95 protein-coding genes (1 of these 95 only partly in view) are annotated in these 115,343 nt (G+C 68.5%); 58 read left to right on the forward strand and 37 right to left on the reverse strand.

Features of this window, described 5'->3' with window-relative positions:
- The 3 genes from ACL9RL_RS07875 to ACL9RL_RS07885 all read left to right on the forward strand — a co-directional run.
- Window positions 1–533 carry the 3' portion of an LLM class flavin-dependent oxidoreductase gene (locus ACL9RL_RS07875; RefSeq protein ID WP_422779673.1) on the forward strand. It extends 778 nt beyond the left edge of the window, so the window shows 533 of its 1,311 coding nt (coding positions 779–1,311); its start codon lies off the left edge, out of view; the stop codon is at window positions 531–533.
- Window positions 530–1,879, forward strand: a complete 1,350-nt coding sequence (locus ACL9RL_RS07880) for an NtaA/DmoA family FMN-dependent monooxygenase (RefSeq protein WP_422779674.1) — start codon at window positions 530–532, stop codon at window positions 1,877–1,879. Before ACL9RL_RS07875 ends, ACL9RL_RS07880 begins: the two co-directional genes overlap by 4 nt.
- 216 nt (window positions 1,880–2,095) lie before the next feature.
- Complete coding sequence (locus ACL9RL_RS07885) at window positions 2,096–2,887, forward strand: lysostaphin resistance A-like protein (protein ID WP_422779675.1); 792 nt, start codon at window positions 2,096–2,098, stop codon at window positions 2,885–2,887.
- 223 nt (window positions 2,888–3,110) lie between these two features.
- On the opposite strand, the gene ACL9RL_RS07890 is transcribed toward ACL9RL_RS07885, so the two are convergent.
- The 4 genes from ACL9RL_RS07890 to ACL9RL_RS07905 form a co-directional block, all read right to left on the reverse strand.
- Complete coding sequence (locus ACL9RL_RS07890; protein WP_422779676.1) at window positions 3,111–4,820, reverse strand: MFS transporter; 1,710 nt, start codon at window positions 4,818–4,820, stop codon at window positions 3,111–3,113.
- Entirely contained in the window at window positions 4,817–6,085 is a 1,269-nt protein-coding gene (locus tag ACL9RL_RS07895; RefSeq protein WP_422779677.1) for an ATP-binding protein, read from the reverse strand. The genes ACL9RL_RS07890 and ACL9RL_RS07895 overlap by 4 nt, the downstream gene beginning before the upstream one ends.
- Window positions 6,086–6,139: 54 nt before the next feature.
- Window positions 6,140–7,552 (reverse strand): DUF2252 domain-containing protein, encoded by a 1,413-nt coding sequence (locus ACL9RL_RS07900; protein ID WP_422779678.1) that lies wholly within the window; start codon window positions 7,550–7,552, stop codon window positions 6,140–6,142.
- Between the two features lie 340 nt (window positions 7,553–7,892).
- Window positions 7,893–8,459 (reverse strand): TetR/AcrR family transcriptional regulator, encoded by a 567-nt coding sequence (locus tag ACL9RL_RS07905; RefSeq protein WP_422779679.1) that lies wholly within the window; start codon window positions 8,457–8,459, stop codon window positions 7,893–7,895.
- A 76-nt stretch (window positions 8,460–8,535) separates the two neighbouring features.
- On the opposite strand from ACL9RL_RS07905, the gene ACL9RL_RS07910 reads away from it, so the two are divergent.
- Window positions 8,536–8,964, forward strand: coding sequence for a hypothetical protein (locus tag ACL9RL_RS07910; protein WP_422779680.1), 429 nt, complete (start codon window positions 8,536–8,538; stop codon window positions 8,962–8,964).
- A gap of 189 nt (window positions 8,965–9,153) precedes the next feature.
- Here the strand turns inward: ACL9RL_RS07910 and ACL9RL_RS07915 are convergent, their stop codons facing one another.
- The 4 genes from ACL9RL_RS07915 to ACL9RL_RS07930 are packed head-to-tail and all read right to left on the reverse strand — an operon-like array spanning window position 9,154 to window position 11,159.
- Window positions 9,154–9,411 (reverse strand): type II toxin-antitoxin system RelE family toxin, encoded by a 258-nt coding sequence (locus ACL9RL_RS07915; RefSeq protein ID WP_422779681.1) that lies wholly within the window; start codon window positions 9,409–9,411, stop codon window positions 9,154–9,156.
- Complete coding sequence (locus tag ACL9RL_RS07920; RefSeq protein ID WP_422779682.1) at window positions 9,408–9,656, reverse strand: type II toxin-antitoxin system Phd/YefM family antitoxin; 249 nt, start codon at window positions 9,654–9,656, stop codon at window positions 9,408–9,410. The genes ACL9RL_RS07915 and ACL9RL_RS07920 overlap by 4 nt, the downstream gene beginning before the upstream one ends.
- Window positions 9,657–9,701: 45 nt before the next feature.
- On the reverse strand, window positions 9,702–10,499 hold the full coding sequence (locus ACL9RL_RS07925; protein WP_422779683.1) for an enoyl-CoA hydratase/isomerase family protein: 798 nt from the start codon (window positions 10,497–10,499) through the stop codon (window positions 9,702–9,704).
- 15 nt (window positions 10,500–10,514) lie between these two features.
- A complete protein-coding gene (locus ACL9RL_RS07930) occupies window positions 10,515–11,159 on the reverse strand; it encodes an NAD(P)H-binding protein (protein WP_422779684.1) in 645 nt (214 codons plus the stop codon).
- 299 nt (window positions 11,160–11,458) lie between these two features.
- Here ACL9RL_RS07930 and ACL9RL_RS07935 point away from each other — a divergent pair, with 299 nt between their 5' ends.
- From ACL9RL_RS07935 to ACL9RL_RS07965, 7 genes are all read left to right on the forward strand, one after another.
- Window positions 11,459–12,763, forward strand: coding sequence for an ADP-ribosylglycohydrolase family protein (locus ACL9RL_RS07935; RefSeq protein ID WP_422779685.1), 1,305 nt, complete (start codon window positions 11,459–11,461; stop codon window positions 12,761–12,763).
- Window positions 12,763–13,797, forward strand: coding sequence for a nucleoside hydrolase (locus ACL9RL_RS07940; protein WP_422779852.1), 1,035 nt, complete (start codon window positions 12,763–12,765; stop codon window positions 13,795–13,797). The genes ACL9RL_RS07935 and ACL9RL_RS07940 overlap by 1 nt, the downstream gene beginning before the upstream one ends.
- An 88-nt stretch (window positions 13,798–13,885) precedes the next feature.
- On the forward strand, window positions 13,886–15,142 hold the full coding sequence (locus tag ACL9RL_RS07945; RefSeq protein ID WP_422779686.1) for an ABC transporter substrate-binding protein: 1,257 nt from the start codon (window positions 13,886–13,888) through the stop codon (window positions 15,140–15,142).
- Window positions 15,143–15,201: 59 nt separating this feature from the next.
- Entirely contained in the window at window positions 15,202–16,065 is an 864-nt protein-coding gene (locus ACL9RL_RS07950) for a carbohydrate ABC transporter permease (protein WP_422779687.1), read from the forward strand.
- Entirely contained in the window at window positions 16,062–16,895 is an 834-nt protein-coding gene (locus tag ACL9RL_RS07955) for a carbohydrate ABC transporter permease (protein ID WP_422779688.1), read from the forward strand. The genes ACL9RL_RS07950 and ACL9RL_RS07955 overlap by 4 nt, the downstream gene beginning before the upstream one ends.
- Window positions 16,896–17,025: 130 nt before the next feature.
- A complete protein-coding gene (locus ACL9RL_RS07960; RefSeq protein WP_422779689.1) occupies window positions 17,026–18,066 on the forward strand; it encodes a LacI family DNA-binding transcriptional regulator in 1,041 nt (346 codons plus the stop codon).
- Between the two features lie 8 nt (window positions 18,067–18,074).
- Entirely contained in the window at window positions 18,075–19,106 is a 1,032-nt protein-coding gene (locus ACL9RL_RS07965; protein ID WP_422779690.1) for a ribokinase, read from the forward strand.
- A gap of 166 nt (window positions 19,107–19,272) precedes the next feature.
- Here ACL9RL_RS07965 and ACL9RL_RS07970 read toward each other — a convergent pair whose 3' ends face one another.
- The 3 genes from ACL9RL_RS07970 to lgt all read right to left on the reverse strand — a co-directional run bounded on the left by ACL9RL_RS07970 (window position 19,273) and on the right by lgt (window position 22,071).
- Window positions 19,273–19,995, reverse strand: coding sequence for an SDR family oxidoreductase (locus ACL9RL_RS07970; RefSeq protein ID WP_422779691.1), 723 nt, complete (start codon window positions 19,993–19,995; stop codon window positions 19,273–19,275).
- A gap of 154 nt (window positions 19,996–20,149) precedes the next feature.
- The gene (locus ACL9RL_RS07975; protein WP_422779692.1) at window positions 20,150–21,049 is read right to left on the reverse strand and encodes a LysR substrate-binding domain-containing protein; all 900 of its coding nucleotides are present in this window, start codon (window positions 21,047–21,049) and stop codon (window positions 20,150–20,152) included.
- A gap of 128 nt (window positions 21,050–21,177) precedes the next feature.
- A complete protein-coding gene (gene lgt / locus ACL9RL_RS07980) occupies window positions 21,178–22,071 on the reverse strand; it encodes a prolipoprotein diacylglyceryl transferase (protein ID WP_422779693.1) in 894 nt (297 codons plus the stop codon).
- Between the two features lie 208 nt (window positions 22,072–22,279).
- Between lgt and ACL9RL_RS07985 the strand changes: the two genes are divergently transcribed.
- The 6 genes from ACL9RL_RS07985 (at window position 22,280) to ACL9RL_RS08010 (ending at window position 28,666) form a co-directional block, all read left to right on the forward strand.
- A complete protein-coding gene (locus ACL9RL_RS07985; protein ID WP_422779694.1) occupies window positions 22,280–23,581 on the forward strand; it encodes an ABC transporter substrate-binding protein in 1,302 nt (433 codons plus the stop codon).
- A 4-nt stretch (window positions 23,582–23,585) separates the two neighbouring features.
- A complete protein-coding gene (locus ACL9RL_RS07990; protein ID WP_422779695.1) occupies window positions 23,586–24,638 on the forward strand; it encodes an ABC transporter permease subunit in 1,053 nt (350 codons plus the stop codon).
- Entirely contained in the window at window positions 24,635–25,621 is a 987-nt protein-coding gene (locus ACL9RL_RS07995) for a carbohydrate ABC transporter permease (RefSeq protein ID WP_422779696.1), read from the forward strand. Before ACL9RL_RS07990 ends, ACL9RL_RS07995 begins: the two co-directional genes overlap by 4 nt.
- Before the next feature lie 2 nt (window positions 25,622–25,623).
- On the forward strand, window positions 25,624–26,613 hold the full coding sequence (locus ACL9RL_RS08000) for an aldo/keto reductase (RefSeq protein ID WP_422779697.1): 990 nt from the start codon (window positions 25,624–25,626) through the stop codon (window positions 26,611–26,613).
- Window positions 26,614–26,747: 134 nt separating this feature from the next.
- Window positions 26,748–27,413 carry a ThuA domain-containing protein gene (locus ACL9RL_RS08005; RefSeq protein ID WP_422779698.1) on the forward strand — a complete coding sequence of 222 codons (666 nt, stop codon included), beginning with the start codon at window positions 26,748–26,750 and terminating at the stop codon, window positions 27,411–27,413.
- Window positions 27,410–28,666 carry an MFS transporter gene (locus ACL9RL_RS08010; protein ID WP_422779699.1) on the forward strand — a complete coding sequence of 419 codons (1,257 nt, stop codon included), beginning with the start codon at window positions 27,410–27,412 and terminating at the stop codon, window positions 28,664–28,666. Before ACL9RL_RS08005 ends, ACL9RL_RS08010 begins: the two co-directional genes overlap by 4 nt.
- 1,135 nt (window positions 28,667–29,801) lie before the next feature.
- Here ACL9RL_RS08010 and ACL9RL_RS08015 read toward each other — a convergent pair.
- Together ACL9RL_RS08015 and ACL9RL_RS08020 are read right to left on the reverse strand one after the other, a co-directional pair.
- Window positions 29,802–30,974: an ROK family protein gene (locus tag ACL9RL_RS08015; protein ID WP_422779700.1), complete on the reverse strand. Its 1,173-nt coding sequence runs from the start codon at window positions 30,972–30,974 to the stop codon at window positions 29,802–29,804.
- Window positions 30,975–31,157: 183 nt separating this feature from the next.
- Window positions 31,158–32,210: a carbohydrate kinase family protein gene (locus ACL9RL_RS08020; protein WP_422779701.1), complete on the reverse strand. Its 1,053-nt coding sequence runs from the start codon at window positions 32,208–32,210 to the stop codon at window positions 31,158–31,160.
- A 141-nt stretch (window positions 32,211–32,351) separates the two neighbouring features.
- On the opposite strand from ACL9RL_RS08020, the gene ACL9RL_RS08025 reads away from it, so the two are divergent.
- The 4 genes from ACL9RL_RS08025 to ACL9RL_RS08040 all read left to right on the forward strand — a co-directional run bounded on the left by ACL9RL_RS08025 (window position 32,352) and on the right by ACL9RL_RS08040 (window position 35,938).
- Window positions 32,352–33,131: a DeoR/GlpR family DNA-binding transcription regulator gene (locus ACL9RL_RS08025; RefSeq protein ID WP_422779702.1), complete on the forward strand. Its 780-nt coding sequence runs from the start codon at window positions 32,352–32,354 to the stop codon at window positions 33,129–33,131.
- Window positions 33,128–34,501 carry a 6-phospho-beta-glucosidase gene (locus tag ACL9RL_RS08030; RefSeq protein WP_422779703.1) on the forward strand — a complete coding sequence of 458 codons (1,374 nt, stop codon included), beginning with the start codon at window positions 33,128–33,130 and terminating at the stop codon, window positions 34,499–34,501. Before ACL9RL_RS08025 ends, ACL9RL_RS08030 begins: the two co-directional genes overlap by 4 nt.
- A 207-nt stretch (window positions 34,502–34,708) precedes the next feature.
- Entirely contained in the window at window positions 34,709–35,095 is a 387-nt protein-coding gene (locus ACL9RL_RS08035) for a BlaI/MecI/CopY family transcriptional regulator (RefSeq protein WP_422779704.1), read from the forward strand.
- Window positions 35,096–35,101: 6 nt separating this feature from the next.
- Window positions 35,102–35,938 carry a M56 family metallopeptidase gene (locus ACL9RL_RS08040; RefSeq protein WP_422779705.1) on the forward strand — a complete coding sequence of 279 codons (837 nt, stop codon included), beginning with the start codon at window positions 35,102–35,104 and terminating at the stop codon, window positions 35,936–35,938.
- A 184-nt stretch (window positions 35,939–36,122) separates the two neighbouring features.
- Here the strand turns inward: ACL9RL_RS08040 and ACL9RL_RS08045 are convergent, their stop codons facing one another.
- Together ACL9RL_RS08045 and ACL9RL_RS08050 are read right to left on the reverse strand one after the other, a co-directional pair.
- Entirely contained in the window at window positions 36,123–38,387 is a 2,265-nt protein-coding gene (locus tag ACL9RL_RS08045; protein ID WP_422779706.1) for a heavy metal translocating P-type ATPase, read from the reverse strand.
- Entirely contained in the window at window positions 38,384–40,480 is a 2,097-nt protein-coding gene (locus ACL9RL_RS08050; protein WP_422779707.1) for a cytochrome c oxidase assembly protein, read from the reverse strand. Before ACL9RL_RS08050 ends, ACL9RL_RS08045 begins: the two co-directional genes overlap by 4 nt.
- 169 nt (window positions 40,481–40,649) lie before the next feature.
- On the opposite strand from ACL9RL_RS08050, the gene ACL9RL_RS08055 reads away from it, so the two are divergent.
- Genes ACL9RL_RS08055 through ACL9RL_RS08065 form a run of 3 tightly spaced genes read left to right on the forward strand, consistent with a single transcriptional unit; the run spans window position 40,650 to window position 43,626 of the window.
- On the forward strand, window positions 40,650–41,708 hold the full coding sequence (locus ACL9RL_RS08055) for an ABC transporter substrate-binding protein (protein ID WP_422779708.1): 1,059 nt from the start codon (window positions 40,650–40,652) through the stop codon (window positions 41,706–41,708).
- The gene (locus ACL9RL_RS08060) at window positions 41,705–42,739 is read left to right on the forward strand and encodes a FecCD family ABC transporter permease (RefSeq protein ID WP_422779709.1); all 1,035 of its coding nucleotides are present in this window, start codon (window positions 41,705–41,707) and stop codon (window positions 42,737–42,739) included. Before ACL9RL_RS08055 ends, ACL9RL_RS08060 begins: the two co-directional genes overlap by 4 nt.
- Window positions 42,736–43,626, forward strand: coding sequence for an ABC transporter ATP-binding protein (locus tag ACL9RL_RS08065; protein ID WP_422779710.1), 891 nt, complete (start codon window positions 42,736–42,738; stop codon window positions 43,624–43,626). The genes ACL9RL_RS08060 and ACL9RL_RS08065 overlap by 4 nt, the downstream gene beginning before the upstream one ends.
- Before the next feature lie 224 nt (window positions 43,627–43,850).
- On the opposite strand, the gene ACL9RL_RS08070 is transcribed toward ACL9RL_RS08065, so the two are convergent.
- The 3 genes from ACL9RL_RS08070 to ACL9RL_RS08080 form a co-directional block, all read right to left on the reverse strand.
- A complete protein-coding gene (locus ACL9RL_RS08070) occupies window positions 43,851–44,441 on the reverse strand; it encodes an NUDIX hydrolase (RefSeq protein ID WP_422779711.1) in 591 nt (196 codons plus the stop codon).
- 66 nt (window positions 44,442–44,507) lie between these two features.
- Window positions 44,508–45,851, reverse strand: coding sequence for a hypothetical protein (locus tag ACL9RL_RS08075; protein WP_422779712.1), 1,344 nt, complete (start codon window positions 45,849–45,851; stop codon window positions 44,508–44,510).
- A gap of 83 nt (window positions 45,852–45,934) precedes the next feature.
- A complete protein-coding gene (locus ACL9RL_RS08080) occupies window positions 45,935–46,315 on the reverse strand; it encodes a PadR family transcriptional regulator (RefSeq protein ID WP_422779713.1) in 381 nt (126 codons plus the stop codon).
- A 221-nt stretch (window positions 46,316–46,536) separates the two neighbouring features.
- On the opposite strand from ACL9RL_RS08080, the gene ACL9RL_RS08085 reads away from it, so the two are divergent.
- The 5 genes from ACL9RL_RS08085 (at window position 46,537) to ACL9RL_RS08105 (ending at window position 50,610) form a co-directional block, all read left to right on the forward strand.
- Complete coding sequence (locus tag ACL9RL_RS08085; protein WP_422779714.1) at window positions 46,537–46,983, forward strand: MarR family winged helix-turn-helix transcriptional regulator; 447 nt, start codon at window positions 46,537–46,539, stop codon at window positions 46,981–46,983.
- A 113-nt stretch (window positions 46,984–47,096) separates the two neighbouring features.
- Window positions 47,097–48,599, forward strand: coding sequence for an MATE family efflux transporter (locus tag ACL9RL_RS08090; protein ID WP_422779715.1), 1,503 nt, complete (start codon window positions 47,097–47,099; stop codon window positions 48,597–48,599).
- Between the two features lie 77 nt (window positions 48,600–48,676).
- Entirely contained in the window at window positions 48,677–49,072 is a 396-nt protein-coding gene (locus ACL9RL_RS08095; RefSeq protein WP_422779716.1) for a PadR family transcriptional regulator, read from the forward strand.
- On the forward strand, window positions 49,059–49,625 hold the full coding sequence (locus ACL9RL_RS08100) for an HAAS signaling domain-containing protein (RefSeq protein ID WP_422779717.1): 567 nt from the start codon (window positions 49,059–49,061) through the stop codon (window positions 49,623–49,625). Before ACL9RL_RS08095 ends, ACL9RL_RS08100 begins: the two co-directional genes overlap by 14 nt.
- A gap of 61 nt (window positions 49,626–49,686) precedes the next feature.
- Window positions 49,687–50,610 (forward strand): NAD(P)H-binding protein, encoded by a 924-nt coding sequence (locus ACL9RL_RS08105; protein ID WP_422779718.1) that lies wholly within the window; start codon window positions 49,687–49,689, stop codon window positions 50,608–50,610.
- A gap of 16 nt (window positions 50,611–50,626) precedes the next feature.
- On the opposite strand, the gene ACL9RL_RS08110 is transcribed toward ACL9RL_RS08105, so the two are convergent.
- On the reverse strand, window positions 50,627–51,205 hold the full coding sequence (locus tag ACL9RL_RS08110) for a TetR/AcrR family transcriptional regulator C-terminal domain-containing protein (protein ID WP_422779719.1): 579 nt from the start codon (window positions 51,203–51,205) through the stop codon (window positions 50,627–50,629).
- Between the two features lie 127 nt (window positions 51,206–51,332).
- On the opposite strand from ACL9RL_RS08110, the gene pdhA reads away from it, so the two are divergent.
- Genes pdhA through ACL9RL_RS08125 form a run of 3 tightly spaced genes read left to right on the forward strand, consistent with a single transcriptional unit; the run spans window position 51,333 to window position 54,774 of the window.
- A complete protein-coding gene (gene pdhA / locus ACL9RL_RS08115; protein ID WP_422779720.1) occupies window positions 51,333–52,448 on the forward strand; it encodes a pyruvate dehydrogenase (acetyl-transferring) E1 component subunit alpha in 1,116 nt (371 codons plus the stop codon).
- Window positions 52,445–53,476: an alpha-ketoacid dehydrogenase subunit beta gene (locus tag ACL9RL_RS08120; RefSeq protein ID WP_422779721.1), complete on the forward strand. Its 1,032-nt coding sequence runs from the start codon at window positions 52,445–52,447 to the stop codon at window positions 53,474–53,476. The genes pdhA and ACL9RL_RS08120 overlap by 4 nt, the downstream gene beginning before the upstream one ends.
- The gene (locus ACL9RL_RS08125) at window positions 53,473–54,774 is read left to right on the forward strand and encodes a dihydrolipoamide acetyltransferase family protein (protein ID WP_422779722.1); all 1,302 of its coding nucleotides are present in this window, start codon (window positions 53,473–53,475) and stop codon (window positions 54,772–54,774) included. Before ACL9RL_RS08120 ends, ACL9RL_RS08125 begins: the two co-directional genes overlap by 4 nt.
- A 163-nt stretch (window positions 54,775–54,937) precedes the next feature.
- Here the strand turns inward: ACL9RL_RS08125 and ACL9RL_RS08130 are convergent, their stop codons facing one another.
- From ACL9RL_RS08130 to ACL9RL_RS08140, 3 genes are all read right to left on the reverse strand, one after another.
- On the reverse strand, window positions 54,938–56,629 hold the full coding sequence (locus ACL9RL_RS08130; protein ID WP_422779723.1) for an ABC-F family ATP-binding cassette domain-containing protein: 1,692 nt from the start codon (window positions 56,627–56,629) through the stop codon (window positions 54,938–54,940).
- Between the two features lie 334 nt (window positions 56,630–56,963).
- On the reverse strand, window positions 56,964–57,821 hold the full coding sequence (locus ACL9RL_RS08135) for an aldo/keto reductase (RefSeq protein WP_422779724.1): 858 nt from the start codon (window positions 57,819–57,821) through the stop codon (window positions 56,964–56,966).
- 162 nt (window positions 57,822–57,983) lie between these two features.
- The gene (locus ACL9RL_RS08140) at window positions 57,984–59,255 is read right to left on the reverse strand and encodes an MFS transporter (RefSeq protein ID WP_422779725.1); all 1,272 of its coding nucleotides are present in this window, start codon (window positions 59,253–59,255) and stop codon (window positions 57,984–57,986) included.
- A gap of 174 nt (window positions 59,256–59,429) precedes the next feature.
- On the opposite strand from ACL9RL_RS08140, the gene ACL9RL_RS08145 reads away from it, so the two are divergent.
- The 4 genes from ACL9RL_RS08145 (at window position 59,430) to ACL9RL_RS08160 (ending at window position 61,963) form a co-directional block, all read left to right on the forward strand.
- Window positions 59,430–59,897: a MarR family winged helix-turn-helix transcriptional regulator gene (locus tag ACL9RL_RS08145; RefSeq protein ID WP_422779726.1), complete on the forward strand. Its 468-nt coding sequence runs from the start codon at window positions 59,430–59,432 to the stop codon at window positions 59,895–59,897.
- Window positions 59,898–60,131: 234 nt separating this feature from the next.
- Window positions 60,132–61,064 (forward strand): hypothetical protein, encoded by a 933-nt coding sequence (locus tag ACL9RL_RS08150; RefSeq protein WP_422779727.1) that lies wholly within the window; start codon window positions 60,132–60,134, stop codon window positions 61,062–61,064.
- Window positions 61,061–61,447, forward strand: a complete 387-nt coding sequence (locus tag ACL9RL_RS08155; protein ID WP_422779728.1) for a GntR family transcriptional regulator — start codon at window positions 61,061–61,063, stop codon at window positions 61,445–61,447. The genes ACL9RL_RS08150 and ACL9RL_RS08155 overlap by 4 nt, the downstream gene beginning before the upstream one ends.
- A 138-nt stretch (window positions 61,448–61,585) precedes the next feature.
- Entirely contained in the window at window positions 61,586–61,963 is a 378-nt protein-coding gene (locus ACL9RL_RS08160; RefSeq protein ID WP_422779729.1) for a YciI family protein, read from the forward strand.
- Between the two features lie 9 nt (window positions 61,964–61,972).
- Here the strand turns inward: ACL9RL_RS08160 and ACL9RL_RS08165 are convergent, their stop codons facing one another.
- Both ACL9RL_RS08165 and ACL9RL_RS08170 read right to left on the reverse strand, forming a co-directional pair.
- Window positions 61,973–63,376, reverse strand: a complete 1,404-nt coding sequence (locus ACL9RL_RS08165; protein ID WP_422779730.1) for an FAD-binding oxidoreductase — start codon at window positions 63,374–63,376, stop codon at window positions 61,973–61,975.
- 158 nt (window positions 63,377–63,534) lie between these two features.
- Window positions 63,535–64,224, reverse strand: coding sequence for an NUDIX domain-containing protein (locus tag ACL9RL_RS08170; protein ID WP_422779731.1), 690 nt, complete (start codon window positions 64,222–64,224; stop codon window positions 63,535–63,537).
- A 212-nt stretch (window positions 64,225–64,436) separates the two neighbouring features.
- On the opposite strand from ACL9RL_RS08170, the gene ACL9RL_RS08175 reads away from it, so the two are divergent.
- On the forward strand, window positions 64,437–65,420 hold the full coding sequence (locus ACL9RL_RS08175; RefSeq protein WP_422779732.1) for a hydroxyacid dehydrogenase: 984 nt from the start codon (window positions 64,437–64,439) through the stop codon (window positions 65,418–65,420).
- Window positions 65,421–65,495: 75 nt separating this feature from the next.
- Here the strand turns inward: ACL9RL_RS08175 and ACL9RL_RS08180 are convergent, their stop codons facing one another.
- Window positions 65,496–66,086 (reverse strand): hypothetical protein, encoded by a 591-nt coding sequence (locus ACL9RL_RS08180; RefSeq protein ID WP_422779733.1) that lies wholly within the window; start codon window positions 66,084–66,086, stop codon window positions 65,496–65,498.
- A 207-nt stretch (window positions 66,087–66,293) separates the two neighbouring features.
- Between ACL9RL_RS08180 and ACL9RL_RS08185 the strand changes: the two genes are divergently transcribed.
- From ACL9RL_RS08185 to ACL9RL_RS08205, 5 genes are all read left to right on the forward strand, one after another.
- Entirely contained in the window at window positions 66,294–67,571 is a 1,278-nt protein-coding gene (locus tag ACL9RL_RS08185; protein ID WP_422779734.1) for an extracellular solute-binding protein, read from the forward strand.
- An 85-nt stretch (window positions 67,572–67,656) separates the two neighbouring features.
- The gene (locus ACL9RL_RS08190; protein WP_422779735.1) at window positions 67,657–68,589 is read left to right on the forward strand and encodes a carbohydrate ABC transporter permease; all 933 of its coding nucleotides are present in this window, start codon (window positions 67,657–67,659) and stop codon (window positions 68,587–68,589) included.
- Window positions 68,589–69,542, forward strand: coding sequence for a carbohydrate ABC transporter permease (locus tag ACL9RL_RS08195; RefSeq protein WP_422779736.1), 954 nt, complete (start codon window positions 68,589–68,591; stop codon window positions 69,540–69,542). Before ACL9RL_RS08190 ends, ACL9RL_RS08195 begins: the two co-directional genes overlap by 1 nt.
- Window positions 69,539–70,411, forward strand: coding sequence for a sugar phosphate isomerase/epimerase family protein (locus ACL9RL_RS08200; protein WP_422779737.1), 873 nt, complete (start codon window positions 69,539–69,541; stop codon window positions 70,409–70,411). The genes ACL9RL_RS08195 and ACL9RL_RS08200 overlap by 4 nt, the downstream gene beginning before the upstream one ends.
- On the forward strand, window positions 70,408–72,549 hold the full coding sequence (locus ACL9RL_RS08205) for a DUF2264 domain-containing protein (protein ID WP_422779738.1): 2,142 nt from the start codon (window positions 70,408–70,410) through the stop codon (window positions 72,547–72,549). Before ACL9RL_RS08200 ends, ACL9RL_RS08205 begins: the two co-directional genes overlap by 4 nt.
- A 203-nt stretch (window positions 72,550–72,752) precedes the next feature.
- On the opposite strand, the gene ACL9RL_RS08210 is transcribed toward ACL9RL_RS08205, so the two are convergent.
- Window positions 72,753–73,553 carry a DeoR/GlpR family DNA-binding transcription regulator gene (locus ACL9RL_RS08210; protein WP_422779739.1) on the reverse strand — a complete coding sequence of 267 codons (801 nt, stop codon included), beginning with the start codon at window positions 73,551–73,553 and terminating at the stop codon, window positions 72,753–72,755.
- Between the two features lie 128 nt (window positions 73,554–73,681).
- On the opposite strand from ACL9RL_RS08210, the gene ACL9RL_RS08215 reads away from it, so the two are divergent.
- Window positions 73,682–74,788: a LacI family DNA-binding transcriptional regulator gene (locus ACL9RL_RS08215; protein WP_422779740.1), complete on the forward strand. Its 1,107-nt coding sequence runs from the start codon at window positions 73,682–73,684 to the stop codon at window positions 74,786–74,788.
- Between the two features lie 94 nt (window positions 74,789–74,882).
- Window positions 74,883–77,375, forward strand: coding sequence for a glycoside hydrolase family 2 protein (locus tag ACL9RL_RS08220; RefSeq protein ID WP_422779741.1), 2,493 nt, complete (start codon window positions 74,883–74,885; stop codon window positions 77,373–77,375).
- Between the two features lie 262 nt (window positions 77,376–77,637).
- Here the strand turns inward: ACL9RL_RS08220 and ACL9RL_RS08225 are convergent, their stop codons facing one another.
- Entirely contained in the window at window positions 77,638–81,294 is a 3,657-nt protein-coding gene (locus ACL9RL_RS08225) for a hypothetical protein (RefSeq protein ID WP_422779742.1), read from the reverse strand.
- A gap of 232 nt (window positions 81,295–81,526) precedes the next feature.
- Here ACL9RL_RS08225 and ACL9RL_RS08230 point away from each other — a divergent pair, with 232 nt between their 5' ends.
- From ACL9RL_RS08230 to ACL9RL_RS08255, 6 genes are all read left to right on the forward strand, one after another.
- On the forward strand, window positions 81,527–82,543 hold the full coding sequence (locus ACL9RL_RS08230; RefSeq protein WP_422779743.1) for a LacI family DNA-binding transcriptional regulator: 1,017 nt from the start codon (window positions 81,527–81,529) through the stop codon (window positions 82,541–82,543).
- Window positions 82,544–82,659: 116 nt separating this feature from the next.
- Window positions 82,660–83,994, forward strand: a complete 1,335-nt coding sequence (locus ACL9RL_RS08235) for an ABC transporter substrate-binding protein (RefSeq protein ID WP_422779744.1) — start codon at window positions 82,660–82,662, stop codon at window positions 83,992–83,994.
- A 68-nt stretch (window positions 83,995–84,062) separates the two neighbouring features.
- A complete protein-coding gene (locus ACL9RL_RS08240) occupies window positions 84,063–84,974 on the forward strand; it encodes a carbohydrate ABC transporter permease (protein WP_422779745.1) in 912 nt (303 codons plus the stop codon).
- Between the two features lie 8 nt (window positions 84,975–84,982).
- A complete protein-coding gene (locus tag ACL9RL_RS08245; RefSeq protein WP_422779746.1) occupies window positions 84,983–85,933 on the forward strand; it encodes a carbohydrate ABC transporter permease in 951 nt (316 codons plus the stop codon).
- Between the two features lie 181 nt (window positions 85,934–86,114).
- Window positions 86,115–87,140: a glycosidase gene (locus tag ACL9RL_RS08250; protein ID WP_422779853.1), complete on the forward strand. Its 1,026-nt coding sequence runs from the start codon at window positions 86,115–86,117 to the stop codon at window positions 87,138–87,140.
- A 17-nt stretch (window positions 87,141–87,157) separates the two neighbouring features.
- Window positions 87,158–88,030, forward strand: a complete 873-nt coding sequence (locus ACL9RL_RS08255) for an HAD-IIB family hydrolase (RefSeq protein ID WP_422779747.1) — start codon at window positions 87,158–87,160, stop codon at window positions 88,028–88,030.
- A gap of 27 nt (window positions 88,031–88,057) precedes the next feature.
- On the opposite strand, the gene ACL9RL_RS08260 is transcribed toward ACL9RL_RS08255, so the two are convergent.
- Window positions 88,058–88,906 (reverse strand): hypothetical protein, encoded by an 849-nt coding sequence (locus ACL9RL_RS08260; protein WP_422779748.1) that lies wholly within the window; start codon window positions 88,904–88,906, stop codon window positions 88,058–88,060.
- 73 nt (window positions 88,907–88,979) lie between these two features.
- On the opposite strand from ACL9RL_RS08260, the gene ACL9RL_RS08265 reads away from it, so the two are divergent.
- Window positions 88,980–89,261 (forward strand): hypothetical protein, encoded by a 282-nt coding sequence (locus tag ACL9RL_RS08265; RefSeq protein WP_422779749.1) that lies wholly within the window; start codon window positions 88,980–88,982, stop codon window positions 89,259–89,261.
- Window positions 89,262–89,316: 55 nt separating this feature from the next.
- Here the strand turns inward: ACL9RL_RS08265 and ACL9RL_RS08270 are convergent, their stop codons facing one another.
- The 3 genes from ACL9RL_RS08270 to ACL9RL_RS08280 all read right to left on the reverse strand — a co-directional run bounded on the left by ACL9RL_RS08270 (window position 89,317) and on the right by ACL9RL_RS08280 (window position 91,200).
- Complete coding sequence (locus ACL9RL_RS08270) at window positions 89,317–89,784, reverse strand: DUF4190 domain-containing protein (RefSeq protein WP_422779750.1); 468 nt, start codon at window positions 89,782–89,784, stop codon at window positions 89,317–89,319.
- Window positions 89,784–90,140, reverse strand: coding sequence for a hypothetical protein (locus tag ACL9RL_RS08275; RefSeq protein ID WP_422779751.1), 357 nt, complete (start codon window positions 90,138–90,140; stop codon window positions 89,784–89,786). The genes ACL9RL_RS08270 and ACL9RL_RS08275 overlap by 1 nt, the downstream gene beginning before the upstream one ends.
- A 151-nt stretch (window positions 90,141–90,291) precedes the next feature.
- Window positions 90,292–91,200 carry a LysR family transcriptional regulator gene (locus ACL9RL_RS08280; protein ID WP_422779752.1) on the reverse strand — a complete coding sequence of 303 codons (909 nt, stop codon included), beginning with the start codon at window positions 91,198–91,200 and terminating at the stop codon, window positions 90,292–90,294.
- Between the two features lie 138 nt (window positions 91,201–91,338).
- Here ACL9RL_RS08280 and ACL9RL_RS08285 point away from each other — a divergent pair, with 138 nt between their 5' ends.
- Window positions 91,339–94,923, forward strand: coding sequence for a proline dehydrogenase family protein (locus ACL9RL_RS08285; protein ID WP_422779753.1), 3,585 nt, complete (start codon window positions 91,339–91,341; stop codon window positions 94,921–94,923).
- 200 nt (window positions 94,924–95,123) lie between these two features.
- Window positions 95,124–95,597: an NUDIX hydrolase gene (locus ACL9RL_RS08290; RefSeq protein ID WP_422779754.1), complete on the forward strand. Its 474-nt coding sequence runs from the start codon at window positions 95,124–95,126 to the stop codon at window positions 95,595–95,597.
- Window positions 95,598–95,710: 113 nt separating this feature from the next.
- On the opposite strand, the gene ACL9RL_RS08295 is transcribed toward ACL9RL_RS08290, so the two are convergent.
- Window positions 95,711–96,391 carry an HAD hydrolase-like protein gene (locus ACL9RL_RS08295; protein ID WP_422779755.1) on the reverse strand — a complete coding sequence of 227 codons (681 nt, stop codon included), beginning with the start codon at window positions 96,389–96,391 and terminating at the stop codon, window positions 95,711–95,713.
- A gap of 4,312 nt (window positions 96,392–100,703) precedes the next feature.
- On the opposite strand from ACL9RL_RS08295, the gene ACL9RL_RS08300 reads away from it, so the two are divergent.
- Window positions 100,704–104,363, forward strand: a complete 3,660-nt coding sequence (locus tag ACL9RL_RS08300) for a DUF5979 domain-containing protein (protein ID WP_422779854.1) — start codon at window positions 100,704–100,706, stop codon at window positions 104,361–104,363.
- Window positions 104,364–104,504: 141 nt separating this feature from the next.
- Here the strand turns inward: ACL9RL_RS08300 and ACL9RL_RS08305 are convergent, their stop codons facing one another.
- From ACL9RL_RS08305 to ACL9RL_RS08315, 3 genes are all read right to left on the reverse strand, one after another.
- Window positions 104,505–104,909 carry a RidA family protein gene (locus ACL9RL_RS08305; RefSeq protein ID WP_422779756.1) on the reverse strand — a complete coding sequence of 135 codons (405 nt, stop codon included), beginning with the start codon at window positions 104,907–104,909 and terminating at the stop codon, window positions 104,505–104,507.
- A gap of 140 nt (window positions 104,910–105,049) precedes the next feature.
- Window positions 105,050–105,856, reverse strand: coding sequence for an IclR family transcriptional regulator (locus ACL9RL_RS08310; RefSeq protein WP_422779757.1), 807 nt, complete (start codon window positions 105,854–105,856; stop codon window positions 105,050–105,052).
- Entirely contained in the window at window positions 105,853–107,109 is a 1,257-nt protein-coding gene (locus ACL9RL_RS08315) for a sugar kinase (protein ID WP_422779758.1), read from the reverse strand. The genes ACL9RL_RS08310 and ACL9RL_RS08315 overlap by 4 nt, the downstream gene beginning before the upstream one ends.
- Window positions 107,110–107,265: 156 nt before the next feature.
- Between ACL9RL_RS08315 and ACL9RL_RS08320 the strand changes: the two genes are divergently transcribed.
- The 3 genes from ACL9RL_RS08320 (at window position 107,266) to ACL9RL_RS08330 (ending at window position 111,306) form a co-directional block, all read left to right on the forward strand.
- Complete coding sequence (locus tag ACL9RL_RS08320; protein WP_422779759.1) at window positions 107,266–108,651, forward strand: amino acid deaminase; 1,386 nt, start codon at window positions 107,266–107,268, stop codon at window positions 108,649–108,651.
- Between the two features lie 178 nt (window positions 108,652–108,829).
- Window positions 108,830–109,537: a bifunctional 4-hydroxy-2-oxoglutarate aldolase/2-dehydro-3-deoxy-phosphogluconate aldolase gene (locus tag ACL9RL_RS08325; RefSeq protein WP_422779760.1), complete on the forward strand. Its 708-nt coding sequence runs from the start codon at window positions 108,830–108,832 to the stop codon at window positions 109,535–109,537.
- Window positions 109,534–111,306, forward strand: a complete 1,773-nt coding sequence (locus ACL9RL_RS08330; protein WP_422779761.1) for an N-acyl-D-amino-acid deacylase family protein — start codon at window positions 109,534–109,536, stop codon at window positions 111,304–111,306. The genes ACL9RL_RS08325 and ACL9RL_RS08330 overlap by 4 nt, the downstream gene beginning before the upstream one ends.
- A gap of 429 nt (window positions 111,307–111,735) precedes the next feature.
- Here the strand turns inward: ACL9RL_RS08330 and nucS are convergent, their stop codons facing one another.
- Window positions 111,736–112,431: an endonuclease NucS gene (gene nucS / locus ACL9RL_RS08335; RefSeq protein WP_422779762.1), complete on the reverse strand. Its 696-nt coding sequence runs from the start codon at window positions 112,429–112,431 to the stop codon at window positions 111,736–111,738.
- A gap of 287 nt (window positions 112,432–112,718) precedes the next feature.
- Window positions 112,719–114,059 (reverse strand): MFS transporter, encoded by a 1,341-nt coding sequence (locus ACL9RL_RS08340; RefSeq protein WP_422779763.1) that lies wholly within the window; start codon window positions 114,057–114,059, stop codon window positions 112,719–112,721.
- A gap of 102 nt (window positions 114,060–114,161) precedes the next feature.
- Between ACL9RL_RS08340 and ACL9RL_RS08345 the strand changes: the two genes are divergently transcribed.
- On the forward strand, window positions 114,162–115,232 hold the full coding sequence (locus ACL9RL_RS08345; RefSeq protein WP_422779764.1) for a LacI family DNA-binding transcriptional regulator: 1,071 nt from the start codon (window positions 114,162–114,164) through the stop codon (window positions 115,230–115,232).
- Window positions 115,233–115,343: the final 111 nt, after the last annotated feature.

Here is a 115,343-nt window from a genome sequence, read left to right on the forward strand (position 1 = left end):
TCACCCCGCAGAGCCCGGAGCACCTGGCCGAGATCCTCGCCGAGGTGCGCGATGCGGAGCGGCGGTTGCGGCCGGAGGGGTGGCCTGCGCTGCTCGTCTACGCGGACCTCCTGGTGCTGCTCGAAGGCAATGCTGAGGACGCCGTTGCTGCGCTGTCAGCGCTCGACGACCTCGCCGGTGCACCGCTCGCATCGGACGCGCTCGTGGTGGCCGGAACGCCCACGGCGCTCGCCGAGCGACTCCTCGACGGACAGCGACGCGGACTCGACGGCTTCCGGCTGCGACCGGCACGGCTCCCGGTCGACCTCGATGCGATCGCGCGCGAGGTGGTGCCGTTGCTCGAGGCCGCCGGGGTGCGCGATGTGATCGGTGTCGGTGGGGAAGTGGGTGCCGACGGGGGAGCCGCGACGCTCCGCGAGGTGCTCGGGTTCGAGCGGCCCGCGAGCCGATACGCGGGCGCTACCGCTGACATCGCCGAGGACGTCGCGGCCGATCCCCGGTCCGTCTCGACCGGATCGGGGGTGCGCGCATGACCCGCGACGGCCTGCGCCAGGTGCACCTGGCCGCGCACTTCCCCGGGGTGAACAACACCACGCTCTGGAGCGACCCGACGTCCGAGAGTCAGATCGCGTTCTCGTCGTTCCGGCACTTCGCGCAGAACGCGGAGCGCGGCCTGTTCGACTACCTGTTCCTCGCGGAGGGGCTGCGTGTGCGGGAGCACAAGGGCCGGGTCTACGAGGCGGATGTCGCCGGCCGGCCGAACACGCTCGCCATCCTCGCGTCGATCGCCGCGGTCACGAAGCACATCGGCCTCGTCGGCACCCTCAGCACGACGTTCAACGAGCCGGTCGAACTGGCTCGCCAGCTTGCGACGGCCGACCTCTTGAGCGGCGGCCGCATCGGCTGGAACGTGGTCACGACATCGGACGCGTTCCACGGCGCGAACTTCCGTCGGGGAGCGTTCCTCGACCGTGACGACCGGTATCGGCGCGCTGCGGAGTTCCTCGACGTCTCCAAACGGCTGTGGGACAGTTGGGCACCCGATGCGGTGGTCGCCGACAAGGCCGCCGGTCGGTTCATCGCGCCGGGCAGTGTGCGCGAGGTCGACTTCCACGGCGAGCACTTCGACGTGACGGGCGGGTTCGGGGTGCCGCGGAGTCCACAACGGTATCCGGTCATCGTGCAGGCCGGCGACTCGGCCGATGGCCGCGATTTCGCCGCGGAGCACGCCGACGTCGTCTTCTCGCTGCACAGCGAGTTCGCGGATGCGCAGTCGTTCTATGCCGAGGTCAAGGGGCGGCTCCCGGCCGCGGGCCGGAGCGAGGACTCGCTGAAGATCCTGCCGGGCATCGGCTTCGCGCTCGGGGACACGCGGGCGGAAGCCGAGGACCGCGCACGTGAGATCGCCCTCGCCCAGACGAGCGGTGCGACCGCGATCGCCTTCCTGGAGCGTGTGTGGGGCCGGGATCTGACGTCGTACGATCCCGACGGGCCGCTGCCGGACATCGATCCAGACCTCGCCGGTGCAGGCATCACGCAGGGGCGGGCAAACAGCGTCGCGGATCCGAAGGCCACCGCCGACGCGTGGCGTGCGCGGGCCGAGGCCGAGAAGCTGAGCATCAGGCAGCTGGTCATCGCGCTCTCGGACCGGCACGGCCTCGTCGGCACACCGGGCCAGGTGGCGGACGAGATCAACCGCTACGTGCAGGAACGGGCGAGTGACGGATTTGTGATCGTCGGGCACACCAACCCGTACGGGCTCGACGAGTTCGTCGACCGCGTCATCCCCGAGCTGCAGGAGCGCGGCGTGTATCGCTCCGCGTACGACGACGGCGAGCCGCTCCGCAGCGTGTTGGGCGTGCGCGAGTACGCCGGCTGAGCCTGCCGGCACGGCAGCGCGGCAGCGTGCACGGGAGAAGGAGAACCGCATGGCAGAAGGACGCTTTCGCGTATGGACGCCTTCTGCGGCGCGGTTCTCCTTCTGTCGCGCGGCGCGCTGCGATGTGCTCCGCGGCGCGCGCTGCGGTGTGCTGCGGGGCGGCGGTCGTGAGCCGCGGATCTTGCGTCCGAGCCCGATTCCCGAGAGTGTTGCATCGTGACTGAACTGCAGCCCGTTCCGCTCAAACATCGACCTCGCATCTGGATCGGCCTCGCGATCTGGGTGGGATACCTCGTGGTCGTCGGGGTGATCCAGGCCGTCAGCGGCATCCCGTACGACAGCTGGGGCGATAGTGCAGGGAACCTGTTCCTCGGCGCCGGGGTCTCACTCATCATCGCGTCGGTCCTCCTGGTCATCACGACCACACTGCTCGGGTGGTGGCGACCGGCGATGCGGGAACGGGCACACAGCCGTCATCGGTGGCCGCTGTTCGTCCCGATCCTCGCTGCGATCGCCCTCGTGATGAACCTTGCCGGCACGGACTGGGCAGCGTACAGCGGCGCGTTCTTCGCCGCATCGTGCGTCCTGCTGCTCGTGGGCTTCACCGAGGAGCTCGTGAGTCGCGGCATCCTGTTGACCGCGCTGCGGAGTCGACTCGGCGAGGGGTGGGTGTGGTTCATCACGTCCGCCCTGTTCGGGCTGTCGCACCTCATGAACGTGTTGCTCGGCGCGCCGCTCACGGGGACGGTCGGGCAGGTGCTGGCTGCGTTCCTCGGCGGCACGATCTTCTACATCCTGCGTCGGACGACGGGCACGCTCATCTGGTCGATGGTGCTGCACGGGCTGTGGGACTTCTCCGTGTTCGCAGCCGGGGTCGGGCACGCCGGCGACATCACGGCGATCGGCAACGTGGTGTACCTCACGGCCGGCATCCTCGGTCTGCTGAGCGTCGTGTTCGTGATCCGAGGTGCGAACGAGCGCGGGGAGCCGCGCTCGCCGCTGGCCTGAGCCGCCTGAGCCGCCTGCGCTGACCGCGATGCACGCCTGAGCGCTCTGCGCTGCGTGTGGTCCACGCGCCGCCGCGCGGGAGAAGGAGATCCGCGCGACAGAAGGACGGTTCAGCGCAAACAGTCCTTCTGCGGGGCGGATCTCCTGCTGCGGAGCAGCGCTCGCAGGCCGGCCGGCAGGCGAGCCACGGCGATCGTGGCCCAATGCTCACGCCACTCGCTGCTCATGGCGCCGCCGCGCGCTGCCGCTTGCTCTGAACCACCTCGTTCGGGATGCCTCGGGAGAACAGGAGGGACAGCATCGCGACCACGATGAGCCCGAAGAGGGCGACGCGCAGCGACGAGAGCTGCGAGTTCCGGTAGACCGTCTCGAGTGTCTTGGACTCCTCGGACGTCAGGCCGGCGCGCTCCGCGATCTTCGGGACCTCGGAAGCCGGGACGATGCTGACACCGTGCTGCGTCTCCTCGGCGACGACCGCTTTGACCTCGGTCGGGAGCGAACTCGACGCCGTGCCGGCTGCGAACGACGTCGCCAGCGCTCCGATGAGGATCGACCCGATGAGCGCGGTGCCGAGCGACGACCCGAGATTCTGGAACACCCCCTGCAGACCGCCGACCTCGCTCGTCTGGTCCGTGTCGACACTCGACATGTTCACGTTGCCGAGCTGCGATGCGAGAAGGCCGAGCGCCGTTCCGGCGAGGAACATCCCCACCGCGAAGAGCGCGTGTCGCAGATCCTCGGTCACCGAACCGAGCAGGAGCAGCGCGCTGAACACGAGGACGAGCTGCCCCACCCGGATGATGCGACGCGGCGACCAGCGCGTCGACAACCGGGTGCCGACGATCGAGAACAACACGAGCGAGACGGACAATGGGAACACCTTCAGCCCGGTTTCGAGCGCATCGAGTCCGAGCGTCATCTGCAGGTAGACGGGCACGAGGAAGAACAGCCCGGCCGTGACCGCGTACTGCGCGCCCAGCACGGACAGGCCGCTCCGCAACTGCCTGATCGAGAACAGTTCCACGTGCACCAACGGCGATGATCCGATGCGTGAGAGATGCCGTTGCCGACGCACGAACAGCACCAGCAGGATCCCGCCGAGCAGCATGAGCCATGCTGTCGGGGAGATGCCGAGCGGCGCGATCTCGGCGCCGCCGACGCTGGGAGGGGAGAGCGGCACGATCCATCCCCAGGTCTTGCTCTGCAGCATCCCGTACACGAGTGCGACGAGGCCGATCGCGGACAGCAGGACGCTCGGCACGTCGATCCGGAGGCGCCGCCCGGTGCTCGTATCCGTCACAAGACGTGAGAACACGACGACCCCGGCCATGATCACGACTTCGGCGACGAACACGTACCGCCAACTGAAGTACGTGGTGACGAAACCGCCGATGAGGGGGCCAGCCGCGACGGCCGCACCCGACACCGCGCCGACGATGGCGAACGCCGTGACGCGCTCCCTGCCCGTGTAGTTGTCGGCGACGAGGGCGGCGATCGCCGGGATCACCAGCGCCGCGCCGAGGCCCTCGATGACCGACCAGCCGAGGAAGAGGAACAGCACGTTCGGACTCAGTGCTGTGATGAGCGACCCAACCGCGTACACGCACGAACCGATGACGAATGCGCGACGCCGACCCCACACATCGCCGAGTTTCGCGCCGAGGAGCATCACCGCGGCCATCGTGAGGGTGTAGAAGGTGATGGCGGCCTGCATCGCCGCGACGGTGGTGTCGAGGTCGGCGACCACGGTCGAGATCGACACGTTCATGACCGTGCCGTCCAACACCATCACGAACTGGGCGCAGCCGAGGATCGCGACGACGGTCCAGGTGCCGCGCCGGTCGCTCTGCTGGCCGTTCCGCCCGCCGTCCTGCTGGCGGTCGTGCCGCCCGCCCCGATGCTCGCCTCGTTGCTCGCCCCGTTGCTCGCTCACAAGGGCACCGGGACGTCGGAGCCGCCCTCGTGGGTGAGACGTTCCGCGACCTGCACAAGCGACGGGGAGCCGATGAAACCGCCCGCGATGAGCGCACGACCCTGACCGAAATGCATGGCCTGCGCGAACAACTCGGGCGGCACGGTGCCGAAGATGTCCGCCAGTTCCGCGAGATCGCGGGGGGCGGCGAGCTTCATGAGCACGAGGTTGTCGCACTGGCTGAGGACGTTGACCGGGATCTTCGACGGACGTTGGGTGGACAGCAGCAGCCACAGCCCGAACTTCCGGCCCTCCGCGGCGATCTGGGTGATCCGCTCGGTGAGCGCCCGTTCGACGGGTGTGACCGGATGCGGATTGCAGACGTTGTGCGCCTCGTCGATCACGATGAGGATCGGGTTCCGATCCTCCCGCCGCTCCCAGAGGTGATCGAGGACGCTGAGCGCTGCGACCTGCGGTTCGGCAGGGAAGCGGAACCCGCCGAGATCGAGGACCGTCGCGCGCGGGCGATCGTCGATGACATCCTCGGCCGAGCGGCCGCCCCACGCCCACAGGTTCCAGTCGAGGACACCGAGATTCTCGATCCGGCTCGCGAGATCGTGCTGGGCCTGTGCGCCGTTCGACCGCAGCGAGTCGATGAGCTCGGCTCGCCCGAGGGCGCCCAGTCGGTGTTCGAGATGAACCAGGACGTTGTACTCGTCGCGGTCGACGATCGGATCGAGCCCCAGCACGGCGGCGCGGGAGGCGAGCGGCAGATCGAGGAATCGGACGCGGAGCTCATCGGCGCCTGAGCCCGCGCCGGTCGCGCGCAGGACGCGGACATCGTCGAACGGGTCGGCGGAGGCGGCGGGGGTATCGGCAGAGTTCTCGTCGGTGCTGTCGGTGCTGTCGGTGCTGTCGGTGTTGTCGGTGTTGTCGGTGCTACCGGCGCCGTCGCCGATGGTGCTGCCCGTCCTCTGCCGTGACCCTGGCCGCGGTTCCTTGCGTTCGCCGAGGCGGACGAAATCCGCGTTCGGGTCGAGGATGAGCAGGGGGAGCTTCGTGTCGAGGAGGAGGCGTTCGAGGATGACGCCGAGGGCATAGGTCTTGCCGGAGCCGCTCTGCCCGCACCAGAAGGTGTGGCGGTTGAAGCGTCGTGCGTCGAGTTCCGCTGCCAGAGGTTCGAGGGTCGACGTGTCCGTGTCCGGGGCGCCTGGCTCCGATGCGGCAGCCTCTCCATCCGCGGTTTCGCCTGCGACCAGTGTGCCGATGTGCAGTCGGTGGGTCATCCGTCAGTCCTTTCGTCGTGCTGGGTGTGCCGGTGTGCCGATGTGCCGCGCGGGTCACGCATCGCGGATTGCACGGATCCCGCCGCGGTCGATCGCACGTATGAACGTCGCGTAGTCGCGATCGTTCTGGTCGGCGTAGCGCGTCGCGAACCGGCTCATCGCCCGGTCGAAGCGGTCGCTCCTGCCGAGGTAGGACGCGATCTCGACCCGGTCGCCGGTCCGCGCGTGCGCCCGCGCGAGCGTCTCCCCGCACAGCCGTGCGTATAGCAGGGCGCCCTGCACCGTGGCGTGCTCGGTGTCGATCGAACCTTTCCAATCGGCGAGCCTGCGCACCATGAAGTCACGCTCGACGCCATCATCGGCCGCGACCCGCTGCCAGCCGAGGAAGATGTCGCCCGCGGCCTGCATCGCGCGCTGTCCGCGCACGACCCGTTCGGCGTGGCTCTGGTATTCGCTTGCGCCGAGGTGTGCTTCCAGGACCGATGCCTGCGCCTCCTTCGCCTGCAGGAAGAGCGGATCGTGGTCGTCGCGCCCGCGGAGCAGGATGATCCAGGCCCGTGTGCCGACACTGCCGACGCCGACGACCTTCCTCGCGAGGTGCACGTACTCGAACTCGGTGATCGGATGGCGTTCGCGCGGCAGGGTTGCGCGATAGGAGGCGAGCAGGGCGCGCATCGTCCGTTCGTCGTCCGCGAAGCCGGAGTCCGCATCGACGAGGTCCTCCACGGGCACGATGAGCGGCGGGTCGGCGACGATGCGGAGTCGTCCGTCCACGACCCGCGCGAGCTTCGCGAGGGACCGGATGTCGTCCCGGGTGTGGGCCTTCTCGATGATCGCCTCAGTGCTCCGCAGCTGCTGGGATCCGGCCCTCGCCTCGGCGCGTTCCACCCGCACGAGCTCACGGATGCGGTCGGCGTCGAGATGGTCGTACCAGGCGTCCAGTACACGAGCTGCGGCCGATCGGCGCATCTGCTCTCGGTAGCGTCGGGCGACGGCGTGTGTGATCGCGCGGCGGTCTGAGCCTCGGAATCCGCGCGCGCGGCCGGCGATCTCGAAGCTCGCAACGAGCCGCTTCACGTCCCATTCGAAGGGGCCGGGGAGCGTCTCGTCGAAGTCGTTGACGTCGAAGACGAGCTGGCGCTCCGGGGTGCCGAAGACGCCGAAATTGCTGAGGTGGGCGTCGCCGCAGAGTTGCACGATGAGGCCCGTGCGGGGGAGCGGAGCGAGGTCGGCCGCCATGATCGCGGCGGCTCCCCGATAGAACGCGAACGGTGACACGGCCATGCGGCCGTGGCGGACGGGGACGAGCTCAGGGACGCGCGAAGCCGCTTGCGCCTCGAGGATGGCAACGGGGCCGATGCGGTCGGTCGACGCGGTCCACTCGGCGTGCGCTGAGCGCGGGACAGCAGCCCTCGTCGCCCTCCCCGTCTCGACACGTTCGTCGCGAGTTTCGTGTCCTGCAGGCATCGCGTCACCGCACTCTCGGCCGTATCCGCTGCACCGGAGGCGCTCCGCGTCGGCGGGCGTCAGGAGCTGTCGGTGGCGTCGGCGACTGCGGTGTTGTGGCGGTGGTGCTGCGGTGGTGCAGTCACACTGGACCCGATCCGGCGGCCGCGGTTCACCCAGGTCGGGTGAATTCATGCGTGCGGGGGATGCGGGGGCGCGGGGCGCAGGTGCAGCGCGAGGTCAGGGCGCCCGGTCGCCGCGCGGGAGAAGGAGATCCGCGCGACAGAAGGACGGTTCTGCGCAAACGGGCCTTCGGCGGGGCGGATCTCCTTCTGCGGGGCGGGGCCGCGCGCGGCGGCCGTCAGCCCGCGGTGACTGACGCGCCGATGAGCGCCTGAAGTTCGGTGGCGACCTGCTCGAACGGCGCCATGTCCCGCTGGGCCCTGGCGACGATGACGGCGCCCTCGCTCCCGGCGACCAGCAGGGTCGCGAGGCTGCCGGCGCGAAGCGATGGGACGCCTGCTTCGGTGAGGAGTTCGGCGAGGATCCCGGTCCAGTCGCGGAAGATCTGACCGCTGCGACCGACGAGTTCGGAGGACTCCGCGTCGACCGTGACGCCGGCGACCGCGCAGCCGACCGTGAAGTCCGTGTGGACGAGCAGGCGGCGCCACAGGTCGAGGAACCCGGCCACGACCTCGGTCGCGCTCGATCCGCGCAGGGCTTCGAGTGCCCGGAAGGCGTGGTCGCCGGAGGCCGCCAGCGCCGTCTCGACGAGTTCTTCCTTGCCGCCGGGGAAGTGGTGGTACAGCGATCCCCGGGGCGCGCCGGATGCCGCGATGACGTCGCCGAACGACGTGCCGTGCGAGCCGTGGCTGGCGATGAGCCGTTGGGCGGCATCGATCATGCTCTGCCGAGTGTTGTTGGCCATCTCTGCCTCCATAAAAGCTATGACGATCATCATATTTCGAGTTATGATGATCATCTGAATCTGAAAGGTGGCCACCATGCCAATGATCGACCTCTATGCCCCTGCCGGAACGTTCGCCGACACTCACGCCGTCGCAGTCCGCGCGGCTTCGATCGTCAAGGACGTCGAACAGGTGCCCGACATTCCGCTGTTCCGCAACAACACGGCCGCGTTTGTGCACGAACTGCCTGCTGCATCGATCTCCGACGCCGTTGGAGGCGGAGATCATGTACGAGTCCAGGTTCTCACGAACGACGGCGCCCTCGACCGCGACAAGCAGATCGCCGTTGTGCGCCAGTTGACCGATCTGGTCATCGAAGCGTCCGGGGGAGCCATCGCGGAGGATCGCGTGTGGGTACTGCTGACCGAGGCGGTCCCGGGTGGATGGGGCCTGTTCGGTCACGCACACACCAACGAGGAGATCGTCGCGGCCGCTCGTGCGGAGATCGCCCGTCTGACGCAGTAGTCGGATCGCGTCCGCGCGCACCCGAGGCGTGCGGACGGCGGTCGTGTGAACGACGAAGGGTGACGGATCCGTGTGGATCCGTCACCCTTCGTCGTTCACGGGTTGTGATGTGCGGTGCGTGGATGTTCACGCATCGCGCAATGCGTGAATGAGCGTGCATCTGATCGGTGCAGCAATCGCGGATGTGTGTCAGTTGTAGATGTCTTGTCGGTGTCCGAGTGCGACGACGACCACCAGGAGGACGTTGTCCTCGATCGTGTAGATGATGCGATAGTTCCCGACGCGGACGCGCAGGCCGGCGCGGCCCTGGAGGGCTTTTGCGCTTGGCGGGCGAGGGTCTTCGCCGAGCAGGGCGATTGCGCCCTGGATGCGCGTGCGGTCGTCAGGGTGGATCTTTCGGAGCGCCTTGACTGCTGCCGGGCGGAGCTCGATGCGGTAGGTGCTCATGCCCAGCCGAGGTCGGCTTTGACCTGGGCCCAGGGGATGTTCTCGCCTTCTTCCGCCATCGCATCGTCGAATGCGGCGACGTCGTCCGCGTCTTCGAGTGCCTCGATCATCCGGTTGTATTGTTCCGGGCTGATCACGACGGCCTCGAGCTTGCCGCGGCGCTCCAGGAAGACTGCCTCGTGGTGCGCGCGGTCGATGAGCTCGGGGAGCATGCTTCTGGCGGCGGTGACGGTAACGGTCGACATGCGTCAAGTGTACATTTGGTTGCTCATTCTGTACAGAATGGGCGGTCAAGCACCCGGCCCGAGATTGCGGCCGAGGTCGAGCTCGAAGTCCGCACCGAGGGCGATGGCCTGCTCGCGGAGCGCGACGCGTCGGGGAGCGCTCGCAGCAGCGATCGGGCCGATGGCTGCAAGGGTCTCGCGCACATCGTCGATCGTCGTGCGCAGCGAACGGTTCACGAGGCGCTTCGCCGTCGTGAGCGCATCGCCGTCGAAGGACGCGAGTCGTCTCGCGAAGGTGTCGACGAACGCATCGAGCTCCGCGTCGGGCAGGGCGCGATTCACCCAGCCGTACGTCTCGGCGGTCTTCGCGTCGTAGTCATCGCCCGAGGCGATGATCTCCAACGCCCGCGCTCGGCCGACCAGCTCCGTGAGCCGTTCGATGCCACCGCCCGCGGGGAGGAGCCCGGAGGGCAGTTCCGGCTGCCCGAGCAGCGCGTTCTCGATGCTCGCGAACCGGAAGTCGCACGCGAGGGCCAGCTCGCTGCCGCCGCCCCGCGTTCGGCCGCGGATCTGCGCGATGCTGATCACCCCGCTGCGCGCCATCGCATCGGTCGAGACCAGGAATCGTTCGAGGTCGCCGAAGGGGGATCCGCCCGGCCGTGGTTGCGAGACGTCGTACCTGGCGAGGAAGAAGTCCGGGTTGATGGAGTCGAACACGAGCACCCGGGCGTGGGCGCTCGTCGCCTCGGCGAGTACCTCGACGAGCTCGTCGACCGTTGTGTCGTCGAGCAGGTTGATCGGCGGGTTGTCGAAGGTCGCGCGCAGGTAGCCCGGCGCCGGCTCGGTGATGGTGAACTGCTGCATGGTGTGCTCCTCGGATCAGGGGGTGAGTGTCGCGGTCGCGATGAGCTGGTTGCCCTCGGTGACGTCGAAGACGACGCCGATGGTCGAACGGTCCTCCAGGACCCGCGCGATGACGTGGGCCAGGTCGATGCGGGCGAGCGATCCGCCGCCGAGGTTGCGACCGACCCTGATCGACCCGGTCCCCGGTCCACCCCGGAGGCCGGACGGGCGCACGATCGTCCAGTCGAGGGTCGTCCTGGTGAGGGAGTCGTCCGCCTCGCCCTTGAGGCGCAGGTACTCGCTGAACGGGTCCGACCCGGTGAGCGACGCATCCGCGCCCATCGACGAGATCATGACAAAGCGAGGGACGCGGTAGGCGGTTGCGGCGGCGATGGCGCGTACGGCTCCGTCGAGATCGACTGCCCGCTTCTGCCGGGTGCTGCTGCCGTATCCGGCGCCGGCGGCGAACACCACGGCGTCCGCACCGGCGAGGAAGGCCCAGTCGTCGGCCGAGGTGTCGTGTTCGAGGTCCAGGACCACGTAGTCGACCCCGGCAGTCGGGAGATCGGTGCGGTGGTCGAGTGAGCGGGTCGTGCTCACGATGTCGCCGCCGCGCGAGCTGAGGATGTTCGTCAGCAGTCGGGCCGTCCGTCCGCTTCCACCGATGATCGCTGTGCGCATCGTGCTGTCCTGCTCTCATCCCATGACTATGTATGACGATCGTCATATTAGCAGGATCGACCGATGATGCGAGATGCAGATGTGCGGCGATCGAGAGCCGGGCGACCGCCCGAGAAGATTTTCTGGTGCACGGGTTGCGCGTGTGTTACTGTCAACAACGCAAAGCGGTTTGCAAACACTGCCCGGCAATGAGGCACAGGTTTCCAAGGTGATTCACCAGAGAAATGGCGCGTCGATGTGGGCGAGAACGCAAACTAGTTCCGTCCCCCTTCCATCCCCCGTTCGATAGGGAGCCCCACATGCACGACGTACTCGACCCTCGCGACCTCGTCCCCGATGAGGCCGAGCAGCGCGCCCACAGCGGCTATGACGCGGGCGGTCTGCTCGAGGACGCACGCGCAGCGGCCGCCGCAAGCGACTACCCGGCGCTGACCCTGATCGCGGCCCGCCTGGACGAACTGCCGCTCGCCGCGGATTGGACGTACGACGAGCCGGACGACGAAGCCGTTCTGCTCGAACTGGCACAGACCGCATCGACCCTCCCGATCGATCAGGACGGCCTCCGCGATCGATTCCGCGGCGCCTGGCTCGGCCGCGCCGTCGGCAACACGATGGGCAAACCGATCGAGGGCCTCGGCCGCCGCGACGTCGAGACGTATCTGCGGGCGGGAGGCGACTGGCCCCAGACCGGATTCGTCCGGCTCGTGCACCCGCATCCGGCAGGCGTCGGTCCGCTGCACCCGGATGCGCCCGTCTCCGCGCTCGGCACCTTCAGCGACGTCCCGCGGGACGATGACATCGACTGGACGATCCTCGGGCTGCACATGCTGGAGCAGCACGGGCGGGACCTCACCACCGACGACATCGCGACCGCATGGCTCGACCGCCTGCCGTTCACGCAGACGTTCACCGCGGAGCGCGCCGCCTACCGGAACCTCATCCAGGGCCGGTCCGCGACCGAGACCGCGACGCACGTGAACCCGTACCGCGAGTGGATCGGTGCACTCATCCGCGCCGACATCTTCGGGTTCGTGCACCCCGGCGACCCGGCCGCCGCAGCTGCGGACGCCCTCGTCGATGCGCGGTTGAGCCACGTCAAGAACGGGATCTACGGTGAGATGTGGGCTGCGGCCCTCGTCGCGGCAGCCCTGGCGACGGACGACGCACGCGTGGCCCTCGATGCGGCCCTCGCCGTGGTCCCTGCCGGGTCCCGCCTCGCGGAGGCGCTCCGCGGCATCGCCGAACTGCACACGACCGGGGTCGACCACACGGCGGCACTCGACTGGCTCGACGAGCACCTCGGCCACTACAACTGGGTCCACACCATCAACAACGCGGCCATCATCGCCGCCGGTCTGTTGTGGGGGACCTCGTTCACCGACACGCTCGCCAAGACGATCGCCGGCGGGAACGACACCGACTCCAACGGTGCGACTGCCGGCAGCGTCTACGGCGCCCTCCACGGCTCCGACTCGATCCCGGCGGCCCTCGTGGGGACGACCCACTCCCGCATCCGCAGCGCCGTCCGCGGCTTCGACGGCATCACGGTCGAGGAGCTCGCCGACCGTACGCACGCCCTGCTGCACCGAATCGGCGGTGCGTGATGCATCCCGTCCCGGTCATCATCGACACCGATCCCGGGCTCGGCGAGCCCGGAAGCGTGATCGACGACGGCCTCGCGATCGCTCTCGCGGTCGCCTCTCCCGAACTCGACGTCCTCGGTCTCACGACCGTCAACGGGAACGTCGGCGCCGCGACCGGCTACACGCTCGCCCGCGAGCTGCTCTGCCGCCTCGGTCGCGCGGACATCCCGGTGCGGCTGGGGGCGGCGTCGCCGCTCCGGCAGGACATGGCGCGAGTGTGGGAGGTGTTCGGCGCCGAACCGCCGACGGACTCCGCCACATCCGATGCGGCATCGATCGATGCGACGGTGCCGCGCGATGCCGTCGCCTGGCTCATCGAGCAGGTCGCCGCCCGCCCGGGGGAGATCACGATCGCCGCGATCGGACCCGTGACCAACCTCGCCGAGGCGATCACGGCCGACCCGAGCTTCGCCCGGAACGTCAAAGAGATCGTCACGATGGCCGGGAACGCGACCGGACACGTCGAACACATCGACGTCGTCGCGGACTTCAACGTCCTCGTCGACCCGGAGGCGATGGACATCGTGCTGCGCTCCGGAGCGAATGTGCGGCTCATCGGGATCGACCAGACGAGTCGTGTTGTGCTCGATCGGGCCGATGCCGAGTGGTTGCGGAGCCAGGACCACGGCGACGCCGCGACGGGGCCGGGGGCGGGCGCGACACCGACTCCGGCAGCGTCGACCTGGCTCGCCGACTGCGTCGACGGCTGGATCGACGTCCTCGAAGCAGAGGCGTCGCACGACGACCCGGGAACGGCCCTCTGCCTGCTGCACGACCCGCTCGTGGTCGCAGCCATCGTCGATCCGTCGGTGTGCACGTTCGCCGCCGTCGGAGCGAGCGTCGACCTGGAGGCCGGCGCCATCGACATCGTGATCCCGGAGCCCGGGTCCGACTCGACGACCGCGATCACCGCCACCCCAGCCATCCGAGCGGCCGTCGACACCGACGTGCCCGCATTCCGTCAGCTGTTCCTCAGCAGGACGGCCACCCTCTAGCACCCGACACCACCACGAACCGAAGGGCAATGATGCTCGACACCACCCCGAAACCCGGAGCACTGCACCACCACACCAAGGAGGCATTGTGAACAAGCGGAACCTCTGGCGCGCGATGATCGCGACCGCAGCAGCGGCAGTCCTCGTGGCGCCGCTCGCCAGCTGCAGCAGCAGCGCCGGCGCCGACGGCGACGTCACGATCGAGATCTTCCAGAACAAGACCGAAGCCATCGCGACCGTCGACCAGCTCATCGCCGAATTCCACAAGACGCACCCCAAGATCACCGTCAAGCAGACCTCGGTGCAGGACTCGGTGACCGTCCTCAAGTCGCGCCTCGCGAAGGGCAACGTCCCCGATGTCATCGCGCTCAATATCAGTGCGTACTACGACCTCGCGCAGGGTGGACTGCTCGCCGATCTGTCCAAGACCGACGCCTTCAAAGCCGTCTCCGACACGGCATCGCTCGACTACGTGAAAGAGGCCGGCCAGACCGACCAGGAACTCGCGATCCCGTGGGCGACCAACGCGCAGCTCGTCTTCTACAACATCGACCAGTACACGAAGTACGGCCTCACCCCTCCGACGACCTGGGACCAGTTCCTCGCCAACGCGAAGGCCGTGAAGGACGCCGGCGGCCAGCCGTTCAGTTTCGGCTGGAAGGACCCGTGGAGCGCGATGGCGCTCACGAACTCCCTCGTCGCATCCTCGAAGCCGACGGACCTCCTGTCGCAGTTGCAGCGCGGCAAGACGACGTTCGCGAAGCAGCCGCAGTGGCGTGAGGCGACGAAGCAGATGCTCCAGCTGAAGGACTACGCGCAGCCGGACGCCTGGGGCTCCAACTACGACAGCTCGCTCGCCTCGTTCGCCAACGGCGACTCGGCCATGTACGTCGACGGCACCTGGAGCATCCCGGCCATCCGCAAGGCGAACCCCGACCTCAAGCTCGGCGCCTTCGTGATGCCGAGTCCTGATCCGGAGTTCGCGACGAAGATGCCGGGCGGTCCGGACTCGTTCCTCTCCATCTCGAAGGACTCCCAGCACCCCAAGGAGGCCGAGGAGTTCCTCGACTTCCTGATGAGCGCACCCGTGCAGAAGACCTACACGGACCAGCAGTCCCTCTTCTCCGTGCGCAGCGATGTCGCATCGGACGACCCGCTGCTCGCCGGGATCAAGACCGACTGGATCGACGCCGGCAAGACGGCGACGTACTCCGACGGGATGTTCGCCGGCGGCAGCCAGTACCAGGCGATCAACTGGACCTACCTCAACTCGGGAGACCAGGCCGCGTACCTCAGCGCACTCGACAAGGACTTCGGGACCTACGGGCTCAAGTCGCACCAGTAGAGCCGCAGGCTCCGGGCGGCCGACGCCGCCCGGAGCCACACCCCGGAAAGGTCAACCCCATGCGAACGAGTTCCAAAGCAGCCCTCATCATGGCGCTGCCCGCCGTGGCGCTCTTCCTCGTGTTCCACACGATCCCAGCGCTGCAGGGCGTGTTCTACAGCTTCACCGACAGTCGCGGGTACGGCACCTGGGACTTCGTCGGCCTCGAGAACTACATCCGCTTGTTCGGCGACGCCGACGTCCTCCACAGTTACGTGTTCACCCTGCAGTTCGCGGTCGTCTCCACGATCGCGGTCAACGTGTTGAGCATCGTGATCGCGCTCGGGCTGAGCGCGAACATCCGCTTCCGCTCGTTCATGCGGAGCGTGTACTTCCTGCCAGCCGTGCTGTCGGTCATCGTGGTCAGCTACATCTTCAACACGATCTTCTCGACCGGGCTGCCGCAGATCGGCCAGGCCCTCAGTCTCCCGTGGCTCTCCAACAACATCCTCGGCAGTGAGAGCACCGCCTGGATCGGCATCGTCATCGTCACCGTCTGGAAGGCGTGCGCGACGACGACCGTCATCTACATCGCCGGCCTCCAGACGATCCCGGACGACGTCGTCGAAGCGTCCCTGCTCGACGGGGCGTCCGCCTGGCAGCGGTTCTGGACCATCACCTTCCCGCTCATCGCCGCGTTCTTCACGATCAACATCGTGCTGAACTTCAAGGACTTCCTGCAGGTCTTCGACCAGATCGTCGCGCTCACAGCCGGCGGTCCTGGCACGGCGACCCAGTCGATCTCCTATCTCATCTACAAGTCCGGATTCTCCGGCGGGCAGTTCGGTTACCAGTCGGCCAACGCCGTGATCTACTTCCTGGTCATCGCGTTGCTGGCCGGGTTCCAACTCCGAGTCCTCCGCAGGAAGGAGACCACCGCATGAACCCCACACGAGCCAGCAGCGCATCGAGGTGGCTGCTCACCGGTCTGCTCGCGATCGGGGCGCTCACGATCGCCGTGCCGATGTACTTCACCTTCGTCACGGCACTCAAGACGCCGAGCGAGATGCGCGGGAACTTGTGGGCGCTGCCCAAGCACTGGATGTGGAGCAACTTCACCGACGCCATCCAGATGACGAACTTCTTCCAGGCGCTCGGGAACAGCCTCATCGTGACCGTGCTGTCCATCGTGTTCGTCATCGTGACGAACTCGATGGTGGGGTACGCCATCGCGAGGAACCTGCACAAACGGCTCTACAAGGGCATCTTCGTCTACTTCCTCACGGCGTTGTTCATCCCGTTCCCGATCGTGATGCTGCCGCTCGTGAAGGAGATGGCGTTCCTGCACCTCGACAACCTCGCCGGCCTCGTCATCCTGTATGTCGTCTACAACCTGTCGTTCAACGTGCTGTTGTACGTGGGCTATCTGAGCACGGTCCCGACGGCGTTCGAGGAGGCGGCGATGCTCGACGGCGCCGGCCCGTTCAAGACGTTCTGGAAAGTGATCTTCCCGCTGCTCGGACCCGTCAACGCGACCGTCGCGATCCTCACCGGGCTCTGGGTGTGGAACGACTTCCTGCTGCCGCTCGTGCTCCTCAGCGATCAGAGCTCGTTCACGCTGCCGCTCGTGCAGAACGTGTTCCAGGGGCAGTTCACGACGCAGTACAACCTCGCGTTCTCGTCCTACCTGCTGGCGCTCACGCCGATGCTGATCATCTACCTCGTGCTCCAGCGGTGGATCATCGGCGGGGTGATGCGCGGGGCGATCAAGTGATCCGGGCGGGTCGTGTGCTTCACGTGATCCAGGTGCGCCGGAATGATTTGACTCGACCGTGACGGTGTCATAGCTTTCGAAGACGCAAACCAGTTTCGATCTCGGACCCTCGTACTTAGGCAGGCAGCAGATGAGCACCCCAAGCACTCCGCGCACCGGGCAGCGGCGATCAGACGGCTCCGTCCTCACCATCGCCGACGTCGCGGCGGCGGCCGGTGTCAGCAAGACGACCGTCTCGCACGTGCTCTCCGGCAACCGGCCGGTGTCACCAGCGACGAAACGAAGCGTCGAGAAAGTGATGGAGGAGCTCGGGTTCCAGCCCAACTACTTCGCGCGGGTCCTGAACGGCAACCGCAGCAGCACGATCGCGCTCATCGCCCAGGACATCACGAATCCGTTCTACCCGGCGCTGGCGCGCGGCCTGCAGAAGGCCGTGTCCGACAGTGGCCACGTCGTGCTGCTCTTCGACGGGGATGCCGGGCCGGCGGCCGTCGAGACCTTCCTCCAGGACGCCATCCAGCGTCGAGTCGACGGGATCGTGGTTGCGGTCGCCGACGTCGACGAGAAGATCGCCACCCTCCTCAACGCGAACATCCCCGTGGTCGCGGTCGGGTCCTACGTGTCCAACCTCGACATCGACTGGGTCACAGCGGATGACGCCGGCCTCGCGGAGGATGTCGTCGGGCGTTTCGTCGACACCGGGCACACCAGGATCGCCACGATCACCGGTCCGCAGGACCGCGCCCCGGGCGGACCGCGCCTGCAGGGGTTCCTGTCCGGACTGCGCCGGCACGGGATCCCGCTCGTCGAGGAGTACGTCGTCGAGGGCGACTGGACGAGGGAGAGCGGATTCACCGCCATGCGAGGGCTGCTCACCGCCGACGAACCGCCCACCGCGGTCTTCTGCGCCAACGACCTCATGGCCATCGGAGCGGTCGACGCCCTCCGGCAGGCCGGACTCGCCGATCGGGAGGTCGCCGTCATCGGCGTCGACGACATCGACGCCGCGAGCCTCATCAACCCGGCGCTCACCACCATCCGCATCCCGGCCGAGGACATCGGCCGTGCCGCCGGAGAACTGCTCCTCTATCGCATCGAGAGCGATGGCGAGGAGACCGCGTCCAGGCACCTGTCCATCCAACACAAGCTCATCGTCCGAGACTCTGCCTGAGGAGCCCCATGAAATCACGACCAGAGGGCGGGCCGGTGCTTCCGGCGTCCGCCGCCTCGGCCGCGTCCGCCGTTGCTGCTGTTGATGCTGCCGGTGCCGGTGCCGCTTCGTCGCCGTCTGTCGCTGACGCCCCTTCGCCGTCTCGTGGCGGCGGGTCGCGGACGGCGGTTGTCGCGGTCGTCGGATCCGCCAACCTGGACGTCGTTGTGAGCACGGATCGTGCGCCGGTGCCCGGTGAAACCGTGATGGGTCGGGGCATCGCCGAATTCGCGGGAGGGAAAGGCCTGAACCAGGCGCTCGCTGCGGCACAGCTGGCCCCGACCGCATTCGTCGGAGCCGTCGGCGACGACAACGCGGGACGCCTGTTGGGCACGGCGCTGCAGCGCGGCGGCGTCGACGTCGGTCATCTGGCGGAGCGTTCCGGTTCCTCGGGGACGGCGTTCATCACCGTCTCCGCCGACGGCGAGAACAGCATCGTGGTCATCGCCGGGGCCAACGGCACGGTCGGCGGCCCGGAGGTCGCGGCGGCGCTCGATGCGATCCGGCCCGTCGTGGTCGTGACCCAGCTGGAGACGCCGGTCGACTCGGTGCTGGCGGCCGTGGAGTGGGCCGCCTCGGCCGGTGCCCGGTGGGTGTTCAATCCCAGCCCATTGGACGAGTGGGTGCGACTGCCGCTCCTGCATCCGCTGCGCGACGCGCTTTCCGGAGCCGATCCGCTCATCGTCAACGCCGGGGAGGCGAGGGGATTCCTCGACGAATCCGACGATCGGACCATCGAGCAGCTGGCCACGTCGCTCGCGAAGATCGCGGCATCGGTCGTCGTCACGGACGGCTCCCGCGGTGCGCACGTCGCCGCGGGGGACGCGTACGACTTCGTGGCGGCGATGCCGGTGGCGCCGATCGACACGACAGGTGCCGGCGACAGCTTCGCCGGGACGGTCGCTGCGGCCCTCGCGCTCGGGGAGTCGCTCGTCGATGCGGCGAGGGCGGCCTCTGCTGCCGCCGCCGAGGTGGTCGCGACGCCGCGCGCCGAGCGCTGAGCGGGACCTTCCTGCGCGGGGAGCCGCTGCACGGCAGAAGGTGAACCGCGCGGCAGCAGGACGATTCTGGGTGAACCGTCCTCCTGCCGCGCGGTTGTCCTTGTGTGGTGCGGCGCGCGGCCCTGCAGGGTGCGGGTCGGGGCACGGGGCACGACGCGGGGCGCGCTCAGCTGACGAGCGCACCGCCGTCGACGACGGAGACCGTGCCCGTCACATGGTCCTGATCCATGAGCGCGAGGTACGCCTTCGCGACGTCCGACGTCTCGGCCACACGACCGAGCGGCAGGCTCTCACTCGCCGAGCGGTACATCGCCTCCCGGTCCGCCTCGCTCATGAGTCCCCACAGCGGCGACCGGACGACACCGGGAGCGACCGCGTTGACGCGCAGTGGCGCGAGTTCGACGGCGAGGGATCGCACGGCAGAGATGGTCGCGCCCGATGCAGCGGAGCCGAGGACCCAGCCGGGGCCGCCCGCGAACGCCGCCGTGCCGCTCGTGAGCGTGATCGACCCGCCGGTGCGCAGGTGCGGGACGGCGAGGCGGACGGCGTCGAGCGCGTGGATGACGCGCAGGCTGAAGAACGCGAGCCCGCGCTCGACCGTGAACTCCTCGATCGGAACGGACGAGAGGTTCTCAGCCGCGGTGTAGGCGAAGTGGTCGAATTCGCCGACGGCGTCGAAGAAGCGTGCGACGTCGTCGCTGGAGGAGGCGTCGACGGTGTGGCCGATGACGCCGGCCGGGAGTTCTGCGAGTGCCCGCTCGACAGATGCCGGGTTGCGGGAGCCGATGACGACGGACGCGCCCGCATCGGCTGCGGCGCGAGCGGTGGCGAGTCCGATGCCGGAGGTGCCGCCGAGGAGGACGATTCGTGTACTGGTGTTGATGGTCATATCAACAGTGTTCGCCCGCGGTGCCCGAGTCGTCCAAGACCTGTTCCGCGTCAGTTGATGCCTCTGAGGTATCAGGGTGGCGAGGGGTGCAGACGGCGAGGTGGCAGCGGGCGTGGGGTGGCAGTGGCAGCGGGCGCGGTTCGGCTGACCGATGTCAGCGGTGCGGCACCGGTGTCCGGTCGAAGAGCCGGGTCGCGATGTCGGCAAGCTCCGCCAGCATCGGCGAGGTGTTCGTCGCCTCGAACGCCAGGGCGACGGCGCCGTGTCGGAGGTCGTCGATGTGGCGATGGTCGACGTCGGGCCGGGTATAGAACAGCGCGGTCGACTCCGGCAGGATGACGATGCCGCGCCCGCCGGCGACGTGCTCCAGCTTCTCCTCGACCGAGTGCGCGAGCGGGAGGCCTGCGCGGTCGATCGAGAGGGCCGTCGGGCGCGCGCTGGCCGCGGCATCGCGCCATTCCGGGACGGCATCGGGATCCTGCAGGAGGTCGAGCAGCCCGAGGTCGTCGATCGTGACGGTGTCCTGGGCGAGCATCGGATGCCCGGCGGGGAGGACGACGACGCGCGGCTCGGTGAAGAGCGGGACGACCGTCAGCCCCCGGCCGGCGATGGGGAGGCGGACGAAGCTGGCGTCGAGGGTGCCGTCGCGCAGCAGCTCAACCTGCGTGTCCCAGCCGGTCCGGACGACGTCGACGACGAGATCCGGGTGCTGGGCGCGCAGTTCGCGGATCGCCGCGGTGATCATCAGCCCGGGCATAAAACCGACGGTCAGGTGGTCCTCAGTGCGACCGGCGGTCTTGGCCCGGCGTTGCAGAGCGCTCGCCGTGTGGAGGAGCGCACGGGCGTCGTCGACGAGCAGGGCGCCGACCTCGGTCATCGTGGTTCCGCGCTTGGACCGGTCGAACAGGGTGACACCGAGCTCGTGTTCGAGTGCCGCGATCTGTCTGCTCAACACCGGTTGGGCGATGTGGAGGCGTTCGGCTGCACGCCCGTAGTTGAGTTCCTCGGCGACGACGAGGAAATAGCGCAGTTTGCGCAGGTCCAGATCCGGCATCCTCGGATACTAGTCCTCGCTGCTGGGCATTGTGCACCACCGGCACGCGGCACGCGGCAGGCGGGGAACCGCGCCGTAGAAGGACGTTCTTGCGCGATCCGTCCTTCTGCTGCGCGGGATGCCTTCGCTCAGGCGGATGGCGCTGCGGTTGCGGCCGCGGTCGCCACCGCAGCGGGTCCACGACCCTCGCGATACACGGACAGCTCGGGCTCGCGATGGCGCCGCGTCTGCACCACGAACAGGGCGATGCCGAGCGCGATGGCGACGAACGACGCCCAGATGTTGGCCGGGATGCCGAACAGCGCATCGCTCGTCGGGTCGATGCGGATGGCCTCGAGCCAGCTGCGTCCGAGTCCGTACCAGATGAGGTAGATCGCGAACGCGCGACCCCAGCGCAGGTGCAGTCGTCGCTCGAGCAGGAGGATGATCCCGACGCCGATCAGGTTCCAGACGATCTCGTACAGGAAGAGCGGGTGGAAGAGGGTGCCGGCTGGCAGATCCTTGGGGAACATCGGGTCGGTCGGCAGGATCTGGAGGCCCCAGGGGAGTGTCGTCGGCAGGCCGAAGAGCTCGTGGTTGAAGTAGTTCCCGAACCGCCCGAGCGACTGGGCGACGAGCATCGCGGGCGCCAGTGCATCGGCGAACGACCAGAATCGGAGCCCCGTCTGACGGCAGCCGATGTACGCGCCGACCGCGCCGCCGATGAGCGAGCCGTAGAGCGCGTTGCCTCCGTCCCAGATCGCGAACACGTTCCAGAGGTTCGCGCCGGGGAAGAAGTAATCGCCGCCGTGGGTGAGCACGTGATAGAACCGGGCGCCCACGATGCCGAGCGGCACCGCCCACAGGATGATGTCGAGCACGATGCCCGACTCGGCGCCACGCTTCGACAGCCGCCGTTGGGTGATGAGCACGGCCGCGACGATGCCGGCGAGGATGCACAGCGCGTAGGTGTGGACGGTGAGCGGGCCGAGCTGGAACTGGGCCCAGACCGGGTCGGGGCTCGGGATGCTCGTCAGAACCATGGGTCGTCTTCACCTTCTCCTCGTCGCGCACACGACGACAGCTCATTGTGGACCCGATGTCGGGGTGTCGCCTGAGAGTGGATCCAGCATGTCGATCCGTCGCCAGGTCCCCCAAAGTGCCCATGGACATTCGCTGGCGATCGGGTATGTTGATGGCATGAACATACATCGTGTGTTCATGCCACCCACATGCAAAGGAGCATTTCGAGTGAAGACACGAGCAATCACGATCGCCGCAGCAATGGCAGCAACCGCAGCACTGCTCGCCGGTTGTTCCAGCGGCGCAGCACCCGGCGACGACGCCGGAGTCGGCACAGCCGAGAAGCCGGTCACCATCAAGTTCTGGCACCCCAGCCAGTTCACCCCGCAGATCGTCGAGGCCTTCGAGAAGTCCCACCCGGGTATCAAGGTCGACTACACCGTCGTCCCCAGCAACCAGCCGGACATCGCGGCCAAGCTCATCGCCGCCGTCCAGGCGGGCGACGCACCCGACGTGGTCAAGGCCGAGTACCAGATGCTGCCGTACCTCGTCTCTCAGGGCGCCGTCTCCGACATCCAGACGTTCAAGATCGACGACGGCGACTACCGCGACTCCGTGCGCGGCCTCGTCAACTTCGGCGGCAAGGACTACGGTGCGCCGGAAGACTTCACCCCCATGATGTTCTTCTACCGGGCCGACCTGTTCGATGAACTCGGCCTCACCGTCCCCACCACCTGGGACGAGTACGAGGCGCTCGCCAAGAAGGTCAAGGAGATCGCACCGGACAAGTTCCTCGGCAACTACAACTTCGACTCCAACGACCTCGCCGGCTGGTCCGCCCAGGCCGGAGCGGACTGGTGGAAATCCGACGGCGAGACCTGGTCCGTCGGCATCGACGACCCTGCGACGGTCAAGGCCGCGGAGTACCGCTCGAAGCTCATCCAGGCTGGGCTCATCTCCACCGCGACCGGCCCGGGTGTCAACAACCTGCTCGCCGACGGCACGATCCTGTCCTGGAACGCCGGAGCCTGGGCGCCAGGCACGATCATGAACGCCAACCCCGCCCTCGACGGCAAGTGGCGAGCGGCGCCGATGCCCGTGTGGAACGCCGGCGACACCGAAACGGCCGTCTCTGGCGGATCCGCGATCATCCTGGTCAAGAACACGAAGGTCCGCACGGCCGCCGAGACGTTCATCAAGTGGTTCACCGACTCCGAGGAGGGCATCCTCACCCGCTGGCAGTACAGCAACAACCTCTCCGGCAGTTCGCGGATGGACGACTCCAAGGAGATCCTGGAGATGAAGCCGAGCCCCATCGACCCGACGCAGGAGTACCTCAAGCTCGTCGCGTCGCAGAAGCCGAAGGTCTTCTCCAACTGGGGTCCGAACGCCCTGCTGATGCAGAGCACCTGGAAGGACCTCGCCCCGCGGGCGATCTCCGGCGAGATCTCCATGCAGGACGCCATCACGAAGCTGCAGAAGACGGTCGTCGACGACATGAAGCGGACCGGCTTCGAGGTCAAGGGCTGACCCGATGGCATCCATCGACACGATCGCGGTCCCCGGGACGGCCGGCCCAGCCGGTCGCCCCGGGGCGGCGGGGCCAGACGGCGCCCCGTCCAACGGCGACGCAGGCACGGCCGGCCGCTCGGCCCTGCCCGGCGGCGACGGCACACGCGGGGGCCGACGGCGAGGGAAGCGCGGGCAACCGGCCCCCTACCTCTTCATCGCCCCCGGCCTCATCCTCTTCACCCTCTTCCTGCTCATCCCTATCGGCTACTCGATCTATCTGAGCTTCTTCACCAATCGCGTGTCCTCCGGCGTCATCGGCGCCGAACGGCAGTCGGTCTTCGTCGGGTTCAACAACTTCGTCGAGATCCTCAGCGGCAACGTGTTCTGGGAGGGGCTCCTCCGGGCCGGCTACTACGGGCTGCTCGTCATCCCGTTGACGCTCGGCCTCGCGCTGGTCTTCGCACTCGCACTCGATGTCGGCGTGTCGAAGCTCAAGACGGTCTCGAAGACGGTCATCTTCATCCCGTACGCCGTGCCAGGCGTCATCGCGACGCTGATGTGGGGGTACATGTATCAGGAGCGGACCACTCCGTTCGGCCCGGTGTTCGCGTTCTTCGGGATGCCGACCCCGGACTTCCTGGGCGACGCGAACGTCTTCTACTCCATCGTCAACATCGCGGTGTGGGGCGGCATCGGCTTCAACATGATCATCCTGCACACGGCGTTGAGTTCGATCCCTCGGGAGATCTACGAAGCGGCACGGCTCGACGGCGCCGGAGAGATCCGGATGGCATTGCAGATCAAACTGCCGATGGTGGTCCCGAGCATGGTCTTCACCCTCCTCTTCGGCGTGATCGGCGCCGTCCAGGTGTACGCGGAACCGCAGACCATGAAGACGATGAGCACGGCCATCACGTCCGGCTGGGTCCCGCTCATGGAAATCCAACGACTGGCGTTCGAACAGGGAGAGACGAACATGGCCGCGGCCGGCGCGATCATCATCGCGTTCATCGCCTTCGGCCTCTCGCTCGTCGTGTTCAAGCTGGCTGGCAAGAAAGTGTTCGGTGAATCATGAGTGTCACGACCGTCACCACGGGCATCGGCGTTCCGGCCGCCCAGTCCACCGAGTCGATCACCACGGCCGGCTCCGGTCGAGGGGGTCGCGGGCGGAGAGGGCGCGACCGCAGGAGCATGGACAGGGTCGGCTCCTCGCCGGCCAGTCGACGCGCACTGGGCGTCATCCCCGGCGTCATCCTCGTCCTCGGCTCCCTGTACTGCTTCATCCCGTTGTTCTGGCTGTTCAGTGCGGCGACCAAGGGGCGCGAGACGCTCTTCACCACGAACACGTTCATCCCGGACGGCATCGGCGGCTTCTTCACCAATGTCGTCCAGCTGACGAACTACCAGGGCGGCGCGTTCTGGCAGTGGATGGGCAACAGTGTGATCTACGCGGGCGGCGGTGCTGCCCTCTCGGTGCTCGTCTCGGCTGCGTTCGGTTACGGCCTCGCGATGTACGAGTTCCGAGGCAAGCAGGCGGCGTTCGGTCTCGTCCTCGTCGGCATGCTCCTGCCCGGCGTCGTCATCGCGATCCCGCAGTACCTGCTCATGGCACAACTGGAACTCACGAACACGTACTTCGCGATCCTCCTGCCCGTGATGGTGAGCCCGTTCGGAATGTGGTTGTGCCGCGTGTTCGCATCGTCGTCCGTGCCGCGGGAGCTGCTCGACGCCGGTCGCGTGGACGGTGCTTCGGAGTTCCGGATCTTCTCCTCGATCGGTCTCCGGCTGATGGCGCCCGGGCTGCTGACCGTGTTCCTGCTGCAGTTCGTCGGCATCTGGAACAACTTCCTGCTCCCCTTCATCATGCTGAGCGACAACACGAAGTACCCGCTGTCGCTCGGGCTCTACAGCATGATGCGCGGCAGCGACACGGAGGAGGCGATCATCCCGACCCTCGTCATCTCGGGTTCCCTCATCGCGACCGTGCCGCTCATCATCATCTTCGTGTGGCTCCAGAAGTACATGCGGATCAACTTCGGCGGCGGACTGAAAGGCTGACCATGACCAACCAACTGCACACCATCATCCGACCAGGCGACGCCGGGGCCGATGCGCCGTTCGCGTTCGCCCAGCCCAAGGGGCTCGCGCTCGGCGCAACGGCGATCACTGCCCACCCGGCGGGCCAGGCCAACGCGGACGAGCTTGTCCGGGCCGCCTGGGACAGCGGGGTCCGGTATTACGACACGGCGCCGATGTACGGCGGCGGGCGTTCGGAGGAGCTCCTCGGCGAGGCGCTCCGGCACTACCCACGCGATGCGTTCACGCTGAGTTCCAAGGTCGGCCGCCTCGTCAGGCGGGACGAGCCGATCCTGCCGCTCGAGTCCGAGTTGTGGCGGTACGACTTCAGCCGCGACGGGATCCGCCGCTCGGTCGACGAGTCGCTCACGCGCCTCGGCACCGATCGGCTCGACCTCGCCTACATCCACGACCCGGACGCGTTCATCCGGGTCGCCCTCACCGAAAGCCACTCGGCGCTCGAGGAGTTGCGCGACGAGGGGGTGATCGGCGGGATCGGGGTCGGTATCACCCATGCGGACACGCTCGCGAAGTTCATCGACCTCGTCGACCTGGATGCGGTGCTGCTCGCCGGGCGCCTGTCGCTCGTCGACGGTGAGGCGGCGGACCGGGTGCTCCCGCTCGCTGCCGAGCGGGGTGTCGCCGTGGTGATCGCATCCGCCCTGCACGCCGGCCTCGTCGACGGGAGGGACTCTGGGACGTTCCACTACATGCCGACGCCGCCCGAGATCGTGGAGCGGGTCGCCAGGATCCGGGTCCTGTGCGACCGCTACGGCGTCCCTATCGGCGCGGCCGCCCTCCAGTTCGTGCTCGCCCTGCCCGAGGTGTCGATGGTCCTCACCGGGACGGCCGATGCCGCGCAGTGGGCGGAGAATCTGGCCTGGAGCCGGATCCCGATCCCGGCGGAGCTGTGGACGGAGCTCGACGACGCCGGGCTGCTGTCGTTGCCGCTGCCGAGGGCGCTCGCCGGCTGAGGCGCACGGCCGCGACGAAAGCGGCCCCGCACATCCGGATCAATCGGCCGCTTCGGCGCCGCGATCTCGTTCGAAATCATCCGCATCACCTGTAGGACGCTGACCGCGCCCTCCAACAGAAAGGCTCCACCACCATGAAAGCAACGATCCTCGCAGGCTCCGGCCGATACCAGGACCGCTGGCACGACTTCACCGCGACCGCCGTGGAGGTCGGGAACGCCCTCGCGTCGCTCGGCGCCGACGTCCGTGTGCGGGCGTTCAAACCCGGCGGTGTGCAGGACGTGGACGATGCGGACCTCCTCGTCGTCAACTCGGGAGTCGGCGAGTACACGGCCGTCTCGGACGGGCCGGAGGAGGACTGGACGGAGGCGTTCGACACCCTCCGCCGGTTCCGTGCGCGCGGCGGCCCCATCCTCGCCCTCCACGCGGCCTCCAACACGCTCGACGGGCTCGACGAGTGGCGCGAGTGGATCGGCGGACGGTGGGTCCGTGGCACGTCGATGCACCCGCCCATCGGCGACTCCCTTGTCGAGGTCACCGATGTCGACCATGAGATCACCCGCGGCTTCGCGGACTTCACCCTCTACGACGAGATGTACTCCTACCTCGAGGCCTACCCGGGCTCCGAGGTCCTGCTGAGTCACGCGTACAACGACCTCGTCCACCCGCTCGTGTGGGCGGTGGAACGGGATGGCGCCCGCTCCGTGTACGACGCGCTCGGGCACGGCGTCCGCGCCTACGAGGCGCCGGAGCGGATCGATCTGCTGCGTCGCGAGGTCGACTGGCTCGTCGCGCGGTGAGTACGCAGACGACCTCGTCGGACGAGGCGAACGAAGCGGGGGCGGCCGGTTCGGCCGCCCCCGCGGCGGTGCAGGGGGGTGGGGAAGCCGAGCCGATGCATCGTGGCCGGCTCGTCCTCGTCTCCGTCACGCACGTGGTCAACGACTTCTACTCCGGGGCGATCCCGGCGCTCATCCCGTTTATGGTGCTGGAGCGGAACTACAGTTATGCGGCCGTGAGCGCCGTGATGCTCGCGGCGAACCTGCTGGGGAGTGTGCTGCAGCCCGCGTTCGGGCTGCTCGTGGACCGATGGCGGATGCCGTGGCTCGCGGTCGTCGGGTTCCTCCTGGCAGGGGTGGGTGTCGGTGTGGCCGGACTCACGAACGACCTGCTCTTCACCTGCTTCGCCGTGGCGGGGACGGGTGTCGGAGTGGCCGCGTACCATCCGGCGGCGACGCGGCTGGCGCGGGCGGCGTCCGGTCCCCGGACGAGCGGACTCGCGGTGTTCTCGGTCGGCGGCAACATCGGGATGGCGCTCGCGCCGCTCGCCGTGTCGCTCATCATCGGCAGTCTGGGCCTCGCGGCGACGCCGCTGCTCGCGGCGCCGGCCATCGTGCTCGCGGTCTTGATGAGCGCTTGGCGGGGAGTCGTGCGCATCCGTGCGTCGCGCCGGCCGGCCGTCGCCGTTCGTCCGGCTGCCGCCGATGCTCCCGTGGGCCGCGACGACTGGCGGTCCTTCGGACTGTTCTCGGCGATGGTCGTGCTCTCCTCCGCCGGGTCGGCCGGCATCCAGGCGTTCCTCGCGCTGTTCCTCATCGATCAGTTCGGGGTCACCACGGAGTTCGGATCCGCGAGTCTGACCCTGTTCACGAGCATGGGGGTGGCCGGCACGCTGGTCGGCGGATTCGCGGCCGACCGCATCGGTCACATCCTCACGCTGCGGCTCGGGTACCTGCTCGGCCCGGTCGCGCTCGGGGTGCTGCTCATCGCCCCCGGAACCGTTGTGGCACTCGTCGCGATCGCGGTCCTCGGGTTCGCGGCGTTCATCCCGTTCTCCGTGCAGGTCGCCCTGGGGATGAAGTACCTGCCCAACCGCATCGGCACATCGAGCGGGTTGACGCTGGGCTTGGGGGCGACGGTCGGTGGGCTGTTCGCGCCTGTCTACGGGGTGATCGCCGATGGCTCGGGGGGTCTGCGGCTCGCGTTGACGATCGGGTTGTGCGTGAAGCTCACGGCGTTCGCGATGACGTTCCTGTTGAAGAAGCCACGCTGAGCGGCTGGGGTTGCTACGTCCGCGTCGCTGCGTCGGTATCGCCTGACGCAAGGAGAACCGCGCGAGAGAAGGACCCGATCCGGAGATCGCACCTTCTCTCGCGCGGTTCTCCTTCTGCGGTGCGCAGTCCGGAACGTGTGCCCTCACGAAAAACGGGTGGTCTGCTTTCGCAGACCACCCGTTGTACTTCTGAATCCGAATGGGCCTAGCTCCAAGGAGCCAGAGGACTGAGACCACCGGTAATGAATCCATTCTCTCATCGACCTGCGAACTTCCCAAGTTTCGAAGTTCGACGTTTGCCGTGGTTCAGGTGCAACACCGAGGCAGGGGAGTGACGATCGAACAAGTGTCGCGGACATCCGAGAGAGCGAATTGCTACATCTTCGGAGATGTCGAGTGTGCAGCTGCCTCCACCGGTCGTGGAGGGGTGGCTGTCGACAGGGCGCTTCGGCATCTATCTCGCCGCGACGGACCACAACACAGATCGCGCGCTTGCGCTCTACGAGTGGAACGCTCGCGCGACGTCAGCTTGCTTGCAGGACATCGGGCACTTCGAAGTGCTGCTCCGGAACAGATACGACGTACAGCTGCAACGCCACCATCCCGGTTGGTCTGACGCTGACAATGCACTCTGGCATCTCGAGGATGGGCGCGAGAGGACCCGCTTCAAGCAGCGGCACGCGAACTCCATGTCGCGGAAGAAGCTCGATCACGCACGAGGGCGGTTGCCTGATCGAACACACGGGCACATCGTCGCCAACCTCACCTTCGGATTCTGGAGCGCACTGTCTGCGGCTGAGCGGGCCAACACGATCTGGACCCCGGTTCTCAGCCAGGTGTTCCCTGGCCGAGCCAGAGGCCCTATCCATGATCGTTTGACGAAGCTCAAAGGCTTCCGGAATAGGCTCGCGCATTGGGAGCCGTTGTTCAGCAGGACGACGGCTCTGCTTCGCCAGCTCGATGACGTGGACACGCTGTTCCAACTCCTGGACCCGGATGTCGCGCGATGGGTCGGGCAACGATCGCAGGTTGTGCAGTTGCTCCGCGGGTCGCCCGAGCCGCTCTTCGGGGCTTGTCCGCGCGACTATCTCGGATCCGCCTCATCCTGAACCGGGGTGGTCGAGGTCGCGCCACGTCAGTCGCGCAAGCGGGCCACGAGGCCCACGGGATCCGCCAGGAGGCCGCGGAAGCCGAGGTCGGCCGCCCCGATGAGGAGCCGATCGCTGCCGAGCGCCGGAACACCGAGCGTCACCTGCTGACTGAGCCGCGGCATCGCGCTCACCGTCGTCGCCGCTTCGAGATCGGCTCGCCCGGCTTCGAGCAGCGTCGACAGGAATCCGTCGAAGAGGATGAGCTCAGGATCGAACGCGAGCACCGCGGCCCGGACGCCGAGACACGTAAGGGCGATCTCGCGACGCAGGTCCTCTGCAGGCACGGGCGGAGGAGTCACGCCGTGACGGGAGGCGTCTCGGGCGTCGGCCTGCGGGAACACGTCGCGGAGACGGACCTCGGCCTGGAAGCATCCGAGTGAGCCACACACGCACAGGCGCCCGCCCGGCTTGACGATCGTGTGCGCGAGTGAGGACGCCATCCCGACGTTCCCGGAGAGCAGCCGACCGTTCACGATCGCCGCCGAACCGATGCCGCCCGGCCCGCCGTACAGGTAGTACACGTTCGGCCGGTCCTTCCCGGCGCCCCAGATGCTCTCGGCCGTCACCCCGAGGTGTGCGTCGAAGCGGACCCAGGCGTCCAGACCGGTCGCAGCCGAGAGGTGTTCGGCGAACGGCTCCCCGTCCCAGGAGATGGATGCGGCGAAGACTTCGTTGTGCTCCGATCCGCTCACGAAGCCGGGGACGGCCGCACCGATCCCGACGAGGAGGGCGTCCGCCGGGAGCGCCGCGCGGGACTCGTCGATGATCGCGGCCACAGCATCGGCCGTCGCCATCGATGTGGTCGCCCGCTCGAGCGGCACCCAACGTTGATGCACGATGGTCGCGCCCAGGGTGGCGAAGCCGACCGTCAAGCCGCGTGCATCGCGACTCACCCCGACGCTCAGGACGTCGTCCCTCGGTTCGACCGTCGGCGACGGACGGCCGGACTTGAAGTTCGCCTCCGGTTCCGACTCGAAGCACAGGCCGACGCGCTCCAGCTCGGCCACGAGACCCTTCACCGACGAGCGGGCGAGCCCGGACGCGTGCGTAATCTCCGTTCGCGACAGACGACGGTTGTGGTGCAGGATGCCCAGGACCGTCGACAGATTGTGCCGGCGCATGTCATCGGAGTTCGCTCCGCCTCCCGACAAGGCCATGTGCACCTCCTCGCGTCCACGGTCGTCCTCGGACAATAGTGCCAGTACCGGCGTCCGTTCGGGCTGCATGGGTGCCTCGGCGTTCTGTGAGCGTTGCGCGGGAGCTGCGTGAGAGAAGGAAGACCGCGTGAGGGAAGGACGTTCTTGCGCGCAGGGACCTTCTGTGGTGCGGATCTCCTTGCGTCAGGCGGAGGTGGGGGCTGCAGCGGACGCTGCCCAGGCGGCGATGGCGGCCCAATCGCCGGCGGGACGATGCTCCGCGAGGTAGGCGGCGACGTCTACGGCCCGCGGCGCGCTCGCCGCACCGCCCAGACGCCGGACGGACAACGACGCGCACAAGCATCCGAACTGCAGCCGTGTGCGGAGGTCCCATCCGAACCGCTCGGACGCCATGAACGACGCCGTGAACACGTCGCCTGCGCCGGTCGGGTCGACGGCCGCGACGATGACGGCCGGCACCTCCACGAGCTCGCCGGTCCCTGCGTTAAACGCCACCGCACCGTCGCGTCCGCGCGTCACCACGACCTGCTCGACGTGTTCGCCGAGCGCCCGCGCCGCGGCGGCCGCGTCCTCGGTGCGCGTGTAGCGCATCGCTTCGAGGTCGTTCGGGATGAAGACGTCCAGACCGTCCAGCCGTGCGAGCGTCGCGGCGGACCACTCGCCGGTCGCATCCCAGCCGACCCCGCCGACGACGGTCGTGCCCGCTGCCCGCAGCCTGGGCACCCAGGAGGGCAGTTCCGCCGCCGCGTTGACGTGGGTCGCACCGACGCGCACGGCATCATCGGTCCAGACGAGCGGCAGCCCCGGCTCCTGGTAGGTGACGAAGCTGCGCTCGTGCTCACCGGTCAATGCGGCGCTCACGGGCGTCTGGTATCCGACCGTCCGGCGCAGCCATCGCAGGTCGAGGTCGGCCTCTGCGGCGAGGATCGATGCCAGGTGCGAGCCGAGCGGGTCGAACCCCAGTTCGGAGAGCAGCGCGGTCCGAGCGCCCAGTCGCGCGGCGGCGACGGCACGGTTCGCGGTGCCGCCCGGGGTGATCGTGAACGCGTCCGCGAAGACCTCTGCGCCGGGCTCCGGCATCGCGACGTTGGAGAAGATGAGGTCGCAGAAGACGTCCCCTGCGAAGAGCAGGTCGACGGGCGTGGGCTGCGCGACGGGTGTGGCCTGCGCGGGCTTCGCGGCGCTCACGGCCTGCGCGGTGTCGGCCATCCCGGCCGTGCGCTCGGTGCTGGACACGTGGCTCCCTGCTCGATGGTGGTGCGAGTCTCGCCGGTGACGACATCGCGTCGCCACCTCGATCATCATATCGAGCATGTCGGATGCGTAAAATGATCGAACTTGCTCGAATGTGCGTAAAACCTGCGATAAGGTCGACGCATGATCGTGAGAGAACGTCGAGACCGCATCGTCACCGCACTGCGGGCCAACGGTGCGGCATCCGTGAGGGAGCTCGCCGACGAGCTCGATGTGAGCGAGGCCACCATCCGCCGCGACCTGCTGCTGCTCGACCGGAACGGCGAGCTGACCCGCACCTGGGGCGGCGCCGTCCTCCAGCCGGGCGCGACCGTCGGTGAAGACGGCCAGGAGGCGGAGCCGGAGGGGCCGTTCGCCCAGTTCGACGACGTCGAGAACAAGCAGAACATTGCCACAGCCGCCGCAGCGCTCGTCGAGGATGGGAGCGTGGTGATCCTCGACATCGGCACGGTGACCCGGCTCATCGCCCGCCGGCTGCGGGGTCGCGACGTCACGGTCATCACGAGCAGCATCGCCGTCTTCGATGAGCTGCGCGACGACGAGACGGTGCGGCTCGTCCTCCTGGGCGGCGTCGTCCGGCGCAACTACCGCAGCCTCGTCGGCTCGCTCGCGGAACAGGCGCTCCACCAGGTGAGCGCGGACATCGTGTTCCTCAGCTGCACGGGAGTCCGTCCGACCGGACACGTGGTGGACAACATGGCGGTCGAAGCGCCGATCAAGCAGTCGATGATCGCAGCGGCCGACTCGCTCGTCCTCCTCGCGAGCGGGGCCAAGTTCCCCGGGAACGGCGCGCTCCGGCTGTGCGAACTCGCCGACGTCGACGTCCTCATCACCACGGCGGACGCCCCGGCGGACACCGTCGAACTGTGTCGGCAGGCCGGCGGAGAGGTCGTGGTCGTATGAAGCTCTGCATCCTCGGCGGCGGTGGATTCCGCACCCCGCACGTCTATCAGGCGCTCCTGGCGGACCGGGCGACGCCGCGGGTCACCGAGGTCGCGCTCTACGACGTCGACGCCTCCCGCCTCGCCACGATGACCGCGATCCTCCGCGAGATGGGCGCCGGGCACCCGGATGCGCCGACGCTCGTCCCGACCACCGATCTGCACAACGCCGTTGCCGGCAGCGATTTCGTCTTCGCCGCCTTGCGCGTCGGCGGGCTGGAAGGCCGCTGCTGCGACGAGCACGTCGCCCTCGACGCCGGTGTGCTCGGCCAGGAGACCACCGGCCCTGGCGGCCTCGCGTACGCCATCCGCACCATTCCGGTGATGCTCCAGATCGCCCAGGTGGTCAAGGATCTCGCGCCGGACGCGTACGTGCTGAACTTCACCAACCCGGCCGGCATCATCACCGAGGCGATGCAGGGAGCCCTCGGCGACCGCGTGCTCGGCATCTGCGACACGCCGTCGGGTCTCGGGCGTCGCGTCGCGTCATCGCTCGGCCTCGATCCGGCCAGGGTGCAGCTCGACTACATCGGCCTCAACCACCTCGGCTGGATGCGACGGGTGCTGTACAACGGACGCGACGTCCTCCCGGAACTGCTCGCGGACGATGCGAGACTCGGCGCACTGGAGGAGGGCCAGCTGTTCGGGCTCGACTGGATCCGCACGCTGGGCGCCATCCCCAACGAGTACCTCTACTACTACGACTTCACACGTGACGCGGTGCGCAGCATCGTCTCCTCCGGGGCAACGAGGGGCGACTACCTGCAGACGTCGCAGACCGAGTTCTACGAGCGGGCCCAGGCTGTGGACCCCGGCGCAGACATCGCATCGCTCTGGCGGTCAACGGTCGACAGCCGCAGTGCGAGCTACATGGCCGAGGCGCGCGGCGACGAGCCGGGAACAGAGTCCGACGAGTGGTACGAATCGGCGGCGGAGGACGAGTCGGCGCAGGGCGGATACGCGGGGGAGGCAGTCGCGGTGATGGCCGCCATCAGCCGCAACGAGCGCACGACGATGATCCTCAACGTCCGAAACAACGGCACGATCGCGGGGCTCCCGGACGATGCCGTGGTGGAAGTGCCGACGACCGTCGACGCCAACGGCGTGCACCCGCTGTCGACCGCGCAGCCGGACCTGCGCCAGCTGGGGCTGATGTTGCAGGTGAAGGCCGTCGAGCGGCACGCGATCGCCGCCGCCACGACGGGTTCACGCGATGAGGCGCTCCAGGCGTTCGCGCTGCATCCGCTCGTCGACTCGGTGAACGTTGCCCGTGAGCTGCTGAGCGGGTACATCGCGCGCATCCCCGAGGTGGCGGCGGTGCTCACGCGGTAGGCGGGTAGCGCGGATCCGTGATCTGCGCGGCAGCAGGAGATCCGCACGAGAGAAGGACGATATCTCGCGCAGGGTCCTTCTGCCGTGCGGTTCTCCTGCTGCCGGGCATGGCCCGCACACGCGCCACTACTTGTAGAATCGGGGAGTCGGCCAGGCGGAGCAGACACGGCGAACAGAACACGATCGACGCGGAAGGGCGGACACACGATGGCGGAACGACGTCCCCGGGGCGAGCTCGAGTCGCTCGTGCTCAAGGCCCTCTGGTCGAGCAGCACACCGCTTTCCGCACGTGACCTCCAGGGCACCTTCGACGACCCGGAGGCCACGCCGGCGTTGACCACTCTCCTGACCGTCCTCGACCGTCTGGTGAAGAAGGGCAACGTCATCAAGGAGCCGGCCGCCGGTGCCGGCTTCGTGTTCTCCGCCGCTGAGTCGGAGTCCTCCTACGCCGCCGATTCGATGGTCACCGCGCTCCTGTCCAGTTCGGATCGCAGTGCTGCGCTCCTCCGGTTCGCCGGGCAGCTCGGCGATCAGGACGTCGAAGCGCTGCGCAAGGCGCTCGGCCCCGACGCGTCCGCGGCAGACGCCGAGTAGCCGCCGATGCCCCCGCTCGTGGTGATCGCGTCGCTGCTCGGCGCGGCGGCACTGCTCATCGTGGGGGCGCCGTTCCTCCTCGCCCGCGGCGCCTGGCGGGTCACGTATCCCCGCCTGGCGCTCGCGCTCTGGCACGCCGCGTTCGCGATCGGCGTCCTGTGCGCGGTCGCGAGCCTGCTGTGGACCACGGCGTTCGCGTGTCTTCTGGGCAGTGCTGGCTGCACCGGCTGGTTGGAGCCGACGGTCGTAGTGATCGCGGCGTGGGTCGGTCTGGCGGGGTTCGGCGCGATCGTCGCGCTCGTGGTGTCCCGCACGGAGCCGCTGGCCGAGGCCGATCGTGCCCTGCGCCTGCAGCTCACCCACCTGACGGCGACCAACCGATGCCACGACGTGCGCGGGGTGCGCGTGGTCGTCCTCGAATCCGACGTCCCGGTCGCGTTCAGCGTCCGCGGCGACGATGCGCGGGTGGTGGTCACGACCCGCCTCGAACGCGAGCTGACGCCGGCCCAGCTGCGTGCCGTCATCGAGCACGAGCGGGCGCACCTCGTGCAGCACCACGGTTTCATCAGCCAGCTGGCGCAGGTGAACCGGGCCTGTCTGCCGGCCGTGCCGGCCGCGCGCGAGTTCGAGCGGACCACGAAGTTCCTCGTCGAGCTCATCGCGGACGATGCCGCGGCGCGCGTCGTGGGGGCGGCCGCGGTCGCCAACGCGCTGCTGCGGGTCGGCACCATGCAGGGTGACGAGTCGGTGCTGTTGCGGGCCCGCCGCATCGCGCAACGCCCGCCGCGCGGCAGCGTCTCGACGCGGCGGGTCCCGGTGGAGCAGGCGCCAGTCTTCTCCTGACGCGGTGGCCGGTCGCGGCCCTTCGACAGGCTCAGGGACCGGGGGTTCGGGCCCTTCGACAAGCTCAGGGACCGGCGCGTGGGAGAAGGAGAACCGCGCGAGAGAAGGACGGATTGTGGCGCAGAGGCCTTCTGTGGCGCGGTTCTCCTTCTGCGGTGCGGGGGCGCGCGGAGGGCGGCGGCGGTCAGGGCGCTAGGTCGGGGCGGTCCGGCTCGTAGCCGCGCAGGCGCAGGCTGTTCGACACGACGAGGACGGACGACAGTGCCATCGCCGCCGCCGCGATGAGCGGGTTCAGGAAGCCGAGCGCCGCGAGGGGGATGGCCGCGATGTTGTACCCGAACGCCCACACGAGGTTCCCGCGGATCGTGCGGAGGGTCTTGCGGGAGAGCTGGACGGCGTCCGCGACGACCCGCAGGTCCTCGCGGACGAGGATGATGTCGGCGGCCTTCATCGCGATGTCGGTGCCCCGCATCATCGCGAGCCCAAGGTTGGCGGTCGCGAGGGCGGCGGAGTCGTTGATGCCGTCGCCCACCATCGCGACGCGTCGTCCGTCCGCCTGGAGGGCACGGATCGTGTCCGCCTTGTCCGCCGGGAGGACGCCGGCGATGACCTGGTCGACGCCGATCGTCGCACCGACGACCCCGGCGACGACCTCGTTGTCCCCCGTGAGCAGGATGGTGCGCAACCCGAGTCCGCGGAGGCGTGCGACGGCGGCTTCCGCCGAGGGCTTGATCGTGTCCGTCAGCCCGAAGACCGCGAGGACGACGCCGTCGGCGACGAGGGTCACGGCGGTCGCACCCCCTGCTTCGACGTCGCCGACGATCGACGCCAGGCCGTCGTCGACGACCACACCGGCCTCATGGAGCAGACGCAGGTTGCCGATCACGCACTCCGCCCCCTCCACGACCCCACGCCCGCCGAGCCCGGCCAACGCCTCGTAGTCGACCACCGCAGGGAGGTCGCGATGCTCGGTGAGCGCCTCCTCGACGACGGCCGCCGCGATCGCGTGCTCCGACCCGGTCTCCAACGCCCCCGCGATCCGCAGCGCCTCCGCACGTGTCGCCGCCCCGAGCGGGATCGTCGTCGCCACCCGCATCCGCCCGGTCGTCACGGTCCCGGTCTTGTCCAGCACAACCGTGTCGATGACGCCGGAGGCCTCCAGGGCGTCCTGCCCCTTGATCAGGATGCCGAGCTGCCCGCCGCGCCCGACCCCGACCATCAGCGCCGTCGGCGTCGCCAAGCCGAGTGCGCACGGGCACGCGATGATGAGGACCGCGATCCCGTTGCCGACGGCGACGCTCGCGTCGCTGCCGAGGAGCAGCCACACGGTCGTGACGACGATCGCCAGCACGATGACGGCCGGCACGAACACGGACACCACCCGGTCCGCGAACGTCTGCACTCCCGCCTTCCGACGTTGTGCGTCCTCGGTGAGTGCGGCCATCTGTGCGAGCCTCGTGCGGGTTCCGACGCTCTCCGCAGTGAATTCGAGGCGTCCGGTGACGTTGACGGTGCCGCCGACGACCCGATCGCCGGGGCCTGCCTCCTGGGGCACGGGTTCACCGGTCATCGCGCTCGTGTCGAGGGTGGAGTGGCCCGCGGTCACGATGCCGTCGGCCGGGATCCGCTCGCCGGGCAGCACCACGACGGTGTCCCCGACGCGCAGCCGGCCGGCCGGAATGACCGTCTCGACGCCGTCGGCCGTGCGGATGCGCGCCTCCCGTGCCGCGAGGTTCCCGATCGCGTTGAGGACGTCGCCCGCCCGCCGTCTCGACCGGGTCTCGAAGTAGCGCCCGCCGAGCTGGAAGGTGATCATCCCCGCGGCGACGTCCAGGTAGATCGAGTCGGCACCGGCGGGCGTCACCCCGAATCCGAGCCAGTACCCCGGCGTGGTGCTCGGCGCGAAGACGAGCGTGTACACGGCCCACCCGAAGGACACGAGGCTGCCGAGCGACACGAGCGTGTCCATGCTCACCGAGCCGTGGCGGAGGTTCCGCACGGTCGCCCGGTGGAACGGCCAAGCCGCCCAGAAGACGATCGGGAGGGCGAGCAGGACGCACACGAGCTGCCAACCGGGGAACCGGAACCCGGGTGCGAGGGCGAGGAGGATCGTGAGGTCGCAGAGTGGGATCGTCAACAGCGCCGAGACGGCGAGTCGGCGTCGCAGCGACGAGATCTTGACCTCGGTCGCGCGTGCTGACCAGGCGTCGTCATCCGTGGCGCGGACGCTGGCCGTGTATCCGGCGCGTGTGACCGCATCGATCGCCGCCTGCGGATTCCCGGGGTCGATGCCGATGACGGTGGCCCGTTCGGTCGCGAAATTGACCGATGCCGTGACGCCGTCCAGCTTGTTGAGCTTCCGTTCCACCGTGTTGGCGCAGGCGGAGCACGTCATGCCGCCGACGTTCAGTTCGAGGACGTCCGTGGGGATCTGCAGCGTGCTCGTCATGCCGGTTCGCTTTCGGTCCTGGTGTCCGTCTGGAGGTTCGTCTCCCGTTTGGAGAGCTGTTCGAGCATCGCGTTGTAAGCGTCGAAACTGTCGTCGATGCCACTGTCCAGATGTCGGTCGACGCGTTTGGCCTGCTTCGCGTCCTGCCTGGCCCACTGCGTCACGAGTGCGATGACGACGACGATGAGCGGCAGCTCCCCTGCGGCCCAGGCGATGCCGCCGCCGACGTACTGCGTCTGCGCGAGGTCCGTCATCCAGGGGGCGCCGATGTAGCGGTAGAACAGCTCGGCGATGATCGTCTTGTCGGACATGATGATGACGCCGAAGAACGCGTGGAACGGCATCGCCGCCAGAACGAGCCCGAGTTTGCCGATGTGCGGGAGCGGGCGGGGCGGTTTGTCGACGCCGATGACGAGGCCGTAGAAGAGGTACCCGATGCCGATGAAGTGCAGGTTCATCACCTGGTGCGCCCAGTGGTATCGCAACGCCTCGCCGAAGATCGGTGTGAGGTAGAGGAGGTAGTAGCTGCCGACGAATGCGACGAACACCCACAACGGGTTGGAGACGGCGTGGGTGAACTTCCAGTTGAGCAGAGCCGTGATCCACTCGTGCGGGCCCGTCGGCTGGTCGCGTCTGCGGGGTGTTGTGGCGCGGAGGGCGAGGGTCGCGGCGCCGCCGAGGACGAGCAGGAGCGGTCCGAGCATGTTGAGCGACATGTGGAGCAGCATGTGGAGGCTGAACGAGACGCTCGAATAGCGGCCGAGGCCGGAGGAGGTGGTGAGGACGATGACGACCCAGCCGAGCACCCACGCGACGGTGCGGCCGAGCGGCCACGGGTCGCCGCGCCGCCGCAAGCGGACGACGCCCCACAGGTAGAGCAGGACGCCCACCACGGCGAGGGCGATGAAGAGGATGCTCGGACGCCAGTCGAAGAACAACCGGTCGAGCGTCGGCGCCGGGGTGATGTCGTAGCCGAGGAAGAGCTGCGACACCGAGGTCGGCACGAAGTAGACGGGCGGTGCGATGCGGGTCATCGCGACCGTGATGCCGAGGGAGGTGGACAGGAGGATCGCGGCCGTGATGATCGGTGCGCGGCCGGCTGCGGCCATCGGCTGCTTCGTGCGGCGGATCCGCAGCGCGAGGGCGCCGAGGACGGCCAGGAGGAGGAATTTCACGCCGAAGAGCGCAGCCGTCGGCGTTGCGAGTCCGGCCGGCGTCGCCAGCTCGAAGGCGGCGATGATCACCTGCGTGACGGCGACGACCGCGGCGCACACGATGCTCAACCGCACGTACCTGGTCCGCGTGAGGAGGGACGGGGTGGTGCCGCTGCGGGCCCAGCGGACGCCGATCACCAGCGTCGTCCCGATCCACACCGCCGCCGCCGGGGTGCCGAAGATCGCGGCGTCGCTGCCCCAGTCGTGGTTGGGGCCGACGAGGACCTGCGTCACGACCACCGGCGCGAGGATCGCGAGGAGCGAGAGGGCCGCGAGCAGCACCGTGGTCTGCCAGGTGCGCACGAGCGTCGCCGAGCAGAAGATCGCGAACGCGATGACCGTCGCGAAGATCCACGCGCCGGGCAGATAGGAGCCCTGCACGAGGTAGAGGAGCGCGCCGGGGGTCGCGAGCCGGGTGATCGGCTGGCCGCCGGCATCGGCCGCGTCCACCGCGATGAGCAGGAGCGCGGCTCCTGCCCAGACGAGTGAGCTCCACCGGACGATCGACAGGTCCGTCCACGAGGCTGTGAACCGCTGCTCGCCCTGCTTCGGGCGGATGAATGCCGTGTACACGAGGGCGCCGATGCAGACCGTGCTCGCGAGTTCTGCCGTGGTGCGGAGGACGGCGCTGAGGAGCGAGGTCGGCAAGCCGGGGAAGCTGCGGTCGAGGACCGTGTAGCCGGACGGGCCGAGGATGACGACGGTCGTGATGACGACGGCGAGCGGGATGGCCGCGATGGCGAGGGGGAGGAGGGTCGGCTTGTGGGCTGCCCGGGCTGTTGCTGTTGCCGGCGCTGCTGTCGGCGCTGGGCCCGTCGCCGGGACTGCGTTCCCGGCCGCCGCATCGGTCGTCGCGGGGGATGACGAGTCGAACTGCACGCCGACGTCCTTTCCGATCGAGGCCCCCGCTCCGGTCGACTCTACAACATGTAGAGAGAAGTTCCTCACGGCACTTGCGCAGCGTTCTACATCTTGTAGAGTGATCGTTCGTCAGGCCGAGCCCACCGCCGACGAGCACCAGCGTCGGCCATCCAACCCGAGGAGTCCCATGCGTCGTCGCATCGTTTCCGCAGCGGCGGTCACCGCCGTCGCAGCCCTGTCCGCCCTCGCGCTCGCCGGATGCGTCGGCGGATCGGGCGCCGCTGCCAGCGGCTCACCGGCCGGAAGCGGTTCGTCCGCCTCCGCCGGCGCCTACCGACCCGTCACCGTCACGAGCTGCGGCATCGACCTCCGCTTCACCGCACCGCCGAAGCGAGCCGTCACCATCCAGCAGGGCGCGACCGAGATCATGCTCTCCCTGGGCCTCGAGCATCAGATGGCCGGCACCTCGAACCTCATCGGCGAGATCCCGAAGAATCTCGCGGCCGCCTACGCCTCCGTGCCGGTGCTCTCCGCCTCCGTCGTCGACTCGCAGGAAGCGCTCCTCAAGGAGAACCCCGACTTCGTCTACTCGACCTACGGCTCCCAGTTCACCGGTGATCAACTCGGCACCCGCGAGGAGCTCGAGTCGCTCGGCGTCCCCGCCTACCTCTCCAACACCGACTGCCAGAACTCCGCCGTGAAACCGAAATCGGCCACCTTCGACCAGCTGTTCCAGCAGTACCGCGACATCGCGGATGTCTTCGGCGTCCCCGACCGTGCAGAAGCCCTCATCCGGACCCAGCAGAAGATCGTGGACGAAGCCAAGCAGACCGGTGCGAAGGTCCACGGCGACCCCACGGTGCTCTGGTTCTACTCCACCTACAACGGCACCCCGTATGTGGCCGGCGGCACCGGCATCCCGACGAACATCGACGAACTCACGGGCACTCGCAACGTGTTCGCGAACGTGCACGAGAACTGGCCGGAGGTCTCCTGGGAGGCGATCGCGAAAGCCGACCCGGACATCATCGTGCTCGCCGACCTGTCCGAGCGGGGCAAACCGGGCGACTCGGCCGCCGACAAGCTCAAGATGCTCGAAAGCGACCCGGCCACCAAGGACCTCACGGCGGTCAAGAACCACCACCTCATCACCGTCTCCGGGGTGCCCCTCGACCCGTCGTCGCGCACGGTCGATTCGCTGACCGACTTCCTCGCCGGGCTGCGGGCGCTCGGGTACGTGTCGTGATCCGGTGGGGGTTGCAGCCCCCGCTCCGCCGCCGGGCCGTTGTGCTCTCGATCGGCTCCCTCGTGCTGGTCGCCTCGATGGTCGCCGGGTCCTACATCGGGACGGCGGACATGTCCTTCGTGGACGTCTCGACGACACTGTTCCACCACCTCGGCCTCGGCGCGCAGACCCTGCCGGACCTGCAGGACGCGATCGTGTGGCAGCTCAGGGCGCCGCGGGTCGTCGAAGCGGCGGTCGTCGGCGCCGCGCTCGCCGTGTGCGGGTGCATGCTGCAGGCCGTCACGCGGAATCCGCTCGCCGACCCGTACCTGCTCGGGACCTCGTCCGGGGCGTCGGCCGGCGCCATCGCGGTGTACCTGCTGGGGATCGGCGGCGGGGTGCTCTCGGTCGCTGGTGGCGCCATCGTGGGCGCAGGGCTGTCGTTCGCGATCGTGCTCGTGCTGCTCGGTCGGCGGGGATTCGACAGCACGCGCGGGGTGCTCGTCGGGGTCGTCGTCGGGCAGTTCTTCAGCGCTGTGGGATCGTTCGTGATCACCGCGTCCGGCGATGCCAACGCCGTGTACGGGATCACCCACTGGCTCCTCGGCGACCTCTCGGCGACGAGGTGGGCGTCCGCGCTGCCCGGCCTGCTCGTGTGCGTCCCGTGCCTCGTCATCGCGTGGATGCTGTCGCCGTCGCTCGATGCGCTGTCGTTCGGGGACGACACCGCCGCATCGCTCGGGGTGCACGTGCGGCGGTTGCAGACGACCGTGCTCGTGCTCTCGGCGGTCATCGTCGGGACCGTCGTCTCGACGGTCGGCGCGATCGGATTCGTCGGACTCATCGTGCCGCACGCGGTCCGGTTCCTGTCCGGCCCCAGGCACCGCTGGCTCATCCCGATGTCCGCCATCGCCGGCGCCGTGTTCCTCATCTGGACCGATGCCATCGCCCGGGTCGCGTTCTCGCCGCAGGAGATCCCGGTGGGCGTGTTCACCGCGATCGTGGGGGTGCCGTTGTTCGTCATCATCATGAAGCGGAGGGGGCAGCTGTGAGGATCGATGCGGCCGGTGTGTGCTGGGGGCCGGCGGGCGAGGACGTCCTGCACGACGTGAGCGTCGCCATCGGGCACGGGCGGACGGTCGGGGTGGTCGGACCGAACGGGTCGGGGAAATCATCGCTGCTGCGAGTGCTGGCGGGGCTGCGGCGGCCGGGGCGGGGTGTCGTCCGGTACGACGGTGACGATGTGCGGCGGATGTCGGCCAGGCGGCGTGCGCTGCGGGTCGCGTTCCTGGATCAGGCGGCCGGGGCGGCGACGGAGTTGAGCATCGAGGACGTCGTCGGGTTGGGGCGGCTGCCGCATCGAGGGGTGGGTGGGCTTGGCGCTGCGCTGGGTGGGTTTGGCGGTCTGCGCCGTCGTTCTGGTGCGGGTGGTCTGGTCGGTGCGGGTGGCCTGGCTGGTGCGGATGGTCGTGAGCGCGGTCGAGGAGGCGCAGCGGCCGACCGTGAGGCCATCGAGGAGGCGTTGGACTGGACGGGGCTCACCGGGTTGCGGCGGATGCCGTGGTCGGCGGTGTCCGGTGGCGAGCAGCAGCGGGCGCATCTCGCGCGGGCGTTGGCGCAGCGTGCGGAGTGTCTGATCCTCGATGAGCCGACGAACCATCTCGACATCGAGCATCAGCTGGAGATCCTGCAGTTGGTGCGGGGGCGGTCGGGGGTCACGAACGTGATCGCGTTGCACGATCTCGACCTCGCCGCGCGGTATTGCGACGATCTCATCGTGCTGCAGGACGGCCGGGTCCAGGTCGTGGGGCCGCCGGCCGAGGTGCTCACGGAGTCGCTCGTCCGTCGGGTGTTCCATGTGCAGTTGGAGCGGACGACGTCCTCGTCCGGCGCTCCCGGTCTGTCGCTGACGCTCCCTGTGCCGCCCGACAGAAGGTAAACCGCCCCGCAGAAGGTTCGTCCCGCCCAATTCCACCTTCCCTGGCGCGGTTCACCTTCTCCCAGGCATCACTCTCCCGTCCGCCTTCTCCCGCCAGCTCGCGAACTGTCACTCGTGGCTGTTCTCGCGCGCTGAAAGCCACCACAACCGCCAGCTCGCGAGCTGTCACTAGTGGCTGGAATGACGGTCGTCGAAGCCGCCACAACTGCCAGTTCGCGGGCTGGCTAGAGGCTGGGCAGGTGGCCGCGGGCCGTCGCCATCGTGCGTGCGATGAGCAGGGTCGGATCGACGATGCCGCCGGCGCGGATGAGCGCGTCGAGTTCCGCGAGCGGCATGCGGACGACGCGGACCTGTTCGGCCGGGTCGCTCAGATCAGCGGTGCCCTCGTCGACGGCGGTCGCGATGAAGAGGTGCACGAGCCAGGACGAACGACCCGGATTCGGTGAGAACGTGAGCAGCGGTTCGATCGATCCGGCGACGAGGCCCGTCTCCTCCTCGCACTCGCGGATCGCGGCATCGATCGGTGACTCGCCGAGGTTGCCGCCGCCGGCCGGCAGATCGTAGATCCACTGGTCGATCGGATAGCGATACTGGCGCGTGAGCACGATCTCGTCGCCCGGGAGGACGATGAGCACCGCGACCGCGAAGGGCGCGCTCGTGTCGACTTCGAAGCGCGTCCGGCTGCCGTCCGGCAGTTCCACGTTGCGTTCGACGACGGTCATCCGCCCCTGGTAGACGACTCGTTCGCCTGTTGTCAGCCAGCCCGGTTCATCGGTTCCGGGCTTCGTCGCCAACCTGTTCTCCCTCATCGTCATCCGCCAACCCTAGCCCGCGAGCTGTCAGTCGTGGCTGCTCTGACGGCCCGTATCCAGCCACTGCTGTCAGCTCGCGAGCTGGACGGATGGGTGTTCCAGGCGCGGAGCGCGAAGCGACCAGATGATCAGCCACACGGCGCCGCATGGTGCGACGAACGGCAGGAGCATCACCGTCACCGCCCCGAATGCCGCGGAGGCGGCGATGCCACAACCGATCGAGATGGCTGCTCGGCCGACCGCCCCGATCGCCCCGACCTGGAGCACACGACCGATCAGCACGGCACAGGCCACCCCGACCCAGACGCTGCCGGCGACGACGAGCGGCCATTGCGCGTCGTGCCCGGCGCCGAGCGCTTGCGCAGCCGCGCCGAACCCGAGACACACGATGATCGAGCCTGCGATGAACCACACCCACCGTCCGTGCAGACTCGCCATCGCGATGCCCGCGCCGAGGACGAACGGGACGGCCGCGATGGCACCGACCGCCAGTCCGGCATTCATCGCCTGCGTCCCGTCGACCGCAGCGAGCATCCCGAGCGACTCCAGTCGCCAGTGACTCCCGCTGAGCGCGAACGCGACGCAGCCGAGACCGATGACGGCGCTGACGCCGGCGAGTCCGATGATGGTTCGACGCTGCAGGATCCGCATCGGCGTCCGCACCCGAGTCGTGGAGGCGTACACCGATGTCGCTGCTCCAGAGCCGGAGCTCGTGGCCGCGGTACCGCTCCGTCCTCGAGTCAGGCGTGGCACGGCCACCAGGATGATGATGGACACGATGATCGCGCTCACGAGGCCGGTTGCGGGAGCGGCGACGCTGAGTCCCGCGGGGATGACGCAGGTGGCCGCGAGCACGATGGCCCCCGCCTGTCGCGTCCGTCGGTTTCGAATGGACGACAGCAGGCCAGCGAAAATCGGAGCTGAGACACCGGTCGCCACCAGCCACGACGTGAGCGCGAGTGGAATGAACAGCTCGCCGAACGGCGATCGTGGGAGTCCGGCATCCGCCTCGGTGAAACCCGTCGTCCATGCCAGCATCGCCAGCATCCCGAGCACCCAGGCGACCGGTGCGAACAGCGCGACGCCGACCGCGGCCGGCGCGCTGAGGGTGCCGGTGTGACGCAGCACGGCGGCAACGGCTGGCGACAGGAGCGCTGGTGCGACCGCGATGGTCACGATCGAGACGATCAGGCTCGCCGAATCTCCCCAGGGTGTCCTGGTGAGCGCTACGAACCACAGCGCTGAGGCGAGAGTCGATGCGACGAGAGCGGTCAGAGCAAGCCGCGATGCGACGGTGAGGGAGAGCCGTTCTCCGGCGCCGTGCAGGCGGATCGACCAGGCATCTCGCATCGAGATTCGAGACGCACCGGGGATTCCGGCCGAGGCTGCTTCATCGGCTACGTCCTCAAGCATGCCCAGTACGACCTCTTCGTGCTCTGTGCGCCAGGCCCGTGGATACCACCGGAGGAGTCGTCGGTGGCGTCGGATGCGCTCGTTCACCACGCTGCCACGCGGGGGAGCGCGGGCGTGATGCCGCCTCCAGCCGGTTCGCGGCCGCTCGTGGTGCGGGCTGCCAATCGGGTGCGAGCCGCCGTGACTCGTGCTTGGAGCCGCTCCGTCTCGGCGATGAGTGCGGCGCGGCCGCCGGGGGTGAGTTCGTAGTATCGGCGGGCTCTTCCCTCGACGATCTCCTCGCCGCTCACCTGGATGAGTCCGGACTGCACGAGTCGTTCGAGGCCCGCGTACAGCGTGGTGACGCGCAGTGTGGCCGTGCTGTCGCTGATGTCCTGGACATCGCGCAGGATGGCGTATCCGTGGCGGGGCTCGCGCGCGAGCGCGGTCAGGATCCAGAAAGCTGACTCACTCAACGTCGTCATGCACCGACCATATACCCAGATTGGTAATATCCCCACGCCTGGCCCGCGAACTGTCAGTCGTGGCTGCTCTGACGGGCTGTATCCAGCCACTGCTGTCAGCTCGCGAGCTGACAGCAGTGGTCGTTTTCGGAGGCTGAAACCAGCCACAACTGACAGTTCGCGGGCAGAAGCGGTTGGTTTGAAGGTTGACAGTTAGAGATTTAACAGTTAGAGTTCTGAGCATGGACGAACAGGGAATCACCTTCACGAGCAGCCTCGAACTGGTCCGATGGATCGGGTGGGCGCAGCGGAAGGCCGGCGAGGACTGGATCCGCGAACGCGAACTCAGTCACGAGCAGGGCTTCGTGCTCGGCTACCTCGTGCAGAACCCCGGTTCGATCCAGCGCGACATCGCGCAGATCAGTCGCACGAGCGCCGCGAGCGTGTCGAGCCTCCTGCAGGGGCTCGAACGCCGAGGCCTCGTCGAGCGTCGCACGGAACCGGGCAACGAACGCAGCAAACGCGTTTTCGCCACTCCGGCCGGCGCCGAGCTCATCGCCGGGTTCGACAGCGCGATGGCCGCCGCCGACGAAACGATCCTCGCCCCCTTGGACCAAGACGAGCGCGAGACGCTGCTCGCCATCCTCAAGAAGGTCACCGCGGTCCTCCCGCAGCCGACCCGCTCGTAGTCGCGATCGCCGCCGGCATCTGAAGACCGGCCGGCGACGCCGCCTCAGAACTCACCCTCCGCCGTGCCGGCGTTCGTCGGCGCGCGCTCGAGCCTGCCCGGAAAGGAGCAGTCATGAGCACCATGAACCTCAACGAAACCGACCCGGCCGCCGATCCGCCCGCCGCGGCCGCGACCTCCGCCGCAGTGCCTACCCCGGCCGCGACCTCCGCAGCCGTCGGCACCAACCGCTGGTACCTCTCCACCGCACCGATCCTCCGCGCCCTCGTCCACCTGTGTGTGCCGATGGCGTCGGCGATGATCGTCAGCGCCCTCTACAACGTCATCAACGCCGGCTTCATCGGCTCCCAACACGACAGCGCACTGCTCGCGGCGATCACCTTCGGCACGCCGCTCCTCGGCCTGGTGATGGGCGTCGGCGGCGTGTTCGGCGTCGGTGGCGGAGCGCTCATCTCGCGTCTGCTCGGCGCGGCAGAGCAGGATCCGCAGCAGGCCGGCCAGATCAAGCAGGTCTCATCGTTCTCCGTGTGGGGCGCCGTCATCACGGGCGCCGTGCTGGGTGTCATCGGCCTGATCTTCCTGAATCCGCTCGTCTCGCTCCTCGGCGCCGATGCTGCCGCAGCCCCCGCGACGAGCGCGTACGTCGGCGTGATGCTCGCGTTCGTCCCCGTCCTCGCTGCGGCGTTCTGTCTCGAACAGATCGTCCGATCCGAGGGCGCCGCCCGACAGGTGATGATCGGCCTCATTGCGTCGACCATCGCGAACATCGTGTTCGACGTCGTCTTCATCCTCGTCCTGCACTGGGGCGTCGGCGGTGCGGCGCTCGCGATGGGGCTCTCGAACCTCGGCGTCGTCATCTACTTCATGGTCTGGCTGCAGCGGAACAGCGAGCACATCAGCCTCGCGCCGCGGTGGTTCACGCTGTCGCCCGCCGTCCTCAAGCCCGTCTTCGGCATCGGCGTGGGTGAACTGCTCCAGTCCGCCTTCCTCATCGTCACCTCGCTCGTGCTCAACAACCTCGCCGTCGCGTACGGCGACAGCGCCCTCGCGGCGATGGGCGTCGCCGTGCGCATCGCCCAGGTGCCGGAGTTCCTTGTGATGGGCGTCACGCTCGGCATCCTGCCACTCCTCGCCTACGCCTACGGCAAGGGGGACCGGGCCCGTCTGATGTCGGCGCTGCGGGTCTCCGCATCGACGGTCGGTGCGATCGTCATCGTGTCCTCGGTGGTCGTGTTCATCTTCCGCGAGCAGGTGTTCTCCGCGTTCTCGTCGGATCCCTCGGTGCTCGGCATTGGTGTGACGATCCTCACCGCACAGCTCGTCGCGATGATCGTGAACGGATTCACCGGGCTCATCACGTCGCTCTTCCAAGCGGCCGGGCGATCCGTCCCGGCGATCGTGATGTCGATGTCGCAGGGCGTGTTGTTCATCCCGATCGTGCTCCTCGGGAACCTGTGGTTCGGGCTGGCCGGCATCATCTGGTCGCTCACGGTGAGCGAGGGGATCGTGTTCGTCGTCGGTGTTGGGCTGTGGCTGGCGTCGCGGCGGGCGATCGATCGTGGGCTGGCCGATGGCAGCGCCGAGCGTGCCGAGGCGGTGCTGGAGGATGCGGCCTGAGGGAGGCAATGCGCGCATCGCCTCCCATCCGACACCATGCATTGCATTATCGTGCGATGCAACATATCGTGTAATGCATGACAAGCGATGTTGGGGCACAGCTCCGGAAGGGCGTGGTCGAATACTGCGTCCTCGGGCTGCTCCAGGCTGGCCCGGCCTACGGGTGGAAGATCTCCGAACGTCTCGTCTCGCTCGGCCTGATCGGCAGTATCGGCACGCTCTACCCGTTGCTCGGTCGCTTGCGCGAGCAGCGTCTGATCGTCGCTCACGCCGACGATTCGGACTCCGGACGCCCGCGCAAGTACTACTCGATCACCCCGGAGGGGCACGCGCAGCTCGGCCAGTTCCGAGCGCAGTGGCAGCCGTTCTCGGTCGCCGTGGACACGATCATCGAGACCGTGGATCCGAGCGACGCTTCCGATGCGACCCCGACGAAACTCCGAACGACAGGACTGACCGATGAGCAGCAGTAACGCGCAGAGTGCCGCAGCCAAGCGCTACCTGACCGAGTTGAACGATGCGCTGGCCGATGCTTCGCCGGCCGTGCGTTCCGAGATCGTCGCGGATATCACGGACGAGCTCGACGGGTTGGATGATGCCGCCGCGGCCGCCCGGGTCGCGGAACTCGGCGATCCACGGGCGATCGCGGCGGATGCGGCTGCTGCTACGGCAGCCGTGGCGCCTGAATCGGTCTCACCCGATTCCGCGATCCCGGTGCAGCCGGTGCCATCAAAGGCGTATCTGACCATCACCGGACTCCTCCTGACTGCTGGTTGGTATGTCGTGCCGGTGCTCGGCTGGGTCGCCGGCATCGTGATGGTCGCCATCGGCACGAGCTGGACGTCGCCCGTGCGGCGGAACGCGATCATCGCATCAATCGGGTCGATCGTCCTCGCCGGCATCGTGCTCATCGTGTTCCGCGGGACGGGCGCCTGGTACATCGGGCTCGGCGGGTTCGTGCTGTTGCCACTCATCGGCAATGCGTTCGTGGCCGACTACCTCCGCCGTCACTGGGCGGGCCGCTGACGCCTGGCCGTGCGGAGTTGGTGTCGTCGCTGCGGCAGGGGCCGGACCTAGACTGTGCCGCATGGGGGATCAGAAACGTCGCGATGCTGGCGGGCGGGCCGTGAAGGTCGCGATCACGGGTGGGACGGGGTTCGTCGGGCGGCACCTCGCCGAGCGGCTCGGGCGGGACCGGTCGGTGCTCATCTCGCGGCGGACGGGCGTCGACGTCGATGACGTCGACGCGCTCACGGCGGCCTTCGCCGGCTGCGATGTCGTTGCGCACTGCGCCGGCATCAACCGGGAGATCGGCGCCCAGACCTACCAGCACGTGCACGTCGACGGCACTGCAGCCGTCATCGAAGCCGCCAGACGCGCCGGCGTCCGCAAGATCGTGATGCTCAGCTTCCTGCGCGCTCGGCCGGACTGCGGGTCGCCGTACCACGAGTCGAAATGGGCGGCCGAGGAACTCATCCGCGCCTCGGGGCTCGACTACACGATCCTCAAGGCCGGCATGATCTACGGCCGGGGCGACCACCTCGTCGACCACCTGAGCCGCACGGTCCGCACCCTGCCGCTCTTCGCTTCCGTGGGTTTCCGGGAGAAGCCCATCCGCCCCATCCCGATCTCGGATCTCACCGACATCGTCGAGGCCGCGGTCGACGGCCGGATGCCGCGCGAAACCGTCGCCGTCGTCGGTGCGGAGGAGATGCTCTTGAGCGATGCCGTCCATCGTGTGGCGCGCATCGTCGGTCGTCGGGTGCTCATCGTGCCGGCTCCCGTGTGGGCGATGTATGCGCTCGGCCAGGTGACGGAGTGGACGATGCGGGTGCCGCTCATCGCGAAGGCGCAGGTGCGGATGCTCGCCGAGGGCGTTTCGGAGGCGTGGGGGCCGACCACCTCCGTGCCGGCTGACATCGTGCCGACCATCCGCTTCACGGACGAGCAGATCCGCGCGGCCCTGCCCGACGAGGGCCGTTTCGGTCTGCAGGACCTGCGCGCCCGCTGACCCGCCGTCCCGCGACTCAGCCCGCGATGCCCAACAGGCGTAGCGCGCGCTGAGCGTGCGCGGTCGCCTCGGCGCGCGTCGGCGCGGCCGTCAGGCCCAACAGGCGTTGGCGATGGCGCTCCCCGAGCAGCAGGGCGACGAGGGCCTCCGCCCGCTCCGGGTCCTCGATGCGCGCGCTCACGAGATCGATGTACCCCTGCGGGCCGCTCGCGAAGAACGCCGCCGCGAGCTCAGGGAACTGCGGGGACTCCGCGATCATCAGCCGATGCAGCCCGACGGCCTCGTCCGAATGCAGCGAATACACGATGCGCGCGGCGAGTTGGCCGAGCGTCTCGTCGGGTTCCGCCGCCGCGAGCGTCTCGAGTCGGAAGCGCTCGATGGCCGAGGTGAACAGCTCCGCCTTGTCGCCGAACGACGTGTAGATCGTGCGCTTGGTGACGCGGGCGTCCGCGGCGATGTCGTCGATCGAGGTCCGGCCGAAGCCCGCATCGATGAACCGTGTCACCGCCGCGTCGAGGATCCGGGCGCGCTTGGCACCGCGTTCGCTGTCCTTCGGGCGACCGCGTCTGGGGGCGTCGGGTGGTGCATCGCTCACGGGGCCTCCGGGGTTCATTCGCCTGACACCATCCTATAATGAAACTCATTCGTATCATTTAATGCGCGATGATGACCGCGCAGACGAGCGCCGATCGCTCCACGAGAGCGCGGCGAGGAGGCGTGCCATGACCCCCAGGACCCCAGCGGCCCCAAAATCCCCGACCACCCGAACGACGGCGCAGGCGCAGCCCGACCCGGACCTCCTCGACTTCTACCGTCGGATGGTCCTCATCCGCCGCTTCGAGGAGCGCGCGGCCCGCGCATACACGCAGGCGCAGATCGGCGGCTACTGCCACCTCAACCTCGGCGAGGAGGCGACGGTCGTCGGCCTCATGTCCGCCCTCGAGCGCACCGACTACCTCTTCACGAACTACCGCGAGCACGGTTACGCACTGGCCCGCGACATCGCCCCAGGCCGCATCATGGCCGAGCTCTACGGCCGGAGCGACGGCGTCTCGAAGGGCTGGGGCGGCTCGATGCACCTGTTCGATCTCGATGCCGGACTCCTCGGCGGGTACGGGATCGTCGGTGGGCAGATCCCGCTGGCGACGGGCGCCGGCCTCGCGATCGACTACCGCGGTGGCACGGAGGCCGTCGTGTGTCTGATGGGCGACGGCACCACCAACATCGGCGCGTTCCACGAGTCCCTCAACATCGCCTCGCTCTGGAACCTGCCGGTCGTCTACGTCGTCGTCAACAACGGGCTCGGCATGGGCACGACCGTCGAACGCTCCTCCGGTGAGCCGGAGCTCTACAAGCGTGCTGCGTCGTATCGGATGGCGTCCGCCCGCGTCGACGGGAGCGACCCGGTCGCCGTCCGGGAGGCTGCACTCGCCGCCCTCGCGAGCGCCCGCGGCGGGAAGCCGTTCCTCCTGGAGGCGATGAGCGACCGGATGCGCGGCCACTCGGTGGTCGACCCGGCCTCGTATCGCACACGCGAGGAGGCCGAGGCGCTCAAAGCCGCTGATCCGATCGCCGCGTTCGCCGTGCGGCTCGGCGAGCAGGGGCTCCTGAGCGACGCCGCGATCGCCGAGATCGATGCCGATGCGATGCGGGTGGTCGGCGACGCGGTCGCCTTCGCGGAGGCCAGCCCGCCGCCATCGGTCGACACCCTCTTCGACTACACCTACGCGACACCCGTTGCGAATGACTCGCGCCGGTTGCCGGGGGAGCCGCTGTTCACCGCAGGACCCGGCGGTGCGACATCGCCCGCCTCCATCCGGAACGGAGCAGCAGCATGACGATCATGACGTACCGCCAGGCACTCAACGAGACCCTGCGCGCGGAGATGCGACGCGATGTCGACGTCTTCCTGATCGGCGAGGAGATCGGGGTCTTCGAAGGCTCCTACAAGATCACCGCCGGCCTGCTCGCGGAGTTCGGCGAGAAGCGCGTGCGGGATACGCCCATCGCGGAAGAGGGTTTCACCGGTGCGGCGATCGGTGCCGCGATGCTCGGCCTGCGCCCGGTGGTCGAGCTGATGACGATCAACTTCTCGCTCATCGCGCTCGACCAGATCGTCAATCACGCGGCCAAGATCTACGGCATGTTCGGCGGTCAGGCGAAGGTCCCCATGGTCATCCGGACGCCGGGCGGCGGCGGGCAGCAGCTCGGGGCGACGCACTCGCAGAACATCGAGCTGTACTACGCGTTCGTGCCCGGGCTGAAGGTCGTCGCGCCCAGCAGCCCGGCCGATGCGAAGGCCCTCCTGCTTGCCGCGATCCGCGACGACGACCCGGTCCTCTTCCTCGAGAACCTCGCCCTCTACAACACCAAGGGGGAGGTCCCGGACGATGACTCCCCGGCCGAGATCGGGCGGGCGGCGGTCACGAGGGCCGGCGCCGACATCACACTCATCGCGTACTCTCGGACGGCGATGGTGGCCCTGGAGGTCGCGGCATCGCTCGCCGAGACGGACGGGATCGACGTGGAGGTCGTCGACCTCCGCAGCCTGCGCCCGCTCGACCGGGACACGATCATCGACTCCGTCCGCAAGACGCACTGCGCGGTCGTCCTCGAAGACGACTGGCTGACCTACGGGATCGGTGCGGAGGTCGCGGCGACGATCTCGGACGGAGCGTTCGACTGGCTCGACGCCCCCGTGCGGCGCGTGGCGATGGCCGAGGTGCCGATGCCGTACGCGAAGTCGCTCGAAACCGCAGCGCTGCCGTCAGCGGCCGATGCGATCACCGCGATCCGCGAGACGCTCGCGCAGGTCGCGCGCCGCACCGATGCACCCCTCGACTCCGCGGAAGGACGCCCAGAATGATCAACATCCACATGCCACGGCTCTCCGACACGATGGAGGAGGGTGCGATCGCCGTCTGGCACAAGCGGCCGGGCGATCGCGTCGAGGTCGGTGATCTGCTCGTCGAGATCGAGACCGACAAGGCCACGATGGAGCACGAAGCGTACGAGGCCGGTGTGCTCAGCCGGGTGCTCGTCGCGGAGGGCGAGCTCGCGGCGATCGGGACGGTCATCGCGGTGCTGGATGACGGGAGTGGTGCGGAGGTGGGTGCAGCGCAGGTCGCGTCTGCCGCGCCTGCCGCCAGCACGCCGGCCGACGCCGCGCCTGCCGTGGTCGAGCGTCGCTTCTCGTCCCCGCTCGCGCGGAAGACGGCTCGGGAGCAGGGGATCGACCTCGCCCTCGTCCGCGGGTCGGGCCCGGGCGGGCGCATCGTCCGGGCCGACGTGCTCGATGCGGTGGAGATGCGTTCTCAGCCGGCGGTCTCGGGCCGGTCGGTTTCGGTTCGGTCGGTTTCGGAACAGCAGGCTGAGGCTGAGCCGACGCCGGTTTCAACTGGCGAGCACGTCACCGAGGTCGGGAGCACTGCCCACGTCGCGCCCGCACCATCCCACCCCGTCGACGGTCGCGACTCCACGCCAGAGCCGTTCGACTCGAGTCGTCGCATCATCGCGAAACGGCTCACCGAGAGCATGTCGAGCACACCGCACTTCTTCGTCACGGCGGTGGCCGACGTCGAGGAGCTCGTCGCCCTGCGCGCGCGGCTCAACGACGGCCGGCCGGCGGAACGTCGTATCAGTGTCAACGATCTGCTCGTGCGCGCCGTCGCGATCGCGCTGCGTGAGCATCCGGGGGTCAATGCCTCCTACTCGCCGGAGGGCGGCGGGCGGACGATGCTGCACGGTCGTGTGAACATCGGTGTGGCCGTCGCCGCGCCGTCCGGGCTCATCGTGCCGGTCATCCGGGATGCGGATCAGGTGACGGTTTCGCGCATCGGTTCGGAGACGAAGCGTCTGGTCGCGGCTGCTCGCGAGCGACGACTGGGCATGGCGGACCTCGCCGACGGGACGTTCACGATCAGCAATCTCGGCATGTTCGGGATCGAGCAGTTCACGGCGGTCATCAATCCGCCAGAGGGCGCGATCCTGGCGGTCGGCGCGACGGTGCAGGAGCCGGTCGTCATGGATGGAGCGGTCGTGGTGCGGCATCGGATGCGGCTGACGCTCTCCGCTGATCACCGCATCATCGACGGCGCGCTCGCCGCCGGCTTCCTCGCCACGCTTGCGGATGTGCTCTCCCGACCGCTGGACGTCATCGCCTGAGTCGTTCTGCGCCGAGCCTTCGTGCAGCGTCGGTCGCTCACGCGCCCGCCCGCCCCCGCGCCGCAGAAGGAGATCCGCCCCGCACAAGGACGTCGTGCGCAACAACGTCCTTGTACGGGGCGGTTCTCCTTCTGCCGTGCAGCGGTGGGCGCGGCCCGCAGCCTCAGCGTCGCTCGCGCACCACCCGCTGCTCGTCCCACACCGGCTCGTCCGACGCGTACACCCCGCCATCCGACCCGAACACCAGGAAGCGGTCGAACCCGCGCGCGAACCACCGGTCGTGCGTGACGGCGATGACCGTCCCCTCGAACCGCGACAATCCGGCCTCCAGCGCCTCGGCCGAGACGAGGTCGAGGTTGTCGGTCGGCTCGTCGAGCAGGAGCAGCGTCGCCCCGGACAGCTCCAACAGGAGGATCTGCAACCGCGCCTGCTGCCCGCCGGACAGCGTCTCGAAGACCTGTTCCGCCGACCCGGCGAGCCCGTATCGGTCGAGCACACGGCTGGCCGCTTCGCGCGCCATCCCCGACCGGTGGTCGTCGCCGCGATGCAGGATGTCGAGCAGTGTCCGCCCGACGAGTTCCGGATGCTCGTGCGCCTGCGCGAACCAGCCCGGCTGCACCCGCGCACCCAGTTTCGCCACCCCGTTGTGCTCGACCGGCGTCAGGATCTGGGACGCCGATGCGAGGTGCCCGGCGGACGGGTCCGGGTCGGTCCCGCCGCCCGCGAGCAGGCGCAGGAAGTGCGACTTGCCCGACCCGTTCGAACCGAGGACGCCGATGCGCTCGCCGAACCAGATCTCCGCGTCGAACGGCCGCATGAGCCCCGTCAATTCGAGCCCGGTGCACACGATGGCGCGACGCCCGGTCCGTGCGCCGGTCAACCGCATCGTGACGTCCTGCTCCTTCGGGCGCTCCTGCGGCGGCCCGGCCTCCTCGAACTTCGCCATGCGCGTCTGCGCCGCACGGTATCTGGACGCCATCGAGTCGTTGAACTTCGACTGCTCCTTCAGGCGCAGCACGAGTGCCCGGATCTTCACCCGCTCCTCGTCCCAGCGGCGGCGCAGCTCATCGAGCCGGTCCATCCGGTCGTTCCTGGCGTCGTGATAGCTCGCGAAACCGCCGCCGTGCGTCCACGCCGTGCTCCCGACCGCGCCGACTTCGAGCGTGACGATGCGGTCGGCAGCCTCCGCGAGCAGCTCGCGGTCGTGCGAGATCAGCAGGACCGTCTTCTGGCTCTCCCGCAGCGTCGCCTCGAGCCATCGTTTGGTGGGGACGTCGAGGTAGTTGTCCGGTTCGTCGAGGAGGAGGACCTGCTCCGGACCACGGAAGAGCGCTTCGAGGACGAGGCGCTTCTGCTCGCCGCCGGAGAGGGTGGACACGTTGCGCCACTGCGCCCGGTCGAAGGGCATGCCGAGCGCCGCCTGCGTGCAGTTGTCCCACACGACCTCGGAGTCGTAGCCGCCGGCGTCCGCGTAGTCGGCGAGGGCCGTCGCGTACGCCATCTGCGTGGATTCGACGTCGTGCTCCATGATGGCGAGCTCCGCGGCGTCGACCGCGCGTGCAGCATCGGCGATGCGCGGAGGGGCGACGCGGACGAGGAGGTCGCGGACCGTCGACTCATCGCGGACGTGGCCGACGAACTGGTCCATCACGCCGAGGCCGCCATCGATCGCGATGACACCGGAATCGGGCTTCAACTCACCGCGGATGAGTCGCATGAGCGTGGTCTTGCCGGCGCCGTTCGCACCCACGAGCGCCGCGACCGCACCTTCACCCACGCGGAACGAGACCTCGTCGAGCAGGACACGGCCGTCGTTCAGAGTGAAACTGACGTCGCTGACATCGATGTAGCCCATAGCGGTTCCTTGCGTCGAGGGCCCTGGGGCCGCCCGCCGCCTGGCGAGCCGACCAGTCTATCCGGCGCTTCGCCTCGATGGACGCGGCAGGTGTCGGTTCACGGGGAGCGATGCGCGGTGACGTGTTGAGCGGAGGTGCGCGCCGCTGGGTGGTGGGGTGCGGGGCGCCGGGGTGAGCGATGCGCGATGTCGTTCGGCGGCGTGGCGCAGCATTGCGACCCCGCCGCCTGGCAGAAGGAGAACCGCGCGAGAGAAGGATGATCTGACTAAGGGATCCTTCTCTGGCGCGGTTTGCCTCCTGCGGCGCGTGCGCGCGCGTGGGCGCGCTGTCGACTCAGTTGAAGTCGGCGGGGTGCGGGCCGGTGCGGCCGTCGGCGTCGAGGGCGTCGATCGCCGCGCGGTCCTCCACCGTCAGCTGCACGTCGACCGACGCGAGGTTCTCGCGGATGCGCGTGGGCGTCACCGACTTCGGGATGACGATGCGGCCGGCATCGAGGTGCCAACGCAGGATGACCTGCGCCGGGGTCGCGCCGAGACGGGTCGCGATGTCGGTGATCGTCGGGTCGCCGAGGACGGCGCCCTGCGCGAGCGGGCTCCACGCCTCCGTGAGGATGCCGTGCTCCGCGCCGAACGCCTGCACCGCGCGCTGCTGCAGCGCGGGGTGCGCCTCGACCTGGTTGACCGCCGGGACGGTCCCGCCGAGGTCGAGGATGCGCTGCAGGTGTTCCGGTTCGAAGTTCGAGACGCCGATGGCGCGCGTCCGGCCCTCGGCGTACAGGCGCTCGAATGCGCGCCAGGTGTCGAGGTAGAGGTCCTTCGCGGGAGTCGGCCAGTGGATGAGGTACAGGTCGACGGTGTCGAGCCCGAGCTTCTCGAGGCTGTCGTCGAAGGCGCGCAGTGTGCTGTCGTAGCCCTGGTCGGCGTTCCACAGCTTCGTCGTGACGAAGAGGTCGTCGCGGGCGATGCCGGACTCGGCGATCGCGCGGCCGGTGCCGACTTCGTTGCCGTAGATCGCGGCGGTGTCGATGCTGCGGTAGCCGGCTTCCAGAGCCGATGCGACGGCCTCCGTCGTCTCATCGTCCGGCACCTGGAAGACGCCGAACCCGAGCTGCGGGATGGTCACGCCGTTGTTGAGCGTGAGCGCGGGGACGGTCGGGGTGGCCGGGGCAGATGGGGTGGTGGGGCTGGTCATGGGTGACTCCTTGTCTGGTGCGTGGTACGTGGTACGTGGTGGAGGTGGTTCGCGCATAACTCCTTCAATTTGGCGGCGTCTGAGACGCGAGGCCCGGAACGACGGCGATCTTGCCGACGCGCCTCGAGAATTGAAGGAGTTATGCGCGAGAGGTGGAGCGGGTCAGACGGTTTTGACGGGGTCGATATCAGTGCTGACGGGGTCGATATCGGTGCTGACGGCAGCGACGGCGGGGGTCGCGACGACGTCAGCGACGCCGGGGGTCGCGACGCGCGTTCCGCCGCCCTTCCGCTTCGCCAGCGCGGCGGCCACGAGCATCACCACGACGGCGCCGACGGAGAGCAGGGCGCCGGTCCAGATCGGCGAGGTGTAGCCGAGGCCGGCGGTGATCGTCACTCCGCCGAGCCAGGCGCCGAGCGCGTTGCCGACGTTGAAGGCGCCGATGTTCGCACCCGAGGCCAGTGTCGGTGCGGAGGACGCGTATCGCATCACCCGCATCTGCACGGCCGGGACGCCGCCGAAGCCGAAGCCGCCCATGAGGAACAGCCAGGCGATGGTCGCGATCTGCGACTGCGCGGTCAGTGCGAACGCACCGAGCACGATCGCGAGGCCGATCAATTGGATCACGAGGGTGCGATCGATGTTGCGGTCCGCGGCCTTGCCGCCCACGATGTTGCCGACGAACAGCCCGGCGCCGAAGAGCACGAGCAGCCACGGGACAGTGGTCGCCGCGAACCCGCTGACCTCGGTGAGCGTGTACGCGATGTATGTGAACGCGCCGAACATCCCGCCGAAACCGAGGATGGTGATGACGATCGACAGCCAGACCTGCGGGATGCGGAAGGCGCCGAGCTCGGAGCGGAGCGAGCCGGCGGGTGCAGCATCGTGCCTCGGCTTGGGGACGAGTGCCGCGATGCCGACGAAGGCCACGACACCGATCACGGTGATGACGAAGAAGGTCGCGCGCCAGCCGAACTGCTGACCGATGAAGGTGCCGAGCGGGACGCCGAGGACGTTGGCGGCGGTGAGGCCGGTGAACATGATCGCGATGGCGCCCGCCCGCTTGTTCTCAGGAACCATGTCGGCCGCGAGGACCGAGCCGATGCCGAAGAACGCGCCGTGGCAGAGGGCCGCGATGATGCGACCGAGCATCATGAGCTCGTAGTTGGGCGCGAGGGCCGAGACGAGGTTGCCGATGATGAACAGGACCATGAGGGCGAGCAGGACGGGCTTGCGGGGGAGTCTGGTGACTGCTGCGGTGAGCAGCAGCGCGCCGACGACGACGCTGAGCGCGTAGCCGGAGATGAGCCAGCCGGCGGATGCTTCGGTGACGCCGAGGTCCGCGGCGACTTCTGGGAGGAGCCCCATGATGACGAATTCGGTGAGGCCGATGCCGAACCCGCCGAGGGCGAGTGCGATGAGACCGATGGGCATTGCTGAACTCCTGTGGGATGGATGGACCCGGAATCTGGCGGTTTCGGGAGATGGCGCGTACGCTGTTAGTTGCAGACGCGCGATATATATAGTTGCACACGCTAGGTAAACGCGCAAGCAACTAATTGGCGTTCGTTCGTGGTTGGACGCGGATGGGCGGAACGAGGAGGAAGCATGGGCATCGCAGACGACGCCGTCGAGATCCGGGCGCAGGGTTGGCGGACGCTCGCCGCGCTGTATGGCGCGATCGAGACCGACCTGGAGCGGGCGCTGCAGGCCGAGGCCCAGCTGTCCGTCGTCGAGTACACGGTGCTCGATGCGCTCAACCGTCAGGACGGTTGGCACATGCGGATGCAGCAGCTCGCGCGCGCGACCGCCCTCTCCAGCAGTGCGACGACGCGGCTCGTCAATCGGCTCGAGGATCGTGGGTTGCTCACCCGTATCCTGTGCGCCGATGACCGCCGCGGCATTTACACGGAGCTCACCGCGGCGGGCCACGCGTTGCTCGAAGCGGCGCGCCCGGTGCATGATCACGCGCTCGCCGCATCGCTCGCCTCCGCCGAGGCGCTCCCGGAGCTCGCGCCGCTCGTCGATGCGCTGCATCGGCTTGAGCCGGTCGAAGCGGTCGCTGCGGTCGGCTGATCGGCTGATCGGCCGTCGGGTTCGGCGTCGAGCCGCCTCCTTCTCCGCGCTGCTGCCGCTCCCGCGCGTCGTCTGTTCGCAACTCAGGAGCGCCCCGGCGTGTCGACCCGCGCTCGCGGCGTTTCGGCCGCGGCACGCCGGGCCTCGCCTGAGTTGTGAACAGACTCGCCAGTGCTCCTCGACTTTGTATTGACACATTGATACAGTCGTCAGATACAAACGGAGAGGATCGACGTGTTCCGAACAACTGTCGTGTGGGGGCTGGCCGCCCTCCTCGTGGTGGCTTGCATCATCCTCGTGATCATCGTGTCGACGAAGCGGTTCCAGGACTACAACACCTGGGTGTTCGCGCGCCGAGTCGGTCTGCAGATCAACTCCGAAGCGACGTTCAACGCGCTGAGGCGACGCTCCAACGTCACATCGATCGGCGGCTTGGCCGGGGTGTTCGTCGGGATCCTCGTGGCCGCGGCCGCACTTCTCACCAACCCGCAGCCTGGTCTCGTGAGCTACTTCTGGACCGCCGCCGTACCGATCATCCTCGGCTTCACACTCGCCGGAGAGCTCGTGGCCGCACTTCGCGAGACCCTGTTCACGAGGGACACGACGCTTCCCCGCTTCGCCAGGTCCAGGGCCACCGGTCCCGCGGACTACGTCTCCCGGCGCCGTCGGATGGTCGCGGCGGCATTGCTCGCCGTCGCGACCGTCACGAATGCGGCAGCAGTCGCGCTCGGGGTCAGCGGAAGCATCGATGCCGCGGTGTACTTCGGCAGCGCGGCGCTGCCGCTCCTGGCCGTCGGGGCGGTCGCATGCGTGGGCGGCATCGTCGCTGAACGGCTGGTCCTCCGCACTCCGCAACCGGCGGCGGACCCCGCCGAACTCGCGTGGAGCGACGCCTTCGTGGCGGAGACGCTGCGGTCGATCCGGATGACCGTCGCCGTCGTCATCTGGATCTCGGTGGCGAGCGCCGGCGTCGGGCTCCTGGCCGGAGTCGATGCGATGCACGGGACGAGCTGGAGCACGGATCTCGGTCCGCTGCTGTTCACCTGGGGGTACCTTGCGCTGATCATCGTGTTCTCCACCCGCGGTGCGCAGCAGTATTACCTGCGCCGCCTGTGGCCCCAGGTGCTCTCCGGCACTCCTGCGCCGGTCCGCGCGGTGCAGTCATGATGCTCGTGGTCGACGGCCGGTCTGCCGTCCCGCCGTTCGAGCAGCTGCGTGTCCAGCTCATCGCGCTCATCGCCGCGGGGGAACTCCGACCGGATGACCGCCTGCCCACCGTTCGCAAACTCGCGAGCGACCTCGGCATCGCCCCCAACACCGTCGCCCGCACGTACAAGGAGCTCGAACGCGACGGCGTCGTGGAGACCCGCGGTCGTCACGGGACGTTCGTCGCCGGAGCTGCTGATCCGGTGGAGAGGCAAGCGACCCAGGCGGCGGCGGCGTTCCTCGATCGTATGCGTGCCCTCGGGATCTCCGCGGATGGCGCCATCGCGTTGCTCCGTCGTCTCGACTCCGGTTCGTCGGCCGACATCGAGCCCCGGCTCCCGTAGCCGGCCACCTGCGGTCGCGTCCGCAATAAATTCAGGGTGCCGAGACGCGACCGCAGTGACAGGATCGGGAGTGGGCGTCGGTGCGGACGCGCCGTCCGGTACGTCGCACGATCGCCGCCCGGACGAAAGGATCACACGATGCGATACACGTTGTTCCTCAACTACGGCGAACCGGCCGAGGGTCAGATCTCCGATGAGGACATGGCCGCCGCGCAGACGGCCTTCGCCGAGTACGCGGCGGCACTCGACGGAGCCGGTGTGCTGGTCTCGGCCGACGTCCTCCAATCAACGGCCGCCGCAACGACCGTCACGAGCCGGAACGGCGCGAGCGAGGTCATCGACGGCCCAGCCACGATCGCCGACGAACCCGTTTCTGGCGTGTTCATCCTCGACGTGCCGGACCTCGGCGCGGCCATCAGCTGGGCGGAGCGATGCCCGTCGGCCTCCTGGGGCAGCATCGAGGTCCGTCCGTCGGCGCTCGTCTGGGATCGCGAGCAGGGCTGGCACCAGTCCTGAACTGCGACGCTAGGACCGGTTGCCCCGGAACAGGTTCGTGGGGTCCGCGGCGGCCGTGACGGCGGCGAGCCGCGCGAGTGCCGCGGCCGGATACGCCCGCGCGAGCGTGTCGCCCGGCATCAGGAACGTCGCGAACGCCCGGTCCGTCGCGTGTCGGCTGATGGGCGTCGCATCGATCGGACCCGCCTCCTCGCCGCCCTCCCACAGTGCGTAGACGATGAAGTCCTCATCCACACCGCCCGCGACGCCACCTGACCAGTCGCCCGTCTGCAACGCGCCGCCGAGCACCCGCAGCTGTGCGAACGTCGCCCCCTCGCCGCCGGTCGGCCCGACGAGCTCGATCATGCCGTCGATGAGCGCCTCGCTCGCCTCCGGCGCGAACCCGGCCCACCCACGGCTCGCCGCCGGTTCGACCGGCTCGGCGGACACAGCCGACAGAGCGCCGATCGTGAACGGTGCGAGTGTGTTCATCATCGGCTCCCCGATCTCCAAGAACGGCGCGAGCAGGTCGGCGCCCTCCGCGGCCGGGCCGACGAAGACGGCGTCGACGTAGGTCACCACGAGTCCGCGCAACGGCGGCGGCACCTGCTCGATGTCGGGCATCCGCAGCACACCCGCCGACAGCGACAGGTCTCGGCCTGAGTTCCGGGCGACCTCCGCCGTGGTGGTGAGCAACCGCTTCGCGAGCGAACCGTGGAACAGGAGCTTCCCGCCGTACAGCTCAGGGGCGTCGTAGAGGTCGAGTTCGAGGGCCGTGACCACCCCGACATCGCCCGTCCCGCCGCGGAGCGCCCACAGCAGCTCCGGGTGGTTCGAGGCGTCGATGTGATGGAAATCGCCGGACGCGTCGATGATGTCGACCGCACGGATGGAGTGCGCGGCGATGCCGTGACGACGGGTGAACCACGAATGCCCGCCACCCAGCAGGTAGCCGCACACGCTCACGTTCGGGTTGCTGCCGGCCATCGCGATGAGACCCGTGCCGTCGAGATGCGGCAGGACCTCGCCCCACTTGACACCGGCGCCGACGCGTACCGTCTTCGCTTCCGCATCGACCTCGATCTCGGTGAACGCGCTCAACCGCACGAGAATGCTGCCCTCGAGCGACCCGCTCGCACCGTGGCCCGCGACCTGCACGGCCACCTGGAGCCCGGACGCGGCGGCGAACGCGATGATCTCCTGCACGTCGTCGACATCCCGCGGGACGGCGACGGCTGCCGGCCGCTGATCGACAGACAGGTTCCACGGGGTGCGGGCGGCATCCCAGCCGGGGTCTCCGGGGAGGGTGACGACGCCGGGGAGCGATGCGGAGAGGTCGGTGAGGGTGAGGGCGGAGGGGATGGAGGGGGCGGAGTCGGTGGAGTCGGTGGGCTCCGGGGATGCATCGGCGGGTGGGGGAGCGACGTTGCTCATGGGGGGTGTCCTTCCGGGGGTGGGGGCGGGCCCTTCGACAAGCTCAGGGACCGGGTGGTGGGGGTGTGGGCCCTTCGACAGGCTCAGGGACCGGGGGTCGGGGTGGGGTGGAGTGGGCTAGGGCCCTTCGACAGGCTCAGGGACCGCGGTGGCGGACGTCAGCGCACCACTGCGAACGGGCCGCTCAGCTTGGCCCACTGCAGCAGCATGATCGTCTTGGCGTCGATGATGTCGGTGCCGATGCGCCGGATGGCGTCGTCGATGTCGAGCTCAAGCAGATCGATCTCCTCACCCTCCTCCGCGAGGCCCCCGCCCGCACCGGCCTGGTCGCGCGGGTCGTACTCGGCGGCATAGAAGTGGAGTCGTTCGGTGACCGAACCGGGACTCATGTAGACGTCGAAGACGTGCTCCAGCGCATCGACCCGGTAGCCCGTCTCCTCGAACGCCTCACGGGCGACGGCGGTCTCGGGGTCGTCATCGTCCAGCAGTCCGGCTGCGGTCTCGATGAGGTCGCCGCTGGGGTGCCCGTTGACGTAGGCGGGATAGCGGAACTGCTTCGTGAGCAGGACGGTCCGCGACGGCCGGTTGTAGAGCAGGATCGTGGCGCCGTTGCCGCGGTCGTACGTCTCCCGCTGCTGGGTGGTCCAGGTGCCGTCCCGGTTCTGCACGTCGAGTGTCGTGCGCCGCAGGACGTGCCAGGGCGATGCGATGACCTCGACCTCGCGAACCTGCACACGCGGATTGCCGTCGAGGTCGAGTCCGGTGCGGTGGAGCCCGATGCGCCCGCGGGTGTCGGGGACGTCGACTCCGGGGCGGCCGGTCTGAGTGGTTCGTGGATCGGGGGTCATGGCCCGAGTGTATGAGGGATGACCGACACGAGGCCACGGGGTTTTCCCCTGAATCGTGTGTGCACGGATCCGGACCAAACGCAGACGAACCGGGCACGACCCCACAATCAGTTTCCGTTGTTGGCACTGGAAAGCGTCTTTAAGCTAGCCGTACTGCAAGCCCGATCGTTCGAACATCGTCGTTTTCCCCGGGCTTCATGAAAGGTATCCAGATGGCGCGCCCGCGCATTCTCCTCGATCTCACTCCAGAACTCGGTGACGAGCTGTTCGACGATGAACGGTACGAACGATTGTCGGAGCTCGGAACGGTAGACCGCCCCTCGATCCGGTTGCGGCCGGAAGCACGACTCGACTACGACATCGTGGTCACCGGGTGGGGTTCGGCCCCGTTCCACGTCGCGAGGAACGATGACGACCGACTCCGCCTCGTCGCCCACAGCGCCGGCACGATCCGCAAGATCGTCCCGAAGCAGCTCCTCACCGAGGGCGTCCGGGTGACGCAGGCTGCATCCGGGATGGCTGTATCGGTCGCAGAGCTCGCGCTGTATTTCACACAATCGCTCATGCGGAACCTCAACGACGTCGACCGCCGCATGCAGCGCAAGGACTGGAATGGCGCGCTGTCGTACGGGCTCGGGCGGACGATCGCGGGGACTCGCATCGGTGTCATCGGCGCGAGCCGCGTCGGCCGCGCATACATCGAGTACCTGACCGCGATGGGCGGCGACGTTGTCGTCTCGGACCCGTACCTGTCCAGACGGGACGCCGACGAGATGGGCGTGCAGCTGGCATCGCTCGATGAACTCCTCGCGAGCTGCTCCGTCGTGGCACTGCACGCGCCGGTGACCGAGGAGACGCGCGGCATGCTGGACGCCGACCGACTCGCCCTCATCCCGGACGGCGGCATCTTCGTGAACACCGCACGGTCTGCCATCGTGGACACCCAGGCGCTCATCGCCGAACTCCGCAGCGGCCGGTTGAGCGCGGCGCTCGACGTGTTCGACATCGAACCGCTCCCGTCCGACGACCCGCTGTGGTCGATGCCGAACGTCATCCTGACACCGCACATCGGCGCTGTCACAACGCACTCCAGGCAGATGCAGGGTGATGTGGTCGTTGACGAGATCGACCGGTTCGTGCACCACGCCGACCTCGTGTTCGAGGTACGCCCGGAGACGTACGACCGGTTGGCTTGACGCTTCGGTGCGCTTCGACGAGCTCAGCAACCGGGTTTCGACGTGCTCAGCGACCGGGCAGCGGCTGCGGCCGGATCAGCGCGCCGGACCGACTGGCGCGCGCCGCCTCCAGTCGCTGCCGGCCGTGTGAGCCGTCGCGGCAGGCACGATGCCTGAGCCGACGAGCAGCAACGGCAACGACAGCCACACGAGCACGAACCAGACGATCAGGACGACGAGTGCCGCGATGTACCGCGGCACCTTGACGAGCAGCTCGCGCATCGCGAGTCGCAGCAGCGCGGGCCACCGTTCATCGCGCACCCGCGCCACGGTCACGAGCAGAGCCAGATAGTAGGCCGACGTCGCAAGGCCGAGCCCCAGCAGCAGCCCGAACGCGACGGCGCCGATGAGTCCGTCCGCCGCGCGCCAGAACAGCAGCGATCCGACATACCCGACGATGATGATCGGGAACACGATCCCGGCGACCCAGGACGTCCGCCATGCCGCCGCGAACTCGCGTGCGAACCCGGCGAGCGTCGTCTTCTCACCCGCGCGCGACGCCGACCATTGGCGCTGCAGCGCGATCGCCGCCGGTGCCGCTGTGACGACGGGGATCGAGAACACCACGAACAACAGTTGCAGGATCAGCGCGTTCCCGATCGTGTCCAACCCGCGGATGATCTTCATCGTTCAGCCTCCTGTGCTCGTGCCGACAGCGTACGGCCAGCCGAGAATTCCGGGAATCGAACCGGGCGCGAAGCGGACACTCCAGGGGGCGCACCGATCATTGCACCCCTTTCGGACCGCTGCAAACAATGGGATAAGCGCTTTCCCGCATGGTCTGGCGCCGCCCCCGCTTCGGCTCGGGCGTCTGACAAGGAGGTCACACACAGCATGAAGAAGAAACTCGCACTCGGGGCGATGAGCCTCGCAGCCGTCGTCGCACTGGCAGGATGCTCGACCGGTGGCAGCGGCAGCGGCGATGCGGCCGCAAGCGGTGGGGACAGCGGCACGATCCGTGTCCTCGTCGCGAACTTCCCGGCCAACAATGTCGGCCAGGGCGTCTTCGACCAGATCGTCGCCGAGTTCCACAAGAAGTTCCCCAACGTGAAGGTCGAGTCGGACTTCGTCCCGTACGACAGCCTGAATCAGAAGATCTCCACGTCGCTCGCCTCCGGCCAGAGCTACGACGTGATCAGCGCGGGTGTCGGCTGGGTGCAGCCGCTCGCGGACCTCGGCGCGTTGCAGAGCCTGACGAAACTCGGGATCACCGAGGACGACCTGAAGGACTCGGTGTATCCGAGCTTCGTCGACCCGATGCTGTTCGACAAGGAGGTGTACGCCGTTCCCGTCGTCGCGAACCCGCGTCTCGTCGCATACAGCAAGAGCGCGTTCGAGGCGGCCGGGCTCGACCCGACCAAGCCGCCGCAGTCCCTCGACGAGCTCCGCGAGGACGCGAAGAAGCTCACGATCCGCGATGCGGCGGGCAACATCACGCAGACCGGGTTCGACTTCTGGGCCCCGCCGAGCAACTACCGTCAGCAGTTCGTGGCGTTTATGGGGGCGAAGGGCGCCAACGAGTTCACCAAGGGCGAGCCGACGTTCGCCGGCCCGGCCGGTGTCGATGCGCTGACGCTCATCCACGACATGATCTCGGAGGACAAGTCGTCCACCTACGGATACCAGAACTCCGCCAAGACCTCGCTCGTCACCACGGGTGAAGCGGCGATGGGCTTCACCGGACCGTACGTGGACTGCTCGGACGCCGGCATCGGCGCCAAGTGCGACGACCTCGTCTACTTCAACCTGAAGGACAAGGAGGAGGTCCAGTACGTCGGCGGCCGCGTCGTCGGCGTCGGTGAGGGATCGAAGAACACCGAGGCGGCGCTCGGCATGGTGAAGGCGTTCCAGAACGATGCGATCCAGGAGGCCATCTCGAAGATCGACGTCGGCGTGCCCGTCAACAAGAACGCGGGCACGAGCGACTTCGTGGAGTCCAACCCGGCGGCGAAGTTCGCCTGGGAGAACCTCGACAAGGGCGTCTTCGAGTACGGCGGCGCTTCGTTCCTCGACTTCCGGGCCAAGTTCGGTCCGGCGCTCGACCAGGTCATCCTCGGTCAGAAGACCGCCAAGGACACCCTCGACGAGCTGAAGGCCATCGCGCAGGGTTGACCCGACCGGCCGTGGGTGGTGCGCCGACCGGTGCACCACCCACGGCACCACTTCCATCCGAGCAACTCGAAGGAGAGATCAACTCGTGACGACGATCAGCGAACCGCTCGCCAGGACGGCGCCGCGGCGCCAGCGGGCCAGAACCTCGGGGGTCGAGCGCGCGAAAGCCCGTGCCGGCTGGATCCTCCTCGCTCCGGCGCTCCTGCACTCGATCATCTTTATGGCGGTGCCCACGATCATCGTGGTGCTCCTCGGTTTCACCGATGCGCGGATCGCCGGCAAGGGCGACTTCATCGGGCTCGACAACTACGTGAAGCTGTTCCAGGACGCGTCGTTCAAGCAGGCGTTCGTCAACACGCTCCTGTACACGATCGTCGTGGTGCCGATCGGGATGGGCGTCGCCCTCCTCATCGCGGTCGGGCTGAATCAGCAGATCCGGGCTCGTGGTGTGTTCCGCACCCTCTTCTACATCCCCGTCGTCACCTCGGCCGTCGCCGTGTCTGCCGTGTGGTTGTGGATCTACAACCCGTCGAGCGGTCTCGCCAACGAGGTCCTCGCGTTCTTCGGCATCGCCCGTTCCGGTTGGCTGACCGACCCCAACGTCGCCCTCCCCGCGCTCATGCTCATCGGGGTGTGGCAGGGGCTCGGATCGAAGATGATCATCTACCTGGCCGCACTGCAGGGGGTTTCGCAGGAACTCGTCGAAGCCGCCCGCCTCGACGGCGCCAACCGCTGGCAGTTGTTCTGGAACGTCACCTGGCCGGCACTCCGACCGGTGCAGTTCTTCGTCCTCGTGACCTCGATCGCCGGCTCGTTCCAGGTCTTCGACCTCGTCTACGTGATGACGCAGGGCGGCCCCGCGAATGCGACCAACGTCCTCACCTTCGACATCTTCACCAACGCGTTCGCCCGTCTCCACATCGGCTACGCGTCCGCTGAGACCGTCATCATGTTCATCTTCGTGGGCGTCATGATCTACCTCGGCCGTCTGACCCAGCGCGAACGGAAGGAACTCTGATGTCGACGCTCACCGCTCCGGACCCGCAGACCACGCGGTCCATCACCGTTCCGCAGGGCAAACGAGGGACCAGCGACGACCGCCCGCGCAAGAAGCCGGGGCCCGCCATCATCGTCCTGTACGCGGCGCTCATCGTCGGCGGTCTGCTGATGGTGGTCCCGTTCCTCTGGATGGTGCTCACCTCGCTCAAATCGCTCGACGAGGTCAACTCGTTCTCGTGGCTGCCGAAGGCGCTCCACTGGCAGAACTATGTGGAAGCGTTCGATGCTGCGCCGTTCCTCACCTACTTCCGGAACAGTTTCATCGTGGTCATCGGACAGACGATCCCGCTGCTGCTCATCGCGACGGCCGCCGGATACGCGCTCGCCCAGTTGCCTGTGAAGGGGAAAGGAACGATCCTCTCCTACTTCATCCTGTTGCTCGGCGTGCCGTTCCAGGTCATCATCGTGCCGCTGTTCATCGTGGTGCGGAGTATTCCGCTGGCCGGCGGGAACGACCTGCTGGGGCAGGGCGGAACAGGCTGGATCAATACGTGGGCGGCGCTCATCGTGCCGTTCATCTCGGCGCCGTTGTACGTCTTCCTCGCCAGGCAGTTCTTCGTCTCGCTGCCCGCCGACCTGGCAGACGCCGCCCGCATGGACGGCCTCTCCGAGGTGGGCATCTTCTTCCGGATCATGGCACCGCTCGCGAAGCCCGCGTTCGTCACGATCGCGCTGTTCAACGTCGAATCGGCGTGGAACGGGTTCATCTGGCCGCTCGTCGCCACGAGTTCCGAGGACCTCAGACCGCTGCAGTTCGGGTTGGCGACGTTCGCCCAATCGAGCTCGGGGCAACCGCAGTGGCCGTTCCTCATGGCCATCTCGACCCTCGCCGTCCTGCCGATGATCGCCCTGTTCGTCTTCGGGCAGCGCTACTTCATCGCCGGCCTCGCGAGCACGGGGATCAAGGGATGACCGCGCGATACGGGTTCTCCACACTCGGGGAACCCGGCATCACGACCCCCGGGATCGTGGAACTGGCTCGTGCGTACGACGCATTCGGGGTTGAAATCCGGGTGGCGTCAGGAGAAGTCCTCGAACCGGGGACGACCCTCTCGGCGGGTGCAGCCGTGGGGGCTGCGCTCGCCGAGGGTGGGGTCGTGCCGCTCGGACTGTCGTCGTACGTCGGACTGTGCGCCGTGGGTGGCTCAGGCGGAGGAGACGGGGCGGATGCCGTCCTCGCGGACCTCGTCGCCCACGTCCGTCTCGCCGCCGCTGTGGGCGCCGGCGGGGTGCGGGTGTTTATGAAGGACCCCGAGCCTGGTGGTGCCGGTGCCGGTGCCGGTGGCGCGGCCGCCGACCCGACCCAGGGCGAGCAACGTGCCATCGCCCGTCTGCTCGCGGTCGCACCGGTGTGTGCCGAGACCGGGGTGCGGGTACTCATCGAAACCCACGATTCACATTCAACGGCCGCGAGCATCGCCCGCTTCCTCCGCCTGGCAGGAGCGGAACAGGGCGGCCACGTCGCCGTCATCTGGGACACCGCGCACAGCTGGACCCACGGTGAGTCGCCGGCCGAGAGCCTCGACCTGCTCCTGCCCTGGCTCAGCCACCTGCAGATCAAGGACGTGCACGCCATCGCCGACCCCGTCCCATCGGAACCGGGTGCAGGCACCTATCCGATCAGCGATCTCGCGGCGGCTCTCGCCGCCCGCCACTGGAACGGCTGGGCGGTCCTCGAATGGGAGCGCGCCTGGCACCCAGACCTCACCCCGCTCGACTCAGCCCTCGGCGCCACCCGGATCTGGGCGGCCGACCTCTTCGACCAAGGAGCATCCTCGTGACCGATCCAGCGCCCGCCCTCGCCGCTGCCACTGCTGCCACTCCTGCAGACACCGCACCGGACAGCGGTTCGTCGGCTGGTCGGCATTCGCCGTTCCACGGCCCGATCGACCGTTTCGCAGCATCGTTCACCCGAGTCGACGTTCCGGCGGAGGACCGCGAGCTCAGTCCGTACACGGGTCTTACGCGCGCGCACTGGGTCGCCGCGGCTGACGACCTCCTCCTGTCAGCCGCCCGCTTCGCCTCGCCGGGCGGCTCGCGGCTCGACCTCCCGGGGAAGCCATCGCAGCAGGGTGTCCGCACCGACGGCATCGAGGGTTTCGCCCGGACCTTCCTCCTGGCCGCGTTCCTGCACGTCGGCAACCGCGGTGTCGACCCGCATGGGCACCTTGCCCGCTACGTGCGCGGCGTCGTCGCCGGGACGAAGCACGTCGGCGTCGACGACGCGGACTCGTGGCCGATCATCGACCACATCGGCCGAGACGGTCAGCCGCACGTCGAGGCGGCATCGATCGCCCTCAGCCTGCACCTCACGCGTGAGGCGTCGTGGGAAACTCTCGCGGCCGATGAGCAGGACCGAGTCGTCGCCTGGTTGCGCAACGCGATCGACAAGGAACCGTCGTCCAACAACTGGTACCTCTTCCCCCTCACGATCGCGAGCTTCCTCGAGGGTGTCGGGCGGGCCGACGAGCAGACGTCCTACGTGATCGAGCGCGGGCTCGCCCTCATCGAGGAGTGGTACCGCGGCGACGGCTGGTACAGCGACGGAGACGGCGAAGCGTTCGACCACTACATCGGCTGGGCGCTGCACCTCTACCCGCTCCTGCACGCACGTCTGCGGGGTGAGGATGCGCTCGCCGCGAAGCTCACGCCGCGACTCGAACTGTTCCTGGAAACGTTCGCGCGCACCTTCGATCGCAACGGCGCACCGATCTACATGGGCCGATCGATGACGTACCGGATGGGGACGCTGGCCGCCATCGCGATGGGTGAGGTCACCGGTGCGACCCCGCTCACCCACGGACAGTCCCGGCGCATCCTGTCCGCCGACCTCCGCTACTTCTTCGAACGCGATGCGACGACGGACGGCATCCTCACGCTCGGGTGGCACGGCGAGCACGAGCCGACCGTTCAGCGCTACTCCGGGCCGGGGTCGCCGTACTGGACGTCGAAGGGGTTCGCAGCGCTGTTGCTGCCGGACGACCACCCCGTGTGGACCGCAGTCGAAGAGCCGCTCGAAGCCGACACGGCCGACTATGTGCAAGCCGTCGACGCATCGGCGTTGATCATCCAGTCCACGGCGGTCGACGGCATCGTGCGCGTCCACAACCACGGCAGCGATCACATCAAGCCGCATCAGGCCGATGCCGGCGCGGCCGATCCGCTGTACGGGCGGTTCGCGTATTCCACCCGCACGGGACCGACGGCGTTGCACAACGTGACCGACAACGACCTCCAGGTCAATGTCCGCGGTGTGTGGAGCGTGCGGCGACGGGTGCACCATGTCGCATCGGGCGACGGCTGGATGGCGTCGTGGCACGCGCCGCGGTTCACGGTCTACGGGCCGTTCGACGCGAGTCCGGATGCCGTGGGCGGGCCGATCCTGCCGTCGGCGCGCATCGAGACGGTCGTCGCCGTTCGTGGCGCCGTCGAGGTGCGGATCCACCGGTTGCGGGGGATCCCTCCGCGGTCGCGGGTGCGCTTGGCCGGGTGGGCCGTGGCGGCTGCGCGGCCGGAGGAGCTCGTTGCGTCCGCCGGCGGCGCCGGGGTTGTCGCGGCAGCCGTGGAGCTCGCTGCCCGTCGACAGGGTCAGGGGCCGGGGGCTCCTGTGGAGTGGCTGCGATCCGATGTCGTCGGTGTCGTCGGTTGGACTGGTTCGTCGACGTCGGCGGCGCAGTACGGGACCGCGTTCGGGAGTTGGGCCGTTGTGCCGGAGTTGACCGCGGCATCGGCCGATGGTGCGCTCCCGACGACGATCCTCGTCGCGCTCGCTAGGCTCACCGGTGATGCGTCCGCCTCGGCGCTCGCGGATGCCGCATCGGTCACGGTTGTGAACACCACCGTTTCGATCGACTGGCTCGATGGCACCGTACCCACCGCCATCGATCTCGACGCCCTGCCCTGGCCGACCCGCCTCTGATCCCGCCTGGTCCCTGCCCGGGTCCTCGCCCGGTCCCTGGCCGCCCCGCCCGGTCCCTGAGCCTGTCGAAGGGCCCGCCGCCCCGCCACATCCCATCGAGCACAACTCCTTCAATTCGTGCACGCCAACATCGCCGATCGCTGGATTTCCGGGGTTCGGACCGATCGCCGCGGCCAAATTGAAGGAGTTGTGCTCGATGCGGCTCAGACTCGGAGAACCCTCGGCCCCAGCTGTGAGAACTGTTGGGCGCGGTGCGCTGGCAGCTGTTCGCCCGTGATGAGTGCCTCGAAGTCCGCCACGCCGGCGAAGCGGACGAAACTCGACACCCCGAACTTCGTGTGCGCACCCACGAAGATCCGACGGTTCGACGCCGCGATCGCCGCGCTCTTCACCGCGGCGACGCTCGGGTCGGGAGTGGTGAGGCCACGCGACGCCGAGATTCCGTTGGCACCGAGGAACGCGATGTCGATCATGAGCCGCCCGAGGAGCGAGTCGTGCCCGTGCTCGACGGTCCCGAACGTCGTGCCACGAACCCGGCCACCGATCAGCAGGACTTCCAGCTCAGGGCGTGGGGCGATCTCCATCGCGGCCGGAAGTGATCCGGTCACCACGGTGAGCGGTCGGTCAGTCGGCAGGCCGCGCGCGATGAGCAGCGGCAGGTAGCCCTCGTCGATGTAGATCGTCTGCGCGCTGCCGATCTGCGCGATCGCTGCGGCCGCGATCCGGTTCTTCTCCTCCGGGTTGGAGGACTCGCGGAGGTCGAAACGGGTCTCGAACCGGCCGCTCTCCACGGGGAACGCTGCGCCGTAGCTGCGGCGGACGAGACCGGCTCGTTCCATCGCGCGGAGGTCGCGTCGAAGGGTCTCCTGCGTGACGCCGAGACGCGCGGCCGCCGGACCGACATCGAGGCGGCCGTCCCGACGGACGAGGGCGAGCAGCTCCGCCTGGCGGTGCTGTGCCGCGGCCGATCGCGCTTCTTGGCGGTCGTCGTCGTCGGTCGTCATGGTGCCTCCAGGGTACCGGTGGTGGTCGGGTCGGGGGCTCGGGTGAAATCGATGCCGCCCAGGTGTCGTCTGGGGTGATCCGCGGCGATGCCTGGGTCGTGGACGGAACGCGCGGTAGCCTGATGCGCATGCCGACCCGCAGCCCCAAACGCACCACGATCGCCGATGTCGCCGCACGCGCGGGTGTCTCGAAGATGGCCGTGTCGTTCGCGCTCAATGGGCAGCCGGGCGTCTCCGAGCAGACCAGGCAACGGGTCATCGATGCGGCGGATGCGCTCGGCTGGCGGCCGAACTCGGCCGCCCGCTCGCTGTCTGTCGATCGTGCCGGAGCGGTTGGTCTTGTCCTCGCGCGCTCCGCCGACTCGCTCGAGACGGAAACGTTCTATCTGCGGCTGTTGGCCGGCATCGAGAGCGAACTGTCCACGACGTCGACGGCGCTCTCGTTGCAGATCGCGCAGGATCCCGAGCGGGAGGCGCAGATCTACCGGACGCTTGCCGCGGAGCGCAGGGTCGATGCCGTGCTGATCTCGGATGTGCTTGTGGATGATCCGCGCATCGCGCTTCTGCACGAACTCCGGTTGCCGGCAGTGGTCCTCGGTGATGAGCCGTGCGGGTTCCCGGTCCTCGGAAGCGATGACGCCGGTGCCAACGAGCTGGTGCTCGACCACCTGCAGGCGCTCGGTCACCGTCGTGTCGCGCGAGTCACCGAGTCGGCCAGTCGTGAGTACACGCAGCGCCGGAACCGCTCGTTCCTCGACGGGCTGGCTCGTCGTGGGATGACAGGCGATGTCCGTGAGGGGCAAGCGACGTCGGAGCTGGGCGAGACGGCGACGGCCGCGTTCCTCGCGTCGTCGGAGCGACCGACGGCCATCGTGTACGACAGCGACCTGCTGGCCGTGGCCGGGCTGGAGGTGCTGCGTGGTGCGGGCGTGGCGGTGCCGGATGCGATGTCGGTCGTCGCGTGGGACGGCTCGATCCTGAGCCAGATCGTGCGACCGCGACTGACGAGCGTGAAGCGTGATGTGATGGCGCTCGGTCGCGAGGCCGGTCGGCAGTTGCTGCTCGCCGCGGCCGCCGGGTATCTGGGCGATGTGCGCGAAGGTGGCGCTGGTGGCGGAGACGACTCGGGTGCCGCCGGCGGTTCCGGCGGCTTCGTTGCCGATGGTCACGACTTCTCCCAACCTCGTCTGGCGATCGCGGACAGCACCGCAGCCGCCCCGCCAGCTGCTCGTTGATTACTTTACCGGTATAGTCATCCAAACGGGAGGATGAGATGCACGGACGCACCTCGGCTCCCCGATCCGCATCCGCGTCGTCGAAAGGTCACCGATGATCACCCGTACCGCTCTCGCCACCGGCTGGACCCTGCGCCTCGCCGACGGAGCCGATGCGACGAACGTGCCGGCGCACATCGTCGCGGCCCTGCCGATCCCGGCGACCGTCCCGGGCACCGTCCACACGGACCTGCTCGCGGCGGACCTCATCGCCGACCCGTACCTCGAACTCAACGAACTCACGCTCGACTGGATCGGGCGCACGGACTGGGTCTACGAGCTGACACTCGACCACGATGTGGTCGACGGCGAGCGGGTCGTGCTCGCGTTCGACGGCCTCGACACGATCGCGACGATCACCGTGAATGGCGAGATCGTCGCCCGCACCGAGAACATGCACCGCCGCTACGAGGTCCCGGTCGCGGAGCAGCTCGTCGACGGCGCCAACACGATCGCGGTCCGTTTCGACTCGGCATGGGCCTTCGCCGAGGCCGAGCGGGAGCGCATCGGTGAACTCCCCAACGCGTACCCGGCGCCCTTCAACTACATCCGCAAAGCTGCGAGCAACTTCGGCTGGGACTGGGGCCCGACGCTCGTCACCGCTGGAATCTGGCGGACCGTGCAACTCGTCCGTTCTGCCGCGCCGCGCATCGCCCGTGTCAGCCCGACCGTCACGGTCGAGGGTCCGCGCGGGCTGGCGGCTTTCGCGGTTCAACTCGATGCGCCGGCCGAAACCACGATCCGAGTGAGCGCCGCCGTCGGTGGGGTGACCGCGATTGCAGAGGTCGCGCCGGGGGAGACGTCTGCGCACCTCGAGGTCGTCGTTCCGGAGCCTGAACTGTGGTGGCCGCACGGCCTCGGCACGCAGCGGCTCTACGACGCCGTCGTCGAACTCCGCGACGACGCCTCGGTGGAGGAGACACTCGTGGAGACCGCCCCGTTCGACTCCTGGACCGGCCGCATCGGCTTCCGGTCCTTGCGCGTCGACACGACTCCCGACGCCGACGGCACGCCGTTCGTCTTTGTGATCAACGGCGCGACCGTGCCGATCCGCGGAGCGAACTGGATCCCGGACGACAGCTTCCTCCCGCGGGTCACGGAGGAGCGGGTGCGCGAGCGCGTCACACAGGCGGTCGACGCCAACACCAACCTGCTGCGCGTCTGGGGCGGTGGCGTCTTCGAGAGCGAGGAGTTCTATCGCGTCTGCGACGAACTCGGGGTGCTCGTCTGGCAGGACTTCCTCTTCGCGTGCGCCGCGTACCCGGAGGACGAGCGGCTGGCGAAGGAGATCGAGGCGGAGGCGCGTGACAACGTTGAGCGCCTGATGCCGCACCCGAGCCTCGTGCTGTGGAACGGCAACAACGAGAACATCTGGGGCTGGTTCGACTGGTACTGGCAGGAAGCGGTCGGCGATCGGACCTGGGGCCTCGGGTACTACCTGGAGTTGTTGCCGGCGGTGGTCGCCGCGGTCGACCCGTCTCGTCCGTACTTCGCCGGTTCCCCGTACTCGGGCACGATGGACATCCACCCGAACGATGACGCGCACGCCCTCAAGCATGTGTGGGACGTCTGGAACCAGGTCGACTACACGGTGTACCGCGAGTACCGTCCGCGCTTCGTCTCGGAGTTCGGCTGGCAGGCGCCGCCCACGTGGTCGACGATCCAGCGTTCCGTCCGCGATGAGCCGCTCACACCGACATCGGCCGGGATGCTGCACCACCAGAAGGCCGACGGCGGCAACGGCAAGCTCGAACGCGGCCTCGAACCGCACTTCGAACTGCCTGAGTCGATGGACGACTGGCACTTCGCGATGCAGCTCAACCAGGCGCGCGCGATCACACTCGGCATCGAGTACTACCGGTCACTCCGGCCGCTGAACTTCGGGACGATCGTGTGGCAGCTGAACGACTGCTGGCCGGTCACCTCCTGGGCGGCGGTCGACGGCTACGGCCGGAAGAAGCCGCTCTGGTACGCGCTTCGGTCCGCTCAGGCGACGCGTCTGTTGACGATCCAGCCGGCCGCCGACGGCGGGCTCGCGCTCATCGGCGTCAATGATGGCGGCGAGCAGTGGCGTGAGTTCGTGACCGTGCGTCGTGTGCGTTTCGACGGCACGGTCCTCGCGACGTTCGACACCCGCGTTGTGACGGATCGCTTCGGTTCCGCACGGGTGTCGCTGCCGACAGAGATCGCGGTCCCTGGCGATGCTGCGTCAGAACTGATCATTGCGGAGAGTGGCCTCGGGGCACGTACGTTCTGGTTCTTCGCCGAGGATCGCGACCTCGCGTACCCTGAGCCGTCGTTCACGGCGACGGTCTCACGTGACGCTGTCGACGACGTGCTGCTCACGGTCACGGCCGCATCGCTCCTGCGTGACCTGAGCGTCTTCCCGGACCGGATCGCCGCTGAGGCGGAGGTCGATGACGCGCTCGTGACGCTCCTCCCCGGTGAGACGCGCACGTTCACGGTGCGCGGGGTGCCGGCAGGCCGTGAGCAGGAGCTGACGGCGTCGCCCGTGCTGCGGACGGCGAACGAGTTGGTGAGGCGCTGAGGGTGTGATTACTCGAGCCCGGATGGCGCTGGCGGCGGCGTAGAGCTCGATGAGCTCGACGACGCCGCCGGCCGCGGCATAGCTCCGAGGCTGCGTCGATGCAGGCGAGTGATGACGCGACGATGACTGCGGCCTGGAGATTGACGAGTGCTCCAGCTGATGGAACGTATGTCCGATCCCGCGTGGCGTGCCGACGAGCAGGTCGGGGACCCGCCGAACCGCACCGGAGAGGCACGGTTCGGCGGGCTGAGGCGGGCTCGCGTCAGCGTTCGGACGCGGTGCGGCGCCGGCGGATGGAGAGCAATACGCCGCCGCCCGCCGCGAGCAGTGCACCGAGAACGAGCCAGGCTGTCACCTCCACTCCGGTCGAGGACAGGCCGCCTGCTCCTTGGGACGAGCCGGGAGTTGCGCCGGAGCCGGTTCCGCCGCCATTCTCGCCGCTTCCTCCTCCGGGAGCATCTGCCGCGAGCACGCGCAGCGCGGCTCGCACCTCCGTCGTTCCGTCGGAGACGACGACGGTGTGATCGCCGATCTCCGCCGTCTTCGGCACGCGCACCTCGATTGTGAACGAGCCGGCATCGTCGGCGGTGGTCGTCCCGAGTTCGGTGGGCGTGCTGTGCAGGATTGTCGTGACGGATGCGCCCGCTCCGAAACCGGAGCCGGAGACGGTGATCGCCGCCCCCTGCTTCGCCATTCCAGCCGAGAGCGTCACGGACGCCGCGCCCGGCTCGATCCCGCACGAGGTGATGCCGAGCTTCGCACCGACCGGTGCATCCATCACCCGACAGATGCTCGGGTCCGCAACAGCTTCACCGCTGAGGGCGATGTCGCCGCCGTTGATGTCCACGTCGAGTCGCTTGCCCATCCAGCTCAAGCCGGTGACGCCGCCGGTCGAGTTCGCCAACCTGACGAATGACGGGTCGCCCTCCGAGGTGCGCACGCCGTTGGTGAGCAACACATTGTCGATGAGGTTCGAGATGCCGAACAGCGACGGGCGGACGCCGCGTGCGCCGACCGGCTTCCCGATCTCCCCGGTGGCGTAGTAGACCTCGGAGAAGAGCCCGGAAAGGGTCATGTCGCGGTTGAGCGACTGGATGACGACCTCGGCCTCGTCGATCTCCTGCTGGTTGCCGCTGTCGAGCAGCCCGTAGACGAGCAACTGCGCATCGGGGGCCTTGATCGCGAACTTCCCGAGGCCGGCCAGCTGTTTGTGCTCGTCGTAGTCTGCCTCGAAGCGGGTCCGCACCTTGTCGCGGAACTCGGACTTCAAGCCGTCGATGGCGAGAGCCGTGGACGTGTAGAACGACCAACCCGGATCGACCCACTGGCCGAGTTCGTTGCGGTATGGCGCAGCCTCGCCCGGGTCGGCGGGTGGCGCCTGTGTCCGGGAGGAGTCGAGGTAGGTCTTCTGCACCGTCGACCAGTTCGTCCCGTTCCCGTCCGCCGTGGTGGGGAAGAACCAGGTTTCGTAATCGGTCGTGAGCTCCGGCACCCAGCCGTCCCAGGCCGATGCGTCATCCTCATGGCCGAGCAGTCGGGCGATCTTCGACGCGTACTCCAGGTCGAAGATGAGGGACGCGACGAATTCGCTGTCGCGTTCATCGAGGTAGTTGTGTCCGTGGAGGACCCAGCGCATGTTCTCCTTCTCCCACGCGAGGTGGATTTTGAGGGAGTGGTAGATGCTCTCGAGGCGATCGCGGTCGCCTGTCGCCTGGTAGAGGATCCAGGCCGTCTGCGCTTTGCGGGACGGCAGCGATTCGCCACCCAGCTCGCCGTATTCATACGCGGAGGGGTCGACCTGGTCGTTGACGAGCGCCATCATGCCTTGGAAGGACGCCCACGCGTTCTCCGGGTCGGTGTAGACGAGCTGCTGCATACCGAGCAGGGAGTCCCAGCTCGCCACGTTGCGTGTTCCGGGGGTGCCGTTCATCCACATGGACGGCTTACCCGTTCCGAGCTGCGCGAACCGGTTGCCGGTCTCCGGTGTGGCGGGGAGGACGTTCATCTCGAGGCCGATCCACGCCTGCAGGTAGAAGTGTCGCATCTGCTCTGGTGTGACGCCGCCGTCGGCGACGCGCTGGATGGAGAAGTCGGACACCATGGGGACGCGTGCCAGGTAGTCGTTCCAGAACGAGGTCCAGGTGGCCGATGCCGCATCGGTCGCGCCGTCGGCGATGGCCGCGATCGCTGAAGCCGCCGCCGTCGCATCTGCCGGGTGGTCGGCGTCCCTGATGGCCCAGCCGACGCCAACGGTCGAGGTCCCTGATGTGAGCGTCGCGGCCCAGTATCCGGACGCGCTGGTCGGGGATGCGGTGCCGCCCCGACCGAAGCGCAACGCAGACTCCGAGTCGTAGAAGCGCACCTGTGCCGCCGCCGGTAGGGCGATGGCGTAGCTCGCGTCGGCACCGTCCACGGTGATCGTGTTGGACTGGTCGTTGTACCGGGTGGTCCCGTTGTACGGGCCGGCTACCACGGGTGAGCCGCCTGCGAGGGTGCTCGTCACCTGACGCGTGTAGGCGTTCGGGTCGGTGGCCGTGAACTGGTCGCTCGTGGTCAGTTGCCCATCGATGCCGGCGTAGCTCGCCGTGTAGCCGAGCTTCGTCGGATCCCAGCTGGATGTGACGTCCTTCGCGGTGCTGAGCCAGGCGGAACCGGGGTGGATCGACAGACGGTCGAAGCTCGTCTTCGTGCCCGACTTCCCCTTGCCGACCTGGTAGAGCTTGATGAAGAAGTCGGTCTTCCCGGTCCAGCCGGTGACGCCGGCGAGGTCGTAGGTGAAGACGCCGGATTGCGAGGTGTCCGGTTGCAGTGTCGTGTCGTCGCCGCTCAGGCCTCGGTTCACCTTGAGCGCCCACATGCCAGAGTCCGAGCCGACACGGACGGACAGGAGGGGGTTCGCGTCGATGTCGACCGTCACGTTCCTGGCGCGATAGCCCCAGTCGCTGCCCGGCAGGGTGAGCACCGCGGCGCTGCCGTTGCTGACGAGAGTCGTCCCGTTGCTGCTCTCGGTCCACGCTGCGGTCGATTCGGTGGTGAAGTCGTCGGCGAATCCTGGTGTGGTGCCGTCGTCGGGGAAGCCGCCCGGGTGGATGCTGACGCCGCTGAAGGTGGTGGTCGCCGGGGCGCCGGGCTTACCGACGGCGAAGAGTTTGAGCGTGAAGGTGCGGATTCCCGTCCAGCCGGTCTTGGCTGCGAGGTCGAAGGTTGTCGAGCCGGTCGTCTGCAGGTCGTCGCCGTGCAGCTTGACATCGCCCTGGCCGGGGGCTGCGACCTTGACCGCCCAGAGGCCGTTGGTGCTCGGGACGTCGACGGTGAGCAGGGGGTTCGCCGAGACGTCGACGGTGACCGTCTGCTCGAGCGAGCCCCAGTGGTCGCCGGAGCCTTGCGTCGTGAGGGAGACGGCGCCGTCGGTGACGGATGCCGCGAGGTTCTTGAGCGCCCAGGGGCTCCCCGCCTGGCCGACCGAGCTGAAGTCGGCCGAGTATGCCGCGGCCGGTCCCTCGCCGCCATGCCCTGGCGTTTCGGTGTCTGGGGCCGGGCCGGGTGCGACGAAGGTCTGAAGGATCTTGGTGGTGCGGATGGCGGTGTCGTGCGCGTAGTAGCCGTTCGACAGCGGCAGGTCCGGGCCGGAGTTCTGTGCGAGCTCGCTCCCGTTCCCGTCGAAATTGTAGGGGTTCAGAACCACGCGTGACTGGGGGACGGACAGCCATCGCTGCTGGGTTGCGGTTGTGTCTGCCAGTTCGTCGACGACCGGCACCGGCGTTGGAGCTGCACGGTCGGTCGTCGCGGCGGTCGCAGCCGTCGTGGCGGTCGGGGGTGGCACGGCTGCGGCCGGCGCTGCCGCTGCGGCGATGAGCGCTGCGGTCAGGGCTGCGGCGCCGATGGCTGCCGCGCCACGTCTGATGGGTGTGCTCTTCATTGGGCTCCTCTGTTCGCGACGCTGCGGTGCGCCGTGAATCGGGCGGTTCGTCTCCGAGTGGATCGCATCGGTTCGGAGAATTGACCGAAACGTTTCGGTCGCGTCGAACGTAGCAGGGCCCATCCGTGCTCGACAAGGTCTTCGTGGCGTCTGCGGCTCCCGGCGGCACCGATGATCTAGAGTCTTCTCGTCGGGCCGATGCAATCGCTGCGCGGCATTGAGGAGGGTGGCGATGGTGGATCGGGTGACCATCAACGACGTCGCCGCCCGTGCGGGAGTCGCGATCAGTTCGGTGTCGAGCGCGTTGAACGACCGGCCGGGCGTCTCCGAGGAGACGCGGAAGAAGATCGTCGCCGCCGCCGACGAACTCGGCTTCGTGCCGTCGGTCCGCGGTCGCAGCCTCGCGGGCAAGAAGACGTTCTCCGTTGGTCTCGTGGTGCATCGCGACCCGGATGTGCTGGAAATGGACCCCTTCTTCGGCGGCTTCATCGGCGGTATCGAGTCCTACATCGACGAGCGCGGCTTCGCCCTCGTCCTGCAGACCAGTCCGAGTTCGGAAGAGGTCATCAACCGGTATCGCAGGTTGGCCGCAGGTCGCCGCGTCGACGGCGTCTTCCTCAATGAGCTGCAGATCGACGACCCGCGTGTCGCAGTCGTCTCGGAGCTCGGGCTTCCTGCGGTCGGGATCAACCCGGATGCGCGTTTTCCCTTGCCCAGCGTGCGGCAGGATCATGAGGCGGGGATCCGTGCGCTCGTCGAGCACCTCGTCGGCCTCGGCCACGAGCGGTTCGCGTTCGTCGGCGGCCCGCCCCAGTTCATTCACTCCCAGCAGCGTGAATTGGCGTGGCGCGCCTCGCTCGAGTCCCTCGGGATCACACCCGGGCCGGTCGCGGCCGGCGGTTTCACGTATGAGGGTGGACTCGAGGCGGCCGACGCGATCCTCGCCTCCCGCATCCGCCCGACTGCCGTGGTCTGCGCGAACGACCTGAGTGCGATGGGGTTCGTCGCGCAAGCACAGCACCACGGCTTCGACGTGCCGAGCGACATCTCGGTGGCCGGGTACGACGGCATTCAGCTCGGCGGGTATCTCCGCCCGTCGCTCACAACCGTGCAGACGTCTCCGAAGCTCATCGGATTCGAGGCGGCGCGCCTGTTGTTGAGCACCATCGATGGCGAGGTCGTCGACGATGTCGCAGTGCCCCCGGCCATGCTCGTGGTGAGGGACTCGACCGGCCCAGCGCCGCGCTGAGTCGCGACTGGTGGTTGCGCAGGTGCGCGTCGGCGTGCAAAGCTAGCGCAACCGAAACGTTTCGGTAATCCCGACGGCGGTCCTGAGAGCCGCAATCACGAGGAGTGAGAAAGAACATGGCAACGAAGAAGTTGCGGGCGAAAGCCCTGGTACGGCGCAGTCTGATCGGCGCCACAGCACTCGTTACGGCGTCCGTTCTCGCCGCATGCTCCAGCGGAGGCGGTGCGAGTTCCGACGGCGGCAAGCCCACCGGCGAACTTCAGGTCCTCGTGTCGAGCGCCGACGCATCGGATGCAGCGTTCAAGGCGATCAACGCCGGATTCGAGAAGGAGTACCCGGACGTCAAGGTCACGTTCTCCTCCGTCTCCAACGACAACTACCCCGCGACGAAATCGTCGCGCCTGACCGCAGGCAACGTCGACATCATCGTCGTCAAGAACTTCGTCGAAGTCCCAGACTTCGCCAAGGATTCCACCTCCGACGACGTCCTCCTCGCACGCTCAGGCGGACTGCTCGACCTCACCAAGGAGTCGTTCCTCTCCCACTACACACAGAGTGTGCTCGACTCGCAAGAGATCGACGGCAAGCAGTTCGCCGTCCCGACCGGCCTCAGCTACTCGACGGGCGTCTACTACAACAAGGCGCTGTTCCAGCAGTACGGCCTCGCCGTTCCGACCACGTGGAGCGAGCTCGAGAATGTCATGAGCACGCTCAAGACGAACGGACAGACGCCCTTCGGCATCGGCGGCAAGGACACCTGGCCGGCCGGTCTCGCCATGCTCGGTGCGGTCGGAGGCACCTACCCGACTGCCGACGACAAGGCAAAGCTCGTCGAGGGACTCTGGAAGGGAACCGCTTCGCTCACTGACGCTGAACCGCAGAGCATCCTGGAGAAGACCGAGACGGTCTTCCAGAACGCACAGTCCAACTTCGCCGGGACCGGCTACGACGAGATTCCGGCCGGATTCGCGGCAGGCAAGTACGCGATGACCGTCGACGGCACCTGGAACGAACCGACCATCAAGGCCGCCGTCAACGGTGCCTTCGACTACGGTTACTTCCCGTTCCCCGCCTCGGACACCGCCTCCGACAACGCGTTCCTGAACGGCAAGATCGAACTCCAGCTCGCGGCAGCTGCCAACACCAAGAACAAGACTGCGGCGCTCGCATGGCTCGACTACTTCTCGAACCCGAAGAACTACACCACGTTCGTCGAGAAGTCCGGGTTCTCCCCGGCTCAGCCGGACATCGCGGCGACACCGTTCCTCGACTCGATCAAGGACTACACCTCGACCTTCGAGCCCGCCTGGGACACCGTGTGGGTGGCCAACAACAAGGCCGGCCAGGACGCCGTCTACCCGTTCAACTACCCCGCGCTGACTCCGCTCGGTTCCGATTCCGCCAAGCAGGCGGCCGAGGCGGCACAGTCCGCCTGGAAGGCCGCCTTCTAGGCTGAGCGACCGCGGTGGTTCCGGACACCCTTCCGGAACCACCGTCGCTCCGACCCAAGGACTCACTCGTGTCGAATTCCTTCCCCTTCCCTCGCCGCGGCCCCGTTCGCATCTCATTCGGCATCGGCCTCCTCGTCCTCACGGTCTTCGGGCTCGTGCCGGCAGTCGGCGTGCTCGTGGTGTCGTTCACCGATCTCCGAGGCTTGCCCTATCTGCCGGTCAACTGGGTCGGCATCGAGAACTACCTCTCGTTCTTCTCACCCGCCAAGTGGAGCGACAGCGCCAACGCCCTCGGCAACACGATCGTCTTCGCGATCGCGAGCACCGTCATCCAGATCGTGCTCGCTCTCGGCATCGCGATCCTGCTGAACAAGCCGTTGCGCGGTCGGAACTTCTACCGGGCCGTCGTATTCATGCCGACCGTCCTAGGCGTCACCGTCACTGGGCTCGTGTTCTCGCTCATGTTCAACGTGAACGGCGGACCCGCGGCATCCGTACTGTCCTGGTTCGGCGGTGAATCCGCGTTCTTCGGCGACCCGAAGATCGCGCTCGCGCTCGTCATCGTCGTCCAGATCTGGATGGTGCTCGGCGTATCGGTCATCATCTTCCTGTCCGGGCTGCAGGCCATCCCAGAGGAACTCTACGAAGCCGCAAACATCGATGGGGCCACCGGGTCGCAGCGCTTCCGCTTCCTCACGGTGCCGATGCTGGCGCCCTCCATCACCGCGAACGTCCTGCTCGGCATCGTGAACGCGTTGCAGAGCTACCAGCTGACCTACGTCCTCACCGGCCCGAACAACCGATCGACCCAGGTGTTGTCGCTCCTCGTCTACGTGCAGGGGTTCGGCGGGAAATCCGGCACAACCCTCTCACAGTCGCAGGGGTATGCGGCGGCGATCTCCATCGTGCAATTCGTCCTCGTCGGAGTGGTGAGCCTCATCGCCCTCTGGTACCTGCGCAGAAGAGAGGCAAAACTGTGAGCGTCCCCGTGACAACTCCCCGCAGCGATCCATCCGACCGGACGGAGGGAGCCCAGGATGTCGCATCGGCCGCCTCCGGGTACGGTCCCACCGGTCGGAAGGGCCGCCAGAGCGGCGCGAAGATCGGCGATGGCAAGCTCGTCGGTCGTCGTCGTCGACGGGTGCCGATCGGTGCGTACATCTGCATCGCCGTCGTCCTCGTCGTCTTCCTCTTCCCGCTGCTCTACCTCTTGAACACGGCGCTGAAAAGCAACGCCGAGTTCATCGGCGACCCCGTCGGCATCGTCCGTGATCCGCAGTGGGGGAACTTCATCGAGGCGTGGAAGCAGGGCAACTTCGGGTCCTACATCCTCAACAGCGTGCTCTACACCGGGGCCGGGGCTGCCATCGGAACGCTCATCACTCTGGTGCTCGCGTTCCCCGTCTCGCGCGGGTACATCCGCGGCGGCAAGTGGTGGTCGGTGTTGTTCGTGCTGGTGCTGTTCCTCCCGAACGCGCTCATCACGCAGTTCCAGCTGCTCCTGCGCCTCGGCCTGTATGACAACCGGATCGGCTACATCCTGATGGTCAGCGTCGGCCTCGGCATCGGCCCGCTGCTCTTCAGCGGTTTTGTGAAGTCCATCCCCGTCGAACTCGATGAGGCTGCTGCGCTCGACGGTGTCGGGTACTGGCGGTACCTCTTCAGCTTCGTCCTACCGCTTGCAAAGCCGGCGCTCGCAACGATCTTCATCCTGCAGGCGGTATGGATCTGGAACGAAATCATCCTCGCGACCGTGCTCCTGGCCGACCCGGGGAAGTTCCCAGTGACCGTCGGCTTGTATGCGTTCAAGGGCACCTACTCGAACCAATGGCCGTTGCTCGCAGCTGCGACCTTCATCGTGGCCGCACCGCTCATCGTCGGCTACATCTTCATTCAGCGGTATCTCGTCAGCGGGGTGCTCGGCGCGGTGAAGGGCTGAGCCGCCTCGCGCCGCCGCCTCGTCCGCGTCGTCGGCTGCGCCATCGACTCATCCCTCATTCCGCCGACGTCTCCGTCTCCGTTCATCCGCGCACGACCGCAACCCAGAAAGCCATAGCGTGACCGACACACACATCAAGTCAGTTGACATCCCATACCTGTTCGAGCGCGTGGGCGTGCTCATGCGCCCGGACCCGGCCGAACCGGCCGAAGCCGAAGGGGTCCTGAACCCCGCGACCGCCTGGGGACCGGACGGTGAGCTCTACCTCTACCCGCGTCTCGTGGCGGCTGGCAATGTCTCTCGCGTCGGCCGGGCACGCGTGGTGATCGAGGATGGCGTGCCGACTGGTGTCGAACGCCTCGGATCCGTGCTGGAGGCCGACCGCGGCTGGGAACACGGTAATCATCACGGCGGCGTCGAGGACCCGCGCATCACCTGGATCCCCTCGCTCGGCCAGCACGTGATGACGTATGTCGCGTTCGGTCCGTTGGGCCCGCGGCCCGCGCTCGCGATCTCCACCGACGGCATCTCCTGGAAGCGTCTCGGCCCCGTGCAGTTCGCATACGAGGACGACCTCGACACCGATCTCAACCTGTTCCCCAACAAGGACGTCGTGTTCTTCCCCGAGGTCGTGCCGGACCCGGACGGTGTCCCGAGCTACGCAGTGCTGCATCGGCCCATGTGGGACTTCAGCTTCGTGCGCCCCGAGGAACGCCCTCCGTTGCCGGCCGGCACCGATGACGACCGCGCAAGCGTGTGGATCTCCTACGTCCCGGCGGACGAGGTCCTGCGTGACATCAGCGCGCTCACCAGGCCAGGAGGGCACCGATTCGTCGCAGGTCCGGAGTTCCCGTGGGAGGCGCTCAAGATCGGAGCAGGGCCGGCTCCACTGCGCGTCGAAGAGGGGTGGCTCGTCATCCACCACGGCGTCACCGGCACGGTGGTCGGCGGAGCCTTCGTTCCGCAGGACAACGTCCACTACGTCGCAGGTGCATTGCTGCTCGATGCTGCGGACCCGTCGAAGGTGATCGGTCGGACCACGGAGCCGCTCCTCTCGCCCGAGACGGCCGAGGAGACCGCAGGGACCGTGGCCAACGTCGTGTTCCCCACGGCGATCGAGCGCATCGGGTCCGAGTACTTCGTGTTCTACGGCATGGCCGACTCGATGATCGGAGTGGCCAGGCTGCAGCGGCGGGCATCCGCGTGACGGGCAGGCACTCGCCGGTGGACTTTGACCTGGACCTTGGCCTGGGCCTGGACGCGCTCGCGCTCACGGCCATCGTCGCGTTCGATCTCGACGACACGCTCGCGCCATCGAAGTCGCCCCTCGACGTCGAGATGGCCGTTCGTTTGGCCGAACTGTTGGAGCGGACGAACGTCGCGGTCATCTCCGGTGGGCAGTTCGGCCAGTTCAGATCACAGCTCATCTCGCCGCTCGAACAGCTTGGCGCCGGGCGTCTCGATCGGCTCCACGTGATGCCGGCGTGCGGTACGCAGTACTACCGCTGGGAGGGCTCCGATCGATCGACGCTTGGACAGGACGACTCAGGGTGGGTGCGCCGGTACGTCGAAACCCTGGATCACAGCGAGAAAGCACGCGCGTTCGCGGCCATCGAGTCGTCGGCGCGGGTGCTCGGGTACTGGCCGGAGGATCCGTGGGGTGAGGCGCTCGAGGATCGGGAATCTCAGGTGACGTTCTCCGCGCTCGGCCAGGAGGCCCCGATCGAAGCGAAGTCGATCTGGGATCCGACGGGCGCGAAGATGCGCCGCCTGCAGGCGGCTGTCGCGCCGCTGCTGCCGGATCTCGAGGTGCGTGTGGGCGGTTCGACGTCGATCGATGTCACACGGCGAGGACGCGACAAATCGTTCGCTATCGCCAAACTCCTCGAATCGACGGGGTACTCGCTCGACGACGTCCTGTACTTCGGTGATCAACTGCGTGAAGGCGGGAACAATCACCCCGTTGCGGCCATGGGTGTGCGCTGTATCGAGGTCGACGGCTGGCGTGACACGCTCGCAGCCCTCGACGTCGTGTTGGCCCGGGCGAAGCGCAACCGCGCGTCTGCGGACGGGGCGGTGGGCGATCCCGGCAGGTGAGGCTCTTCGGCGACCTGTATGGGCGCCTCACCCGGCGAGCGGTGTCCCCCAGCCGTGTTCGTTCCAGGCCGCGATGCGTTCCTCGCCGCGCAGCATCACGACCTCCAAGGTCAGGGGCAACGGAGTGCCGTTCTCATCGTTGACCGATTCCACGGCAGGAGCGCTCGCCCAGGTCGACCAGTGCTCGGGCGAGATCTGCCAGGTGCCTGCCTCGACGAGGTTCCGTGCCCAGATGATCTGGTCTCCGTCCAGGACGGCATCCTGCCACCAACCGTCGTGAGGTGGCTCGCCGTAGCTCTCCAGCATGTTGACGACGGGTCTCGGCGCGCTGTACCTGCGCCACCAGAGGTGCCCGCCGATCCGGGTTCTGACGGTGTCGAGCTTGAACGCGAGATAGCCGACGGGTCGTCCGTTCAGGAGGAGCCGGCCGATCGTCTGGTCGAAGGTGGCCAACCAGTCGGAGTCGACGCGGGATGGGCGTGCACCGTCCTGGTCGGCGGTGTTCGTGGCGGTACCGACGTTCGTGGTGGTGCTGACGATCGTCGCTTGCACCAGGGCGGCGACGATCGCGGGATCGACGGTGGCGAGGTAGGCAAGCGTCCGCCGGACCGCCGCGGTGGCGCCTCGCAGCATGTCCGCATCGCGGACGAGATCGTCGTGTGTTCCTGTGGAGCCGAACCAATCCACCGCCACCTCGTGGGCGATGTCCCGGGCGATCGTCTCAGCAGACACCCCACGGTGGAATGCGGCGATGATCTGATCTGCCAGGCCGTGGTACTCGGTCCAGGTGTGCATCCGTGATTCGGCCACGCCGATCGGGTCCCACGCCCACATGAGATCCACCACGTGTGCACGAACCTCGTGCGGGTCGGTCATCGCGAATCCCCTCGTCGCATCTCAGTATGGTTTGCAGACGCTCTCGTTACGCGCCCTCACGCAGAATCGGAGTATGTCCGGTCACCACGCACGTCATGTGCAGCGCAAGCATGAGCCCCGTCGAGCTGCGGACGCGGTCGCGCAGGCGGACGACGGCGGAGTCCTCGGCCGACGGGCCGCACCGCTCGTCAGGCGGTCGCCACCGCTGCCGCCCATCGACGACCCGTACGCCGCATACCTCGCGTGGCGCGGTGAGGGCCACGGACGAAGCGAGACCTGTGTGTGCGACGCGTGCACCGAGTCCGGCGTCCCATCACGTCCCCGCAGAAGGTTGTTCACCCGGCGCAAGGACTGATCGGGCAGAATCGTCCTTTTCTCGCGCGGTTGTCCTTCCGCGGGGCGGTCGTCGCCTACCAGGAGGATGAGACGTAGAACGAGCCAGGCGTGCACGTGTAGACACGGTCGCCGATGACGTGGGTCCCGTTCCCGAGCTCAGCGCAGGTGCTCGCGCCGTCGATCAGTGCGGGGATCGCCATCGCAAGCACCGCCAGCGTGAGCAGCACCCCGAGACCGCCGATGATGATCCCGGCCAGCGCGAATCCGCTCCCGAACCCGGCACGACGCGACTTCACCATCGCGACGATGCTCACGACGAGCCCGGCGAAGTTCAACAGGAAGAAGAACGACAGGATGAACCCCACGATGGAGAGCGTCTTGTGCGGGTTCGTCGGCGCGGGGAGCGGCCCCCATCCCGCGGGCGGCTGGGTTGGGAACGACGGCTGGGCCGGGTACGACGGTGCGGCGCTCGACGCTGCGGCGGTTGGCTCTACGGGGCTCGTCGGCGCGACGTAAGCCTGGGTCGGCTGCTGGTCGCTCATCAGAGTCCCTCGAGGTAGATCGGCATAAAGAGGACGAAGAAGAACAAGAGGAACACGCTCATCAGCACGATGAAGATCGACGCGATGATGATGCCGGCCACCGCGAGCTTGCTGGTGTAGCCAGCGCGCATCGACTTCACGAGGACGACGATGCTGACCCCGAGACCGACGACGTTCACCGGCACGAGGAACGACAGGACGAACCCGACGATGGCCAGAGTGGCGTAGGGGTTGCGCGTCGGCGTCGGCGTCGGCGTCGGCATCGACGGCAGCGTCTGTGCCGCGGCGGGTGTGGGGGCGGCCTGAGCCGGCGCGACGGACGGCGTCTGGAGCGCCGGCGGGTGCTGGTTGGTCATGATCGAACAGTAGTGGATCGGACGACTCGGTTCTGACCGCCGATGTCGACCGCTTGGGAGAAGGAGAACCGCCCGAGAGAAGGACGTTTCTTGTGCGGGAGGCCTTCTCTCGCGCGGTTGTCCTTCTGTGGGGCAGGGCGTTCCCACACGCCTACAGGGCGTCGAAGACGCGCTCCGCCTCGGCCCCCAGCGCCTCGCGGAACGCCACGATCGCCGGCCGCGTCACACCGGACTGCCTGGCCGAGGTGAAGATCGTCCGCTGCGGCGCATCGGGCAGGCCGAGCAGCCGGCAACTCGTCTCACGTCCGGCCCACAGGAGGTCGGGGATGAGGGCGACGGCATTGCCGGACTCGATGAGACGGATCTGCGCCTGCAGGTCGGCCGTCTGATAGCGGACATCGGGCTCGAACCCCGCCCGCCGGCACAACTGCTCCGCGAAGTGCCTCGATGCCGCGCCCTGCGGTTCCATCACCCACGGCAGATCGGCCGCGTCCTCGATCCGCTGCACCTCGTGGATCTGGGTCCGGACGGGCGGGCAGGCCAGCCGGATGGCGTCGGTCGTCAGCTCTCGTCGGTCGAGGCCGGGGTGCCGGGGCGCAGCGTGCGCCGGATACTGCTCCGCGACGACGACGTCGAAGTCTCGCGCCCACGTCTCGGCGAGGGCGGTCTCCGGCTCGTGCTGCACCATCTCGACGCGCACCTCCGGATGCTCCCGCCGCATCGTGCTGAGGGCGCCGGGCATCAGGGCGAGCGCCGCGGACTGGAACACGGCGACGCGGATGGTGCCGGAGACGGTCGTGAGCGATGCACCGAGGTCGGCCTCCGCACGCTCCAGGATGTCGAGCAACTCCTCCGCGTGGCCGACGAGGATCTCGGCCTGCGGGGTCAGCTGGACGCGCCGGCCCACCTTCCGCAGCAACTCGACACCCGTCTCCTGCTCAAGCAGCGACAACTGCTGCGAGACCGCGGAAGGGCTGAAATTCAAGGCTTCGGCGACACCGGCGAGGGTCCCGCGGATGTGGAGTTCGCGCAGCAGGCGAAGGCGTTTGACATCGAGCATCCCGCGCCATCCAATCATTCAGTATTGCTGATGAATATCCGTCAGAAACGGTCGCTTTATCTTATTGGAGTCCGACCCCATACTGATCGGATCCCCCACCCTTTTCAGCGTGACAGCTCCAGCACCAGCGAGGCCACCATGACCGACACCACCACCACCACTCCCGACACAGAAGGAGACGGCGCCGACCGGGCCCTTCGACAGGCTCAGGGAGCGGCAGTCCCAGCTCAGGGACCGGCAGCACCGGCAGACGGCGCACCGAGCGCCGGCCTCAGCACCGCGGAGCGCGACGCGCTCGCCGCGGAGGCGATCACCCTCGTCCGCCGCTGGCTCACGACGGCGTCCGGCATCCCGGCCGACGCTTCGGCACAGCAGCTCGCCGGTGTCCTCAAGGACCCGACCGGCCTCGAATTCACGGTCGGCTTCGTCGACGGCGTCGTCCGTCCGGAGGACCTGTCCGTCGCCGCCCGCAACCTCAACACGATCGCACCGAAGGTCCCCGCCTTCCTGCCCTGGTACATGAAGGCCGCCGTCCGCTGCGGCGGGGCGTTCGCGCCGCTGCTCCCCGGCATCGTGATCCCGATCTCCCGCAAGGTCCTGCGCAACATGGTCGGCCACCTCGTCGTCGACGCGACCGACGCCAAGCTCGGCCCGGCCATCGCCAAGATCAAGACGCCTGGCACCCGCCTGAACGTCAACCTGCTCGGCGAAGCGGTCCTCGGCACGAAGGAGGCCGCGCGCCGCCTCGACGGGACCCACAAGCTCCTCGCCCGCGCGGACGTCGACTATGTCTCCATCAAGGTCTCCTCGACCGTCAGCCCGCACTCGGTCTGGGCCTTCGACGACGCCGTCGAGCACGTCGTCACGAGCCTCACGCCCCTCTTCGAGCGCGCAGCAGCGGCCAGCCCCGCCAAGTTCATCAACCTGGACATGGAGGAGTACAAGGACCTCGACCTCACGATCGCGGTCTTCACGAAGCTCCTCGACCTGCCGCAGTTCACGCAGCTCGAAGCCGGCATCGTCCTCCAGGCGTACCTGCCCGATGCGCTGTCAGCGATGATCCGCCTCCAGGAGTGGGCCGCCGCGCGTCGTGCAGCCGGTGGCGCCGGCATCAAGGTCCGCATCGTGAAGGGCGCCAACCTGCCGATGGAGCAGGTCGAGTCGTCGCTGCACGACTGGCCGCTCGCCACCTGGTCCACGAAGCAGGACTCCGACACCAACTACAAGCGCGTCGTCGAGTACTCGCTGCACCCCGACCGCATCGACAACGTGCGCATCGGCGTCGCTGGGCACAACCTGTTCGACATCGCGTTCGCCTGGCTGCTCGCGAAGCAGCGCGGCGTCGAGCGGGGCATCGAGTTCGAGATGCTCCTCGGCATGGCGCAGGGGCAGGCCGAGGCCGTCAAGCGCGACGTCGGTGAACTCCTCCTCTACACGCCGGTCGTCCACCCGCAGGAGTTCGACGTCGCGATCGCGTACCTCATCCGTCGCCTGGAAGAGGGCGCCAGCCAGGACAACTTCATGTCCGCCGTGTTCGAGCTGAGCGAGAACGAGACGCTCTTCGCCCGCGAACAGCAGCGGTTCCTCGCCTCCCTCGCCGAACTCGATGCGACCGTGCCGGCGCCCAACCGTCTCCAGGACCGTACGAGGGCCGATGCGCCGGCCGCCGTCGACCGCTTCGAGAACACGCCTGACACCGACCCGTCGCTGCCAGCGAACCGGGTCTGGGGAGCCGACATCCTGTCCCGCGTCGCAGCATCGACCCTCGGTGTCGACGCCATCGCGGCGGCCACCGTCACCACCGTCGACGCCCTCGACGAGGTCATCGACGGCGCGACCAAGGCCGGCATCGCGTGGGGTGCGCTCTCCGGCGCCGAGCGCGCCGTGATCCTGCACCGCGCAGGCGACGGGCTCGCTGCAGCGCGCGGCCGCCTGATGGAGGTCATGGCGTCCGAGACCGGCAAGACCCTCGACCAGTCGGACCCCGAGGTGTCCGAGGCGATCGACTTCGCCCACTACTACGCGGAACGCGCCCGCGAACTCGACACGATGGACGGCGCGACGTTCGTCCCGGCGAAGCTCACCGTTGTGACGCCGCCGTGGAACTTCCCCGTCGCGATCCCCGCGGGATCGACCCTCGCAGCCCTCGCCGCGGGATCGCCCGTCGTCATCAAGCCGGCTCCGCAGGCGAGCCGCAGTGGCGCCGTGATGGTCGAAGCGTTGTGGGAGGCCGGTGTCCCGCGCGACGTGCTGCGTCTTGTGCAGGTGGACGAGGGCGGCCTCGGCCGGCACCTCATCGCCCACCCGTCCGTCGAGCGCGTCATCCTCACGGGTGGCTACGAAACCGCCGAGCTGTTCCGCTCCTTCCGGCCGGAGCTGCCCCTGCTCGCCGAGACGAGCGGCAAGAACGCGATCATCGTGACCCCGAGCGCCGACCTCGACCTCGCCGTCAAGGACGTCGTCAACTCCGCGTTCGGTCACGCGGGGCAGAAGTGCTCCGCGGCGTCGCTCGTGATCCTCGTCGGCTCCGTCGCGACCTCGCGCCGCTTCCGGAACCAGCTCGTCGACGCCGTCTCGTCGATCAAGGTCGGCTACCCGGTCGACCCGACCACGCAGATGGGTCCGATCATCGAACCGGCAGCCGGCAAGCTCCTCGGCGGTCTGACGACCCTCGGCGCAGGCGAGTCGTGGCTCATCCAGCCGAAGCAGCTCGACGAGAGCGGCCGGCTGTGGAGCCCGGGCGTCCGCACGGGCGTCGCGCGCGGGTCCGAGTACCACCTGACCGAGTACTTCGGCCCCATCCTCGGCATCATGACCGCTGCGACGCTGGAGGAGGCGCTCGCGATCCAGAACGAGATCGACTACGGCCTCACCTCCGGTCTGCACTCGCTCAACCCGGCCGAGGTCGGCACCTGGCTCGATGGGGTCCAGGCGGGCAACCTGTACGTCAACCGGGGGATCACGGGGGCGATCGTGCAGCGTCAGCCGTTCGGCGGCTGGAAGAAGTCGGCCGTCGGCGCCGGCACAAAGGCCGGTGGACCGAACTACCTCATCGGACTCGGGTCCTGGACGTCCGCGGAGAGCACCGCGCTCGACACCGCGGGTCGTGCTGCTGAGCGTCGCTCGCCCCGTCCGGAGGTCGCCGCGCTGCTGCGGGCGGCCGACACGGTGCTCACGGCCGACGACTTCGCGTCGCTGCGTCGCGCCGTCGCGAGCGATGGTGCCGCCTGGGCGGACGAGTTCGGCGTCGCGAAGGACGTCTCCAAGCTGACGGCCGAGCGCAACGTGTTCCGGTACGTGCCCCGCGAGGTGCACGTGCGGTTGTCCGATGGCGCACCGCTCGCGCAGCTCGTCCGGGTGGTCGCGGCGGGTGCCGCTGCCGGAGCGGTGGTGCACGTGTCGTCGTCGGTGGCGCTCCCCGGGGCGTTGGGGGCGGCGATCGGCGCCATCGCAACGGGTGTGGCGGTCGAGAGCGATGACCGTTGGCTCGTGACCGCAGCGTCGTTGCGGGGTGTCACGGCCGGTGCACGCATCCGTCTCATCGGCGGTTCGACCGAGGGTGTCGCCCACGTGACCGACGGCAGCCCGGACGTCGCGGTGTACGCCGGCGACGTGACCGAGGCCGGCCGCATCGAGCTGCTGCCGTTCCTGCAGGAGCAGGCCGTCTCGATCACGGCGCACCGCTTCGGGACGCCGAACCACCTGTCGGACGCGCTGATCTAGCGGTTCGTCGGTCCGTTGCGACCCCGTTCGGTCCGACCCCGTTCGGTTCGTCCGGTCCGACCCCGTTCGCAATTCAGGAGAGCCCCGGCGTGTCGCTCAGACACGCCGGGGCTCTTCGCGCGCCACGCCGCGGCTCGCCTGAGTTGTGAACAGGAACCGGCCGTTGGTGGACGGCGGAGGGGAACGGATAGCGTTGTTGTATGACGAGCAGTTCTCACTTCAGCGAGGCGGCAGCTTCGTCGACACCCGGGCCGGCCGACGGACGTCAGCCGCGGTCGGGCTGCGGCGCCGCCATCGTGCAGGAGGGCAGGATCATGCTCCTCCAACGCCTCCGCGATCCCGAGGCCGGATGCTGGGGGCTGCCCGGAGGCAAGATCGACTGGATGGAGACGGTCGAGCACGCGATCCGGCGCGAGGTCGAGGAGGAGCTCGGGATCGAGTTGGGCACGACAACGCTCCTGTGCGTCGTCGACCACTTCGAGCCGGAGCTCGGTCAGCACTGGATCTCGCCGGTGCACCTCGCCACCGACTTCACCGGCGAGCCGCAGCTGCGTGAACCCGAGAAGCACGCGGCATTCGCCTGGTTCGCCCTCGACTCCCTGCCGACCGAGCTCACCTCATCCACCACCGCTGCCCTCGCCGCGCTCGCAGCCCGCGCCCCGCACGCGCTCTAACCGTCGCCCCTCGGCTCGATCCTCCGCGAGGGGAGGCAGACGGCGGTTCAGGACGCTCGGGAGCGACATTGCGCCTCCCCTCGCCGGAAGGAGAAAGGGAGACGCGGCGGGCGTCAGCCCAGCAGCAACGCGGAGAGCGCGTCGGTCGAGTGCACGACCGAGAGGGCGCCCTCTGCCTCGGCGGGGGAGCCGTAGCCCCACTCGACGAGGATCGTCGGGATGCCGTGCTCCGCAGCGCCGAGCACGTCGTGGTGCCGGTCGCCGACGAGCACGGGGTGGGTGAGGTCGACGCCCTGCTCGGTGAGACGACGAACCGCCTCGGCCACGACATCGGCTTTCCGGCTGCGCGACTCGTCCTCGGACGCGCCGCAGATGACGGTGAAGTACTGCAACAGGCCGAAGTGTTCGAGGATGACGTTCGCCTGCGACTCTGGCTTCGACGTCGCCAGTGCGAGCGGGATGCCGGCCTCGGCGATGCGCGCCAGGACACCGGCGACCCCCGGGAACACGGCGGTTCCGACCTCTGCGCCCTCGATGGCGACCTGTCGGCGGTACTCGAGCAGCGCCTCGTGGGACTGTTCCTCGTTCATGCCGGCGAAGTCGCGGAACGACTCGAGGATGGGCGGCCCGACCCACTTGAGGAGGTCGGCGTCCGAGGGAACGACGGCGCCGACGTTGGCGAGCGTCGTCTTCATGCGGGAGATGATGCCCGGCGCGGAATCCACGATGGTTCCATCCAGGTCGAAGAGGATGCAGGACCAGGTGCGATGCGGGGCGGCGGGGGAATCAGTCACACGCTCCATCCTAGGCGGAGGCGGCGGACCGCCCCGAGTCGGGGTGCGCCCGGCGGAAGCGGCCCTGTCCGGCGGCCCGCCGCATCGCCCATCCCACCGGCCTGCTGTCCACAATTCCGGAACGTTCCGGTGAAAATCGTCCGTTCTGCCCGAATACGGATCGGAAACAGCCGAAATCGGGCGGGGATGGCGCGAGACTCCCGGAATTGTGGACAACCCAGGCGTGGCGGACGGGATCTGGTCGGTCGGCGGGGTCAATGAGTGGGTCATTCGTCCCAAAATCGGCCAACAAACGTTGCGCAACTGCGCATTTCCTGTGTAGTTTTGATGACTGTCGGCATTTCGGTGGACACCCGTGTGGGGGTCCGCATGGTCCACCGCGAGTGCCGCCCAGGGGAATCATCCGCAGCTCGGGATCCCGAATCCCGATGCCGCTCCTCCCGTGCACCCGCATGCCCGGACGCCCCTGGACGCAGCACCCGAACCACCCGGACCCTGCACCGTCAGCACGCCCGAAAACGAACCACCCGAACCACCCGAACGCCCGAAAACACACCCGAAACCATCCCGATTCTCCGCACGCCTGTCACTGCGCGCGTGCACGCCACCACAGCGTGATGGCGTGCACCCGCGCGCCCGCTGCGCGCGCGGACGTAGCCGAGAGCTGTTCATGCGCCATCGTTCCCGCTTGCTCGCCTTCTTGATGTCCGTCGTGGTTGCGACCGGCCTCGTCTCACTGACGGCACCAGCCGCCGTCGCGGCAGAGATGAGCGAGGTGACGATGGAGAAGACCGCTTCCTCCGAGACGGTGCGGCCGGGTGAGACCTTCAGCTACACGCTCGACGTGAGCTGCATCGCGATCTCGGTCAACGGCGCGTGCACCAACGCGACGATCGTCGACAACGTGCCGGCCGGCTTCGTGATCGAGAACGTCGAGCTCGATGCTTCGCTCGGCAAGGCGACGTCGTCGGTCACCGGGAACACGGTCACCGTGGTGATGTCGGAGACGCTGAGCGACCCGCCCGGGGCCATCGGGATGAAGCCGACGAGCGGCAACGTCACCATCACCGTCCGCGTCCCGGACGACTACCCCTACGCGAAGAGCGGCATCCCCGTCGTCAACTCCGCCACCATCACTGCAACAAACGGCGTCAAGCCGGCCACAGACACCGCGACGGTGACCCCGATCGTGGTCCTCGCCCTCCACGCAGGCGCGACCAAGACCATCTCCCCTGAGGGCGGCCCGGCCGTTCCTGGCACCCCCGCCACCGCGAGCCTCATCGGCACGAACACGTCGAACGCCGGTGTGACGAAACTCGTGCTGACCGACCCGATCGACCCGTCCGCGCAGCCCAACCCGTTCTCGCTGCTCGGTGTGACCGGTCTCGGCACCGTCACGCTGCCCGAGGGCGCCGACCTCGTCCAGGTGGACGTGTGGGACGGCACCGAGTGGGTCGCAGGCACCGCACAGGCTGCAGCGGCACTCCCCGACGGCGTCGATGTCGACACCATCGCCGGTCTCCGCTTCACCTTCACGAACAGCGCCGGCGGGGTCATCCCGCAGGGCGCCTCCGCTTCCGTCGACGTCGACCTCGCGCAGCGCGCGGCCGTCGCAGAACTCGGCGAGCAGGTCTTCATCAAGAACGACCTCCAGGTCGACGTCTCGCTGAACGGCGAGACCGCCAGCGCGAGCGATGACGCGACGTACCGCATCCCGCTGACCGTCATCTCGGCCGCAGCATCGAAGTCGATCGAGCCGAACGGCATCGTCGCCGGCGAGTCGAGTACGGTCACGACCTCGGTCACGAACGCGAGCACCGACCCCGTCGCGAAGCTCACGCTCACCGAGCCGGCGATCACGGACCCGGCAGACCCTGCGGCGTCCGCCATCCCGGCCGGCATCTCCTTCGACGCGTTCACCGACCGGGTGATGTGGCCGGCCGGCGCGACGAGCGCCACGGTCACCTGGACCTACCGGGACGGCACGACCGAGACGGTCGCCGCCGGTGACGTCGACACGCTCCCCGCACCGGACCCGACCCGCGAGGTCGCCCGGTTCTCCGTGACCTACGAGGGTCAGATCGCCGCCGGCGCAGAGGCGCGCGTCCCGTTCACCGTCGTCTCCGACCGCGACATCGCACCGACCCCGTTCGTGTGGGACAACACGGTCGAGGGCAAGGCGACGTCAGCTGACGGCACAAGCGGCAAGGCGCAGGCGAACGACAAGCTGACCGTGCACGACAAGCACCTCGCCGTGCAGGTCGGCAAGAAGATCAGCCCCGCCGCCATCCTCGCCATCCCCGGCCAGCCGGTGACGGTGCAGCTCCCGGCCCAACTGCTGCCCTTCCCCGCGGACAGCGAGTCCGCTGGTTCGACCACCAACGCGAAGACGATCACGGTGAGCGACCCGCAGTCGTTCCCCGTCGACCCGGACACGGACCCGTGGTGGAACTCGTTCAACGCGACGAGCATCACGCAGACGGCCATCCCGGCAGGCTCCTCGCTGACCGTCCAGTACTGGGACGGCGAGAAGCTCGTGAACCTGCCCGGCGCGGTCGACATCGCTGGCGCGAAGGTCTTCTCGATGAAGATCCCCGCGCAGCTGCGCGACCAGATCAAGGGCCTGCAGTTCACCTTCACCTCCGAGCTGGGCTTCGCCCCTGGCACGAAGGTGCAGCCGAACTTCGGTGCTGAGCTCCGTCCAGGCCACCGCAACGACGGCAGCGCCATCGGCGGTCCGAAGGGCGACCCGTCGAACATCATCGAGAACTGCGCGTCCTCCGGCGCGACGGCCCCGAACATCGACCCGGCATCGGCCGTGACGGCAGCACCCTGCCCGACGATCGAGCTCATCCCGACCGAGCCCGGCACGGGCGACCTCATCACGAAGACCTGGCTGGAGAGCGGCGAGGGGACCGGCAAGACGGTCATCGCCCGTTCCGGCGACGTCCTCCCCGCACAGATCAACTGGTCGACGGGCGGCTACGGCAACCTCGACACGGTCGTCGTCTCGGACACCGAGGACCCGGCGACGACCCCGGTCGACCAGACCGTGTTCAACGCGTTCGACCTCGTCGGCGTCCGCGCCATCTCCGCGACCGACGACCCGTGGTTGAAGTACGACCGGGTGCTGCGCGTCGAGCTGTACAACGGCTCGAAGTGGGTCACGGCGACGAACGACCCGTGCCCGAACCGCTGCGACGGCACCTTCCCCGGTGTCACGCTCACCGACGACGAGCAGGTCAACACGGTCGGCGTCCGCCTCGTCTTCGCCGAGAGCGCCAACCGCGAGACGACGATCGGTGACGATCCGACCGCCCCGCAGCCGGGCACCGGCGTCGCCCGCTCGATCGGCAACGACCGTTCCTTCATCCTCGACTTCGCCGTGCGCGACGCCGTCCGTGTCCCGGTGACGAACCCGGACCCGGCCCTCGGCAGCCGTGAGTACAACAGCGCGGGTCACCCGGGCGATGTCGTCAACACGGCGCGCGCGACCGGCTTCGACGCCGACGGCGCCCCGGTCGTGACCGACACCGATGCGGACACCGCGACGATCATCGACGTCCCGCTCAACGTGCAGGTCTCGAAGGGCTGGGCCGGCGGTCCCATCGGCATCCCGCCGGTCGGCACACCGAACGCCTCCTACCCGTCCGGTCGCGTCTCGATCGTCGCCACCAACGTGACGGCCGCCAAGGTCGATACGCTGAGTGTGTCCGACCCCGGCACCGATGCGAACGGCCTGCCGACGTCGAACCCGTTCCAGGTGTTCAACCTGAAGCAGATCTTCGGCGTGACGGTCCCTGACGGTGCGAAGTCCTCCGCCGTTGTGCTCGGCCTCGCGGACGGCACCGAGCGCAACCTGCCGCTCTCCGCAGCGCTGGGGCTCTCCGAGTCCGAACTCGCGGACGTCGTGTCGATCGCGGTGACGCACACCGGCCGCATCGCAGCCGGCGCGAAGACGGAGATCACCCTCGACCTCCGTCTGCGTGCAACGGTCCGCGGATCCGACGACGTGCCCGTCACGAAGGCCGACTTCCCGCAGGTCTCCAACGACACGACGGCCACCGTCGCCGACCTCGGCGGCAACGCCGACGACACCCCGACGGCGAACGATGACGCCTCGATCCGGCTTGAGGACGCATCGATCTCGGTCACCGCGTCCAAGACGTTCAACCAGGCGTCGCAGCAGGAGCCGAACCGCGCCCCGATCGCGATGACGATCTCCGGTCAGCCGGGTGGCAGCGTCCGGACCGCGAAGATGGTCCTGACCGATGACTCCGGCACGTTCTGGAACGCGTACGACGCTGTCGGGATGTCCGGTCAGCTCACGCTCACCGCACCCATCAACCGGGTGCAGGTCGACGTGTGCGTCGATCGTTCCTTCGACGATGTCACGCTCGACTGTGTCGCATCGGGTGGTCGCTGGGTGAACGGCACCGTGCAGACGGCTGCGCAGTTCAACGCCAAGCCCATCCCGGACGGTGTCCAGGCGGCTGACGTCCAGGGCGTCCGCTACACCTTCACCCGTGGAGACGGTGCGTTCTGGGAGAACCCGGCCACGCCGACGCAGAGCGTCTCGATCTCGGTCCAGCGCCGCCTCGAACTGCGCTCGGGCGGAGAGGTCCCCTCGACGCTCGCCGGCAACACCGCCGCCCCGGGTGAGGAGGCTCCCGGCCAGTTCACGAACCGTGTCGTCGCCGACGTCACCGGTGCGCTGAACTCGGGCGGCACGTCCGACCCGCTCACGGCGACGGACGACGCGGAAGCGATCGTCAAGTACACCCACTCGACGAACTCGGTCGCCGTGCAGAAGACGCCGACGGGTGTGCAGTCGCCTGGCAAGACCTTCACCTACGGGCTGTCGGTCACCAACACCGGCAACACCCCGATCATGAACCCGGTCATCACCGATGTGCTCCCGCGGGACGCAGGCGGGCCGCAGCTCATCTTCGACCCGACGACCGAGCTGACGTCGTCGCCGTACTCGTACTCGATCACGGGCGCCGCTCCGATCGTGCCGAACGGTACGCAGCTCCCGACCGCGGTCGCCGACGTCACCGCGACGGTCAACTCGAGCGCCGACAAGATCTCCTTCACCTTCCCGAAGGGGAGCGTGCTCGAGGTCGGTCAGACCTACAAGGTCTCCATCCAGCTCATGTTCCGCCCGGGCCTGATCGCGAACCTGCAGGTCACGAACTCGTTCGGTGTGACGGGTGACCGCGCGTGGGATGCCTGCACCGGCGTCACCGGCGGCCGCCCAGGCAAGCTCGACGCGGCCACTGGCGAGTGCCGCACCGACACGATCGTGTCCGTGCTGCTGGCCGGCGCCATCCGCCCGGTGAAGACGGTCAAGGCCGTCGACCCCGAGCTCGGCAACAAGTCGGTCGGCGGCCCGAACATCTGTGCCGCCGATGAGGACGGGTTCTGGCGTGGAGGCTGCGTCCCCGTGACGAAGCCCGGCAAGGACGAGATCTGGCGGATGGCGTTCACCAACACGGGAACGCTCGGGATGAACCGTCTCGTCGCCATCGACAAGCTCCCGGCTGTCGGCGACACCGGCTCGAGCACCTCGCTGCCGCGTGGTTCGCAGTTCGCGACGACGTTCCAGGGCACGGCCGTGCTGGCCGGTGCTCCGCAGGGCTCGACGCTCACGACGTACTACACGACCGATGCGCAGCCGTGCACGACCGATCTCGACACCACCGGCCCAGGGTGTGCCCCCGGCCGTTGGAACGTGTGGGACCCGAAGGGGACCGTGGACCCGAAGACGGTCCTCGGCCTGAAGTTCGTGGTCGACTTCGCGACGCCGTTGCAGCCTGCCGGTGTGGTCAAGATCGATCTGACCACGACGTCGCCGGCCGTCTCCCCGACGGCCGGACCGGACACGGTGGCCTGGAACACGGTCGCCGTCGCCGGTCGGACCGTCAACGGCAACACGGTCGGCAAGACGCCGGTCGTCGAGGGCAACAAGGTCGGCGTGATCCTCGCGACCGGTCCGCTGCAGGTCGTCAAGGCGCTCGAGGGCGACGGTGTCGAGCGGTACGCGCCTGCGTCGTTCACGGCCGCTGTGACCTGTGTCTCCGCCGGGGTCGAACTCCCGCCGGTCACCGTCACGCTCAACGCGGACGGAACGCCTGTGACGGTTCCCGACCTGCCGTGGGGCTCCGAGTGCACCGTCGCCGAGGATGACAACGGTCAGACATCGGCCGACGCGAACACGGTCACGATCGTGTCCGGTACGCAGGACGTGCCCGTCATCACCCTGACGAACACGTACTCGCTCGCGGGCCTGACGCTCTCGAAGGCGGTCACCTCGACCGCCGTCGACGCCGACGGGACGCCGATCTCCTACGGTCCGTTCGGGTTCGGTGTGAGCTGCACCTTCCTCGGCGCGGCGGTCTACGCCGACGGGTACTCGGCCGAGAAGCCGATGGACCTGACGATCGCCGATGGCGACAGCGTCACGCTCACGGGGCTCCCGGCCCGCGCGGAGTGCGTCGTCACCGAGACGGACACGAAGGGCGCCGTCTCCACGACGGTCGCCACCGTGACCGGTGAGAACTCCACCGAAGCGGTCGCCGGCACCACGGCGACGATCGGTCTCGCCGCGAACGGCGACGAGGGCGACGTGACCAACGCGACGACCTTCGGCAACGTCTTCGCGGACGGCTCGGTGCAGATCACCAAGGAGGTCATGGGCGACGGTGCGGCAGCATACGGGCAGGGACCGTTCACGGTCCACGCCACCTGCACGCTCGTCGACCCGACCGGCACGCGCACCGTCTGGGACGGGGACCTCGTCCTCGGTGGGGACGAGCCGCTCGTCGCGACGATCGACCACATCGCATCCGGTGCGACGTGTGAGATCACCGAGACGCGCAACGGCGGCGCGGACTGGACGACCGTGTCGGAGGACACCGTGACGGTGACCGACGGCGGAACGGCCGAGGTCACCATCCGCAACGGCTTCCAGCTCGGTGCGCTGCACGTCGAGAAGGAGATCGTCGGTGACGGTGCCGCACTGTACGGCGCCGGTCCGTTCGAGGTCCTGCTCAGCTGTGTCCGCGACATCGACGGCGAACAGGTCGCCTTCGACGTCCCCGGTGGCGCGACGCGCGCCCTCACGGCGGAGAACGGCTACCAGGCCGACTACGAGGGCCTGCCGGCCCGCGCGCTCTGCAACGTGAGCGAGTCCCTCACGGGCGGTGCGACATCGTCCACGGTGACGGCCGTCCACACGCCGCTGCCCGAGACGTTCGCGCCGTTGGCCGCCGAGGCGCCGGTCTCCGGCGATGCGGTCGAGGGCATCGACCTCACGGTCGGTGTCGGTGCGACGGTGACCATCTCGCTCGTGAACACCTTCGACGTCGGAGCGATCCTCGTCACGAAGGAGATCACGGGTGCCGGCGCCGCGGACAATGCCGACAAGGTGTTCACGGTCGTCCTGACCTGCTCGGCGGATGTCGACGGCGAGAGCGTCCAGGTCGCGATCCCGGATGGTGCGGAGCGGACCCTGTCGAAGGCCACCGGCCTCACGACGCGGTACGAGCAGCTGCCCATCGGCGCCGACTGCTCGCTCGCCGAGACGAACAACGGTGGTGCCGTGCGCACGACCATCACGCCGAACACGGGTGACCGTCACGTCGGTCAGGTCACGGTGCTCCCGGCCCCGGTCGATGTGCCGGGTGACGGCGGCGAAGGCGGAGAGGGTGCCGTCGATGGTGGCGAGCACGTCGAGCGGGTCGCCGCCGGTGACGTCGTCGCCGACGAGTCGTCCGACGTCGAGTTCGTCGACGGCGCCGTGCTCATCACGGTCGTGAACGAGTTCGGTCCGACGCCGATCCCGCCGCGCGGCGGCCTCACGAGCACGGGTGTCGATGCGATGCTCCCGTGGGCGCTCGGTGGCGGCCTGGCCGCGCTCGGAACGCTGCTGCTCGGCCTGGGCCTCTGGCACCGTCGCCGCACCGCCTAGCGACGGGCGTCGCTGACCCGCGAGGTGAGGCGGATCGTCACTCCGGAACAATCCGGACGACGATCCGCCTCACCTCGCGGCCGTTAACGCACAACGCCGCCGACCCGTGAGGGCGGCGGCGTTGCGGCGTGGACGGGCCGACTAGTCGACGATGGCGATGGCGTCGATCTCGACGAGCATCTCCTCGCGGGGCAGGCCGGTGAACACCGTGGTGCGCGACGGCAGGACGCCGGACGTGATGCGCGCGGAGACGAACTCGCCGTACGCGTCGTTCATGATCGGGAAGTCCTCACGCTTCGTGAGGTAGACGCGCAGCATCATGACGTCGTCGAAGGTCGCGCCGCCGGCCTTCAGGATGGCCTCCACGTTCTGCAGCGTGCGCGTGGTCTGCGCCGCGACATCGCCGGGGAAGAGGTATTCGTTCGTCGCCGGGTCGACGGGGCCCTGGCCTGAGACCTGGACGAACGAGCCCTTGCGGACACCCTGGGAGAAGGTGTGGGCGGGTGCCGGGGCGTCGGTCGTCGAGATGGCGATGCGTTCTGACATGGGGTCCTTTCGGGACGTTTGGGTGGTGGGCACTTCGACAAGCTCAGTGACCGGTGGTGGTGGGGTCGGTGGGCACTTCGACACGCTCAGTGACCGGTGTACGCGGTCCCTGAGCTTGTCGAAGGGGCATTTCGGCAGGCTCAGTGACCGGTGTGACCGAGGTCCGTGTCCGGTCCCTGAGCTTGTCGAAGGGCCACAGCCGGACCCGGCGAATAGCCGAGATCGGCGGAGATCGCAGCCGTCGCCTCCAGCAACTGCGGCAACAGTGCGCGCACACCGCTGTGCGGCAGGACGGCCGTCGGGACGGAGATCGAGACGGCGGCGGCGATCCGCCCGTCCGGCCCGAACACGGGCGCCGCGACACAGTTCATAAAGCTCTCGTGCTCCTCGTGGTCCTCAGCCCACCCGCGTTCCGTGGATCGTTCGATCTCGGCGAGCAGCCCCTCGGCCGTGACGATCGTCTTCTCGGTGTACGCCTCGAAGGTGATCCCGTCCACGATGCGGCGACGCTCGACCGGGTCGAGCCCGCCGAGCAGGACCTTCGCGACACCGGTCGCGTAGAGCGACGCCGGCAGTCCGACACGCGAGTACATCCGCAACGGCTGCCTGGATTCGACCTTGTCGATGTAGAACACCGCGCCGTCGTCGTACGCTGCGAGGTGCACGGTCTGGCCGGTGGCGTTGCCGAGGGCTCGCAGGTGCGATGATGCGACGTTGCGGACGTCCTGGTCTTCCAGCGCCGTCTGGGTGAGGTCGAACATCGCCCGCCCGAGGTGGTACCGGAACGCGCCGTCGCGCGTGACGAAGCCGTGCTCTTCGAGTGTGTTGAGCAGGCGCAGCACGGTCGTCTTGTGCACGCCGATCACCTGGGACATGCCGTCGAGGGAGTTGTTGCCCGAGACGATCTCGCGGAGGAGGTCGAGGGCGCGGGAGAGGGACTGGCTCATGCGCCCATTGTCCTCTGCGTCGTTGTCCTCTGCGCCGTTGACGTCTGCACGGCCGCAGCCGGCTCGGGTGCAGCGGTGTCGGCCCAGGGGAGTCGGCGGCCCGGCGCGACGCTCCATCCGGACCACTCTGCCGGCGTCGCATCGATGATCCGGCGCAGCTCTACTGGTGTCGGCACGACATCCGGGCGGTCGCCGTGGCAGATGAGGGTGCTCGCGGCGGTCGCGTGGCCGATGCGCGTGCACGAGGTGTCGTCGAGTCCTGTGGCGAGGCCCACGAGGTACCCGGCTGCGAAGGCGTCCCCGGCTCCGACCGTCTCGACGACGTCGACCGTGAGGCACGGGACGTCGCACGAGGTGACGGCGATGGGCGTTCCGGCCCCGGTCCCAGCTCCAGTCCCGTCTCCAGCTCCAGCTCCAGCATCGGCCCGGTGCGCCGTCACGGCGGAGATCGCATCGTTCTTGAACACGATGCGCACGAGCCGGGGGAACTCCGCGAACAGGCGGGCGGCATCGGCGTGCCCGAAGAAGCCCTCCGCCTCGTCGACGCCCAGGAAGAGGATGTCGGCCTGTTCGATGAGGCGGCGCAACGGTTCGGTCGTGCGCCCGGCCCAGAGCCGCGGCCGGTAGTTGAGGTCGACGCTCAGCACGGCGCCCGTGGTGAGGTGTGCGCGCACATCGGCGATCGCTGCGGCCGTGTCGGGGGAGAGCGCGGCGGTGATGCCGGAGGTGTGGACGATGCCGGAGGCAGCGAACACGGCGCTCGATTCCGGCCGGCGGAAGTACGCGGTGTCGATGGCAGAGGCGGCCGATCCGCTCCGGTAGTAGTGCATGCGCGGCGCCCGGGAGCCGTCCTCCGCCGTCACCGTCTCCTTGATGTAGAGGCCGGTGGAGCGCGTCGGGTCGAGTTCGACGGCGTCGGTGAGCACCCCGGCGGCGGTCGCGACGTCGAGCACGTACTCACCGAATCCGTCGTCGCCGAGCCGCGACAACCAGTGCGCAGGCACCCCGAGTCGTGCCACGCTGGAGGCGACGTTGAACTCGGCGCCGCCGATCGCGGTGTCGAAGCGGCGGGTCTCGGCGAGTGGACGCTGCGACTCGGGGAGGAGGACGACCATGGCCTCGCCGATCGTGCTGACCGTGACGGGGGTTGTCGGGGCGGTCGGAGCGGCGGGCGCTGCCGGGGCTGCCTGGGCTGCCGGGGCTGTCGGCTGCGCGGACGTCGGGTGCTGGGACGTCGAGTGTCCGGACGTCACTGTCATCACCTGTCGTTCTGTGGTTCGTGCGCTGCGGAGGCGCGTGCTCCGGGGTGCGGGTCGGGTTGACGCCCCCTGCACACGATGCTAGAACAGGGGTAGCATTCAGCGCAACCGTCGTTGCGAATAGTGCAACGCTCGCCATCTGAGGAGATCATGACCGAGGCAACTGACGCATTCGACGCTGCAACGCTCGGCGTCACGGACGGCGCGCTCAAGGGATTCCCGCCCGCCGCGTTCCACGTCGACGCCGGCGACTTCCTCGCATCGGCCCCGCTCCTCTCCTCCTTCACCACGCCTCTCGTCACGGTCGACCGCGCCGCCGTCACCGACAACGTCGAGACGATGCGCCGATGGTGCGCAGCCGCCGGTGTCGGCATCGCACCCCACGGGAAGACGACGATGAACCGCGCACTCTGGCAGCGACAACTCGATGCCGGCGCGTGGGGGATCACCGTCGCCACGCCGTGGCAGCTGAGCGTGGCGCTCGACTGGGGCATCCAGCGCATCATGCTCGCGAACGCGCTCGTGCAGCCGGAGTACCTGCGACTCGTCGCCCGTGCGCTCGCGTCCGGCGACACCGAGATCGTCGTGTGGGCCGACAGCATCCGTGCCGTCGAGATCATGACCGAGGTGCTCGGCGACGGCATTGAGACCCGTCCGCTCCACGTGCTCGTCGAACTGGGCGCCCCCGGTGGGCGGACCGGGGCGCGCACGCACGACGCGGCCCTCGACATCGCCCGTGCCATCGAGGCGTCCCCGTCGCTCGCGCTCGCGGGCGTCGCGGGGTACGAGGGCGCACTCGCCCACCACGGCGACGATGCGTCGTTGCAGGTCGTGCGCGACTACCTCGTTGCGCTCGGTGCGCTGGATGACGCGCTGCGAGCCTCGTCGGCGTACGACGAGCGGGTGTCGACCATCATCGTGACGGCCGGCGGCAGCGCCTACTTCGACGTCGTCGCCGAGGTGCTCGCGCCGCGTCGCGACCTCGATGGCGTGCGCGGACGTCCGACCGACGTGCTCCTCCGGTCCGGCGCCTACATCACCCACGACGACGGCTTCTACCGCGGCATCACACCGCTCGGTCGTGAGCTGGGGGCCGCGCTCGGTGGGGGTTCGCTCGGTGCTGCTGGTGCTGGCGACGTCGGTCCCGATGCCGACGTGCCCGTCTCGAACGACTTCCGTTCCGCGATCCACGGCTGGGCGACCGTCGTGTCCCGTCCGGAGGCAGGCCTTGCACTGGTCGACGGCGGCAAGCGCGACTTCCCGTTCGACGAGGGGCTGCCGGAGGTCCAGGGAGTGCGCCGGTACGGCGCGGAGACGGTCGAGCCGTTCACCGGCGCGACCGCCACGGCGATGAACGACCAGCACACCTTCGTGTCGATCCCCGCCGACAGCGAGCTGCAGGTCGGCGACGTCCTGCGTCTGGGCCTCTCGCACCCGTGCACCACCTTCGACAAGTGGCGGGCCCTCATCGTGATCGACGACGTGCGTCTCGACCGTCCGTCCGCCGTCGACGTCCTCACCACCACCTTCGGCTAGCCGCCGCCGCTTCCCGCCCGCTCCCCTTCCCGCCCGCTTCCCTTCCCTTCCGCCCCCGCCCTTCCCCTCCCGCCCCGCCAACCACCCCCAAACCGCCCGCGAACTGTCACTCGTGGCTGTTCTCAGCACACCAGACCAGCCACGACTGCCAGTTCGCGAACCAGAACCAGGAGACACCATGACGTTGAGCGCGCTGTACGAGGATCGGGCGATCGCCGTGGTGCGGGTGCCGACGATCCTCAGCCCGGTCGAGCTCTGCCGGGCGCTCGCCGACGGCGGGATCCGCAGCGTCGAGTTCACCTTCACCACACCGGGCGTCGAAGCCCTCATCCGGGCTGCGGCCGACGGCGCAGCTGAGCACGGGGCCGTCATCGGCGCGGGGACCGTGACCGACGCCGACACTGCGAAGCGCGCGATCGACGCCGGCGCACAGTTCCTCGTCACCCCCGGTCTGAGCGAGGCGGTCGCCGAGGTCGCGACGGCCGCGGGCATCCCCTTCCTCCTCGGGGCGATGACGCCGAGTGAGCTCATGCGCGCCCTCGACCTCGGCTCCGACGCCGTCAAGGTGTTCCCGGCCGGCACGATGGGCTCCGGGTTCCTCAAGGATCTGCGCGGACCGTTCCCGGACGTGCGGCTCGTCCCGTCCGGCGGGCTGCACGCCGGCAACGCGCGGGAGTACATCGATGCCGGCGCCGCGGCGGTCACCGCCGGATCGAGCGTTGTGGGGGCTGCTGCGGTCGCCGCGGCCGACTGGGCCGGGATCAGGGCTGCCGCGGCCGAATTCACGGCGGCGGCGCTGGGTGGATCTGCGCTGGGCGGGTCTGCTCCGGACAAGTCGGCTCCGGGCGGATCTGCGCTCCCAGTAGCATCGGTCCAGTCCCGATGACCACGCCCCCGGTGCTCATCCGCGACGCCCGCATCATCGACGGCACGGGCGCGCCGAGCATCGTGGGCGACGTCCTCCTGGACGGTGGGCGCATCGTCGCGATGGGCGGGCGGATCGACGTCCCCACTGACGTTGCCGCTGACGCTCGGGTGATCGAGGCGGCCGGGCTCGCCATCGCACCGGGGTTCATCGACATGCACGCGCACTCCGACCTCGCCGTCCTGCGCGATTCGGACCACCTCGCGAAGGTCTCCCAGGGGATCACGACCGAGGTCCTCGGTCAGGACGGCCTGTCCTACGCGCCGACGACCGACGAGACGATGGCGATCATCCGCCGACAGATCACCGGGTGGAACGGGTCCCCTGACGATGTCGACTTCTTGTGGCGGAGCATCGGCGAGTACCTGGATCTCGTCGACCGTGGTGCGGCCGTGAATGTCGCCTACCTCGTCCCGCAGGGGAGTGTGCGGATGGCGGTCGTCGGCACGGAGGACCGCCGGGCGACGCCGGAGGAGATCGAGCGGATGCGCACGCTCGTCGCCGACGGGATGCGCGAGGGCGCGTTCGGGATGTCGTCCGGCCTCACCTACGTGCCGGGGATGTTCGCCGACACCGCCGAGCTCGTCGCCCTGTGCGAGACGGTCGCGGAGCACGGCGGCTTCTTCGCGCCGCACCAGCGCTCGTACGGGCGGGGCGCGCTCGACGCGTACGCGGAGATGGTCGAGGTGAGTCGCCTGTCCGGGGCGGCGCTGCACCTCACCCACGCGACCATGAACTTCGGCGAGAACGCCGGCCGCGCCGCGGAACTCGTGCGGCTCATCGACGACGCCGCGGCCGACGGCATCGACATCACCTTCGACACCTACCCCTACCTCCCCGGGTCCACGACGCTGTCGGCGCTGCTGCCCAGCTGGGTGGCGACGGGCGGCCCGGATGCAACGCTCGAACGCCTCCGCGACCCCGGCGTGCAGGCGCGGGTACGGCACGAACTCGAAGTGACCGGGACCGATGGCTGCCACGGCGTCGTCGCCGACTGGGCCACGATCGAGATCTCCGGGGTGCAGAACCCGGCGCTCGCCGGCATCGTCGGGCGGACGGTGGCGGAGTCGGCTGCGCTGGTTGAGCTGGTTCAGGGTGTCGCGGTGGCTGGGGCCGGGCCGATCGGCGCGGCCGAGTCGACCGGTGCGGCTGAGTCGGCTGGCGCGGCTGGGGCCGCCGATTCGGTCGGTGCCTCGGCGCCGGCGGTGATCCCCGCATCGATCCTCGCCGACTGGCCGGTCGGGGACCCGACGGGCGTGTTCTTCGCGATCTTGCAGCAGGACCGGTTGGCGACGGGCATTCTGCAGCACGTCGGCGACGAGGCCAACGTCCGCACCATGATGAACCACCCGAGGCACACCGGCGGCAGCGACGGGATCCTGGTCGGTGCGAAGCCGCATCCGCGGTCGTGGGGGACGTTCCCGCGGTTCCTCGGGCACTATGTCCGCGATGAGGGTGTGCTCGGGCTGGAGGACGCGGTCGCGCATTTCACGTCGCGGCCGGCCGCGCGGTTGGGGCTTGTCGATCGAGGCGTCCTGCGGGTCGGCGCTGTTGCGGACGTGGTCCTCTTCGATCCGTCGACCGTTGCCGATCGGGCGACGTTCGCCGATCCGCGGCAGCAGTCGGCCGGTATCCCGTGGGTGTTCGTCGCGGGCGTCCCCGTCATCGAGAACGGCATCCGGACCGATGCGCTCCCCGGTCGCGCGCTGCGCCATCGTCCCGCCTCCTGACGTCCCGCCTCCTGACCTCCCGCCTCCTGACCTCCTGCCCCTGACGTCCCCTCCCGCCCCTGACAGTCACCCACGACGTTCTCTCCACAATTCAGGAACATTCGCAGCATTCAGGACGATCCGGTCCGTTTCGGCGCCATATCGTCCTGAATTGCGCTTTTCATCCTGAATTCCGCACCCCGAGTGGCGGGCACGACGGTCACGACGCTGCCGGGCATGGCGTTCGCCACGCATGTTCGCAATTCCGGAACTCTCGGCCGAAAACAGTCGATTTCGGCCGAAAATCGCCGAAATCGTCACTCCTGTCACACGTTTCCCGAAATTGTGAACAGGATGCGGTGGCAGGGCAGGGCAGGGCAGGGCAGGGCAGGGCAGGGCAGGGCAGGGCAGGGCAGGGCAGGGCCGGGCAGGGCCGGGCCGGGCAGCCGGCTAGAAGAGGCGGGAGTCGCTGTCGTCGAGGCCGCGCATCGCGTCGTAGTCGAGCGTGACGCACCGGATGCCGCGGTCCTTCGCGAGCGTCCGGGCCTGCGGCTTGATCTCCTGCGCCGCGAACACGCCCTGCACGGGTGCGAGCAGCGGATCGCGGTTCATCAGTTCGAGGTAGCGCGTCAGCTGTTCGACACCGTCGATGTCGCCGCGCCGCTTCAACTCGACGGCAACTGATGCGCCGTTCTCGTCGGTGGCGAGGATGTCGACCGGGCCGATCGCGGTCATGTATTCGCGTCTGATCAGGCGGTAGCCATCGCCCAGGAGTTCGATCTGCTCCGCGAGCAGCTTCTGCAGGTGGGCTTCGACGCCGTCCTTCTGGAGCCCGGGGTCGACCCCGAGGTCGTGCGCGCTGTCGTGGTGCACCTCGTGCAGGGACACGACGAGCGCGTCACCCGTCTTCTTGTGGGTGACCTTCCAGAGCTGCGTGATCCCGGCGGCGAGCTGGTCGTCGTCCGGTTCGAGGATCGTGAGCGTGCAGGGCGGGCTCATCCAGTTGAGCGGCTTGTAGGAGCCGCCGTCGGAGTGGACGAGCAGGCTGCCGTCGTTCTTCACCATCAGGAGTCGACGCGCGAGGGGCAGGTGGGCGCTGAGCCGTCCCGCGTAGTCGACCGAGCACTCTGCAATCACCAAACGCACTCGTTGAGCCTACCGTCCCCGCTTCGGCCCGCCCCATCGCATCGTGTGTCCGCAATTCCGGAAAACGTGTGACAGGAGTGACGATTTCCGCGATTTTCGCCCGAATCCGCCCGTTTTCGCCCAAGAGTTCCGGAATTGCGAACAGTCTGCGCACCCGGGTACTTCCAGAATTCAGGACGAAAGACGGAATTCAGGACGATTCCGATGCTCGGGGGCCGGAATCGTCCTGAATCGTGCGGAAGTTCCTGAATTGTGGAACGCCGATGGGGGACGGGACGACCGGCGGATCAGGCCGTCGCGACGCGCCGACTCGCCTCGCGCGCAGCCGGCGACGCCAACCCGGCGAGCACGATGAGCACGAGCACCACGAACAACGCGTTCAGGATGCCGACGTGGTCGGCGAGCAGCCCGATCGCCGGCGGTCCGACGAGGAACGCGCAGTAGCCGATCATCGCGACGGCGCTCACCCGGGCGGCGGCCCGGCGCGGGTCGTCCGCTGCGGCCGACATCCCCACGGGGAACCCGAGCGAGCATCCCAGTCCCCACAGCACGGCTCCGGCGATCATCAGCCAGGTCGGCTCGGCGAGGATGAACGTCGACAGTCCGACGACCGCCGCGCCAGCCGACACCTGTAGGACGATGACGCGTCCGAAGCGGTCGATGAGCGGCCCGCCGACAACACGGCCGATGGTCATCGCGCTCACGAACGCCCCGAACACGAGCGCCCCGACGGCCTGCGTCTGGAGGTGTCCGTCGACGACCGCGATCGTCAGCCAGTCGTTCGCGCTGCCCTCGGCGAACGCCATCCCGAGCATGATGACACCGATGAAGACGAGGCGGACGTCCGCCCACACGGACAGCCCGGACAGGAGGCGCTGACGCCAGTTCCCGCGGCCCGCGGACCCCGACCCGGCATCGGCACCGGAACCCTCGTGCGCCTCATCGGCCAGCGGCTCGCGGATCGGCACGTACCGGACGGCGACGACGGCGGTCCCGGCGATGACGGCGGCCATCACGATCGCGTGGATGAACACCGGCAGGGCGAGCGATGCCGCAACCGCGCCGATCCCGGCCCCGATCACCGTTCCGAAGCTGAAGCACGCGTGCATGAGCGGCAGCACGGTCTTGCCGAGTTCGTGCTCGGCCGCAGCGCCCTCGACGTTCATCATGACGTCGACGCTCCCGTTGCCGAAGCCGAACAGGATGAGCCCGATGAGCACGATGCCGGCCATCGGCACAAGCGATGACCCGATGCCGATGAACACGAGACCGGCCGCGACGATGCTGAGCGACGTCGCCATGCCGCGTCGTGGTCCGAGGCGCCCGAGGACCGGCGGTGCTGCGATGAGGCCCACGATCGACCCGATCGACATGCCGAGGATGAGGAGGCCGATCTCTCCGGTCGAGATGCCGAGGCTGTCGCGGATGGCGGGGAGGCGGGCGACCCAGGTGGCGATGCTCAGACCGCTCAGGGCGAAGATCACGAAGATGGCGTTGCGCCAGGCGACGAGTTCGCGGCGGGGGCGGAGGGTGGTCGTCAGGCGACCGGAGGCGTTCGTGGACGCGTCGCTCGCTGCCGTGCCGCCGCTCGTCGCGGTCTCCGGGGTGGTGTTGCTGTGCTCTGACACTGTCGTCCTGATGGTCGAATCGCGGGGCGATGGGCGAAGTCTGGATGGTGGGCCGGGCCCGGAATCGAATCGATTCGATAACGTCGACTAAGCTAGCAGATCGTGGACCCGGAATCACGTGCATCTCGCCCGACATTGGCCGATGTCGCCGAGCGCGCCGGCGTCTCGCAGTCGACGGCTTCGCTCGCGTTCAGCGGCTCAGGGCCGGTATCCGATGCGACGCGTGAGCGGGTTCTCCAGGCTGCGGCGGAGCTCGATTACGCGGGGCCGGACCCGCGTGCGCAGTCGTTGCGCCGTGGGAGGAGCGGCATCGTCGGCGCCGTCGTCGGCGGTCGCATCCGGGATTCGTTCCGCGATCCGGTGATGGTGCAGACGCTCGACGGGCTCGCGGAGGAGCTCGGTGCGGTCGGTGCGGGCCTCCTGCTCCTGAACGATGCGGAGGACGGCGTCGCCCGCCTCGGCACAGCTCCAATGGACGGCGTTGTGCTCATCGGCTGCAGTCCGCTCCTCGACGACACGGTCCGGCTGCTCACCCGCCGAGGCATGCCGGTCGTCTCGATCGAGGGCCACGAGGGCCTCAAGGTCCCCGACGTCGGCGTCGACAACCGTGGTGGAACGCGTGAGGTCGCCGAGCATCTGGCATCCCTCGGGCATCGGGATGTCGCGCTCGTCGCCCTGCAGTTCGACGAGTCCCGCGTCCGTGGCGTCCTCAGACCGGAGTGGGAGGCGTCGGCGACGGTGGTCCCGATGGTGGAGCGTCTCGCCGGCGCGCGCGATGTCTTCCCGCAGCTCGTGAGCATCGTGACGGGTGGGAGCTCCCTCGAGGAGGGACGCATCGCCGGACACACCCTGCTCGATGTCGATGCCGCCGACCGGCCGACCGCGATCATCGCCCAGAGCGACCTCCTCGCGGCCGGGGTGATCCGCGCGGCGGAGGAGCTCGGCATCACGGTTCCGGCCGAGCTGAGCGTCACGGGGTTCGACGGCATCCGTGTGGAGGGCCTCGACTACGACCTCACGACCGTGTGGCAGCCGTCGCGGGAGAAGGGTGCCGCTGCCGGCCGGGCGATCGTGGAGATGATCGAGGGCGGCGATCCGGTGCCGGAGTCGTTCGGTGTGCGGTTCCACCGCGGTGCCACGACGGCTGCGCCGGTGCGCGAGGCCCGCGCCTGACCCGGCTAGCCAGGGCCTGACTCAGCCAGCCAGGGCCTGACCCGGCCAGCCTCAGCCCGCCTCTTCCCTCCCTCCTCCGATCCCTCCCCGTCCCGCCCATCGCGCATAACT

The organism is Plantibacter sp. Mn2098, from assembly GCF_049319745.1.
In the GTDB taxonomy this organism is placed as follows: domain Bacteria; phylum Actinomycetota; class Actinomycetes; order Actinomycetales; family Microbacteriaceae; genus Plantibacter.

What these genes read in the sequence shown, in the direction of transcription:
- ACL9RL_RS07880 (WP_422779674.1), top strand. Translation starts at nt 530, where the DNA reads ATGACCCGCGACGGCCTGCGCCAGGTGCACCTGGCCGCGCACTTCCCC.
- ACL9RL_RS07895 (WP_422779677.1), bottom strand. Translation starts at nt 6,085, where the DNA reads ATGACCCACCGACTGCACATCGGCACACTGGTCGCAGGCGAAACCGCG.
- ACL9RL_RS07900 (WP_422779678.1), bottom strand. Translation starts at nt 7,552, where the DNA reads ATGCCTGCAGGACACGAAACTCGCGACGAACGTGTCGAGACGGGGAGG.
- ACL9RL_RS07905 (WP_422779679.1), bottom strand. Translation starts at nt 8,459, where the DNA reads ATGGCCAACAACACTCGGCAGAGCATGATCGATGCCGCCCAACGGCTC.
- ACL9RL_RS07910 (WP_422779680.1), top strand. Translation starts at nt 8,536, where the DNA reads ATGCCAATGATCGACCTCTATGCCCCTGCCGGAACGTTCGCCGACACT.
- ACL9RL_RS07915 (WP_422779681.1), bottom strand. Translation starts at nt 9,411, where the DNA reads ATGAGCACCTACCGCATCGAGCTCCGCCCGGCAGCAGTCAAGGCGCTC.
- ACL9RL_RS07920 (WP_422779682.1), bottom strand. Translation starts at nt 9,656, where the DNA reads ATGTCGACCGTTACCGTCACCGCCGCCAGAAGCATGCTCCCCGAGCTC.
- ACL9RL_RS07925 (WP_422779683.1), bottom strand. Translation starts at nt 10,499, where the DNA reads ATGCAGCAGTTCACCATCACCGAGCCGGCGCCGGGCTACCTGCGCGCG.
- ACL9RL_RS07930 (WP_422779684.1), bottom strand. Translation starts at nt 11,159, where the DNA reads ATGCGCACAGCGATCATCGGTGGAAGCGGACGGACGGCCCGACTGCTG.
- ACL9RL_RS07935 (WP_422779685.1), top strand. Translation starts at nt 11,459, where the DNA reads ATGCACGACGTACTCGACCCTCGCGACCTCGTCCCCGATGAGGCCGAG.
- ACL9RL_RS07940 (WP_422779852.1), top strand. Translation starts at nt 12,763, where the DNA reads ATGCATCCCGTCCCGGTCATCATCGACACCGATCCCGGGCTCGGCGAG.
- ACL9RL_RS07950 (WP_422779687.1), top strand. Translation starts at nt 15,202, where the DNA reads ATGCGAACGAGTTCCAAAGCAGCCCTCATCATGGCGCTGCCCGCCGTG.
- ACL9RL_RS07955 (WP_422779688.1), top strand. Translation starts at nt 16,062, where the DNA reads ATGAACCCCACACGAGCCAGCAGCGCATCGAGGTGGCTGCTCACCGGT.
- ACL9RL_RS07960 (WP_422779689.1), top strand. Translation starts at nt 17,026, where the DNA reads ATGAGCACCCCAAGCACTCCGCGCACCGGGCAGCGGCGATCAGACGGC.
- ACL9RL_RS07965 (WP_422779690.1), top strand. Translation starts at nt 18,075, where the DNA reads ATGAAATCACGACCAGAGGGCGGGCCGGTGCTTCCGGCGTCCGCCGCC.
- ACL9RL_RS07970 (WP_422779691.1), bottom strand. Translation starts at nt 19,995, where the DNA reads ATGACCATCAACACCAGTACACGAATCGTCCTCCTCGGCGGCACCTCC.
- ACL9RL_RS07975 (WP_422779692.1), bottom strand. Translation starts at nt 21,049, where the DNA reads ATGCCGGATCTGGACCTGCGCAAACTGCGCTATTTCCTCGTCGTCGCC.
- lgt (WP_422779693.1), bottom strand. Translation starts at nt 22,071, where the DNA reads ATGGTTCTGACGAGCATCCCGAGCCCCGACCCGGTCTGGGCCCAGTTC.
- ACL9RL_RS07990 (WP_422779695.1), top strand. Translation starts at nt 23,586, where the DNA reads ATGGCATCCATCGACACGATCGCGGTCCCCGGGACGGCCGGCCCAGCC.
- ACL9RL_RS07995 (WP_422779696.1), top strand. Translation starts at nt 24,635, where the DNA reads ATGAGTGTCACGACCGTCACCACGGGCATCGGCGTTCCGGCCGCCCAG.
- ACL9RL_RS08000 (WP_422779697.1), top strand. Translation starts at nt 25,624, where the DNA reads ATGACCAACCAACTGCACACCATCATCCGACCAGGCGACGCCGGGGCC.
- ACL9RL_RS08005 (WP_422779698.1), top strand. Translation starts at nt 26,748, where the DNA reads ATGAAAGCAACGATCCTCGCAGGCTCCGGCCGATACCAGGACCGCTGG.
- ACL9RL_RS08015 (WP_422779700.1), bottom strand. Translation starts at nt 30,974, where the DNA reads ATGGCCTTGTCGGGAGGCGGAGCGAACTCCGATGACATGCGCCGGCAC.
- ACL9RL_RS08025 (WP_422779702.1), top strand. Translation starts at nt 32,352, where the DNA reads ATGATCGTGAGAGAACGTCGAGACCGCATCGTCACCGCACTGCGGGCC.
- ACL9RL_RS08030 (WP_422779703.1), top strand. Translation starts at nt 33,128, where the DNA reads ATGAAGCTCTGCATCCTCGGCGGCGGTGGATTCCGCACCCCGCACGTC.
- ACL9RL_RS08035 (WP_422779704.1), top strand. Translation starts at nt 34,709, where the DNA reads ATGGCGGAACGACGTCCCCGGGGCGAGCTCGAGTCGCTCGTGCTCAAG.
- ACL9RL_RS08040 (WP_422779705.1), top strand. Translation starts at nt 35,102, where the DNA reads ATGCCCCCGCTCGTGGTGATCGCGTCGCTGCTCGGCGCGGCGGCACTG.
- ACL9RL_RS08045 (WP_422779706.1), bottom strand. Translation starts at nt 38,387, where the DNA reads ATGACGAGCACGCTGCAGATCCCCACGGACGTCCTCGAACTGAACGTC.
- ACL9RL_RS08055 (WP_422779708.1), top strand. Translation starts at nt 40,650, where the DNA reads ATGCGTCGTCGCATCGTTTCCGCAGCGGCGGTCACCGCCGTCGCAGCC.
- ACL9RL_RS08070 (WP_422779711.1), bottom strand. Translation starts at nt 44,441, where the DNA reads ATGACGATGAGGGAGAACAGGTTGGCGACGAAGCCCGGAACCGATGAA.
- ACL9RL_RS08075 (WP_422779712.1), bottom strand. Translation starts at nt 45,851, where the DNA reads ATGCTTGAGGACGTAGCCGATGAAGCAGCCTCGGCCGGAATCCCCGGT.
- ACL9RL_RS08080 (WP_422779713.1), bottom strand. Translation starts at nt 46,315, where the DNA reads ATGACGACGTTGAGTGAGTCAGCTTTCTGGATCCTGACCGCGCTCGCG.
- ACL9RL_RS08085 (WP_422779714.1), top strand. Translation starts at nt 46,537, where the DNA reads ATGGACGAACAGGGAATCACCTTCACGAGCAGCCTCGAACTGGTCCGA.
- ACL9RL_RS08090 (WP_422779715.1), top strand. Translation starts at nt 47,097, where the DNA reads ATGAGCACCATGAACCTCAACGAAACCGACCCGGCCGCCGATCCGCCC.
- ACL9RL_RS08095 (WP_422779716.1), top strand. Translation starts at nt 48,677, where the DNA reads ATGACAAGCGATGTTGGGGCACAGCTCCGGAAGGGCGTGGTCGAATAC.
- ACL9RL_RS08100 (WP_422779717.1), top strand. Translation starts at nt 49,059, where the DNA reads ATGAGCAGCAGTAACGCGCAGAGTGCCGCAGCCAAGCGCTACCTGACC.
- ACL9RL_RS08105 (WP_422779718.1), top strand. Translation starts at nt 49,687, where the DNA reads ATGGGGGATCAGAAACGTCGCGATGCTGGCGGGCGGGCCGTGAAGGTC.
- pdhA (WP_422779720.1), top strand. Translation starts at nt 51,333, where the DNA reads ATGACCCCCAGGACCCCAGCGGCCCCAAAATCCCCGACCACCCGAACG.
- ACL9RL_RS08120 (WP_422779721.1), top strand. Translation starts at nt 52,445, where the DNA reads ATGACGATCATGACGTACCGCCAGGCACTCAACGAGACCCTGCGCGCG.
- ACL9RL_RS08125 (WP_422779722.1), top strand. Translation starts at nt 53,473, where the DNA reads ATGATCAACATCCACATGCCACGGCTCTCCGACACGATGGAGGAGGGT.
- ACL9RL_RS08130 (WP_422779723.1), bottom strand. Translation starts at nt 56,629, where the DNA reads ATGGGCTACATCGATGTCAGCGACGTCAGTTTCACTCTGAACGACGGC.
- ACL9RL_RS08135 (WP_422779724.1), bottom strand. Translation starts at nt 57,821, where the DNA reads ATGACCAGCCCCACCACCCCATCTGCCCCGGCCACCCCGACCGTCCCC.
- ACL9RL_RS08140 (WP_422779725.1), bottom strand. Translation starts at nt 59,255, where the DNA reads ATGCCCATCGGTCTCATCGCACTCGCCCTCGGCGGGTTCGGCATCGGC.
- ACL9RL_RS08145 (WP_422779726.1), top strand. Translation starts at nt 59,430, where the DNA reads ATGGGCATCGCAGACGACGCCGTCGAGATCCGGGCGCAGGGTTGGCGG.
- ACL9RL_RS08155 (WP_422779728.1), top strand. Translation starts at nt 61,061, where the DNA reads ATGATGCTCGTGGTCGACGGCCGGTCTGCCGTCCCGCCGTTCGAGCAG.
- ACL9RL_RS08160 (WP_422779729.1), top strand. Translation starts at nt 61,586, where the DNA reads ATGCGATACACGTTGTTCCTCAACTACGGCGAACCGGCCGAGGGTCAG.
- ACL9RL_RS08165 (WP_422779730.1), bottom strand. Translation starts at nt 63,376, where the DNA reads ATGAGCAACGTCGCTCCCCCACCCGCCGATGCATCCCCGGAGCCCACC.
- ACL9RL_RS08170 (WP_422779731.1), bottom strand. Translation starts at nt 64,224, where the DNA reads ATGACCCCCGATCCACGAACCACTCAGACCGGCCGCCCCGGAGTCGAC.
- ACL9RL_RS08175 (WP_422779732.1), top strand. Translation starts at nt 64,437, where the DNA reads ATGGCGCGCCCGCGCATTCTCCTCGATCTCACTCCAGAACTCGGTGAC.
- ACL9RL_RS08180 (WP_422779733.1), bottom strand. Translation starts at nt 66,086, where the DNA reads ATGAAGATCATCCGCGGGTTGGACACGATCGGGAACGCGCTGATCCTG.
- ACL9RL_RS08185 (WP_422779734.1), top strand. Translation starts at nt 66,294, where the DNA reads ATGAAGAAGAAACTCGCACTCGGGGCGATGAGCCTCGCAGCCGTCGTC.
- ACL9RL_RS08195 (WP_422779736.1), top strand. Translation starts at nt 68,589, where the DNA reads ATGTCGACGCTCACCGCTCCGGACCCGCAGACCACGCGGTCCATCACC.
- ACL9RL_RS08200 (WP_422779737.1), top strand. Translation starts at nt 69,539, where the DNA reads ATGACCGCGCGATACGGGTTCTCCACACTCGGGGAACCCGGCATCACG.
- ACL9RL_RS08210 (WP_422779739.1), bottom strand. Translation starts at nt 73,553, where the DNA reads ATGACGACCGACGACGACGACCGCCAAGAAGCGCGATCGGCCGCGGCA.
- ACL9RL_RS08215 (WP_422779740.1), top strand. Translation starts at nt 73,682, where the DNA reads ATGCCGACCCGCAGCCCCAAACGCACCACGATCGCCGATGTCGCCGCA.
- ACL9RL_RS08220 (WP_422779741.1), top strand. Translation starts at nt 74,883, where the DNA reads ATGATCACCCGTACCGCTCTCGCCACCGGCTGGACCCTGCGCCTCGCC.
- ACL9RL_RS08225 (WP_422779742.1), bottom strand. Translation starts at nt 81,294, where the DNA reads ATGAAGAGCACACCCATCAGACGTGGCGCGGCAGCCATCGGCGCCGCA.
- ACL9RL_RS08230 (WP_422779743.1), top strand. Translation starts at nt 81,527, where the DNA reads ATGGTGGATCGGGTGACCATCAACGACGTCGCCGCCCGTGCGGGAGTC.
- ACL9RL_RS08235 (WP_422779744.1), top strand. Translation starts at nt 82,660, where the DNA reads ATGGCAACGAAGAAGTTGCGGGCGAAAGCCCTGGTACGGCGCAGTCTG.
- ACL9RL_RS08250 (WP_422779853.1), top strand. Translation starts at nt 86,115, where the DNA reads ATGCGCCCGGACCCGGCCGAACCGGCCGAAGCCGAAGGGGTCCTGAAC.
- ACL9RL_RS08260 (WP_422779748.1), bottom strand. Translation starts at nt 88,906, where the DNA reads ATGACCGACCCGCACGAGGTTCGTGCACACGTGGTGGATCTCATGTGG.
- ACL9RL_RS08265 (WP_422779749.1), top strand. Translation starts at nt 88,980, where the DNA reads ATGTCCGGTCACCACGCACGTCATGTGCAGCGCAAGCATGAGCCCCGT.
- ACL9RL_RS08270 (WP_422779750.1), bottom strand. Translation starts at nt 89,784, where the DNA reads ATGAGCGACCAGCAGCCGACCCAGGCTTACGTCGCGCCGACGAGCCCC.
- ACL9RL_RS08275 (WP_422779751.1), bottom strand. Translation starts at nt 90,140, where the DNA reads ATGACCAACCAGCACCCGCCGGCGCTCCAGACGCCGTCCGTCGCGCCG.
- ACL9RL_RS08280 (WP_422779752.1), bottom strand. Translation starts at nt 91,200, where the DNA reads ATGCTCGATGTCAAACGCCTTCGCCTGCTGCGCGAACTCCACATCCGC.
- ACL9RL_RS08285 (WP_422779753.1), top strand. Translation starts at nt 91,339, where the DNA reads ATGACCGACACCACCACCACCACTCCCGACACAGAAGGAGACGGCGCC.
- ACL9RL_RS08290 (WP_422779754.1), top strand. Translation starts at nt 95,124, where the DNA reads ATGACGAGCAGTTCTCACTTCAGCGAGGCGGCAGCTTCGTCGACACCC.
- ACL9RL_RS08300 (WP_422779854.1), top strand. Translation starts at nt 100,704, where the DNA reads ATGTCCGGTCAGCTCACGCTCACCGCACCCATCAACCGGGTGCAGGTC.
- ACL9RL_RS08305 (WP_422779756.1), bottom strand. Translation starts at nt 104,909, where the DNA reads ATGTCAGAACGCATCGCCATCTCGACGACCGACGCCCCGGCACCCGCC.
- ACL9RL_RS08310 (WP_422779757.1), bottom strand. Translation starts at nt 105,856, where the DNA reads ATGAGCCAGTCCCTCTCCCGCGCCCTCGACCTCCTCCGCGAGATCGTC.
- ACL9RL_RS08320 (WP_422779759.1), top strand. Translation starts at nt 107,266, where the DNA reads ATGACCGAGGCAACTGACGCATTCGACGCTGCAACGCTCGGCGTCACG.
- ACL9RL_RS08325 (WP_422779760.1), top strand. Translation starts at nt 108,830, where the DNA reads ATGACGTTGAGCGCGCTGTACGAGGATCGGGCGATCGCCGTGGTGCGG.
- ACL9RL_RS08330 (WP_422779761.1), top strand. Translation starts at nt 109,534, where the DNA reads ATGACCACGCCCCCGGTGCTCATCCGCGACGCCCGCATCATCGACGGC.